This is a genomic window from Thermogemmatispora onikobensis (assembly GCF_001748285.1).
GTDB classification, from domain to species: Bacteria; Chloroflexota; Ktedonobacteria; order Ktedonobacterales; family Ktedonobacteraceae; genus Thermogemmatispora; species Thermogemmatispora onikobensis.
The window spans coordinates 1-88,995 of sequence record NZ_BDGT01000021.1; the positions used below are offsets into that span (position 1 = coordinate 1).

Below are 88,995 nucleotides of genomic sequence, written 5' to 3' on the forward strand. Positions count from 1 at the left end.
ATTTACTACTTGCCTGGTGGGCCAGGCGAGGCGCTGGCGGCCTCAGGCACTGCCTCACTCCGCCCCTGGCAGGCTGCTGAGGCCCGGGCCTCGCGGGCAATGCTCAGGAGATCGGTGCGGATGTTGGTGAAGTGTTCACGTAGGGCTGCCATTTCGACCTGGTCGCCGCGGATACGCAGCCAGATGCGCCGCTGGGGGAAGTAGAAGGTGATACACAGGCTAAGCACCAGGACGACGGCGATCGGCCAGATGAGCGGGGCCCCGGCGTCGCGCGTGACTAGCAAGACGGTGGCATCGCTGGCGGCATCCAGCCTGATGGTCCACTGGCCATCGACGCTTTTGCCGCTCTGGCCAGGTGAGAGGCGCAGCAGGGCTTTGTCTTCATTGTTGCTGGTGCCCGGCGTGCCAATGGCGATGAGCAGCACAGGATGGGCAATCTGGGAGAGATGCTGTCCTTCGGCATGGATGAAGAAGACACCCATCGTGTAGTTGGTGCCACCGATGGGGATGCCGCGTGCATAGTCGACGACACCATTGCCCGAGGGCAGGGTGTTGCTGCTGTCGAGAATGACGGCATCGTGATAGAGGACGTTGCCCTGGGCGTCGGCGATGGTGATGACCGCCGAGGCGACCAGTGAGGATTGATGGAAGGTGATGCCATTGTAGGTCAGCGGGTCGTTGACGCGCAGGTGGTCGCTATGGGCCACTAGCTCACCGTCGCGGTAGACGCTCAGGTCGGTGACGTAATCGACGGGCTGGCCAGTCTGCGGATCAAAGCGCGCGGTGAAGTGGTTGACGCGAAAGCTGATGTTGTGAGGCGTGCCGCGCGGGTAGACGACGGCGCTCTCACCGGTCGGGAGAGCCTGGTCGAAGCTAAAGCCGGCCAGGGCGTCGCTGAGGCTGATGATAGGAGCCGGCAGGATGCGCCGCGCCGGGCTGTTGAGCGGAAAGCCGTGCCATTGGCTGATCATGCCCGCCAGTAAGAGGGCCACGAGCGAGGCGTGGAAGACAAAGGTGGAAAGGGTGGCCCAGGTGTTCTTGTTGGCGTAGAGATAGGTGACTTCGCTGTTGCTTACGGTGTCGCTCTCGCTGCGGACGCGATAGCCACGACGCCGCAGGGCCTCTCTGGTCCAGGTAATGGCATCAGGATGGCTGAAACTGGCTCGCTCCAGGGCATTCTGATAAAAACGGTCGCTGCGCCGGATGAGCGGATGGGCAAAGTTTTGCCAGATGGCCGGCGCCCGATTGAGGGTGCAGACGACGATGCTGAGCGCCAGTATGCCCAGCAGGAGCATAAAGTACCAGCTTGAGAAGATGGTGAAGAAATGCAGCCAGTCGTAAATGGGCGTTAGCGAGCCGTACTGCGGCAGGGCGTTCTGCTGCAGCCAGGCCTGATAGGCCGTCGGGTCGTTGAGTACTTCGCCCGGCGCCTGCGGGAAGTAGATGCCCAGGATACAGACAATGATGATGGAGACAATCAAAAAAATAGCTGTGCGCACCGAGCTGAGCCAGCCCCAGAGGGCATCAAGCGGGTGCCGTATCGCGTAGGCCAGACGCTTCTTGAGACGCTGGCCAGGGCTGAGCCGGGGCGCGACAGGCCGTTTCTTGCTTGCCACGGGCCGCGATCGCCGCGCCGCGGAGCCGCGCCGCGGTTGCTTGAGCAGTGTCGCCATGAGAATCTATGGTCTTTCCTTCCTGCCTGCTGGCTGAAATGGAACGGTTCTTGCCTGGTCAGTTGCTTAGTTGCTTGCTTGTTTGTTGGTCGAGTGCCACCGGTTGCGTCTCGGGTTCTTGTAGTATGATAGAGCAAGGGTGGCATTCTGACAAGCGTCCGCCTTCCGCAGGGCGCTCGCCCTCAGCCGCGAAGAGAGAGGAAGAGGTCCTCTGGACAGCCATCTATGGTGTCCCCTGGCCTTTGTCTCCGTAAGCAGAGGCGCCAAAGGGCCTGGCACAGACACAGGCAGTCTATCCTCTTTGTTGTTGAGGAAGAGCTGCCTGACATCGGGAGCCACTGCACCCGCCTTGGGCCTCTGTCTGGTTGCTTGAGCCACTATCATTTCTACCACGTCGAAGAGAGAGGAGTTGTGTTTATGGCTGATGAACGTCTTCGGAAGCTGGCCCAGGTCCTCGTCCATCACTCGCTAGAGCTGAAGCCTGGCGACCGACTGCTGATTCAGGCCCCTACTACAGCCTTTCCCCTGACACAGGAGGTTTTCCGTGAGGCGATCCGCACTGGCGCTCATGTGATCGCAGTGGAGACGCTGCAGCCGGCATTAGCTGAGCTGCTGCTACGCGAGGGCAGCGATGAGCAGCTCACCTATGTTTCGGAGTTGGAACGCTCGCGCGTTGAGCAATACACGGCCCGCCTCTATGTTTGGGGGGAAGAGAATACGCGCGCCCTGGCCGCGGTGGACCCGCAGCGCCTGGCTCTCTATCAGCGGGCGCGCCAGGCATTGGTGAGCCGGAGACTAGAGCGTGAGGCCAGTGGCGAGGCCCGCTGGTGCGGTACGCTGTTTCCGACACACGCTTATGCCCAGGATGCCGGGATGTCTTTGAGCGCTTATGAGGAGTTTGTCTTTACGGCAGGAATGCTGGATGCGCCTGATCCGATCGCGGCCTGGCGCCGCGTTTATGAGGAGCAGCAGCGCATCGCGGCTTTTCTGGAGCAGCACGATGAGCTGCATATTGTGGCCCCCGGAACCGATCTACGGCTGCGCGTGGGAGGTCGCCGCTGGATTAATTGCGCCGGCAAGCAGAATTTCCCGGATGGCGAGGTCTTTACCGGCCCTATCGAGGATTCGCTCTCAGGCACTATTTGTTTTAGCTATCCGGCTTTCTATGAGGGCCATGTGGTCGATGGGGTGTGTCTGACGTTCGAAGAGGGCCGCGTGGTGAAGGCAACGGCCCGCTCTGACCAGGCTTTTCTGGAGGCAATGCTGGATGTTGACCCCGGAGCCCGCACAGTCGGCGAGGTGGCTTTCGGCTTGAATTACAATATTCAGCGCTTTACCCGCCATACGCTCTTTGATGAGAAGATCGGGGGAACGATGCATATGGCCCTCGGGGCTTCGCTGCCGGAGAGCGGTGGGCGCAACCGGTCGACGATCCACTGGGATATGGTGAACGACCTGCGCGAGGGCCGCGTCTATGCCGATGGCCAGCTTTGCTATGAGCATGGGCGCTTTTTGATCTGAGTAAGAGAGCCGGGTCTGTGGCCCTCTCGAGGCGAGCCAGGGAGAGAGCGCGCCGCCCTCCCTCACCGATAGAGTTGCTGCTCGTTTGCTCTCTGGCTGGGCCTGGCTCGCCTGTGGAGATATGAGCTGGGGGTCTGGCTTTCGCCTGCTCTCTTCCTCCCTCCCTCTCTCGCTTATCCTGCTTTGCGTCCGTGCCAGAGGGTCCAGCACTCCTGAGCGATAATCTCGCCTCCGCTCTGCTCGTGCTGGGCCAGGTGTTCTTCAAGAAAGGCGATGTAGGCGAGCAATTCGTTGACCTCCTCTTCGCTCATTTCGTAGAGGGGGGCATTCAGCACGTAGCTCATCAGTTCTTCGGCCAGGGCGCCGCTGTTGGGATAGGCGCCGCGCGTTTCCCAGAGCGTGCGCTGCTGAACGTCGCGAAAGCCCACGTCTTGCATGATCTGGCGTACTTCTTCGCGCTTGAAACGCGCCAGGACGCGCTGGTCGACGAGACGCGGATAGCGGGCAAAGAGGTAGCCCCAGATATGGGTTTTGCTGCCTGGCTCCAGAAGATCTTCGGGGGTCTGGTCCTGGATGAGCAGGCAGCCACCAGGTTTGAGCAGGCGATAGGCTTCGATGAAGCAGGGGCGCAGCTCTGTCGGACGCAGGTCGCGCAGCAGGGCGCGCATGAAGGCGATGTCGTAGCGCTCGGCCAGGAGGCCGGTGGCCAGGGCGTTGCCGCGCAGGAATTCGATGTTGCGCTGGCTTGCGCAGCGCTGGCGCGCCCGCTCTAGTTGCTCTTCAGCGCTGTCGAGGCCGATGACATAGGCAGCCCCCAGCTCGGCCAGAGCCTGGGAGTAGAGTCCATCGCCGCAGCCAAGATCGAGGACAAGCTTGCCGCTGGGCGGGATGAGGGTGGTGACCGCCTCCAACCAGGCGGGATCAGGGCGGTCGCTGGTCTGTAGCAGCCCTTTTTTTTCTGAGTAGACTCGGGTCGCCATTGTTCCCGCTCCTTCCTGTGTGACGCACACCAGATCGGCGCGCACCGCTCGACGCTCAGGTGAGGTGCCGGGGGGCGCTCAGCCCGCCTTTGATGTAGGCTTTGACTCCCTCCGGTCCGCGAATACGCAGCCAGAGCGGCCCGCGCTGCGGTGCAAACTGTAATTCAAAGGTGAGCAGGGGAGCACACTCGCGCTCGCTGCTGATGAGCGCAAGAATGGCCGCGAGCTGTTCTTGCGTGTCGTTGAAGCGAAAGGCGTAGCCGTCCTTGAGTTCTTTGACCTCCTCGGCCTCACGGAAGAGGTCGAGGTTGCTTTCGCGGCGCCGCATGATCCGTCCCTGCTCTCCGCTGCTATCTTCGCTGGACATCGCTGATTCTCGCACGCTCGTCTTGGAGCTGACTGTGACTCAGGTTCCGTTGCTGCTACTGTTGAGCTAATCTACATCTATCTCTATGATATGTATCAGTGTATCACTGGCAGAAGCAATTTGCCTACCCTGGGGGGACCAGGCGAGGCAGCGAATCCAACGCTGGTGTCCGCTGTAGCTGAGCAGGGTTGTGCCAGTGCTGGCTTGCCAGAGCAGGAGCGAGCAGTCGTCGCCCGCGGAGGCCAGGAGCTGGCCATCCGGCGACCAGGCCAGGGCTTTCAGGGGACGGCTATGACCACGATAGGTGGTGATGAGCTGTGGCTGAGGAGCCTGCGGTCGCCAGACCAGGACCCGCCTGTCGGCTCCGCCCGAGGCGATCAGCCGACCATCTGGCGACCAGGCGGCACAGTAGACAGGCCGACCATGCTCGCTGAAGCGCAGGCCACGCTCAGCCTGGGGCGCAGCAGCGGGGTCGCTGTTGTTGACAGTCCAGATGTCTACGTAGCCGTCAAAGCTGGCGCTGAGCAGCTGCTCCGCACTGGGTGACCAGCCGACGGCGAAGAGCCGGTACTGCTGCTGGTCGGTGAAGAGGCAGCGCCCGCTACGGCTTTCCCAGAGCTGGAAGCTGCTGTCTCCATAGTCACCGCCTGAGATGAGATAGTCGCCATTGGGGGACCAGGCCAGGGAGCGCACGAAGCGCCGATGGCCATGATAGATGAGCCGGCAGCGCTGAGGCGAGGCGACTTCCCACAGATGGACAGCTCCCGCGGTGTCGCCCGAGGCGAGTAGACGGCCATCGGGAGACCAGGCCAGGGAGAGAATGCACTGCTCGTGACCTGTGTAGACGGCGAGGGGTTCAAGAGCACCCTCAGCGGAAGACTGCCAGAGGCGTACGGTCCTGTCGCGTCCGCCCGAGGCAAGAAGCTGGCCATCTGGCGACCAGGCCAGGGCAAAGATCGCATCGCTGTGACCGGGGCAGTATCTGGCTCTTTTTGTGCGCATGTCTGACCGACCTCTCTCTCCTGTTTCCTGGTGAGGCAGAGCTGCGGTCTCTTCCATCCTGCCGGGACGTACAGACTCTCCGAGGGCGAGCGCCTGGAAGGGTTGGGAGGAAGGGAGGGCTGCCCATCACGACGGCAGCGCCTTTTCTTGGCCCGGTCGTTAGTGATGGGCGGCGGTTGGATTTCCGGCCAGGAGGTGCCTGCCGCCCAGGAGAGCAGGCACCTCCTGGCCGGGGCTAGTGTTCACTAGGGCCGCCGGTCAGGAGGTTGATCGCATGCGGCAGCACAGGCAGGATCGTCTCCAGGCATTCTTTGACGGCCTTGGGGCTGCCCGGCAGGTTCACAATGAGTGTCTGCCCGCGCGTACCGGCGATCCCGCGCGAGAGCATGCCGAAAGGCGTCTGGTGCAGGCTGGCGGCACGCATGGCCTCGGCCAGGCCCGGGGCCTCACGCTCGATGACAGCCTTTGTTGCCTCGGGCGTGACATCGCGAGGAGCCAGGCCGGTGCCGCCGGTCGTCAAGATCAGGTTCAGCCGTTGCTCGTCGCACCAGGAGCGCAGCACGGCCTCGATCTGGTCCCGCTCATCGGGGACAATAGCGGCGGCGCTCACCACAGCCTCGGGTAGCCGGGCCACGAGAGAACGAATGGTTTCGCCACTCGTATCCTGGCGTGTCCCACGGGCGGCGCCGTCACTGATGGTCAGCACGCCAACCGTAATCATCGTACCTCTTCACCCCCTGGGGGCTAAGGCGCGCATAATAGCGCCGATCTGCCGACGTGGCCCATAGAGCCAAACTGTGTAGGTTTCTCCCTGCTCTTCTTCTTCAACAATGCACTGCATCTCACGCGCCAGACGCCGGGCGATGTCGAACATCTGACCGCGCTGAGCGATGCTGCGACTTTGTGTACGCAGGGCGATCTTGCCGAGCCGCTCATCCTGGCTCAGGCCGGCATTGATAAGGAGGGCCAGCTGATCCAGGCCAAAGACGACCTGCAAAGGGGGGATCTCCTCGCCCGCGCCCCGCACAGCGGCAGCAGCCGCAAGAGAAGCAGCCATCTCTCCCTCGCCTGGTGTCTCAGACGCCTCGACCTCGTCTGCGTTCTGCCTGGTCTCCGCTTCCGGTCCTGCCAGCGAGGCCGGGGCCTCTTCCAGCTCCTCCCGCTGCCGCTGAGCCACGCGCTCATAGACGTCGCGCAATCTGGCCTCGATCAGCTCGCGCCCTTCTGGGGGCACGTTGTCGCGAGGATGGACATAGGCCAGTAGACGGTTGGGCGGATCGGAGTAGATAAACGGTCGCCGCGCTAAAGCCCGTCGCCCACACGAGGGGCAGGTGACTACGTTGAGGCGACCCGCCAGGACGGCATAGCGCAGCTGGGGGTCACGCGCGACGTTGACATATTCATAGACCTGGCATTCAAAGCCATGTCCACAGCGACAGATCAGCTTGTAGCTGGCTGTCCGCGATGCTAATTGCGACATAGATGATAGCGCTTCGAAAATGACATCCTCTCCAGCGAAATGAACCACACGAGCACGAAACATCTCTATCATATCACATCGACATCGACATCGAGGCCAGCCCAGGGGGCCAGGGCAAACACGTAAGAGACTCGTCACCACACCAGCTCTCGCTGCTCCTCTGACGAATGGCAAACGGTCGCTCGCGAGCGCCCACTCAGCCCGGCGTCACCTCAGCGCCGGCGGCTTTTGCTGAGGGCCTTGGAGGAGAAGGTGAAGCTCAAGCCCTGGCTCTCGATGAATTGCTGGAAGTGGGCATAGAACTCGCTGCGATCCTGGAGGGTGATGACGGCGACGGCATCGGCAGTTTCGATGGCATAGGGATAGCCCTGACCTCCGGCGATGATTTCGGCTCGCACGACATCAATGATGGGATCAAGCAGGCCCTCGTCGACGATCCAGCGCGGGAACTCAAGGCGGGCTGGCGGGCGCTGACTAACGGCCTGTAGATAGCAAAAGGCGATGCGCTCGCGGTAGGGACCGTAGTGGTCAAGGACGTCGCCGCGGGCACAGATCATGGCAGGGGTGCGATCGCCCCAACGCAGGCGCCCCTGCCAGAGCAAGGCGTCGTGAATGCGCTTGGTCTCGCGCAGCAAGGGCTGAGGCTGCATGGCGTCGAGGCGCAAGAGCATGGTGATGATATCGCGCGCATAACTGGTGTCGATGTAGCCAATCAGAGGCACGCGAAAACGCTCCGAAGCCTGCAGCAGGGAAACGGCCCCGGCGATGTAGCGCTCGCGGTAGGGGCTGGGCATTGTCAGGGCAAAGGAGACGACCAGGGAGCCATCGAAGAAGACTACGGGACTGTGGACCGGTTCGTCGGGCCGGCGCTGACGGGCCAACTGCTCCATCTGACTGCAGAGGGTCTCGACCTCGAGCTGGAAGCGGCGCAGCGAGACCTGCAGTTCGGAGTAGGGGTAGCCGCTGGGATCAACGTTTTCGCTGGCGGCCTCCTCCAGGATTTCATCGGGTGTCAGCACTTCGAGGCGCACGTCTTTGACGTAAGGGCGCCCGCGCTGGTGGGGGTTGACAAAGAGGCCAACCTGGACCAGGGCCACGGGGATCGAGGCATCGCGCCAGGGCTGAAGCTGGCTGCCATCAACGGCCAGGGTCGTAATCCCTTCGATGCACTCCGCCCACTGCCGCGCCTGTTCGTGATTGGCGAAGCGCCCGGCAAAGCGAAAGACGGGGCCGTGATAGTCCTCCTGAGTAGCCGTGACGAGCCAGCGATCGAACTCGATCGTCGGGCGCGCTCCCGCCGGCGGCAGACCCTCCCCGCCAGGCGGGAGGTGCTGCTCTAGATGGGCGCTTGAGCGGTAGCGCCGATAGAGGGTCTCGAGAGCATGGCGATAGGCCCCCAGCTGATCGCTGTACGTTCCACTGTAGAGCGTGAACTGGTCCCGTTTGCTGGCCAGGGCGGCTAGTAGCTTCCCTCTATGGAGCATGGGCGTGTTCCTCCTCCCGCTCAAAGGCTGCCTGCCACTCTTCTTCACTGACCACGAGCGTCTCGCCGTTTTCTTTGCGCAGGCGGATCAGGCTGTCCAGTCCCTGCTCAAAGGTATCGTCATGGCTGATGACGATGAGCTGGTCAAAACCGCGGACGCGCCGGATCTGCTCGGCGAGATTGGTGCGACGAGTGCTGTCCATGTTCTGCGTTGGTTCATCGAAGAAGGCGATGGTCAGATTGGAGAGCTTTTTGAGGAGTGCCAGGCGTACGGCCAGGGCGGCGCTCATCTGCTCGCCACCGCTGAGCTGGGCAAAGGTGCGCGTGGCGCTGCGGCTGCGGACGACAATCTCATAGTCGTCCTGCCAGCTCAGTTGCGCACTGCGATCGCCCATGATCTCCCCAAAGATACGATTGGCTTCGGCGGAGATCTCGGCCAGACGGGCCCGCAGAATCTGCGGAGCGGCCTCTTTGAGCAGCTGGCGGAAGAGATCGGTCATGCCGCTCAGATCTTCAAGAGTCCGATATTCTTGCTGCGCGGCCTCCAGGGCGACAAGCAGGGCTTCAGCCTGGCGAATGCGCGCCTCCAGTTCCGCGATGCGACTGCGCGTATGCTGGAGAGCAGTGGTGTAGCCCTTGAGGTCGGCCCGCAGCTTTTTGATTTCTTCGTCGGTCCGTTGGAAGGCGGCTTCATCAAAAGCGATCTGGGCCTGGCGATAGCTGCGCTCGGCCTGCTGCAGTTCCTGTTCTGCGCCCTGATAGTCGACGGTGGCTCGCTCGTAGGCTTGCTGACGCTGCGGCAACTGACGCGCTCCTTGCTCGTGAGCCAGATAGGTCTGGTAGCCGGCCTGAGCCTGCTGACGCCGGCTCTCTTGCTCAGCCAGGCGCCCATCCAGGTCCTGATAGGCCCCCAGATGCTCAGCCAGCTCCTGTAGCTCTCGCTCCAGCCCGGCCTCTTGCTGGAGCAGCTCGCTGAGTTGCTCGCGCAGGCCAGGCTCTCGCTCGATAGTAGTCAAAAGGCCGCGAATCTGGCCCGCCGGATCATCCAGCTCCCTCAGTTGAAGCTCGACCTCTTTGAGGCGCTCACGGACTCCTTGCAGCTGCTGGACCTGCTGCCGACGCTCTACAAGCTGTTCATCCAGTTGCTTGAGCTGCTCTTCAAGCTGTTCTACCTTCGCCCGGAGGGCCGGCAAGGCCCGCACGCGCTGATCAGCCAGCTCGCAGGCGCGCCGCGCCTGCTCAGCCTGAGCGATCTCTTGAGCAAGGTTCTGCAGCTCATCCAGGTCCTGGCGCAGATCATCGACATCGCGCTGTAAGCGCAACAGTTCACCGGCCAGTTGGCGCAGGCGCTCCGCACATTCGCTCTGCTGGGTCCGATAGTGGCCCAGGCGCTCGTATTCTTGAGCATAGACACTGAGCCTGGCGATCTGCTCCTCCAGCTCCTGCTGTTGCTGGCGCAGGTCGGCCAGTTGGGCCTCGTCACTGGCAATGAGCTGCTCGAAATAGGATTCAAGGCTGGCCAGGCCCTTCTGGCGAATATTGAGGCATGGCTCATGAAGCAGAGGACAGAGGCCACCGCGCGAACGGCTGTACGACTCACGATAGCCATCGATGTTGCCCTCCAGACGATAGCGCCGGGCCGTCAGCTGGGCTTGCTCTTCGCGCAAAGTGGGCAGGGTCTCCACCTCCTGGCGGTGGGCCTCGACCGCGGCGATGGTCTCCTCCAGGTTCCGCAGGCGCTCAGCGGTTCTGGTCCGTTCCTCCTCCTTCTGGTGCAAAATCTCCAGCTTCTCTTGCAGCTGAAGCTGCTTCTGGCTGCGCTCCGAGAGGCGGGCCTGCAGGCGGGTCAGGAGGGCAATGCGCTCAGGAAGCTGGCCAGCCAGCTCCAGCAGTGGCTCAATCTCGCGGACCTGATGCTGCAGTTCCTGCAATCGCTTCAGTTGCTGTTCTTGTTGGCGGCGCAGGCTACGCCCCTCCTCAACCAGCTCATCATAGCGCTGGACTTGCTGGCGTAGCTCTTCGCGTCGGCGTTCCAGCTCGCGCTGACGGTCGGCCAGCGGCGATAGCTCGATCACACGCTGGCGAGCCCGCTCGATCTCCTTGAGAGCGGCCTCTACATGGGCTTTGTTGGCGCTCAGGCCCGCCTGGCGGCGCTGAAGAGCAGCCTGTTGCTGGCGCAGGGTATTCCGCTGGCGCTCGGCCTGGCGCAGCTCTTGCAGGGCGGCCTCTGCCTCCTGATAGGCCAGATAGGCGGCGCGATTGGCCTCGACCTGGGCATGGGCCTGACGAGCCAGGACCAGCTCCCGCTCGCACTGGTGCAGTCGCTGGTGGGCGGCCTCGCGCCTCAATTGGGCCTGCTCGAAGCGGTGGCGCAAGTTCAGCAGCTCGTCGCGCTGGCGCTGCAAGAGAGCATAGTGGTTCTCTAGCTCCTCTAACCGGCGCGTGCCATTGGTGATCAGCTCAGTCTGGTGCTGCTCCTCCTGGCGGGCCTGCTCCCGCTCCTGCCGCCACTGGCCCAGATCGCGCGTCTCAAAGTTGAGGCGTTGAATCTCCTGCTGTTGCTGCTGCATCTGCTCCTTATAGCAATTCTGGACCTCGCGCAAATAATCGGAGGCGAGGCGATAGTCCTCGATCTGCAGCAGCTCATCGAAGGTCTTCTTGCGCTTGGCTGGCGCCTCCAGAAAGATCGCCGTGAAGGTGCCCTGCGGCACGCCGAGGGCGTCCTGAAAGAGCGTCGGCAGGGGGCGCTCGCGCTCAATTCCGAACAGCTCGTGTAGCTTATCGAGCACATCGGTGCGCTGCTCCAGGTGATAGTCGGCTTCGCAATCGTACAGCTGCCAGTAGGCGCTGGCGCCACAGCGGCGCTCGACCACATAGCGTCGCTCGTCGTTGCCCAGCAGGTGGACGCGAATCAGGCCATATTTTTCGCCCTCGCGCACAAACTGACTATGCTTATAGGGCAAGGCATCAAAGAGGGCAAAGCCTATGGCCTCGACCAGCGTGGTCTTACCAGCCCCATTAGCCCCCTGAATAGCCGTCGTCCCACGCCGGAACTCGACGGCCAGGCGACGATAGCTCTTGATATTCTCCAGCTCAAGACGAGTAATCAACATGCCGCACTAGCCTTCTGCTCTGCTCTTCTCTGCTCTTCTCCCAGCAGGGAATGTGCAGCTATCTTCCCGCTTGCTCTCCCCCTGGGGGGCGAGGCGCGCCATTCACCCCACCGCACTGGCGGACAGCGGAGAGAGGCGAAGGCTGCCCAAAGAAGACGCAAAACCCCTGCTCAGGAAAAAGGCTATGATTGTTGTTTCTTCTCTGCGAGGCCGAAAGCGGTAGCTCCCAGGCGCATTATACCATGCCCGCGCCTGAAACACAGCATCACCTTACCGCGTGTCAGAGGAAGGAAGACGAGAGAAGAAGAACAGGACAGTATAGACAGAGGAGTCTTTCATGCGGCACCTTCCATCTCTTTTCAACAAGAGCAGGCGAGCTTGCAGAGGAATAGCGAGTCTCCTGGTCCTGGGAATAAGCCTGGCCCTGGTTCTCAGCGCCTGCCAGGTGAGCCTGACGCCGGTGCAGCAGGGCGGCCAGCTGCCTGTCGGTCAGGTCTTGCAGAAGAGCAGCCAGGCCATGCAGAAGCTGAAGAGCTTCGCCTTTAACCTCACAGCCAACGGCACGCTGCAAGGCACCACTCAGGGGACGGCCACCATCGTCAGCGATGGCACGCCAGCACCAGCAACCGCTACGCCCTCAGCCACGGCCAGCGCCACCCCCACAGTCAGCCTGAGCTTCAATCTCGCTGGCAACGGGCAGCAATCTCTGGCCGATGGCAAGCAGGCCCTGCATCTAACGCTCAACCAGAGCACCAGGCTGGCAGAGATCATCATCGGCCACCAGGTCTACCTACAGAACCCGCGCGGCCAGTGGTACGTCATCGACGCCTCTCGACTGGAGACAGCCGGCGGCAACCTCCTGGCCGGCTGGAAGTTAGACACCAACTCCCTCCTGGCACTGGCGCTGCACAGCAGCATCGCGGACCACGGAGACGAGACCCTCAATGGCCAGAGTCTGCGTCACATCAGCGCCACTCTCGACAGAGAGGGCCTGCGTCAACTGCTCACGAGCAACACCCAGCTCAGCAACCTGCTGGGAAGCCAAAATCTCAATAGCCTGGTCGATCATACGCGCAGCTTCCAGGCCACACTCGATCTCTGGATCGACGAAACGCAGTTCTACTTGCATCGTGTGCAGCTCAAGCTCGCCATGAACGCCGACACCAGCGGCCTGCTGACCCCAGTCGCCGGCGTGGCAACCAGCCTGCTGCCTCCCACCTTGCTGGTGAATCTCAGCAGCACAGCCGACCTCAGCCAGTTCAACCAGCCTGTGACTATCAACGCCCCGACGAACGCTATTCCGACCGACGACCCCCGCACCGTCTTTGAAATGAGCTAAGGGCTAATTGCACCTTCACCGGGTGCAGAAGGCAAAAACGGTCACGTGCAGCTGACAGGCGGCCCATGAAGAGGCCCCGCTCGCAGGCTGCGCGTGGCTTTGCCTTCTTGTTGCCTCTTTCAGTACAGCCCACAGCGTTACGGCTGCAGCAGGGCAAGGCTCGCAGCTCGGGAACCAGATCACCGGCTTGCTGCTTTTGATTGGGAAGATTTGATAAGGAAGAGGGCAGCACGTCTATCTTCTCGCGGAGAACAAGAACACCACACGAAAGGAGCTTGCCATGCTTACCCGCCGGCTATCGATCAGTTCCCTCCTTGCCGCGTTGCTCGGCCTGACGCTGCTGCTCAGTGCCTGCGGAAGCGCCAGCAGCGGCAACACCAAGAGTACGCTCACTGCGCAACAGGTACTGCAGAAAGCGATCACGACCATGCAGCATCTAAAGACAGCGCATCTCGACTTTTCACTGATGAGCAATCTCCAGATGCATAGTCAGGGAACAGCGACACCAACCAGCCAGAGTAGTACCACGCCCAACAACCTGGCCCTATCAATGCAAGGCAGCAGCGATGAGGCTTTTCCAGGTGAGGCTTCAGCCCAGATCAAAGTGAGTCTACCCGGCCTTGGCACGAACCAGCAGCTGAACGAGGTCATCAAAGATGGCAAGGTCTACATACAGAACAAGCAAGGACAGTGGTACGTCCTGGAGCAAAGCAGCCTGACCGGCACGAGCAGCTTCCTGGGAGCAGTCAACAGCGACCAGTACAGTCGGCTGCTCACCCTGGCGCAGAAGGCCCAGCTTACCGACCACGGTGATCAGAGCCTCCACGGCCAGAACCTGCGCCACATCAGCGTCACCTTTGGCAAGGATGCCCTCAAGGACCTGCTCAACTCCTTTGAACAGCTGCCCAGCGGCCTCAGCCAGAGCGACCTGCAGCAGATTGAGCAGGCCACGACCCTGCAACAGGCCGGGTTAGAACTCTGGATCGATGAACAGAACTTCTACGTCCACGAACTGGGGCTTACCATGAAGATGGACCTCGATCTGAACAAGCTGCTGCAGGGCACGCCGACCACCAGCAGCTCTGGCCTCAGCGGAGTTTTCTCGATTCAGACCAATGCCACCGTGGACTACAGCAAGTTCAACCAGCCCGTCAGCATCAACGCGCCGGCCAACGCCACGCCCACTGACAACCCCCTGACCATCTTCCAGCAGTAAGAAGCAAGGCAGGATGGGCAAGCTGCCATCCTCCGTCCGCTGAAGCGCGCAGCGAGGCAAGGCAGCCAAGGCAGCCAAGGCAGCTCGTTCCCTACCCAAAAAGCGAGGACAGACCGGACCCGAGATCGGTCGATCGGTCATGTCCTCGCTCTCCCTTTCTCAGATGGCGTTTCTTTCCGATACGCCAAGGCAGCCGGAGTCAGCCAGGCTAATCACGACCTGGGCGCTCCAGCTCAGTCTGATCGGCATACTGTGGGGCATAGGCCCGCATCCGCTGCTGCTGCTCGCGAATCAGCTCGGCCCGCTGACGCAGCGCGCGGGCGGCCCGCGCGGCATCGAAACTGACCAGACGGCTCAGCTCAGGATCGTTGGCCACCGCCTCGAAGCGCGCCGCGAACGAAGCAATCGTCTCTGGATCAGTAATGCGTCCCTCCCGCACCGCATTGTACGTGCTGACCAGGATCTCCTCTTTCAACGTCCTGGGAGAGGACGGAGCAGCGGCAGCCTTTCCTGACTCAGAGGCCCCGGCAGAGGCCTTCCCCAGGGCGGGGCCGGGGGAAGGATCAGCCGCGCGAGCCGTAGCCGCCAGGCTCTGGCCAGCGCCGGCTCCAGCAGCCGCCGGACTCGCGCCCCTTGCACCGTCAGTCCCGTTGACCGTTCCAGCACTGGCCTGCACTGCCTCCATCGCATCCGTATCGGGTGGCAGCGAACCACGGGGCACCACCGCCACATCATGAATATGGACCCAATGGACCTGGACGCCCCAGATCGCCACCTGATCTTGCATACGCTCCGCCAGCTCGCTGTTGATCACCTCCCAGCTCGTAGCCCCTTCCTCATAAGAGGAGGCTCCGTAGACCGGCGAGCGACGCGCCAGGAAATAGCCCACGCTGAAGGTCGAAGCCACCGCCTGGATTGTTGTCAGCAAGAGCTGCTGGAGGCTGGCCTCCCAATCGTTGACCTCGGTCACCGCCAGATGGGCATCTTCCGGCAACAGCTGATAGCAGACCGTCGCTGAGAGATAGACATCCTCCTCGGGGGTCAGATGGACCACCTGGGGCGGGCAGGTCCACTGCGTGCGCCGCGTATTCAGGCGCTGAGCCACCCGCTCCCAGGGCAGGAGCACATTCGGCCCCGGGAAGAGGGTGCGCCGATACTGCCCAAAGGCGAAAACCAGGTCGACATAGCCCTCGGGGACGGGATGGAGCAGATAGCGCAGCAGGAGGACCCCGCCTATGACCATCAGCACCAAGAGGATCAGACTGACTAAGGGACCGAAGAGCGCAAAGGAGCCAGCCACGAGGAATAACCCCACGCCGCAAGCCAGCGCCAGCGACCATAGCACCACGTTATCGGCGGCATAATACAACATGACGCCGTGCAGAATCGCGATCGCCAGCAGGATCAGAGCCGCCGGCAAGAGGCCAGCATGGGACAGGTACGCCTTCCCATGAAGAGCTGCCGGCACCAGGAGCAGGAAAGTCACAGAGCCAAATAGCAGTGGAAGGAACAGCGGAGAAAACTGCTTGAACGTCAGCCACAGCGTTTCAATGCGTGAGGAAGGATAGCCATCATCGGCCAGTCCTTCGGTATCTGCCTCTGTCTCAGGCAGAGGGGAAACGGATGGTGAGGCATCAGGGGCATGTGGGCCCGGGCGGGCGGCGGAAGCCGCCTGCGGCTCCTGGGCCGGGGCAGTCCAGACCGCGCTGGTCACGAGATCATCAGCCTGGCCCGGGTCCATCCATTGTGAAGACATAGACGCGCCTCCCTCTCTCAGCACCTGAAGAAGTTAATCCGCCCGTTGCTGATTACTAGTTGTATTGCCGCCGGTGCTGCAGCCCGACCTGCAGCCGCCCTGGGAGCCGCAGCGCGGACAAGGGCCAGCGCCCGAGCCCGAGCTACCGCAGCTACAGCTGCCACCAGCGCTGAAAGCCGCAGGCTCCTCCTGACGATGAGGATTGAGTCGGCAGGTCTGGCAACAACCGCCACCTGCGGATGAGGCACGCCCTGAACCTGGGCCAGGGCCTGGCTCTTGCTGCTGGGGGACAGGAACCTGGATCGTCGCCCCGCTCTCCAGCATGACCTCGACCGTTTCCTTGGGCACATTGATCGAAACCACCTTGCCGGGTCCACTGGGCGTCTCCAGGATCGTCCCGATCTGCGGCATACGCTTCTTGGCCTGAATATAGTTCTCATTCTCGTATGACAGGCAACAGAGCAACCGGCCACAGACTCCCGAAATCTTGGCAGGATTGAGGGGCAGCCCCTGCTCCTTAGCCATCTTGATGGAGATGATGCCGAAATCAGTGATCCAGGAGCTGCAGCAGAGCGTCTTGCCGCAGGGACCAACACCGCCCTGAAGCTTGGCCTGATCGCGAGCCCCGATCTGACGCAGCTCGATGCGGGTGCGAAAGGTAGCCGCCAGATCGCGCACCAGGGCCCGAAAGTCGACGCGCTCATCCGAGGTGAAATAGAACGTCAAACGGCTCCCATCAAAAGTATACTCCGCCTCCACCAATTTCATAGGAAGCTTGTGCTGAGCAATACGCTGCGCACAGCGGACCAGCGCCTCCTTCTCCTTACTTTTATAGGAGAGCATCATGCGCAGCTCTTCCTCGGTTGCCAGGCGGAGCACAGGTTTCAGGGGGTCGCTCAGCTCGCTTTCTGCCACCTTTTTTGCGGGGATCACTACGCGGCCCGCCTCCACCCCACGCACTGTCTCGACGATCACATACTGACCTGTGCGATAGGTCTGTCCCTGGGGATCAAAATAATAAATGCGCCCGGCGGGACGGAACCGGATACCAACAACCGTCACAACGTTCTCAGTAGCAGAAACTGTCGGCTGCATCGCTCCCGTCTGCTGCCCTTCTTCTTTTTCCTTCGTCTCGGCTGCTTCTGCTTCTCTCCCTCTCGCTCTCGCCTTGCTGACACGCCTCGCCCGGCGCCCTGGCCCCCGAGGGAGGAGGTGGACGGGACAGACAGCTGGCTCCCCCTAAGCCGACGCGACCTTACGGGACGCCCAACGAGGACAACCCAGAGGGGAGGGGGACGGCGGCAGTGCCGCCCCCGACTAGAGCCTTCTCTGTTCGCTCTGCTCTCATGCTTCTTCTGTCAGCCAGCCAGCTCGCTCGCTCGCTGCCGCCTGGAGAGAGCGCAAAGCCCAGCCCCGGCTGCCGCCGCCAGCGCGAGCGGCACCAGCTGACGCATCGGGCCAGCCAGCCAACCAATAGCCCGACCGACAGGCCAGGCTACTACATCTCGTTGATTTCGTTCGTCAGCAGGATGGCCTCCGCCACCTCGCGCATTGACTTGCGATTGTTCATGCTGGCCTTCTGGATCTTGCGGAAAGCCTCCTGCTCGCTCAGGCCATAGCGCTGCATCAGCAGCCCCTTCGCCCGCTCCACCACCTTGCGCGTCTCCAGCTGCTCGCTCAGCTCCTTTGCCTTCCCCTCCATCGCACGGAACTCGTTGTAGCGAGCAAGTGCCACCTCGATGGCCGGGGTCACCTCGCTCTCGCGCAGTGGCTTCACAATATAATTCACGACACCAGCCTGCTTCGCACGCTCGACCAGCGGTTGATCGCCAAAGGCGGTCAGCAGCAGCACCGGCGCGATGCGTTCCTGCGTCAGAATCTCGGCGGCAGCAATGCCGTCCATATCGGGCATGCGAATATCCATGATCACCAGGTCTGGGCGCAATTCGCGAGCCAGGTTCACAGCGCTCTGCCCGTCACCAGCCTCACCAATGACCAGGTAGCCCTGCTTGGTGAGGACATCCTTCAGGTCCATGCGTTGAATGGGTTCATCATCGGCAATGATCACACGTGTTGGCATGCTCGTATCCTGTCCGTATGACTTCAAACAAACCAGACTTGCAACTTCACAAACGACATATTCGACCTGGCCGCTAGCACAGACGCAACGACCGTCCCCCGGTCTTCGCTCTGTACTCTCTGGCTTGTATCAAGAGTATACCACAGGTGTTTGATGAGAGTCGAGATAGAGTTTTCTGCCAGTTCTTTGCACTCACGGTCTTGCCGAGAGCCGTTCCCCCTCGCCCGCTCGTTGGCCTGGATCTGTCTCTTCTTCAGCATCTGCTCACCCACTGCCCCTGTCTGTCAGGCACTGGCTCGGGCCCACCAAAAAAGGGCGCCTCATCGCACCCTCTGCTTCTCCTGCCGCAGGCCGCCCTGCAAGACGGCACCGCTCCTTTCGCCCTCCTTACTTACGCCGGCGACGTCGCCAGTGGAGGTGGTGGCAGGCCACCTGTCAGGCAACCTGTGACAGTCTATCGGCGTCCTGCATGATCTGGACCATCAGACGGGCCTCGTGGACAATGGTGCGCAGCTCAGCCGGTGTGATGGACTGGCGACCGTCACAAAGGGCACTGTTCGGATCGGGATGGACCTCCAGGATCAGGCCCTCGGCCCCAGCAGCGATGCCCGCCCGGGCCATAGTGGGAACCAGTTCGCGCCGCCCGGTGGCATGACTGGGATCGACGATCACCGGCAGGTGAGTCAGCTCATGCAGCAACGGTACACAGGCAAGGTCGAGCAGGTTGCGGGTCTGCGGGTCAAAGCTACGTACACCACGCTCGCAAAGGATGACGTTGGGGTTGCCAGCAGCTACAATGTATTCCGCGGCAAGCAGCCATTCGTCGATGGTGGCGGAGAGGCCCCGCTTGAGCATCACCGGTTTGCCCCGTCCTCGTCGGCCCACAGCCTGCAACAAGGGGAAATTCTGCATGTTGCGCGCCCCGATCTGCAGGATGTCGGCATAGTCCGCCACGATCTCCACCATCTCCGGCTCCATGACCTCAGTAATCACTGGCAGACCTGTCTCCTGACGCGCCTCGGCCAGCAGCCGCAGGCCCTCAATGCCCAGTCCCTGGAACTGGTAGGGCGAGGTGCGCGGTTTGAAGGCCCCACCGCGTAGGACCGTCGCCCCCGCTTCTTTGACAGCCCGCGCAGTCTCTAGCAGCTGCTCGCGGCTCTCGATGGCGCAGGGTCCGGCCATGATGACAGGTCTGGCCCGCTCCCCACCAATGATGACGGGATCACAGTGACGGGCATCTCCTACGACGATGCGGCTGGGACTGGGTTTGAAGTGTCGGCTGACGAGCTGGTAGGGAGTAGTGGGGGTAAGGATCTGGGCGACAGCGGGTTGGCAACGGATCGTTTCCAGGGCCTGGGTGTCGAGGACGGCGTGGTCGATGGCAATGACCTCGCTCTCTCCAATACAGGTGGTGGCCATAGGCCGCCGTTGACCAGCAACCTGCTCTACAAGCGCCAATAAGGCGGCGCGTTCTTCCTGGGTGGCCTGTGCTTCAATGACGATGATCATACGGCTGTCAGTTCCTTTCTCCTGAACTCCTGACTGCATGCTCCTAGACAGACAGGGCAAGATTCCAGGGAAATAAAAAAGCAGAGGTTTTTCGCCTCTGCTTACTCCAGCATGCTGGGGATCTGCACGGATTAGGTGGTTCTGCTCAGCTCAACCTGAAGCGGCCCACCAGCATGCTGGAGGGCTAAAGTAAAAGTAGTAATAAAAAGCGCAGGCAACCACAGCGCGCTGGCTCTGCCAGAAGCGCGCCTCTGCAGACTGCTGAAGGTGCAGTTGTGGTTGCCAGGGCTTGCTGAGCATCAGATCGTCTATCCTGCTTCTTGTTACTTTGCTGCCACGCTGCGCGTCTCTCGACACGCCCACGTGCCGTGCAGAGCTACTCTTCGTGGCGCACTCTCTCGCCACTTCCTGAGAATCAGGCTGAGGGCGGATCGCCGCCGCCGCTCGCATAGTCTTCTGTAGGAGAAGTATAGGCACAATTAGCCCTGCTGTCAAGGCCAGTGCCCAAAGGTCCAACCAGGCCAGCGCTCAACGGCCTCTCTCTACGACAGGTCGAAGACTAGCGCTTGCGCGCTCGTCGCCGCAGGTAGCGTCGCAGATCACGATAGTCCTCGTAGAGGTGATCATGCTCGCCCTTGCCAGCCTCCTTCTTCCCAGCGCTGGCCTTGCTACGGCTGCTGCTCCCCTGAGACGCGCCCCTTCGGCGCTCCTCGGCTGTCCGGCCAAAGGAGGGGAACAGATCGAAGCGGTTCAAAACAAGCAGTAGACCAACAAGCAAGACCAGATAAATTACAAGTGCATGAGTAATGACTACTGGGAAGTTTCCGATTGAGAACTGGAACAGTACTTCGTTGAGATGTAAGACCGGCGAGAGATAAGCCAGCGGTATCTGCAGCAAGGTGGCAGCAAAGACGTAGATGAACAGGCCCAGAAAGTGACGCGATTTCAGGAGGGGACGGCTTGCCTGATCAGCCGAACCCCCTGCTGCCTGCCCGCTGCTTCTGGCCGTCGTCGACGAAGCCTGAGTCTTTGTCATATTCCGAACGACCTTCTGCTGCTGCCCCTTAGTTGCTGCCTCGCCAGCCTTCTTGCTGGCACGTTCTGCGCTGCCAGAGTCGCCTTCGGAGCTCGCTCCCCGGTACAGACGCAAAGCTCGCCAGAGGCGCATTTTACCTGCATCAGCTGGCGATCGCTGGGGCTGCTCCGCCTGTCCTTGCCCGTCAGCGGTTTGCGTGACTGAGGCGAAAAAGCCGGGCTGGCGACGGGCGCTGGCCGCTTTAGCCGCGCTGCCTGCTCTGGCCGAGGCAGAAGAAGCCTGCTCCTCCGCCCGGGCAGAGACCTGTTGTGTCCCTCCTTCGGCTCGTTGGTCAGATCGTTGCTCAGCGGCAGTACTGGAGCTACTGGAGACCACCAGCAGCGGACGCTGCCGCCGCGGATTAGCCGGGCGCTGGTCGGCATCACGGGTCATGAGGGACCTCCCGCAAGGTGTTTCCGCAAGGTTGCATTTGCCTCATCGCTCTGGGGAATCTGCTCGCTGCGCTGCCCACTCGGCTCGCTCTCGTTGGCTGCCCGCGGGGTAGCAGGCTGCTCTTGGAGCGCGTAGTCGGCAGCATTGGCCGCTCCCGCCAGCTCCTGCAGGGCATTGGTCGAGCTGGGTGCGCTAGCAGGATAGGCCAGGGAAGGCTGCAGGAATGCTTGAGCCGGGGGAGGGGACCCGGCTGGCTGGAATGGAGGCTGCGGCTGCGGCGTGAACGCAGGAGCCAGGGCTTCCAGGGCCGCCAGACCGGCACGTGCAATTTCGTCATCGCGCCCTGGCGCATTGCCTCCGCTGATCCCTATGCCCCCTATGGTGGCCCCGCCAAGGCGAATCGGCCAGCCACCCGCTGCCATGATAAAGCGCCCCTGGGTCATCTCCGCCAGGCTGGAGGCAAAACCCGGAATGGCCGACCCCCACTGCGCTACAGCATCCGTCGGCTGGTTGAACATCACTGCCGTGGTGGCCTTGGCAATGCTGATGTTGGCCGTGGCCCAGCCATACGGAGCCATCATGCGCTCAAACAAAACGAGATGCCCACCAGCATCGACTATGGCGATGCTGACAGGACTGCGTAATTCTCTGGCGCGCTGCTTGCATGCTTCTGCGATTCGGCGCGCAATCTCAACTGACATGCTCACGCGGTTTGCTCCTCCTTGACACCAGCAGGCCGGCTCTCTTCGCTCGCCAGCAGCCCCCGCTTCCAGTATATCCTCTGGTGCCTATTCTGCTGCTTCAGCCGGGACCATCCCCAGTGTCCATTGCATTGCGTTCATTGTATCGCACTCGTTTAGACGGCGCAATAGATAGAAATTTACGGCTCCTTTGCCGCGCCACATACTTTCTCCGGCGTCGCTCTCTGGCTCAAGGCGCCGGACAGCGCCTTGACCAGTCTTGCTATAGTTGCTATACTAAAGCAAGTTTGTCCCTTAGTTTTATCTGCCTACGGAGATAGCAGCTGGCATGCACTTGGGCCTTCAGGTACCTGATTTCACCTGGCCCATTGAACAGGGTGCTCTCGGCGATACGTTTGCCTTGTGATTGCAGAACGAGCCGAGCGCGCCGGCCTCTCCAGTCTCTGGGTCATGGACCACTTCTTTCAGATTCCGGTGGTGGGGCCAGCCGAGCATGAGATGCTGGAGGGCTGGTCGGCTCTGGCTTTCGCCGCCGGTCGGACAAACTGCATCCGCCTGGGGACGCTGGTCACCGGCGTGACCTACCGCCATCCCGGTCTTCTGGTGAAGACAGCTACGACGCTGGATGTGCTTTCGCACGGGCGCAGCTACTTCGGGATCGGTGCCGCCTGGAATGAGGAAGAGCATCGCGGCCTGGGGGTGCCTTTCCCACCGCTGGCCGAGCGCTTCGAGCGCCTGGAGGAAACGCTGCAGATCGCACTCCAGATGTGGGCCGGCGACGAGCGTCCCTTTCAGGGCAAGCACTACCAGCTCGAACGCCCCTTGAATTCGCCGCGCCCAGTCCAGCAGCCTCACCCGCCAATCCTGATCGGCGGCGGCGGTGAGCGCAAGACACTGCGCCTGGTGGCTCGCTACGCCGATGCCTGCAATCTGTTCGCCTCTGGCGGCAGAGAGCAGCTACAGCATAAGCTGGAGGTGCTGCACGAGCACTGCGAGGCCATTGGCCGCCCTTATGAGCAGATCGAGAAGACGACGCTGAGCAGCCTGCGCCTGTCTCGCGATGGGCGCGCCGGCTCGCTGTCACCCGCCGCTGCCGTGGACTTCTTCGGCGGCTTGGCCGAGCTGGGCATCGATCAGGCAATCTTTAGCCTCCCCAATGTCCACGAGCTGGAGCCATTTGAGCTGCTGGCCACCGAGATTGTGCCCCAGGTAGAGAAAATTGCGGTGGCCGGTCGCTGACAGCGGAGCGGAGAGGCTCTTGCTCAGGCGGTGGCCTGGCTGGCCTGCGCAGACGGGCCCGCTATCCTGATGGTGATTGAGCACCTGGGTGGGCCACCACAGGCCAGAGGAGAGAGGTAGCGCTCTTATGAGCAAGCGCACTGTGCTGACTGAAGAGGAGCAGCGCTTTGTACTTGGGCAGCGGGTGGCGCGCCTGGCTACAGCAGATGTGGCGGGCCATCCCCACCTCGTGCCGGTCTGCTACGCCTTCGATGGACGATGCTTCTATACGCCGCTCGATGAGAAGCCGAAGCGGGTGGCCGTGACGGAGCTGCGTCGTGTGCGCAATATCGAGGCGCGGCACGAGGCAGCTCTCTTAATCGATCACTACGAGGATGACTGGTCACGCCTCGGGTACGTGCTGGTCGAGGGGGAGGCTCAGCTGTTGCCGCCGGGCGACGAGCGGCAGCAACAGGCTGTGGCTCTGTTGCGCACGCGCTATCCCCAGTATCAGCGCATGGCGCTAGAGCGGTTGCCGGTGATTATGCTGACGCCACGGGCGGTGACTTCCTGGGGGCCGGCGCTGGCTCCAGCCCGCAGCTCTCCCAGGCCAGAGCAACCCTGAGCTGAGAACGGGCAGCCCGCTCGCTCTCAGGAAGTCGGGCGGTCGGCATGAGCAACGGGCAGCGTGAAAAAGAAGGTGCTGCCCTGGCCGACCGCGCTCTCGGCAAAGATGCGTCCGCCGTGGGCCTCGACGATGTGGCGAGCAATGGCCAGACCCAGACCGCTACCGCCACCGCCCGCTCCCACATGATCGAACTTGGAGCGCGAGCGATCGACCTTGTAGAAGCGTTCGAAGATGCGCGGCAGGTCCTCGGGGCGAATGCCAACCCCCGTATCGCGCACAAAGAAGCGCTGGCTGCGCCCATCCGGCTCAGCCACGGTGCCAACAACGACTTCGCCGCCCGAGGGCGTGAACTTGATGGCGTTGTGAATGAGATTAACGAGCACACGCCCGATCTGCTTACTGTCAGCAGCCACCAACACCTGCCCATCGCGAATCTCGGTCCGCAGTCTGACCCGATGGCGCTGGGCTTGAGGCAGCAGACGAGCCATGCCCTCACGCACCAGCTGCTGGGCCTCGACCGGCTCGATGACCATCGGTAGCTGGCCCGATTCGATGCGCGATAGCTCCAGAAGCTCGGAGACGAGCGAGGTCAGATACTGGACCTCTTTCTCGATGCGCTCAACAAAGACCTGCGCCTGCTCAGGGTCCGTCTCAATGGTGTCCTCCAGAGTCTCGGCCAGCAGCCGCACAGAAGCAAGCGGGGTGCGGAGCTCGTGCGAGATGTTGGCGACGAAGTCGCGGCGGACGCGCTCCAGGCGCCGCAGCTCGGTAAGGTCCTCGATGGCCACGGCAAAATAGCGGTACTCAGGCAGCCGCTTCTGGCCCGCCGACGGCTTGTGATGTTCCAGGGGGGTGACAGAGACTTTCCAGCAGGGACCAGCGGGACCTTCGTTGAATTCAGCGCTCTGAGGCCGCTGACTGGCTATACTCTCGCGCACCAGCTGGATCATGGCGGCGCTGCTGATGAGTTGATCAAGACGGGCTTTGTGCAGCGGCTCCGTCGCACCAAAGAGGCTGCCGACATGGCGGTTGTAATAGCGGATGGTCAGCGCGCGATCGATGACGAGCACCGGCCAGGGTGCAGCCTCTAGCAGCTGCAGGAAGAAGTGACGATAGTTGATGCCTGTTGCCTTCTCGGCTGTTGTGCGCTCTGTCAAGGCTGTTTCCTCGCTTCGCAGCATCGCCAAACCAATCAACCACCAGGGATGACTGGGCTGCGGGCCTCCCTGGTCTCGCCCTTCGTCTGTCTGTCTGTCTGTCTGTCTGTCTGCTTGTCTGCCTCTACTCCAGGTCCCCTGGTGCCTCAGCCTGTCTTACGCGGAAGGCTGATCAGCTCCGTCCGCGCCCGTCCTGCTCTCACTCGCTGGGACCGGTCTGGTAGCCACATGCACGGCCACGATGCCGCCGTTCAGGCGATGAAAGTGCACCTCGCTCCAGCCCACCTCTTCCATAATGGCCTTGAGCGTCGGTGCGTCGGGGAAGTGGGTCAGCGAGCGCGGCAGATAGCGATACTCTTCGGCAGCTTTGCCAATGATAGCGCCGAAGAGGGGCGCGATACGATAAAAGTACAGGTGAAAGAGGGCGCCAAGCAGCTTGCCAGGTGGATGGCTGATCTCCAGGCAGACCATGCGCCCGCCAGGTCGCACGACGCGCAGCATCTCGCGCAGCGCCTGGCGCAGATCAGTGACGTTACGCATCATGAAGGCGGAGCAGCAGCCATCGACGCTGTTGTCCGGCAGATCGATATGCTCGGCATCGCCCACGCGCAGCTCGATGCGATCCTGTAATCCCAGGCGCGCCAGCTTGCGCCGCCCCAGGTCGAGCATTTCGGGCGTAATATCCATGCCGATCATGCGCGCCCCCGGCCCGGCCTGCCGGATCACGGCAATGGCCAGATCCGCCGTGCCCGCCCCCAGGTCTAGCCCGACCTCGCCCGGCCCCAACGCCAGACAGCGAGCAGCAAAGGCGCGCCAGCGGCGATCGAGGCCCAGGCTCATGAGGCGGTTGAGCAGATCGTAGACGCGGGCAATGCGCGCAAAGAGGCGCTGGACATAGGAGCGTTTCCCTCCAGCACGCCTGAAGGACTCTTCCAGAACTGTATCCCCCGTGACAGGTTTTTCCATGCCTTCCTCATCTCCTCCAATCCAGGGCAGCCGCAGCCACCCCGGCTTCCTTCGCTCCGACCTCGGCTCAAAGACCAAGCGGGCGCAGCAAAGCCGCAGCGGCTATTCCTATGGCCAACAGCAGGCCAAACTGCAAATGCAAAGCGGCGGTACGCTTGAAACCGACAATAAAGGCGGCGCGTTCGCGTGCACTGAGTACGGAGCGGACGTTGATAAAGGCCAGCGGGAAGCTGATCCAGACGATCAGCGTGTGCAGCGGCAGCAGGCCGGCCAACGCGAAGAGGCTCACGGCCAGGTAGCTGCCCACGACCAGCACGGCATGATAGCGGCGGGCAAAGGTCTGGCCCAGACGCACGGGCAGAGTCAGCTTGCGCACGGCCCGATCTTCCTCGTAATCGCGAATGTTGTTCATGTTGAGAATGGCTGTGACCAGAAAGCCCACCGGCACGCTGGCGGCAAAAGCCACCCACGACCAGCGCGGGATCTGTACATAGTAGGCGCCCCAGGTCATCAGAAAGCCCATCGCGATGTAGACCAGCGGATCACCCAGGCCACGCGCCGCCAGCTGGAACGGCCTGGCGCTGTAGAAATAGGCGATGACCATGCCAATGAGGCCAAAGAGCAAGATAGCCGGCCCACAGAGGACAACCAGCACCAGACCGAGCAGCGCGGCCAGCACAAAGCAGGCAATGGCGCCGCCCAAAACCTGGCCCGCCGTCATCTCGCCGCGAAAGATGACGGTACTGGCCCCGAGCGATTGTGGACTATCGAGGCCGTAGCGATAATCGAAATACTCGTTAAAGTAGTTCGTACCGATCTGGAGAAAGAGGCTCGCCAGCAGGGCCAGAGCGAAAGGCCCAGGGCGAAAGGTCCCCTCATAAGCAGCCACCGCCGTACCGACCAACAGCGGACTCACCGTCGCCGTCAGCGAAAAAGGGCGAGCATTCTTCACCCAGATCTTCCAGTCTTTCCAGGAGGCTGGCACGTCGTCTTTCCCCCCTTGCAGCGCGCTCTGCCTGGCCGCTTCCCTCCTCCCGCTTCCCCCTCCCTTCTTCTTTCCTGCCTGCTTGTCTTTCCGCTTCCTTCGGTTCCAGCCTGGTCAACGAAGCGAGAGAGGTGGGGGTGACCAGGTCAGCCGGGCCGACAGCAACTGGACCAGGGATGCACTGAGAGAAGAGAGCGAGGCAGAGACGGGCTGCTTTCTTCATCGCATCTTCGTCATACATAAGGATAGTGCGCCAGCAGGAAAACGTCAAACAGTTTTCAGCCGGGATGAAGCAGGAGAGTGTTGGGCCACCATTAAGGCGCCCGCCGAGGGCCGAGGGAGAAGAGCAGGTTAAAGCCGGGCAGGCAGCATTGTGGTCGCGGGGAAGCTGTCACCAGCATGACCCCGCGACCTATCAAACACTCAGGCGTGTCTCTTCGGCAGCAAGCTGGCGCTCGACCTCCTGGCGATAGGCCGCTTTCAGGTGCTGCAGCTGGTCGGGAGACCAGCCATGCTCGCGGGCCATCAGCGAGGCAACCGTCTCCAGAGCCTCCAGGCCACGCTGGCGATCCTCCAGGATAAGCGAGGTACGGCGGGCCAGCACATCGGCGGGCGTCATCGCCATCTCATAGCGGCAGGCATAGACAACCTCAGCCTGAATATAGGGCAGATCAGCCACCAGGCGCTGGGCGAGCGTCGGCTCGTTGGCAATCAGCTCTAACATCTTGCCTGTCTCGGTGCCATAGCTCTGCAACAGGTGAGCCGTAATATCGCCCGCCAGACCGGCGGCAGTCGCCCGTTGCACAAGCTCGGGTCGGGCCAGCGACCACTCCTCACCGCCGGCCAGGCGTAGCCGCAGCGTCGGATGGCGAGGCTGGCGTCCCTCGCGCTCGTCGAGGCGATCCACCGTATCCTGGGCCATACGACGATAAGTCGTCAGCTTCCCGCCCACAATCGTCACCAGACCAGTTTCGTTCTCCAGCACGGCATGCGTCCGCGAGAGGCGGGCCGTGTCGCTCCCGCTCTGCGCGCGCGGCTTGAAGAGCGGACGATAGCCGGCGTAGCTACTGATGATCTGCTCGCGCGTCACCCGCAGCGACAGGTAGCGGTTGAGATGCTTCAGCAGATAGGAGATATCCGCGGCATCAGGCAAAGGACGATCGAGATCGCCAGAGCCAGTGTCAGTCGTGCCCACAATGACGCGCGACTGCCAGGGGACAACGAAGAGAATGCGGCGATCCTCAGTCTCGGGGAGCACAATAGCGGCCTCGCCCACATGGAGATCGTCGCGCGAAAAGACCAGGTGGACGCCCTTGCTTGGCTCGATACCTACCTGCGGTTTCAGGCCACAGAGAGCCTCGACACGCTCGGCGAAAACGCCGGCGGCATTGACCACATGCCGGGCCTGGACCGCGATTTCAGCCCCCTCCACCACGTCGCGCACACACGCCCCGCAGACGCGCCCCTGCTCAAGCTGAAGGCCCACCACCTCACAGTAGTTGGCAATGACCGCGCCATAGCGGGCCGCAGTACGAATGAGGGTCATCGTCAGACGGGCATCATTGGTCTGAGCATCATAATACAAGAAACCGCCTTTGAGACTGGTACTCACCAGGTCAGGGGCATAGCGTAGCACCTCCTGGCGGCTCAGGCGTCGATGACGCTCGATACCGTAGCGACCCGCCATCAGGTCATAGAGCGTCAAGCCCACATCGAGCACGGCGCTCAAGCCCACCCCCCCAGGTGTAGTGAAAGGAATGCCTACCGGATGGCGGTCTCCACGATAGAGCGGCAAGACAAAGGCCAGCGGCTGCACCAGAAAAGGGGCATTGTGCAGCAGCAGGCCACGCTCAACCAGGCTTTCGTGCACCAGCGGGAAATCAAAGTTGGGCAGATAGCGTATTCCGCCATGAACCAGTTTGGTCGACTTACTGCTGGTGCCGCCGGCAAAGTCGGCCTTCTCGACCAACGCAACGCGGTAGCCACGCGCGGCTGCCTCCAGAGCGACACCGGCACCGGTCACTCCGCCCCCAATGACCAGGACGTCGAAACGCTCCTGCTGCAGTGCGTTGAGGTTTTGACGGCGTGTGGTTGCTGATAGCAATTGCATGGCTCCCATCTGTAGAGATCTGGCCAGCGCCGGCCTGGGGCCGAGCCACGTCCGCTGCTGGCGGCGCTTGCTCAGATGGCCACCACGCCATCTGAACAGGATCAGCCCCCAGCGCCCAGCCAGCGTACGCACATTGCCCCACCAGTCCGCCTGTCAGCGAACCAGTGGGGGCCGTCAAAGATGGATCGACCGACAAGACAACTGGCGACTCTACACCGCGCCGCCCCCGCCGTCACCTCTACCCCTATGAGGCAGGCCCCCGCGACTCACTCGCCCCCGAGAAGAGAGGCCTGCCAGCCCCGCCCAGCGGACGAGTGAGCCGCTCAGCTGTCCAAGCGGCAGCTGGCGGGCGGGGTCTTCAGGAGGTAGAGTAGACTGCTCATCATGATGCCATTGCAAGCCCACGGCAGCGAGATCCACTTCGAGGGCGAAGGCCGTGCTGCTCGCCTCTCTGGCCAGACGATGCCCGCTCAGCGGAGCGGCGTGGAGCGAGCGTACTTCCCGCCCCGACTGGCTCCAGCGACAGCGACGGGCACCCTTCAACGCTGAGTCGATCGATCCGATCTATCTCTTGGGTCAGGTATCCTGCCAGCAGGTGGCGCAAGCGAATCAGCGAGCAAGGAGGAAGAGATGGGCCGAACAAGCGTGTCTCTCGCTCGACCAACCCACCTCAGTACGTTTCTGCCGATGAGCTGCAGGCGCTGAGTATGGGCAGCCATTGATCAAGGCGCGTCACGGCCACCGCGCGGACCCCGCTGGCCAGCACGGCGCGCAACTGATTGGCCCCATAGAGCAGGCCCGACGCCATATACGGCAGATCAAGGGTTGGTCTGAGCGCAGGCATAATGTAAGGCACCACATGCGCCGGCGTGAAGTCCAGCATATCTACCACGTCACGGTCCACCGACTCCAGAGCCATCTCCAGCCCGGTCGAATCGACCGCGAAGATACGCTGGATCGCCTCCAGTCCCAGCTCATGAGCCAGCACCATCACTCTGGGGTGACTGGAAATGACGCCCCGGATGTGAAAGTGGGTCGCAAGGTGGCGCAGGCCCGCGTAATCGGCGTTGACGCCATCGATGTGATCCATATTCACATAGAGGGCATAGCCGTTGCGATGGGCGCGCTCAACCAGTGCCTTGAATTCAAACAGGTTGCAGTGTCTGAGCAGAATAGCCCGCACCGCCGGCGTCTCCAGCGCCTGCACAAAGCGCGGGCGGGTTTCCACAACGGGCACCAGCACGCTGGAGGCCGGTAGGTTGAGCAGTGATACACCGGACTGCATACGCATCACCCATCTCGCACGTGCCTGGGACAAACGCCTGAAAAACAATAAAGTCCTGAGCCTGCCACACTCGTGGCAGCGCCAGGACTTCTCAAGTCTCTGTCCGGACAATATTCGTAATGATCAATCACACCGGGGAGAAGGACCCTCCTCCCCGCTGCGCTGTACCTGCTGGTTAGGACAGCCTTTACACAAGTAATCATACCTGTCCCAGGTACTTTCTGTCAAGTGGCAGCCGTACCCTGGTAGGCGCCACGATTTCTTTGCTACAATGAGAGCGGAATGACCAGAGAGGAGTTTCTCAGGCTGGCCCGCGTCCATCCTGTGGCCGCGGCCATCAAGGCAGAGGAGGACTGGACTCCGGCCCTGGAGAGCCGGGCCTGCCTGCTCTTTGCCCGGCACGGAGATGCCTTCGCACTGGAGCCGCTGGTTGAGCAGGCCCATGCTCGGGGGAAGGGCGTTGTTGCGCATCTCGACCTGCTGGCCGGCATTGGCAAGGACCGCGCCGGTCTTGCCTATTTGCGCCAAATCGGCCTTGATGCAGTGATTACCAGTCGCCCCTCCCTGGTAGGCCTCGCCAGAGCCGAGGGCCTGCTAACCATCCAGCCCCTGCTGTTGACCGAAGAGCTGGCCCTGACCAGCAGTATCCGTCAGATTGCGCAGGCTCAGCCCGACCTGATTGAAGTCCTCCCAGGGATCATCTTCCCCGACTTCGCCCGCACGGTCTGCGCCCTCCTCCCTGGTCCCTTTATCGCCGGCGGCTTCATCCGCACCCCCCAGGAGGTAGCCCGCCTGCTGGCGACCGGCTGTGTGTTGATCAGCAGCAGCGCTCGCCAGCTCTGGCAAGCGGCAGCCTAGGCCAGGGTCTCGCTGGAGACGCCAGTAGTGTTCTCCTCGCCCTGCTGGCTCTCAGTCTCTTCGGCCTCGTCGAAGTTGCGCTGGACCAGCTCCGCGATGGAACGCACCGCCTCCTCGGCGTCCTCTCCTTCCGCGCGTAAATGAATGGTGCTTCCACAGCGCGCTCCCAGTCGGAGCACGCCTACGATGCTCTTGGCATTGACCGTCTGCGTTCCATACTGGAGCAGGATCTGCGACTGGAAGAGGGCCGCAGTTTGCACCAGCAGGCGGGCCGGACGGGCATGCAGACCCACTTTGTTGGTGATGACAAGATTGCGTTCTACAACGGGCATGATCGTTTCTTTCTCCCTTCCTCTCACCTCTGCCCAGTGAGTACTTTGCTCAGCGCGGCTCTCTCGGAGCAACGTGGCTGTGCTTCTCGTCTTGGTGTGGAACTTTTCGCCAGCAGGCAGGCCAGCCTTCAGGTCCTGTTCCCGGTGGGCTTATCGTCGGGAGTCGCCTCTTCGGTTGCCTGGCCTTCCGCCGAAGGCAACTTTGGCAGGGTGGTGGCCGCCATCGCCGCTTCGGCTACTGCCTGCAACGGGCTGCCGATTGAGGCCTCTACGGCGGCCACTACTGCCCCTTCAACCAGGGGGGCGCTGCTAATCATCACCGGGCAGTCACGATCTTGCTTGAAGAGTTCCAGCGCCATCTCGGCGGCAAGGCCAGCACTGCCGAGATCGAGCAAGACCAGGACTCCCTCGGGACTGGCCGCCTGCCGCAGGGCCTGGAGAATTTTGTCGACCGAGGTACCAAGTCCTCCTTCGAGAGTCCCTCCCGCCGGCGCAATCACGACCTTGCCCTGCGCCATCTGGCCCGCCAGCTCCACGACGCCCTCAGCCAGACGCGCACTATGCGAGACAATCACTAAGCCAACCGTCATTGGAATATTCTCCTCGCCATGAGCAACAGAGGAGGGCCAGCTCTGGTCTGGGCTGCCTGCCGCGGTTTCGATGCGCCGTCAGCTCAGCCGGTCCGCCTGCCTGATCTGCCCGGCCACGGCGACTTGACCCTGCTCTACTCTCCCCCCAAGGCTGATAGAGACCTTTCCTCGCTTACATAAGGCAAGCGAGGCTCTCTCGGGTGGTTTTAGGATCGTTGCCTGTGCCACCTGTCCTGCGTCAGCCTGCCCCCACCCTCAGTGGGTCCCTCAAGCCAGGCAGAGGGGCCGCTGACTGGAGGCAGGCAGACAGACAGACAGACAGGTAGATAGATAGGCAGACTGGCTGAGAGCGATGCACAGGCCGGCGTAGAGGCACCGGCTCAACCAGCAACTTCGGCGAGCGTCTTCAGCAGCAGCCAGCTGGAGGTCGCGCCCGGGTCCTGGTGTCCGATGCTGCGCTCGCCCAAATAGCTAGCCCGGCCCTTGGTGGCCAGCATGGGGGCCGTCGCTTTCATGCCCTCTTCGGCGGCCTCAGCGGCGCGGCGCAGTAGCACGGCCAGGCCCTCATGCTGCTCCTGGGCCTTGCGGGCCGCTGCCAGAGCTGGCTCCAGGGCATCGACCATTGTCTTCTCCCCCGTATGAGCCTTGCCGCGGGCTTTGATCCCATCCAGAGCCGCCTGCAGCATCTCGATGACGTCGGCCTCATCCAGTTCATGCTTACCAGCGGTCACCATCCCGGCTCGCAGAAAGGCCGTTCCGTAGAGCGGGCCACTGGCGCCTCCCACCGTCGAAACCAGGGTTGTCCCGACGGTCTTCAGGATGGAACCGATATCCATGCCGCTCAGTGAGGGCAGCTTGTCGAGAACGGCGCGGAAACCGCGATCCATGTTGACGCCATGATCAGCATCGCCGATCGGAGCGTCAAGCTGGGTGAGATAATCACGCTGCTCGTGAAAAACCTGGGCCGCCTGCGTTATCCAGCGTAAGACATCCTCTGTTGTGATTGGCATAGCCTGCTCTCCTCCGTAGTGTTGGGGTGCGGGTGCGGGTCGCTCTGACAGCGCGAGCGTCATCGTCATCAGATCGGATAATAGCGAGTGTGACGGGAGTTGCGTGCTGGCTGCTCTGCTCTTCATTGATGGGAAGCGAGACCCAGACCGCTGGCACCAGCGACCGGACGAGGCGAAGAGCAAGGCAAGGGGTGGGCGCTAGCAAGTAGACCCTTGCCCTGCTCCTGCCCGCCCGGTTGGCTCCGTCAAGCCAGGCTGGACATGAGAGGCCAGCCAGCGAACGAGCGCAGCTCGACCGTCAGTCCGCGTCAGTCCGGTCCGGCTCAGATCCCCCAGCGCAGAGCTGGAGTCAGCACGGGGGCATCCCAGTAGCGCAGCATCTCGTCATCGACGCGCAGCAGCGTAATGGAGCAGCCGGCCATCTCTAGTGAGGTGATATAGCTGCCTACCAGGGAACGGGCGATTGTGATGTTGCGCCCTTTGAGGATACGCGCCAGTTCGCGCGCGACGACGTAGAGTTCGATTAAAGGCGTGCCCCCCATGCCATTGACAAAGGCCAGGACGCGCTCGCCGGCCTTCAGGCCGAGGTCCTCGATGATGGGATTGGCCAGCATCTCGACGATGTCGGCTGCTGGGGCCAGTTTGACGCGCCGGCGCCCGGGCTCACCGTGGATGCCAATGCCGATCTCCATCTCGTCCTCGCCCAGCTCAAAGGTGGGCGATCCTTTGGCGGGAACAGTGCAGGAGGTCAGAGCCATGCCCATGCTGCGCCCCTGCTCGTTGACGCGCCTGGCCAGGGCCGCTACCTGCTCCAACGAGGCACCGCTCTCGGCGAGACCCCCGACGATCTTCTCCAGGAGGACGGTGACCCCGACGCCGCGCCGACCGGCGGTGTAGAGGCTGTCCTCAACGGCTACGTCATCATTGGTGATGACGCTGGCGACTTCGATGCCTTCGGCCTGGGCTAGCTCCGCCGCCATTTCAAAGTTGAGGACGTCACCAGTGTAGTTCTTGATGATCTGGAAGACGCCAGCCCCGCCATTAACAGCCCGCATGGCTGCGAGAATCTGGTCGGGAACCGGTGACGTGAAGATGGCACCAGGACAGGCTGCGTCAAGCATGCCCCTCCCCACAAATCCCCCATGCATTGGCTCATGACCACTGCCCCCTCCCGAGACAACGCCTACTTTGCCGCGTACCGGTGCGTCTGCCCGCACAACGATCTGATTCTCTAGATCGACGCGGATCAGCTCGGGATGCATGGCAGCCATGCCTTCTAGCGCTTCTTTGACAACCGTCTCTGGACTGTTGATGAGCTTCTTCATGCTGCCTCCTTTTCCCAGAAGTCGAGGGCCACTCCGTTGCCCTCCTCTGACCTCGACAGCGGCTCCGCTACTCTCCTTTACCTCACGTCGCCCACTGCCCCCCGCTCCACTTGAGAGCCGCCCGCCGGCCTGCCATCGCCTACGGAGACCTTCCTCCGCCGCCAATGGCCTTCTTCAGCATATCTGCTCGCTCTGGCAGGCGCCCACGCCCGCCTGCCCCCCACTCGCTACAGATAAGAGCCTCTGGCTTTGCCTGTCTACCAGAGTAGACGTGCAAGATTCATGCCAGCTTTCCCCGGCGCGTGGGAAGAGGCTTCTGACAGGTCACCATACTCCTATCCCGCGCTCTGCCATCGCTTAAGAGGCGTTGCATCTTTGCAACGGCTCACCGGCTCAGTTTCATAGTTGAAACAGTAGTTGTTTCACTATGGCAACGCCTCGCCCGGACCGGGGGCCGGGAACGAGGAGGCACTGCTGGGAGTGGGACGCAGACCGTAGCGCACCATCTTGCGCCACAGGGTCGTTCGGCTAATGCCGAGCAGGCGCGCTGCCTCGCCCGGGTGCCCATGACAGTGCTCCAGTGCCTGCAGAATGGCGCTGGCCTCGGTCGAGCGACTGCGTTCTTTGAGTGGTTGCCGCCCTGGTATAACAGGCGCGGGGTGCCAGTCATATTCATCTGGCTGATCCTGGTCTCTCTGCTGGACAAGAGATGAGGCCTCGGGCGCGACTGGGGTCGAGGAGGCGCGCGCCAGCTCAGTCTCGCCAGCCTGGCGGATCTCCGGGGGCAGGTCCTGCACTGTAATAGTATCGGAGCGCGCCAGGTAGGTGAGGCGCTCCAGGAGGTTTTCCAGCTCGCGCACGTTGCCCGGCCAGCTATAGCGCTCCATCAGGGTCAGAGCCTCTGGTGTGATGCCAAAGGAGCGGCCCAGGGTCCGGCTCTGTCGCTGCAGAAAGTGCTCAACCAGCAGGGGCAGGTCCTCCAGGCGCTCACGGAGGGATGGGATATGAATAGAGAGGACATTGAGGCGATAATAGAGATCGGAGCGGAAGGTCCCGCGCCGCACCTCTTCACGCAGATCCTTATGGGTAGCGGCGATGATGCGCACGTCGACGGGTATGACGCGCTGTCCTCCAATGCGGACAATGGTGCGCGTCTCAATAGCCCGCAGCAGGGTGGTCTGCAGGTCCAGGGGCATGTCGCCGATCTCATCGAGGAAGAGGGTGCCGCCGTGGGCCTGTTCGAACTTGCCCGAGCGCCCCTGGCGGTCAGCGCCGGTGAAGGAGCCGCCCTCGTAGCCAAAGAGTTCGGTGTTGATCAGCTCGCGCGGAATGGCCGCGCAGTTGATGGCCACGAAAGGACCGTCGGCCCGCGGACTGTTGTTATGGATGCTCTGGGCGAAGATCTCTTTGCCAACGCCGGTCTCGCCATGCAAGAGCACGGTGGAGTTGCTATGCGAGGCCAGGCGTGCCAGGCGCAGAGCTTCTTGCAACGGGGCGCTGCGCCCGACAACGTTGGCAAAGGTCAGACGTGCCCGCGCGCCGGTCATTCTGTTGACGAGCTTCTGCACGCGCTCGATGCTGCGCAGGATGAGCACGAAGCCATCGGAGATCAGTGGGCCACCTGACGTACTGCCTACTGTCAGGCGCCCCAGGACTGGCTCGGGCTCGCCCGCAGTGAGGGCGATGGGCTTGAGTGAGCAGAGGCAGGTGACGCGGCCCCGCGTTGTTTCAAAGACGATCTCTTCCTCGTTCAAGGGCTGCTGGCAGGCGAGCGCTTGCTGGAGTAGAGGGGGCAGCGGCAGCACGTCGCGCAGGCGCCGCCCCATCACACGCGCCGGCACCAGTCCAAGCAGGGTGCCGGCAGGCCCGTTCATCTGGGAGATGACGCCATCGCGCCGCAGCAGGAGAATGCCTTCCGGCAAACTCTGAAGAATAATTTTCAGCTCGGCAAGCAGCTCGTTGGTGTTGCCGAGCCAAACCTGCATCTGAAGCTGACCGCTGATGACCTGGGCCGCGGCGGCCACCATCCCGAGGGTATGGGGATGGCTGCGCTCACAGGGACCAGCCACCGCCAGCACACCGACCGCTTGCCCAAGGGGATCATGCACCGGTGCGGCAGCGGTGTAGAGCGCATGCAGGGCGGCGCGGTAGTGCATGGCTCCCTCTAGCTGCATGGGAAATGACTCTTGGAGGGCCAGAGCCAGAGCATTCGCCCCTTGTTGCTCTTCATCCCACTGTGTTCCCACGCGCATCCCCAACGGCTCCAGCCGGGCGCGCGCTTCAGGATCACCGATCAGCTCGATGATGCGCGCTTCGGCGTTGGCAAAGATGACCAGCGAGTCTGATCCTTCGATGAATTGATAGAGGTCCTCCATCGCTGGACGAATGAGGGCCAGCAGGCGGCGTGAGAGCGGCTGCGTGGCCGCAGGGCCGGGGTCAGGCGCTGGCGGCTGGCCATAGGGATCAAGGCCCAGCGCCATGCACCGCCGCCAGGACTGCGCCAGAGCCGGCGGTAGGAGATCCTCGCGTAGACGACCCTGCAGCACGAATTGCTCCCAGATCGCGCGGTAATCTTGGACGCTGCTGAGCATGTTCCCTCCCTCCCTCTCCGGGCCGTTGTTGCGGCTGCGGTACCGCTCGTCTCCAGCAGCCAGGGATCGGGCTCAGGCGGCGGTCAAGGAGCGAGCGATAGCTGGGGCAGTCCGCAGCTTTACCTGGCCTGGATAGTACAGTATAGCACAGCGCTGGCCCCACCAGGGTTCTTCCCTGGCAGAGCCAGCGCCTTACTCCTTCCTTCATTGGCTCACAGCCACAGCTCAGCCAATCAGCCATTCTGCTACCTGGCCGGCCCCCGTGGCCTGGTCGTCAGGCTCAGTAGCCGCTATATTCGCCTTTGGCTGTCACTTTGCCCCAGAAGAGCCGGTAGGTAAAGACAAAGTAGACCACGGCGAGGAGAATGCCGATGATCCACCAGACCAGGCCGACCGTCAGCCCGTAAGGGCTGCCGGAAGCGTTATCAATGGTCAGGCTATGGGCCGGATCAACGGCGGGCAGCACGTCAGGATAGAGACCGAAGGCCGAGCTGGCCAGCATCCCGGCAATGAAAGCGCAGGACGAGAAGAAGGCCGCCAGATCGCGATTGCGGAAGGCAAAATGGCCTACGCCCAGCAGGCCCACGAAGGCGATCAGGGGGAAGATGGCCCCCCAGGGCCGGGCGTTGAAGCTGGCGTAGATCTGCGGCTGTACCGCGAAGGTGGCGATCGTGCTCACGATGGTCAGGAGAATCGTCACCGGCCAGCTGATGCGCAGGATGCGCCGCGCGCGCGTGTTGAGGGTGCCGTCGGTCTTGCGGGCGATATAGGCGGCCCCATGCATGGTCAGCGTACTGGCCGCCATCAGGCCGATCAGGATCGTGTACCAGTCCAGAATACCAGGCGTCTTGCTGAAGGGGTCGAAATCGGTCCACAGCGGCTCAAAGAAGACGCCATGTGCATCCAGGGGCACGCCGCGGATCACATTCGCCAGGGCCGCGCCGTAGAAGATGGTCAGCAAGGTGCTGCCGATAAAGAACATGCCGTCCCAGAAAGAGGCCCAGACAGGGCTGGGGACACGCGAGCGCAGCTCAATGGAGACGCCTCGCCACATCAGCAGCCAGAGTACAATGCAGAGCGGCAGATAGAAGCCGCTGAAGCTAGAGGCATAGAGCACCGGGAAGGTGAAGAAGAGGGTACCGCCAGCGGCGATAATCCAGACCTCGTTGCCATCCCAGACCGGACCAATGGCGCGCAGAATCAGGCGCCGTTCCTGGTCGCTGCGGGCGGCAACCAGGTGAATGATGCCGGCGCCCAGGTCGAAGCCGTCCAGCAGGACGTACATTGTCAACATAAAGGCGACAAGAATGAACCAGAGTGTTGCCATCAGCCTTGACCTCCCTTGCTCAGCTCAACCTTCTGCCACCGTACCGGTGGCCAGGCCGGATAGACCTCCCTCTTCTGCACCCTCGGCTTCTTCTCCCTCGCCGCTCTCAGGCCCCTTGAGGGCCTCTGTGACCGAGAGGACAACATAGAGCAGACCGAGCAACAGGTACATACCGGCAAAACCGATCAGGGTGAAGAGGACGTTGCCCGCTGAAAGGTTGGCCGAGGAGCCTTGCGCTGTGGGTAAGAGGCCGTAGATGATCCACGGCTGGCGGCCCAGCTCGGTGGTAAACCATCCGGCAGTATTGGCAATCACCGGGAACGGCATCGCCAGCATTAAGATCCACAGCATCCAGCGCGTCGTGAAGAGACGCCGTTTCCAGAGCCAGAGCAGGCAGGCGACCCCCATGATCGGGATAAAGAAGGTGCCCAGGCCAACCATGATGTGATAGCTGTAGTAGAGTAGCTCGATCGAATCGGGCCGCTGATTCGCGGGAAACGCATCCAGCCCCTTGACCACCGCCTCCCAACGGCGATAGGTCAGAAAGCTGAGCACCTTGGGCACAATCAGCGGATTGTCAAGCTGGCCGCTCGCTGTATTGGGCTGGCCGAGAATGACAATGCCAGCCCCCTGCTCAGTATGAAAGAGACCTTCGAAGGCCGCCAGCTTGGCCGGTTGATATTTGGCTACCTGCTGGCCCTCCAGGTCGCCACTGGGGTAGAGCTGGATAACGCTGGCGATCAGGCCAACGATGACGCCCAGGGTCACAAAGATGCGCCCGTAGTCAACGTGGCTCTTGGACAGGAGATAGTAGGCCCCGAGGCCGGCCATGATGAAGGCCCCCGTGATCACCGCTCCGCTCATGGTGTGCAGATACTGGGGAAAGATCCACGGATTGAACAAGACTTCCCAGTAGTTGGAGATGTGCAGGCGGTTGCCGACGATGGTATAGCCTACGGGGTGCTGCATCCAGGCATTGGAGGCCACAATGAAGGCGCCAGAGGCCCAGGTGCCTAACCAGACCATGACGGCGGCAAACCAGTGCACTTTCTGCCCAAAGACCTTCTCGCCGAAGAGAAAGACGCCGAGAAAGGCCGACTCCAGGAAGAAGGCAAAGGCTCCTTCCATCGCCAGGGTCTGGGCGATGATGTCTCCAGCGTAGGCCGAAAAGCGTGCCCAGTTGGTGCCAAACTGGAACTCCATCGGGATGCCGGTGACAACGCCCAGCACAAAGCTGGTGGCGAAGATCTTGGCCCAAAAGCGAGCGCTGATATTGTAGCGCTCATCCTTCTTGATCAGGTAGAACGTCTTTAAGAGCACAATCAAGAAGGCTAACCCCATTGTAATCTGGGGAAAGATATAGTGATAGCCTACAGTAAAGGCGAATTGTACTCGTGATAAGATGGTCGACAGGTCCATATGCAGGCCAAACCTCCCACGGACTGACCGAAACGCCCGCTGCCGCTGGGTCCTGACTGGCTCACTCCCAGGATGAGAGCGCCTGACTCAGGTCAGGCCACAGGCAGCAAGGCGTTTTGCACTTCCCACAAACGTCGATAGAGGCCGCCGCGCTCCAGCAGCTGCTCGTGTTTGCCTCGCTCGGCAATACGCCCTCCATCCAGGACGAGAATTTCATCCATGCGCTCCATATGCAGGAGGCGATGGGTCACGAGCAGCGTCGTGCGGCCTTGCATCAATGTATCCAGCGCTTCAAACAGCGCCTGCTCGGTAAGATGGTCCAGATTCGCGGTGACCTCATCGAGCAAGAGGAGCGGCGCATCTTTTAACAGGGCGCGAGCAATGGCCAGGCGCTGGCGTTCGCCGCCCGACAGCTTGAGACCCTGCTCGCCGACCCAGGTGTCGAGGCTGGCGGGCAACTGGCGCACGAAATCGTCAAGCTGGGCCAGTGCCAGGACGTGCCAGAGCTGCTCTTCTGTAGCGGAGGGCGCTGCCAGACGGAGATTGCCGCGAATGGTGTCGTTGAAAAGGTAGGTCTCCTGCGTCACGACGCCCATCAAGCGGCGCAGGTCAGCCAGCGCAAAGCTGCGAATGTCCTGGCCCGCGAGCAGGATGCGCCCTTCCTGCGGGTCCCAGAAGCGCAAGGCCAGGCGGAGCAGACTGCTTTTGCCGGCACCGCTCGGGCCGACGATTGCCACGCGCGCCCCTGCTGGGACACGGAAGGAAATGTCCGCCAGGGTGAGCTGACGCCCTTCCTCTTCGTAGCGGAAGGTGACGTTCTCAAAAGCCAGTTCCAGCGATCGGCTGCCCGGTACAGGCAGCGGCTGTGCAGGATCGCAGACGGCGGGCGGGGTGTCGATGATCCGAAAGAGGCGCTCGCCGGCGGCCAACGAGTGGCCGAGCTGCCCGAAGGCCTGGGCCAGGGGCGTGATGGCTTCAAAAGCCGCCAGCACCAGCATGGCCAGAAAGCCCAGGTAGACGCTATTGATCTGCCCGGTCGCCGCCAGAGGAATGGCCAGCAGCAAGAGAGACCAGACCGCCAGGCCCGTTAGCAGCTCCTGCAGGCCTTCTTGCAGGCCACCAGCCACGGCCAGCCGCCGCTGAAGCTGGTCGAGCCGCTGCTCCCAGACAGCCAGCTGCTCGCGCCGGCGCTCTGCCTGGCCATAGGCCAGGAGGTCGCTCATCCCCTGCAGGCTCTCCACAAGGTGCACGTTTACCCGGCCACGGAGCGCCAACTGCTCACGTCCCAGGCCGCGCGTCAGGCGGAGGGCCAGCAGTGGCAACCCCAGGCCGGCGATGAGCAGGAAGAAGAGGGCCGCCAGGGCCAGGACTGTATTGAACATCGCCAGGAGCCAGCAAGTAATGAGCGTGACCAGGGCCGCCACCAGCACCGGCGCCACCACGCGCAGGTAGAGATTCTGGAGTTCGTCAACGTCGGAGACCAGGCGCGCCAGCAAGTCGCCGCTGCGCAGCTGCCAGAGACGCGCCGGCGCCAGCGGGGCCAGTCGGTGATAGACAGCCACCCGGATATGCGCCAGCAGGCGAAAGGTGACATTATGCGAGAGCAAGCGCTCGCCATAGCGAGCGGCAGCCCGCACCAGGCCCATCAAGCGCACGATCGTAATCGGAATGCTCAGCAGGACGATCATGGTCACAATGGCCGCCCCGGCGATGAGGTAGGAGGCCATGCTCAACAAGAGCATATTGGCCACGACCATGACGCCTCCCAGGAGGACCGTCACGACGATCTGGGGCGTAAAGGGACGGAGAAAGGCCAGCAGGCGCCAGGCCGTTCTCACTGCTGATCGTTTGCTGGTCATAGGGCCTCGGCCTCCTTCTCGGGCATGGCTCCGGCCTCCTGCAGCCGGGCCGTCATCAATTGCGCATAGGCGCTCGTGGGCTGCTGCAGCAGGAGCGCAGGCTGGCCAGACTCGACCAGGCGCCCACCGTCGAGGACAAGCACCTGATCGGCGGCGGCAACTGTGTTGATGCGATGGGCAATGACCAGAACCGTGCAGCGGCGGCGCAGGCGAGCCAGCGCCGCACTCAACAGAGCCTCACTCTCGGGATCAAGGCTAGAGCTTGGCTCGTCCAGGATCAGCAGCGGTGCCTGCTTTAAGAAGGCCCGCGCCAGGGCGAGACGCTGAAGCTGACCGGCGCTCAGCCGCAGACCTTGCTCGCCCACCTCGGTGTCATAGCCCGCCGGCAGCTCACGGATGAAGTCCGCCGCGCCCGCCAGTTCGGCAGCGTGCTCTACCTCCGCGTCGCTGGCCCCAGGCCGCGCCAGACGAATGTTGTCGCGCACACTCCCACTAAAGAGATAGGGACGCTGCGGCACCAGCGCTACGTACTCCCGCCAGAGATCCGCCGGCAGGCGATCCAGTGATAAGCCATTGACCAGGATGACCCCACTTTCGATCTCCATGAAGCGCAGCAGCAGATTGACCAGCGTGCTCTTGCCCGCTCCACTGCGCCCAACCAGCGCCGTACAGGAACCTGCAGGCAGGGTAAAGCTCACCTGTTGCAAGGCTGGGCGCTCGCTCTCGGGATAGCGACAGGTCACGTGCTCACAACTGATCGTCAAGGGAGCAGCAGGCAGCGACGGCGCAATGGCTGCGCACGATTCGCTGACCGACGGCACAGTGGCCAAAATCTCTAGCATGCGCCTGGCCGCCACCCGCCCCTCCATGCCGGCATGATATTGCGTGCCCAACTCACGCAGCGGGCGGTAGAATTCAGGAATGAGTAATAAGACAAGAAAAGCTTGTTCAAAGGGTATCTCACGGTTGATGAGACGCACACCCAGAAAGACAGCAATCAGACCAATAGCCAGCATGGTCATGAATTCGAGGACCGCCCCCGAGAGGAAGGCATAACGCAGCACCTTGAGAGTGCGACGGCGATATTCATCGCTCAGGCGAGCCACGTGCGCTTCCTGGGCGCCGCTACGCCCAAAGAGATGGAGCGTCACCAGGCCCTGAATGGTATCGAGAAAGTGCGCGCTCAGCCGCGCCAGGGTCGTCCACTGACGCTGGATATGCTTCTGGGAATAGCTGCCCACCGCAATCATCAGGATGGGGATGACAGGACCAGTGATCAGCAAGAGGATGGCACTGAGATGGTCCAGTGGCCAGATAATGGCCAGCAAGAGGAGCGGAATAACTACGCTCCAGATGGCCTGCGGCAGGTAGCGAGCCACATAGGTCTCCAGGCGCTCGCAGCCCTCATTGAGGAGAGCGACCAGCTCACCGCTGCGTTCGCCGCGCACAAAGAGCGGGCCTAGACGCAGCAGATGCGCAAAGAGACGGCGCCTCATCTCGCCTTTGACCCGACTGCCGGCCCGGCGCGCGCTGAATTCGCGCAGCCAGACCAGAGCAGCCCGCAAGCCGATGATCACGAGCAGCGCAATGAGGGCTGACCCGACCTGCTGCAGATCAGCATGGCCAAGAAAGACACGCGCGATAACCCAGCTGAGCAAGGCCATCTGCCCCACAGTGGCCAGGAGCGCCAGCAGGCCCGCCAGGACACTCAGCGCTAACGGCCAGCGCGCCGCAGTACAGTAGCGCAATATCTGCTTCTCCATCGCACTCCTCTTGGCAAAATCAGCTATCCGATCTCTCAGGTCTCTCAGATGTGCTCTCAACACCCTATACTCTAGCGCAATCCCAGGCCCCTGCAATCGGGGGAGAACCTGAACTTTTTTGCGGAGAATACCGTATCTGCTCTGTCCTGAGAAATAGTAGAACACCTGAGAGGCGAAGTTGCAACGCTGCCAGGCAATCGAGAAAAGGCTCAGGCTCTTTTGTGAGCAGATCGTAAGGCAATCTCACCCGAGACGAGCGAGCATGAGAACAGGCGAGAACCTCGGGCTGCAATCAAAACACTCACTTCAGCAGTGTTAAAAAAGTGACAAAACATCTGTGAAGTTGTTCCTGGTAGCAGCATCCATCTCCTGGCACAATTGCTGGTGCAGGGTTCTGAAGAGCGAGCAACCCTGACCGAGCCGAAATCAGAGGAATAGCCACGAAGGAGAGACATCCACATGATTGACTGGTACCATCTCGTGCTCTTCTTGCATATTCTGGGGGCCCTGGGCCTCTTCATGGGGGTAGCGGTGCAGCTGATCAGTATGCAGGGAGCACGCCGGGCGCAGAGCGTAGAGGCTGTCCGTCTCTGGAGCAGCGTACTTCGACCCCTGGGGAGATTCATGCTGCTGACCTCCTTGCTCATCTTGTTCGCTGGCCTGGCCATGTTGCTGGAGGCCTGGGGCTGGAGCCAGGCCTGGCTCGATATCTCGCTGGTTCTCTTTCTCCTCACCGGCCTGGTGGCCTCACGGGTCAATAGCGCTCATGGGCGCCGCCTCGGCTCCCAGTTGGCACGCGCCGGAGCGGGACCGGTTAGCCCAGAGCTACGCCAGCTCCTGACGCATCCCCTGCCCTGGACCACGACAATTACAACCTCGACCCTGGCCGTCGGCATCGTGTTCTTAATGGTCATGAAGCCAGACTGGATCGGCTCGCTCCTGACAGTCGCCGTTGCTGCCCTCATCAGCGCAGCCATGTCGGGTCTGGTGATTCGCCAGGGTGGAACCGGCCCGGCTATGACTCCCCAGGACCAGGAGTCGCTTTCAGCTTCACAGACCGCCAACCGGCGGTGAGCTGAGGATCTGCCTGTCAACACAGCATGCGCGGCGAGCCATGAGCCTGGCCAGGAGGCCGCTGGCGCGCAGGCACCAGCGAACCTGGACAGTACTGGCCAGGCTCTCTCGCCCCCAAGAAAAGGGTGTTGACTAATTGAGCCACCCGCGTTATAATAATGTCTCAAGCCGTTGTGTGAGCCACATTCCTCAGAAATAGTAGAACACCTGAGAGGCAAAGTTGCAACGCCGCCGGGCAATCGAGAAAAGGCTCAGGCTCTTTTGTGAGGGGACCGTAAGGCCTCTCACCAGAGGCGGGCGAGCAGGAGAATAGACAAGCCCCTTGAGCAGCTATCAAAACTCTCACGTTTCAGCAGTGTTAAGAAAGCAATAAAAGATCTGTGAAATTGTGCCTGGCCACAGGAGCCATCTCTCGGTAGAATGGCTGACACAGAGACCAGGAAAGGCCAGTAACTCTGACTGATCTGAAATCACTAGAAGTGGAGTAGTCAAGAAAGAGAGACATCCACATGATCGACTGGTACCATCTCGTACTCTTCTTGCATATTCTGGGCACCCTCGGCTTCTTCATGGGGATAGCCGTGCAGTTGATTGGCATGCTGAGAGCACGCCAGGCCCAGAGCGTAGAGGCTGTCCGTCTCTGGAGCAGCATGCTCCGGCCCCTAGGGAGATTTATGCCGCTGGCGTCCTTGCTCATCTTTTTCGCTGGCCTGGCCTTGTTGTTGGGGTCCTGGGGCTGGAGCCACGCCTGGCTCGATGTCTCGCTGGTTCTCTTTCTGCTCGCTGGCCTGGCGACCGCTCACATCAATAGCACTCATGGGCACCGCCTCGGCGCTCTGCTGGCAGGCTCCGGAGCAGGACCGGTTAGCCCAGAGCTGCGCCAGATCCTGACGCATCCGCTACCCTGGACTACGACGATCACAAACTCGATCCTGGCCATCGGCATCCTCTTCCTGATGGTCATAAAGCCAGGTTGGCTCGGCTCGCTCCTGACAGTTGCCGCGGCCTTCGTCATCGGCGCGATCATCTCGGGTCTGGTGATCCGCCAGGGGAGAAACGACCCAGCCATGACTCCCCAGGATCAGGGACCGCTTCCGGCTTCACAGACCGCCAACCAGCGCTGAGGTAGGAGATCTGCCAGCCAGCCCTTTGGTTGTCTACGTAACCACGCTCATAGGGCAGATCTTGCTCAGGAGGCTGCCGCCACGCTGACACCAGCCAGCAGGCTCAGGCAGCTCTGGCCAGGTTCTCTCGCTCCCAAAAAAAGGGTGTTGACTAATTGAGCCACCCGCGTTATAATAATGTCGCAAGCCGTTGTGAGAGGCACATTCCTCGATAGCTCAACGGTAGAGCAACCGGCTGTTAACCGGTGGGTTGCAGGTTCGAATCCTGCTCGAGGAGCCTTGTAAGAAGAGAGCCACAGAAGCGCTGACTTCTGTGGCTCTTCTTTTTGCAGGCGATGGCCTGCGTGTTTTTTTGGGGACCATCGCCTCCCTTCCTCCCTCCCGAAGCGAGCTGCTTACCCCTCTGCAGGCTCAGCGAGGTGCTGAGCCTCGCCGCGCTCGACCGAGCCTGTGGCCCGGCTGTCTTCTTCAGCCTCGGTCGACGGGCTAACGGTCTCGGCGAAAATCGGGCGCAGCTCGCTGATAGTCGGTGGGCGACCTCCTGCTCCCCCGCGCCGCTGCAGGCAGAGCCGATAGCTGACACGGTCGGGCCGATAGTAGCGCTCCTGGATGTAAATAGGGGCATTCCCTCCTGTGCAAGAGAGGCGGCGGATCAGTAATAGTGCGGCTCCCACTGGCACCTCTAGCAGGTGGGCCTGCTCGGGCGTCGCATTGGCTGCCGTGATCTCAAAGGTACCTGCCTCAATAGGGATGCCGTAGCGCGACTCTAGCAGGTGATAGATCGTCTCGCGGTCTAGCTCCTCCTCGGGCAAGAGCACGCCGAAGCGCATCGGCAGCCAGGTCACATCGAAAGCCATAGGCCGGCCATTGGCCAGGCGCAGACGATCGAGGCGCATCACCTCCTCGCCCTCGCGCAGGCCCAAGGCGCTGGCCACCGCCCGGCTGGCCGCCTCGCGCTGGAAGGCCAGAACACGCGAGGATGGCTCAAGGCCAGCTAGCTCCATGTCCTCGACAAAATCGGTCAGACGGACAAGGCTCTGCTCGACGCGCTGCTCGGCTACATAGGTACCTTTCCCATGACGCCGCACGACCAGGCCCTCGTCTTCCAATTCGTTGAGGGCCTGTCGCACGGTAATGCGGCTGACTCCGTACGTTTGCATCAGCTCCTGCTCGGTCGGTAGGCGATCACCAGGACGATAAACGCCGCGCTCAATCCCGCCACGCAGAATCTGCTTGAGCTGGTGATAAAGCGGCGTCGGCCCCGGCATCAATTGCTGTGGTGTTGGCATACTTCTCCTCAGCCTGGCCCAGTTCGCTTCCGTGGCAATGGTTATGACGATATGCTCACTGCGGAACACTCCCCTCATTATAGGATATCAGAGCACGTGCGACAAGCCATTATGCGGAAGGAGCACTGAGTGGAGCAAGTGCAGCGATGGTACGCTGTAGACGCTTACTCGCCCCCTGCGCAATTTGTACGAGCTGCGGGTTGCCGCTCACCGCCAGCATAGCCTGGGGATCGGCAATCTCGACCCGACTGCCGTCAGCAACAGCACGCACGACGACGTTGCAGGGCAGGAGGAGACCGATCTCCGGCTCGATCTCCAGAGCCTGATGAGCCAGGTGAGGATTGCAGGCCCCCAGAATAACGTAGGGAGACGTCTCCAGCCCGAGCCTGTCGCGCAGCGTGCGCCGCACATCAATTTCAGTCAGGACCCCAAAGCCTTCCGCCTTGAGAGCCTCCTTGACACGCTCAATAGCCTGCTCATAGGGTAGAGACAGCGTCGTGCCAAAACCGTAGGTTGCCATTGGTTTTCTCCCTCCTTCTCTGTTTGCACTGTTCTCGCAGCAGCAATTGCCACATTTGCCGGTCTGCTAAGACCGACCGCTGTCGACACAGCCACCAGATGGGTGTTTTTCTGCTCTCCCATGCACGCCCGCAGGCAGCGGGCCAGCGAACGGAAGCGAGGAGCAGGCAGCAGGCGAGAGGAGAAGGCCCAAGAGCCAGCCGCCTGGCAACGGCGGACCGGGCTGGCTGAGAGCGCTCGGCGCTACTGACGGAAGCCCGGGCGGACGGCCTCGCTCCCCTCTAGTGGCTGCTCCTCCGGGGCCAGCACTGACCCAAGCTGGAGCGTTTGAGCCAGCGCCGTAAAACGCTCCTGGACGCCAGCGCAGACAATGTCACAGAGGGTCAGGACGCTAGGGTCGGCCAGGGCATAGTAAATGCTGGTGCCAACCTTGCGCCGCTTGACGAGCCCCCCCTGCATGAGGGCCGCCAGATGTTTCGAGACATTCGGCTGGCTGGCCCCCGTCAGAGCAACCAGCTCGCCAACACTGCGCTCACCCCCCGTGAGGGCCGCCAGGAGCTTGAGACGCAATGGCTCTCCCAAGAGACGGAAGCGCGCCGCAATAAGCTCAAGCAGCGGATCTGGAACCCCCCCTTCGCTGCTGATCTGCTTCCAGCGCGCTGCGCTCTCGGTCTCCAACGGCTGTCGTTCCTCCCCTTCTTGAACCGGCTGCTGTCTCTCCTTTGTCAAGATGCTCTCCTTTCTCACTGTGAGTACTGGTCAACGGGTGAAAATCCATCGCCAACCACTTGACTTCATGACTATATAGTAATATAATTAGTGAGGAAAGTCAAGGAGAGTGGGGCCGCGAAAGACAGGCCGCCTCTCCTCAAAGTGAGTGAAAGGGAGAGCAAGGCCAATGTTTGAACGATTCCTACGACGCTCCGAAGAAGCGCAGAGCGTGTCGACGATCGATGTCCGCGAAGCCTGGGAGCGCCTGGCTCGCACGGATGGTGAGACGGTTTTGATCGATGTGCGCGAACCGTGGGAATATCGCAGCGGCCACGCGCCGCGCGCTGTCAATATTCCCCTCGGACAACTGGCCGCCCGCGTCAACGAGGTACCGCGCGATCGCGAGGTGCTGTTGATCTGTCTGAGCGGTCACCGCAGCGCCCAGGCAGCCAGGCTGCTTCAACGCCTGGGTCTCTCGCACGTCGTCAACATCAAAGGCGGGATCACGAGCTGGCGCCTGCATGGGCTGCCCGTCGAATAGTGGGTCCACAGATGGGCCTACCAGGGGGCGCCGTGCCAGGTCAGCTACTGCTCCCCCTTCAGAGACGGGGGCATCAGCACACTCCATTTTTTCAACTCCTCTGTGGTTATGTCGACATAACGAGTCAAGATGATATACTAATAGAGGTCAGCCGCTCCCGTGGTTGAAGAACGAGCGAACGAGCGGCCCAGCCTTGGGCGAGCGCCACCCCCCCGAGGCTGGCAGCAGGCGGGTGGCTGTGAGGTGAGAACCATGCAAATCGAACAGTTCTTCATTGAAGGTCTGGGGCATCAATCCTACGTTGTCAGCGACGGGCGCAGCGGCCAGGCGGCGGTGGTTGACCCCCGTCGCGACGTCGACGTCTACCTGGAAGCCGCAGCGCGCTCGCAGGTGCGCATTACCCACATTCTGGAGACGCACATTCACAACGACTACGTCACTGGTGGGCGCGAGCTGGCAGCTCGCACTGGCGCCACCATTGTCGCCAGTGCTGATGCCCACCTGCTGTATCCTCACCAGCCCGTGCGCGACGGCGAGCGCTTCCGCGTGGGCGAGCTGACTTTCCAGGCCCTGGCGACCCCGGGCCACACCCCTGAGCACACGAGCTACCTGGTGTATCAGCCGGAGAGCAGTCAGCCCTATGCGCTCTTCAGTGGTGGCAGCATGCTCGTCGGCAGCGCAGGCCGCACCGACCTGCTCGGTCCCGAGCTGACCCTGACCTTGACGCGCCAGCAATACCACTCGCTGCTGCGTCTCTTGCAGACCTTGCCTGACAGCGTGCTGGTTTACCCGACCCACGGCGCTGGCTCCTTCTGCGTGGCGAGCGCTGTCGGCGCCAGGCGCAGCACTACTATCGGCCAGGAGCGTCTGGCTAATCCTGTGGTCCAGGCGCGCGACGAAGCCGAATTTGTGCGCCGCCAGCTTGCCAGCTACACCGCCTACCCGCACTATTACCGCTACATGCACGATATCAATCAGAAGGGTCCGCGCATCCTGGGCGGGTTGCCGGAGCTGCCGCCGCGCTCGCCACAGGAGGTGCAGCGCTGGCTGCAGCAGGGCCTGCCACTGATCGACGGTCGCTCCCGCACAGAGTTCGCTCGTGAATATATACCTGGCTCCTTGAATATCGAGCTAGATAGCTCCTTCGCCACGTACGTCGGCTGGCTGCTGCCCTTCAATACGCCGCTGTTGCTGCTGATCGAGGATGAGGAGGGTCGACGTGAGGCGGTGGTGCAGCTGATCCGCATTGGTTACGAACAGGCTCAAGGCTACCTGGCTGGCGGCATCGCGGCCTGGAAGGCTGCCGCTCTGCCTACAAGCAGCTTCGAACAGATCGATATTGATACGCTCTACCGACGCTGGAAGAGCCAGCCCTCGCTGACCGTGCTGGATGTGCGCCGCGATGATGAGTGGCAGCAAGGCCATATTCCGGGCGCGCTCCACGTGCACATCGGCGACCTCCCCCAGCATCTGGAGAGCCTGCCGCGCCATACGCCTCTGGCGGTCGTCTGCCACTCCGGCCACCGCGCCTCGATCGCAGCCAGCATGCTGGCGGCCACAGGACGCGAGGTGGTGGCTGTCGATGGGGGTGTGCCCGATTGGCAGGCCCGTGGTCTACCGCTGGAGAGCGAGCCGGCAGAGGAAGCCGCTCTGCCGTCGGCAGAGGATCTGGCGACGCATGCTCATCCGTGAAGCTCAGGCGATCTCGCAGGTCCTGGCGCTGGCAGAGCGGGAGCTGGCCAATTGCCGGCTCCCTCTGCCCTGGGCTTTCCCGGGTATACGGTTGTGCATGCATGGCGCCGCTGGGCGCGGTAGAATGTGGTGGGCTTCTCCCTGATAGGATGAGCCTTTCCTGGACCCCTGGGCCGTCGGCGACGCGCAATAGCGAAAAAAGAATAATGTACAGCGTTATCAATTGAAAGAAGGTGAAACGATGGCTTTGATTGAAGCAAGCGATCAGGAAAAGATTCGCGAGCTTTTCAAAGAGCTGGATGGTGAGGTGACGATTACCTACTTCACGCAGCGCGAGTCGCCGCTGCTCATCCCGGGCCATGAATGCCAGTTCTGCAAAGAGACCCGCGAGCTTCTGGAAGAGGTGGCCAGCCTCTCGGAGAAGATCCATCTTCAGGTGAAGGATTTTTATCGCGATGAGGCCGAGGCCAGGCAGCGCCAGATAGAGCGCATTCCGGCCTTTCTCCTGGAGGGCAAGGCCAGGGGACGCCTGCGCTTCTTCGGTATTCCAGCTGGTTACGAGTTCAGCACGCTGATCGAGGATATCCGCAGGCTGTCGCGCGGCGAAACAGCGCTTAGTCCACAGACGCAGCAACAATTACAGTCGCTGCAGCAAGATCTGCATATTCAGGTGTTTGTCACACCAACCTGCCCTTACTGCCCACGGATGGCGCTGTTGGCCCATGCGCTGGCCATGGCCAGCGAGCGCGTAACGGCGGATGTCGTCGAGATTTCCGAATTCGTCGATCTGGCACAGCGCTACCGCGTCCAGGGAGTGCCTAAGACAGTGATTAACGACCAGCTAGAGATTCTGGGAGCGGTGCCCGAGACGCGGCTGATGCAGCAGATCATGCAGACCTTCGCTCCCGAGGCAGCCCAGTCTTCTCAGGCGTCTCAGTCCCAACGATGAGCTGAGGTCGCCAGGAGCAGAGGCAGAGCAGCAGGTCCGCCGAAAGGGCCAGCCAGAGCGAGGAAGGCGAGAGCGAGCTTTGTCCGATCGCCTGCTCTCGGCTTGACATTGGCTACGCGATCTGCTACACTAAAGACAATCCGAACAAAGGCGCATGCTACGCGCTCTAGAGAGTGACACAGACGTTGAACAGGAGGAGTAGGCGCTCTGGCCCCGACAGAGAGGGAAGATCACCGGCTGCAAGTCTTCCCCGGATGGCAGACGCTGAAGGTCGCCTGGGAGTCTGAGCAAGGGAGCTTGTCGCGGTCCCGGCAGAGCTGAGCAAGGGAGAGAGCAAGCGCAGAGGGGGACGATCGGGATGAGGATACTGAAAGGGACGCGCGAGCTGCTGCGGTGTGCCCGTTAGCGCACAAATGAGGGTCAATCGCCTCCTGCCATCAGGGGAGGAGAGCAGCATCATTGCTCAAGATCGCGGCCTTTACTGGCCGGCAGAGCAACCCGAGTGTAAGCCTGAGCGCAGGGCGCAGAGCGATTGACTGAAGCAAGGTGGTACCACGAGTATGAACCCTTCTCGTCCTTGATGGCGGGAAGGGTTTTCTGTTAGAAGAGTGATCCGCCCAACTCCCCGCCTTGGGATAGTGGGCTCCCTGGTTAGTCCACAGGCAGCCAGGCCCCACCCGCTCTCAGTGCCGCGGTCTGAGCTGACAAAAAGTGGCCTGGCCGCGTCTGACCTGAGTACGCTTTGAGCCATCATCGCTATCATCATCATCGTTGCAGCCGTTCATCATAGCAGCCAGGGCAGTCCAGCCAGGCGGTGAGAGTGGAGTTCACCCACTACCGCAGGAGGGAATATGATTGAGCAGGAGAAGATAAGCACTATCGAAGAGAAAAAGCAGTTGCTTGCGGCCCTACCCAAAGCCTATGAGCCGCAGGCGGTCGAGGGAAAATGGTATCGCTTCTGGGAGGAAGGAGGCTACTTTAAGCCGCGCCCGAATCCACAGCGGCCCCCCTTTGTGATCAGCATGCCGCCCCCGAACGTGACTGGCGTGCTGCATGTGGGGCATGCCCTCACCGCTACCATCGAGGATATTATGATTCGCTACCATCGGATGCGTGGCGATGAAACGCTGTGGGTGCCGGGCGAGGATCACGCTGGCATTGCCACGCAGGCCGTGGTGGAGCGCGAACTGGCTAAGGAGGGAACCGATCGTCATCGTCTGGGTCGCGCCGCCTTCCTCGAACGGGTCTGGCAGTGGGTTGGCCAATATAAGAAGCGCATCCAGAACCAGCACCGCCGCCTCGGCGTCTCCTGCGATTGGTCACGTCAGCGCTTTACCCTGGACGAGGGCCTCTCGCGCGCCGTGCGTGAGGTTTTTGTGCGCCTCTACGAAGAGGGCCTGATCTACCGCGGCGAGCGCATCATTAACTGGTGCCCGCGCTGCATGAGCGCCATCTCTGATCTGGAGGTGGAGCACGAGGATACCCCTGGCAAGCTGACCTACGTGCGCTATCCGCTCAAGCCCGAGGCCGGGAGCAACGCTGAGACAACCGAGTATATCAGTGTGGCCACCACACGCCCGGAGACGATCCTCGGCGATACGGCGGTGGCGGTCAACCCGCGTGACGAGCGCTATCGCGCTTTGGTGGGGCGCACCGCCATTCTGCCGGTCATTGGGCGCGAGATTCCCATCATCGCCGATGAGGCTGTGGAAATGGGCTTCGGCACCGGCGCGGTCAAGGTGACGCCCTTCCACGATCCAACCGATTTCGAGATCGGCCAGCGCCACGGCCTGCCGCGTGTGCAGGTCATCGGCTTCGATGGCAAGATGACCCCCGAGGCCGGTCCCTACGCCGGTTTGGATCGCTTTGAGGCGCGCAAGAAGCTGGTCGAGCAGCTCCAGCAGGAGGGTCTGATCGTCAAGATCGAGGATTACACGGTCCCTCTGGGCCACTGCCAGCGCTGCAATACGGTGATTGAGCCGCTGGTCTCGAAGCAGTGGTTCGTGCACATGAAGCCGCTGGCCACGCCGGCGCTGAACGCGGTCAAGTATGGCCAGATTCGCATCCTGCCTGAGCGCTTTACGAAAATCTACTGTGATTGGCTGGAGAACATCCACGACTGGACGATCTCGCGCCAGCTCTGGTGGGGCCATCGCATTCCAGTCTGGTACTGCGATGACTGCGGCGAGACGATCGCCAGTCGCGAGGATGTGACGCGCTGTCCCCATTGCGAGAGTGAACGCCTGCATCAGGATGAGGATGTGCTCGATACCTGGTTCTCGTCCTGGCTGTGGCCGTTCAGTACGCTCGGCTGGCCCGACGATACGCCGGACCTCCGTCGCTACTATCCAACCTCGGTGATGGAGACGGGCTACGACATCATCTTCTTCTGGGTGGCGCGCATGGTGATGGCCGGCATCCATTTCATGGGGACGATCCCCTTCCGCGTCATCTACCTGCACGGCCTGGTGCGCGACGCCAAGGGCGAGAAGATGAGCAAGTCGAAGAACAACGTCGCCGATCCAATCGAGGTGATGGATCAGTACGGCACCGACGCCCTGCGCTTCACTCTGGCCACCAGCAGTACGCCCGGCAACGATATGAAGCTGGTGCCCGAGCGCATCGTGGGCAACCGCAATTTCGCCAATAAGATCTGGAACGCCTCGCGCTTTGTCTTGACAGCGACCGCCGAGATTGAGGACGGCGTGCCTCCCCTGGAGGCCCTCCGCCCCCGCACCCTGGCCGATCGCTGGATCGTGAGCCGCATCTCGCAGCTGATCAGCGATGTGACACAATTGATTGAGGAGTTCCAGTTTGGCGAAGCCGGTCGCCGTATCCATGAGTTCTTCTGGACCGAATACTGCGACTGGTATCTGGAGATCGCCAAGGTGCAGCTCCAGGGCGACGCCGAGGCCCGCAAGACGACGGCGGCGATTCTGCGCGCGGTGCTCGATACCTCGCTGCGCCTTCTCCACCCCTTCATGCCCTTTGTGACAGAGGAGGTGTGGCAGCATCTCTACCGCTTCAGCGAGCCGGAGCCAGAGCGCTGGCCGGCCCCGGCCCTGATCGTGGCCCCCTGGCCGCAGGCTGTGCCAGCCGCCAAAGACGAGGAGGCCGAGGAGGACTTCGCCCTCTTGCAGGAGCTGATCACGCGCATCCGCGACGCGCGCAATCAGCTCGGCGTGGAGCCGGCCCGCCGCATTCAGGTGCTGCTGGCCGCTGGCCCGAAGCTCGCCCTCCTCAGCGAGCAGGCGCCCTTGATTGAGTTTCTGGCACGCACAGAGACGCCGCGCTTCTATGAGCGTCTGGAGCCAAAGCCACAAGGGGCAATGGGCCTGCTGGCTGGACCGGTGGAGATCTACCTGCCGCTGGCTGGGATGTTCGACGTGGAGAAGGAGCTGGCGCGCCTTGATAAGGAGATCGCCCGTACGGAGCAGGAGATTGCCCGCTTCCAGGCGCGGCTGGCCAACGAGGAGTTCGTCAAGCGGGCCAAGCCCGAGGTGGTGGAGCGCGAGCGTGAGCGCCTCAGCGAGCAAGAGGAGCGACTGGCCAAGCTGCGTGAGCGTCGCGCAGCTCTGAGCAGCTAAACGCTAGCGCTTGCCAGCGGGGCAGAAACCAGGCTGGCTCAGGTCGAGCCATCTGAGCCAGCCTGCTCCGCTCAGCCAGAGAGGGAGAGCAGACAGGTACTCCCATGTTCCTCCTTTTTCGCGCGCACAGGCAAGGAGCGGCCCATCGCAGCAGGCGATGGGCCGCTCCTTTTCCAGACACGCCACCGACAAGGAGAGAAGCTAGCTGTTTTTTCTCTCTTCCAGAAAGGAGAGGCCAATCTAATCCGGTCTTACTTGAGCTGCTGCCAGCTTTGGCCGCCGTCGCTCGTCCTCAGAATATGGGTTTTGGCCGGGGGTGCCAGACACAAAGCCCAGCCGGTAGTGGCCGTCAGGAAATCCAGTTGAATGACGTCGCTGAAGGGGCTGGCGGGTAGCTGCTGGCTCCAGTGTTGTCCCCCATCGTGGGTCACATAGAGGGTTGTGCGGTCGGTCGCATAGCCGACATTGGCCGAGACAAAGGACCAGGCGATGACGGAAGCCGGCAGTGCAACCCCATAGCGCCAGGTTTTGCCACCGTCGTGGGTGATGTAGAAATAGAGGCTCGCCTTACCAGCAGCATAGATATTGACGGGCAAGAGGCCATCACGACCAGAGAAGAAACGCGGCGGCAGGGTAGCGATTTGGGCCTTCTCGCTTCCAGTAGGCAGCGGTAGAGACTGAGGCTGCCAGCTCTGACCCCCATCGTGCGTTACATAGAGCCAGGCCCGCTTGAGGCCCGGCTCACTGCCGGTGGCCCAGCCGGTGGTGGTATTGATAAAGGCCAGCCCGGACTTGCTGCCGCTGTAGGGGAGGGTTGTCAGGCTCTGAGCCGCGCGTGCCTGGGCCGCGGAGACCTGCATGATGCGCTGCCAATGGTTGCCGCCATCGCTGGTGCGCCAGATAGCTACAGCCTCGGCATTGGTGGCAATCCCCAGATTGACCAGCAGCCAGCCGTGGAGGGCATCGATAAAGGTCAGTTGCACAACCCCGATCCCTGGAGCTGGCACATCTGTGCGCTGCCAGCTCTGGCCCCCATCGCTGGTATGGTAGATGGGAGTCGTCGCCCCATCCTGGAAAATCAGAGCTACCCAGGCAGTTTGAGCATCCAGATAGGCAGCGACAATACGCTCGACAGGCTCCTGCGGCGCTGTGCCAGCCTCGGGCTGAGGCGTGACATCCTGCCAGTGCACTCCGCCATTTGTGGTGCGCAGGACAGAGCGCTGGGTTGAGGCCCAGCCATGCCGCTCGTCGCACATCAGCAGCGCCTGCATCTGCTGCGCCGCCGCGCTGAGCGCAGGCGAGGTCGGCGAGGGTGGGGGCCCCCCGGGGGGAAGACAGCCGCTGCCAAGGGCCAGGAGAAAGAGGGTCGCCAGCGCCAGCCACGTTGGAGCAACCTGCCGCTGCCGCCTGACATCGCCATATCCTGCTGCTTCCCTCATAGGACAGACCTTCCTTGTTGCGCTTGCTCGCCAACAGGCGACGGGTCCGTAGCCCATGAACTGAACTGCTTTTGTAAGGTAGTGCTTGCTTTCACGATGAAGAAAAGAAGAGAGATAAGGCAACCTGGATCAGCAATCAGTGCAGTCAGCCCCAGATGAGACCACCACTCCCGGTCGTCAGGACTTGGGGACCATCTTCTGTCAGGGCAATGGTATGCTCGAAATGAGCACTGAGCGAGCCGTCAGCCGTGACAATGGTCCAGTGGTCGGGCAGGATACGGATCTGCTTGCTGCCCATGCCTACCATCGGCTCAACGGCGATGACTAGGCCGGGCCGGAGGGGAAAATCCATCGCCCGATGGTGGAAATTGGGCACCTGCGGCGGCTCCCACATCTCTCGTCCGATGCCATGCCCGATTAATTGCTCAAATACGGTAAAGCCGGCCTGACGAATGGTCTGCTCCATTGCACGCGCGACTTCAGACCAGCGCGACTTCTGCCCCAAGAGCTCAATAGCCAGATGGAGGGCACTCTCAGTTACCTGGAGCAGACGCCTGGCGCCTGCATCGATCTGACCCACTGCATGCGTCACCGCGGCGTCTCCACACCAACCATCAAGGCGACAGCCGATATCGATGCTGACAATGTCTCCCTCCTGGAGACGGCGTTTGCCTGGAATACCGTGGACGATTTGCTCATTGAGGGAGATACAGGTGGTTGCCGGATAGGGAACCGGCCCGGGAGCCCCCTTGAAGAGCGGGGCCGCTCCTTGCTCAGCCAGAAATGCCTCGACAGCCTCGTCGATCTCAGCAGTGCTCACCCCCGGCTTGACCAGCGAGGCCGCTACCTGATGGGCCCGCCAGACGATCTCTCCCGCCGCTCGCATAGCCTCAATCTCAGCGCGCGACTTCAGGCGATAGGTCACTCCCTTGCTGCTCATGGCTCGTGCTCACTCTCAGCTCAGTCCGGTTCAGCCTCGATCAGTTGCCAGCCAGGCAGACAGCGATCTTGCCTGACAAAGCAACCGATGGCCTGTCTGCTCAGACCGCATTTGGCTCTTACTCCGCCCTCGCCACCGCTTCCCAGCATTTTCTTGTCCGCCTCAGCCCTGGCCCTGGATCAACAGAACAGGCCCGTTCCTGACCTCAATGGGCCGCACTCACTCCTCTGTAGGTAAAGATGTGATGAAAGGAGAAATTGTAGATCAGAACCAGGAAAATCGCGATGGCCTGCGACAGGAGCGCTGGCACATGCGCCAGGTTGGTCAGGCTCAGCTCAATACAGAAATTCAACAGGCTGCCAACAGCAGCCGTGAGGTGAAAGCGCAGGCAGCGCTGCCACCACGAGCGCTGATGGCCTGGAAGATGGCGGAAGGTAAAGTAATCGTTGGCCATGAAATTGGCAATAATTGAGATTTCAGCGGCAGTGACGTTAGCAATGGCATTGTGCAGCGTACTATTAACCGGTATAGCCATGCGATAGAACATAATATAGAAAACGATCATATTGACGACAGCAGCTGCACCACCAATGAAAAGGTAAGTGAAGAGCCGCTGAAACCAGCCAGCCTTGCCGCCAGTGAGGTCATCAACGAGGGAGAGGAAGCGATTCACCAGAGCCAGCGAGGTTGGCTGATAGCTCGGCAAGCCGGGAGCCGAGCCTTGAGAAGAGCCGGCCCCGGTCCCACTGGCCGCGACTGCCGGCTGTGGCTGCGTGCTGTGTTCAACCAGAGCAATCAAATCCAGTAGGTCGTCCTGACGATCTTGCGTGATAGTATTCTTCATGCGTTCTCCGTGCCTACAATGGCCAATCAAAATTGTTACATTGGCACAAGCGAGTGAGAGATCGACAAAGTAACAGCCCCGTTTCCATCCAGGGATGTTAGTACCAGGCTGGTCCTGGTCACCCCGGCTTTCATTCAGGGTAGCCAGTCAGCTAGTCAGTCAGCTAATCAGCCAGCCAGCAAGCCAGCCAGACAGACAGACAGAGTGGGCTGGCCCGACTCGCTGGCCTGGGCTTAGCCGTTGAGGTTCTCTTTTTCAGCATAGGTGCCGCTTCTAATGATGAGCAGCAATCTGGCACCTTCCGCAGGATTACGGTAGACAGGGGTGGAGAGAATACGCTTAACTACTGGCAGACTGGGGCCGCTTGCTCTGGCTCTTACTCGATCCATCCACGGCGAGCGGTCCCAGTGAGCTGAATGGAAGGAACGCTTATGTCGCGTTGGTTCTACAGTCTCTTGCTCTTCGCGGTTCTGGCAGTGGCCCTGGAGTGGCTGCACGTGGAGATTCCTCCACTGCTACGCTTTGGATGCGCCGCGTTGGGCATTCTCCCGCTGGCGGCACTGATCGGGCGGGCTGTCGAGGCCGTGGCTGAGCATACGGGCGAGCGCATTGGGGGTTTACTGTTCGCGACCTTTGGGAATGTGACCGAGCTGATTATTGGCCTCTTTGCGCTGAGTGAAGGGCTGGTCGATGTGGTGCGCGCCTCGATCATCGGCTCTATTCTGGGCAATATTCTGCTGGTCCTCGGCGTAGCCACGATGGTGGGCTGCCTTAAGCATGGGCGGCTGCGCTTTGAGACGCGCCCGGCCAGCCAGTACGCTTCACTGCTCGCGCTCTGTATCGCCGGCCTGCTGTTGCCAGCGGTTGCCGAGCTGCTGGCTTCGCGCGCCGGTCAGAGCCATATTGTTGAGCGCGGCATCCAGCTCTCCGACTTTATTGCCGTCCTGCTGCTCCTCGGCTACCTGGCCTCGATCCTCTTCAGCGTCTTTCGCTTTCGCGACCATCCTGCGGAGGGAGTGGAGGAGAGCGGAGAGAGCTTTGAGCCAGTGCTTGGGGCGCGCTCTGAGGCAGCTCTCCTGCGCCTCCTCAGCTATCGCCAGCATCTGGCCCATAGCAATCTGCCGAACAAGAGCGGCGTACTGCGCGAGCTGGACCGCACCCTTCAGGCGATGGTCTCCGCGGAGCGGGCAGAAGCGACTCCTGCGGCTGCCGCTGGATCACCGTCTCCAACACCGGCAACCGGAACCGGGGACGCGCCCAGTGAACAGAGGGAGGCCACGCGCGGGACAGCCAGGCAGCAGTCGGCCCCTCCTTCAGAGGCCGCCGGCGAGAAAAAGCCTAATCTCTGGCTGGCATTGCTCTTGTTGGCCGCCGCCACTGCCGGGGTGGCTATCGTCTCGGACATCCTGGTTGCCTCGATCGAGCCATTCACAGAGCTGCTTGGCTGGAATCCAGCCTTCGTCGGCCTGGTCTTCCTCCCTCTGATTGGTGGGCTGCCGGAGTATTTCAACACCATCAATATGGCACTGGATAAGCGGATGGGCATGGTGCTGGCCGCCTCCGCTGGCTCGTCCATCCAGATCGCGCTCCTGGTGGCGCCGATTTTGGTGCTGGGCAGCCTGCTGGCCCCTCAGCGTCTGGACCTGGTCTTTAGCATCGTGGAGATTGCAGTTTTGGCTCTGGGAGCTTTCTTGTTCAGCGAGATTACACACGATGGTGAGCTGGTCTGGCTGGAAGGACTGCTCTTGATCTTGCTCTACGCTATCATGGGCGGCACCGTCTTTCTCTTCGGCGCCTGAAGCCCACTCGGCAGCTGGGGGCAATCAGACAGCTTTCACCGGTCAGCCAGGAAAGGCAAGGAGGCGAGGAGCAACGGCGCTCCTCCTCGCTGCCCGGTGCCAGCCCTTCCTCTGCAGAATGACGATGCACCCAGGTTGGGCCGGTGAGCGACGGCGGCACTGCCTGCGCGCAGTCTATGTGTTGAGTTTAGTAGGGAATAGGAAGGGCCTGGAGGCCCTCCTGACCAGGACGTACCAGCGGCGACACCAGGACTTCAATGGCAAAGGGTTTTTCGTAGAGCGGACGTCGGTGCTCGTCGGTAAAGACGATGTGCAGACGCTCACGACGTCCTCCACGCCCCTTCAGCGGCGGCGGCATGGGTATAGTCACTTCGGCCATGTAGCCGCTGGCCGGCACCGTGATGGCCGCCCGCTGGACGACGAAAGCGTAGCGCTGGTAGATGGCTGAACGGACCTCGATATACACGCGCTCTCCATGTGTGAGGGCGCTTAAGCCCACCGGTCGGCTGCCAGCTCGCGAGCCGGGTGGAGGCAGGGCGCGGTCCCTCCCCATCAGTCGTACTCGTATGGCGAAGCGCTGGCCAGGCTGCAGGCGCAGGGGCGTTTCGATAATGGCAGCGGCAGCGGTACCACGCTGCTGCTCGCCAATGATGAAGCGCTGAATCTGACGCAGCAGCGAGCGCTCCTGCAGGCCCTCTGTGGGGCTGGCCTTCACGAGGGCGGTGCTGCTCGACTTGCCAGAAGGCAGGAGTTTCCCCTGCAGAGCCGGCAAGAGGCCCGTAATGCGCTTCTGCAGCTGCTGCGTCATACGCCGGGCCAGCTCGCCAATTTCCTCTAACTCGGAGCGACGACGGGCCAGGATATAGGTAGGCAGGGCGGCGACGTCTTCCTGCGGAGCCGGCTCCTCTGGCCGGACCTGCTCCCTGGTCGCCGCAGACGCCGCCTGTCCATCCCTTCCCTCAGCTTCACTAGCGGCAGCAGTCACACCCACCGCAGGCCCTTGCTGCCCCTGGCCACCACCAGCAATTGGGCCTGTGCGACTGGCTGATCGCCCAGTGCGCTTTCTACCGCGCTCGCCAGCTCCATCCTGTCTCTCGTGGCCGGCAGCCTGCTCTCCAGCAAGAGAAGCAGTCGTAGCCGGACGCGGATAGCGCGCTATTTGTGTGCTGATGTACGGATTGGCCAGGGACTCGGCCAGGGAGGCCGCACTCTGGAAGCGCTCGGAGCGCTCAAAGGAGAGGGCCCGCATGACTACGGCCTCAATTTCCGGCTTCACGCGCGGATTCAGTTCACGCGGCGAGCGCAAGTGAGGCGCCGGAGCAGAGGGCGGCGTTCCAGTCAGCAACAGATAGAGCAAGGCCCCCAGGCTGTAGACATCGGAGCGGGCTTCGACCTTACCTTGCTGGACCTCGGGAGCTGTGAAAGGGCCTGGCTTGAAGGGACGCATAGCCCCAGTCAAGACCGGCAGCAGGGTACGGATATAGAGCGGGAGCCAGCAGAGCAGAAGGGCCGGATGACCGCGGTAATCCAGGCTGCCCATGACCAGGGCCTGGGGGTCCAGCTCTCCAATCACAATCTGATGGCCGTGGAGGCGATCCACTGTCTCGCACAGCTCTTGAATCCATTGGACAGCCACCTGTTCATCAGGCAGCCCGATCCCGCTCTGCAGAACGCTCTCCAGCGTGTAGAGGCGCCCACTCTCATCAGCGCTGGTCTGCTTTCCCTCAGCCTGAGCCTGAACGGTGGCCCCGTTGCGACCGGCCTCCTGCGCCTCACTCTGAGCGAAGGGATTGCCGGCAATGACGTAGATATGGCCCTGATCGTATTCTTGACGCAGAATAGGCGTCAGATGAGGGATGGCATGACGACGCAGCAGGTCGTACTCGCGCCTGACAAGCTGCGCCGCGCGCTGGCGGGCCTCGGCATCCAGCGTATTGATATCGACATCGCTGATGATCACCGTCTGCTGCGTACTGGCATCGGTAGCCAAGAATAGGCTGATGTAGGGACGGCGGCGCACCAGCGAGGTAATACGATAGCGTTGGCGAAACTCGGCCTCGGCCTCCGCTGGGCGGGGTGAGGCAGCTCCCTCGATGCGCCTCCCGCAGGCGCCACAGAAAGCCGCGTAGGGCGGCACAACAGCGTTACACTGGGGACAGCGCTGCGTTTCGGGAGAATCCCGCCTGCTGGTCGTCTGTGTCATGCTCATGGACAGGTGCCTTGCCGTGTGTTATTGCGCAGATTCTTTCTTGCGAGAGAAATGACCACCAAAAGATTATAGCATAGCGAATGGGCGGTGCGTAGCTGAATTGGCCCCATCTCCATCAGAATTCATTGGAGAGTACAGAACGCACTCATCCGCTGCTTCTCCACCCCCTTCTGGTTTTAGGATAGCCCGGTGTGGAACACCCCGGCCCGCTCCTGGCCTGGCCAGCCTGAGCCAGAACCAGGAAGGTTTCTGCCCTTGTCACCTCGTCAGGCTTTTGTTAGAATCTGACGGGAAACAGCGAGGAGTTGCTCACGTCGCACATACGCGCGCACGCAAGAAACGAGACAAGAACAGGGCAGATAGATCCACCGCTTCAACGCCGGTCTACCCTGCTACAATGGGAGGGAGGGGAGTATGCAGGGCGATAGAGAGGACACTGGCTCGTATTCAGACGAACCTGCCCTTGACCTGATTGATGCCTTCGCGTCGAGCATCGTGCTGTCTCCGCTTTGCCCCTCTCTCCTGCGTTCTGGCCGGCCTGCTGGCAGACCTGGTCAGCGAGGACAAGGCTTGCCCGACTGACGGTGCTCTCAGTGCCCGCTCGATGGAGGACATTTTTTTTATGGATTTAGCCAGCCTGATCTTTTGGATCATCGCCGTTGTGCTGGTTGCTGCGGCGCTGGTCGTCGTGGGCCAGCGAAATATCGTGCATAGCGCGCTGGCGCTGGTGGTGGTCTTTGCAATGGCTTCTGGCATCTTCCTCCTGCTCAATGCCGAGTTCATTGCAATTGTGCAGATCCTCATCTACGCCGGCGCGGTGACGATCTTGATCCTGTTCGCGCTGATGCTGACCCGCATCGCCGGGCAGCGGGTGACCAATCCCAACGCTCGCCCTCTGGCGATGGCCGTGGCGCTGGTGGTCTCCACCCTCGTCGGCCTGGGGATCATCTTCGCAGCAACAGTTAGTCAGTTCGCTCAGTCAGCTCCCGCCGCCCCGTTGCTTCAGGGAACGGTCTGCTCGCTCCCCTCAAATAATGTGATCGCGATCGGCCAGCTCCTCTATAGCCCCTCTTGCTATAGCTATGTGCTGCCGTTCGAAATCGCAACGGTGGTGCTGCTGGTGGCCATCGTGGGCGCGATCGTGATTAGCCGCGAGGAGGAGTAAGTTGCTATGATGGGCCTGACTCTGACACATTTTGTGGTGCTTGGCGCGGTCCTTTTCTGCATCGGCCTCTACGGCGCGCTCACTAAGCGCAACGCGGTCGCTATTCTGATGAGCATTGAGATTATGCTCAATGCGGTCAATATCACGCTGATCGCCTTCTCTTTCTTTAACCACGTCAAGCCCTATGCGAATCTGTTGACAGGACAGATCTTCGCCATCTTCATCATTACTGTCGCTGCGGCGGAGGCGGCGCTCGCACTGGCGATGATTATCGCCATCTATCGCAAGCGCCAGACGGTGGATGTTGGCGAAATCGATATGCTGAAGTGGTGATTTGCTATGTACGGTCTGTATGAGTACGCCTGGCTCATTCTGGCCGCTCCGCTGGCGTCGTTCGCGGTGATCGTCTTTGGGACGCGCATGGCCGATCTGTGGAGCCGCCATCATGGGCAGACGGCGCAGGACTACGCGGCCTACCTGCGCGAGGCGGACCCGGCTTTCGCTGCCTGGGAGACGGCGCGCGGCTCCGGCGGTTCCAGCAGCCACGGTGAGCAGCAGCAACACGCCGCTCAGTCGGCAGGGCATGGGCATGCCGGAGAGGCGGCGCACGCAGGACATGGGGAGGAGGCCGGACACCACGGCGACCCCTACGATGATGATCCGACGGTGCCCTATTTGACTCCCTGGGCGAAGTTGAGTGGCTATGTGGGTATCCTTTTGATGCTCTTCGCCTGCCTCTATTCCTGGTTGCTACTCTTCGCTTCGCTCGGCCTGCTCCCCGGTACTCCTCGCCTGCCCGAGGGCGGGATCACGCTCTTCTCCTATACCTGGGGCAGCGATGCCGCTTTCCAACCCTATACGATCGCTTTCCATCTGGATAATCTGGCCCTGGCGATGACGGTGGTGGTGACAACCGTCTCGCTGCTGGTGCAGTTCTATTCACAGGGCTATATGGCGCAATCCGCCGGCTACGCCCGCTTCTTCGCTTACCTGTCCCTCTTCGCTTTCTCGATGCTGACCATCGTCTTCGCGGCGAATTTCCTGGTGATTTTCGTCGGTTGGGAGCTGGTCGGCCTGAGTTCTTACTTGCTGATCGGTTTCTGGATTAATAAGCGGGCTAAGCCCGCTGAGGAGCGCCCCGCTCCCGCCAGCGCTGCACTGCAAGCCTTCGTCATGAACCGCATCGGTGATGTGGGCTTTATTCTCGGCATTATGATCCTGTTCGCGACGACGGGCACTTTCGATTTCGCGACGCTGGCCGGTAACGGTCCCCACGGGGTGGCCCAGGCTTTCGCCGGTAATCAGGCCCTGCTGACCCTGGCGATGATCCTGGTCTTCTGCGGCGCCATCGGGAAATCGGCTCAGGTACCGCTACATACCTGGCTGCCGTCGGCTATGGAAGGTCCGACACCTGTGAGCGCCTTGATCCATGCGGCGACGATGGTGGCCGCCGGTGTCTATATGGTGGCGCGCACGTTCGCGCTCTTCTCCGCTGCGGGCCCGCAGGCTTTCGGGGTGGTGGCCTGGATCGGCGGGATTACGGCGATCTTCGCGGCGACCATCGGCCTGACGCAGACGGACTTTAAGCGAGTGCTGGCTTTCTCGACGATCAGCCAGCTCGGCTATATGTTCGTGGGCCTCGGGGTGGCCGGCACGGAGATCGGTCCGGGCGCCGGTATGTTCCATCTGTTTACGCACGCTTTCTTTAAGGCTCTGCTCTTCCTGGGCGCCGGTAGCGTGCTGCATGCGCTCCATCACGCCATGCATCGCGAGGTCCAGGATATGCGCTTGATGGGCGGCCTGGCCCGCTTTATGCCGATCACCGCCGCTACCTGGCTGATCGCTGGTCTGTCGATCTCCGGCTTCCCCTTCTTGTCCGGTTTCTATAGCAAGGAGACGCTGATTTCGCTGGCCTTCGAGCACGGCGAGTATGGGCTGTGGGCGATTACGCTGGTGACTGCCGGGCTGACGGCCTTCTATATGTTCCGCGCTTTCTTCCTGGCCTTTGGCGGTAAGGGCGGCTCGCTCGGTGGAATCTGGGGCGGCCCCTATCGGGGTGAGGGAACGCCGCATGAGTCGCCAGTGACGATGACGCTGCCGCTGGTGATTCTGGCCATCTTCTCGATTTTCGCCGGTTACTGGGTAGGCTTCTTCCAGTATCTGGACCCGCATGCGCCGCTGCTGGATCTGGGCAAGATCTTTAGCGATGGCCTGACCTGGCTGGGCGTGGCTCTTTCGCTGTTGGGTATCGCCTGGGCCTATGTGCTCTATTGCGCGGTCGGTTGGGAGCGCGTGCATAAGGTGGTGGAGGCGAATGCGGTTCTGCGTTTCTTGCATCGCTTGCTGCTGCACCGCTATTATGTGGATACGCTCTATGACTGGATCGTGCGCTATGTGGTGCTGGGCCTCTGCCATGTGGCGGCGGCCTTCGATCGCTTTGTGGTGGATGGCGTTGTGAATGGGGTGGCCAGCCTGGTTATGGAGCTGGGGAGCGGGCTGCGGCGCGCGGAGACCGGCAAGGTGCAGGCGTATATGACGGTCTTCTTCGGTGGGATCGCGGTTTTTGCCGTGGTTGTCTTTGTGCTGGCTACGCTCAGATAGAGGGGAGGGAGCGCTGTGATCTTTACCTACGATCTCACCTGGATTCTCTTGCTGCCGACGCTCGGCGGGGTGCTGGCGATGGCAACGCCGGCCCGCCTCTCACGCTGGGTGGCATTGGCCTTTAGCGCGGCGACGCTGGTCCTCTCGCTCTGGATCTTCCTGCGAATCGCTGTGGCTACCGGCTACCATTTCGGGTCGGTGACGGACCCGAAGGCCGATCCGGCTTCGATCGATGTGGTTCAGCTTCCCTGGATTCAGTTCCAGCTCGGCTCGGTGCCCTTCCGCATCGATTATTATCTGGGCGTGGATGGCTTGAGCCTGCCGCTGGTGATCTTGAATGCTTTGTTGACCGTGCTGGCGGTGATCGGTGGCTGGGAGAAGCCACGGGTGAAGGAGTATATGGCCCTCTTGCTGCTGCTGGAGGCGGGAGTGATGGGGGTCTTTATGGCTCTGGATTTGTTGCTCTTCTTCCTGTTCTGGGAAGTGGAGCTGGCGCCGATGTTCTTGCTGATCGGGATCTGGGGTAGCGAGACGGAGAAGCATGGGATGCCGGGCCGCATTTATTCGGCCTGGAAGTTCTTGTTGTATACCTTCTTCGGCAGTATCTTTATGCTGGCTGGAATCTTGCTGGTCTATTTCCAGGCCGGCCAGAATACAGCCAGTCTGCCGGTGCTGATGCAGCATCTGCTGCCAGCCAGTACCGGGGTGACGCTCCCACTGCTCGGGGTGACGATGGGGTCCCAGTTGCTGGCTTTCTTGCTGGTTTTTGTGGCCTTCGCGGTCAAGATCCCGATGTTCCCCCTGCATACCTGGCTGCCGGATGCCCATACGGATGCACCCACTGAGGTGAGTGTGATTCTGGCGGGCGTGCTGCTGAAGATGGGCGCCTATGGGCTGATCCGCATCTGCCTGGGCCTCTTCCCGGATGGGCTGCAGCAGTTTGCGCCGCTGTTGGTGGTGCTGGCGGTGATCAATATTCTGTACGGGGCGGCGATCTGCCTGGTGCAGAAGGATATGAAGCGCCTGGTGGCTTACTCCAGTGTAAGCCATATGGGGGTGATTCTGCTGGGCGTGGCAGCGGCGGCAATGGCGATTCACACGAGCAATCCCGATGTGGCGCACTTTGGGACGGCGGCTTTGATGGGCGCGACCGTGCAGATGATTAGCCACGGGTTGATTACCAGCCTGCTCTTCTTCTGCGTGGGTGTGATCTACGATCGGGCCCATACGCGCGAGATTGAGATCTTCGGCGGGGTGGCAAAGCGGATGCCGCTGTGGGCGACGCTCTTTACGTTCGCCGGTCTGGCTTCGCTCGGTTTGCCGGGCCTGGCAGGCTTCGTGGCGGAGTATATGGTCTTTACAAGTAGCTACCGCATCTGGCCCGTGCCAACGGCGATCGCGGTCTTTACGATGATTCTGACGGCGGCTTATCTGCTGTGGATGCTGAAGCGGGTCTTGTTCGGTCCTTTCAATCTGCGCTGGAATTGGCTGCCCGATGCTTCCTGGCGCGAGGCGATCCCGCTGGTGACGCTGGCGGCCTTCATTGTGCTGGTCGGGGTCTACCCGGGGTTCTTGCTGGATGTGATTGTGCCGGCACTGCATCATCTGCTGCCGGTGGCTACAACGGCGCTGGGCCGCTAGGTAGGAGGCGCGTGCTATGGCTACGGGTTTTAAGGTTGCTGATCTCTACTTGCTCTCTCCGGAGCTGAGCCTGACGCTGTTGGCGCTGGTGGTGATGGCAGTCGACTTGTTCGTGAAGCGCCGCGCGGTGACGGCAGCGGTGGCTCTGGTGGGCCTGCTGGTGCCAGCTTTCTTGACGATCTCTCTTATTCTGACAAATACCGGCACGGCCCGCCATGCTTTCTTTAATATGCTGGTGGTCGATAACTACGCCTTGTTCTTTAAGGTGGTCTTTCTGTTGATCGCAGCGGTGATGATCCTGTCTTCGTACTCGTACGTTTCGAAGTATGTGCGGGGCGCGGGCGAGTTCTATACGCTGCTGCTCTTTTCGACGACCGGCATGATGTTGATGGCTAGCACCGGCGAGCTGATTTCTCTGTATATCTCGCTGGAGCTGACGAGTTTCCCGCTGTATGTGATGGCCGGGTTGCTGCGTACGGATCAGCGCTCGGCTGAGGCGGCGGTGAAGTATGTGCTGTTGGGGGCAATGTCGTCGGCGATTCTGCTCTACGGGCTGGCGCTGCTCTACGGACTGACGGGAACGACGGATCTGTTGAGTATCGCCGGGACCTTCGCCAAGGGCCTGCAGGATGGGAATCTGTTGGTGATTGTGGCCGATATTCTGATCCTGGCGGGCTTCGGCTTTAAGATTTCGGCAGTGCCCTTCCATATGTGGGCGCCCGATATCTATGAGGGAGCGCCGACGCCAGCGACGGCTTTCTTCTCGGTCGGTTCGAAGGCGGCAGGCTTCGCTGGCTTGCTGCGCATTTTCTTCTACGGCGGGCTGAATCTGCGCGATCTTCCTCAGCTGGTGGTGGTGGTGGCCATTATGGCCATTTTGACGATGACTTTGGGCAATGTGGTGGCAGCGGTGCAGTCCAATGTGAAGCGTATGATGGCCTATTCGAGCATTGCTCAGGCCGGCTATCTGTTGGTGGGCTTCTGCGCTAGCCTGGCAACAGGTCGCCCAGAGGGTAATGCGGCTGTGCTCTTCTTTATCCTGGTCTATGTGCTGACGAATCTGGGGGCCTTTGCCGGGATTATTGCCCTGGCCAATGCAACAGGCGGGGAGCGGATCGAGGATTTCCGCGGCCTGGCGCGGCGCGAGCCGCTGGTGAGTTTTGGAACGGCGCTCTGCCTGTTGTCTCTGGCGGGGATTCCACCAGTAGCTGGCTTCTGGAGCAAGGTCTTTCTGTTCAGTGCAGCCTGGGGTCAGGGAGTGGAGATGAATCAGCCCTGGCTGCAGTGGCTGGTGATTATCGCCTTGCTCAATAGCGTGGTGTCGCTGGTCTACTATGGGCGCATTGTGAAGGCGATGTACTTCGATGCTCCGCCCAAGGAGGACCGCCTGTCGACGCCGCTGGGCTTGAGTTCGTCGATTGTGTTGGCGACGGCGGCTTTGCTGGTGTTGATTGTGGTGGCGCAGGTGGTGCTGAATTGGGCCTTGCCAGCTGCTTCGATGCTCTTCGCTTCAGCGCAGGGCGTGCTGACGGCGCTGGGCCACTAGCCCAACTAGTGGCCCTCGCCTGTGCATTTGCCAGGCTGGCAGGCGAGTGGTTTCGCCGACGAGGACGGCGGAGGACGGTTCGCTCGGGCGAGCCGTCCTCTACTGTTATGCAGCTGCTTCGGCTGCGCTGTCGTCGGCAATAAGGCAGGCTTGCGGTCAGAGTGCACTCTGACCGAAGAGCATAGATAGCGAGCAAGGCCGCCTCTGCCAGGTGTTTTTTTTAGGCGATGCCGAGTGTGAGGCCGAGCCATTGCACGCTGGCATGGCCCGGCGCCTTCGCACTCAGGCTGGCATGCAGCCCTCTCAGCTCCGGCTCCACTTTCACCGATCCCATCTTCTGCGCCACATCCCAGGCTCTCGCCCCCAGCCAGGCGCTCTGCTCTACCTCCCCCCACGCCAGAAACAGCTTCGCCTCCGTCACATCCAGATACATCCGCCATAAGCCTACGTCACTCCCCAGTCCCGAGCGCGCCTGCGCCAGCCCCCGATAGGCCTCTCCCAAACGCTTGCTTTCTCCCTGTCGCTGCGCCAGCGTCAGCAGCAGCTTCGCCCCCTCGTGATGCACCGCCGCACGGTTCAGCTTCAACTGCGATGCGTCCTCTTCTCCTCCCTCTACCCGCTCCACCAATCTGAGCGCCTCCTCTTGCCACCCTCGCCACTGCCGCTCGTCTCCCTCTCCCATCCTCGCCAGCACCGTCGCTGCCCGCAGATAGAGATTGCCTCCCAACGCCGGCCCTACCCGCTTCACCCAGCTCAGACCCTCCCAGGCCGCTGCAGTGGCAGACGCCCGCTCTCCCGCTTCCAGATAGCGGTGAGCCAGATGGAAGTAGGACAGGCCCATTAAGGTTGGATCATCCAGCTCGCGCGCCAGGTTCAGCAGCTCCTGCGTCAGGCTTAGAGCTGTCCACCTCTGAGCAGCTCCCGGCTGATGACTGGCTAGCCAGGCCGTCAGATGGAGGTACTGACCTTGCAGCCAGAGCCAGGCCTCTCGCTCGCTGGCTGGCGCCTCCTTCACCTTCTGTCGCAGCTTCCCCAGCCAGCGCGGCATCTTCTCAGCCAGCACCCGAATCTGACCGGTATACTGCAGCCGGTTAGCAAGCGCAAATAGATCCTCGTATTGATAATAGCCCTCCAGGCTGACCACCTCCGCCAGCCGCTCGTAGCTGGCGCCCGGCTCTCCCTCCCTGCCCACATAGACCACCTGCTCCCAGGCCAGCCCCAACAGCGCCGGCGGTATCTGCAACAATCTCGCCAGCACCATGCGTCGCTCCGGATCTGCCAGATACATCGTCGCCTCCCAGTAGCTCACTACCTGCTTCTTGACATCCAATGCCTGCGCTACTTCTGCTCGACTGTAGCCTCGCCGCTGCCGATAGTCGCTCAGCACTGCCCCCATATGCGGCAAGTTATGCTTCCCCGGCGGATAATCCCCATAGCGCCGCCACCAGTGAACACCACTCATCTCATGCCTCCTTTGTCCAGCAGGCGCTCCATAACCTGTATCTACGCCGCCCCTACACAATGCCGAGTGTGAGGCCGAGCCATTGCACGCTGGCATGGCCCGGCGCCTTCGCACTCAGGCTGGCATACAGCCCTCTCAGCTCCGGCTCCACTTTCACCGACCCCATCTTCTGCGCCACATCCCAGGCTCTCGCCCCCAGCCAGGCGCTCTGCTCTACCTCCCCCCACGCCAGAAACAGCTTCGCCTCCGTCACATCCAGATACATCCGCCAGGCACCCACATCGCTCCCCAGTCCCGAGCGCGCCTGCGCCAGCTCCCGATAGGCCTCTCCCAAACGCTTACTTTCTCCCTGTCGCTGCGCCAGCGTCAGCAGCAGCTTCGCTCTCTCGTGATGCACCGCCGCACGGTTCAGCTTCAACTGCGATGCGTCCTCTTCTCCTCCCTCCACTCGCTCCGCCAATCTGAGCGCCTCCTCCTGCCACCCCCGCCACTGCCGCTCGTCTCCCTCCCCCGCCTCCGCCAGCACCGTCGCCGCCCGCAGGTAGAGATTGCCCCCCAACTCCGGCCCTACCCGCTTCACCCAGCTCAGACCCGCCTGCGCCGCATCCCTGGCCTGTTCAGTGGCTCCCATCTGCCGATAGAGGTCCATCAGGCGATAAAAGGCCAGGCCCAGGAGCGTCGGCTCGTCCTGCTCTTGACCCAGTCGGAGTAGCTCGCTGGCCAGACTCAAGGCTATGTTGCCCTGGTGATCCCCTTGCGAGTGCCTGGCGATGGAGCTGGCCCGCAGCAGGTAAAGGCCCAGGAGCCAGAGCCAGGCCTCTCGCTCGCTGGCTGGCGCCTCCTTCACCTTCTGTCGCAGCTTCCCCAGCCAGCGCGGTAGAAGCTGGGCCAGTACGCGGAATTGACCGGCATACAGTAGCCGACTCGCCAGCGCCAACAGATCTTCGTACTGATAATAGCCCTCCAGGCTGATCACCTCCGCCAGCCGCTCGTAGCTGGCGCCTGGCTCTCCCTCCCTGCCCACATAGACCACCTGCTCCCAGGCCAGCCCCAACAGCGCCGGCGGTATCTGCAACAATCTCGCCAGCACTATACGTCGCTCCGGATCTGCCAGATACATCGTCGCCTCCCAGTAGCTCACTGCCTGCTTCTTGACATCCAATGCCTGCGCTACTTCTGCTCGACTGTAGCCTCGCCGCTGCCGATAGTCGCTCAGCACTGCCCCCATATGCGGCAAGTTATGCTTCCCCGGCGGATAATCCCCATAGCGCCGCCACCAGTGAACACCGCTCATCTCATGCCTCCTTTATCTGTCAAGAGGGCAAAGAACATTTTCTACCAGGGAGTGTAGCATTCAGTTCAGCTCTTTTCAATGGATTGAATCCCATAGTTTTCGCTACACAATTTTGCTTTTGGCAGGCTTTTGAGCGATGATTGCGGGAGAGGGCTTACAAGAGGGTTCAGAGGGCCTCAGCTCTGCTCAGGCCCTCTGGCCAAACAAGGCCCGAATCTGAGAGGCAGCCTCCTCAAGCGAAATCTGGCGATCCTGCAAGCGTCGCAGGATGTCCTCCAGCGCCGGCGTCCCCTCTCCAACGGCCTCAGCAGCGGTTGCAGCGGCTATCGATGGCGCCGCCTCTGGCCCTGTTCCAGACCTGGCGGACTGCACTTGCGTTGGTAGAGAGGAACCCAGGTTCGCAAGCACTCCACTGCGCCGTGCCTGCCAGAGATAGAAGGCCAGTACGACCAGCCCGACCAGCAGTCCGACAACGCTCTCCTGCATCAGCCGCGGCCAGTTCTCCACAGGGGAGCCAAGTGCCACAGTACCCAGCGAGAAAAGAAGGACCGCCCCACCGACGGTTGTCGCCAGCACCCCACCGATCAGCGCAGCCAGAATGAAGCCCTGGCACGGTAGCAGAGCACGCTCCGGCTCCTGTCGATAGCGCCACATCAAGAGCAGATTCAGCGGCAGCGTGCCCAGACCAAGCAGCAGCGGCGCCCACCCATCGATCCAGTCGCCAGGCTGCGGCAGGGGTCCTGTTGGGAACAGGCTGAAAAGGAGAGCCAGCAACAGACGCCCGCTTCCAGCCCAGAACAGCAGCGCCAGCAAGGCCGCCGCCACAGCCACCAGACTGTAGTGCAGCACAGCACGCGCCCGCTGTGGATCTGACAGCTGCTTCACCTCACTCTGCAGCCAGAGCCAGCCGAAGCCAGCCACCAGCAAGCCGACCAGCACCATACCAGAGGGCAGCGTGAAAAACAGCGCTCCCGGCGGGGTCAGAAGAGCTGTCGCCTGGATCTTCTCCCCCGTCAGGAAGCGCAGGAGTAGATCCAGAAGGGCCGCACACTCATTGAGAGTTAAGAACAGGCCATAGACCAGGACGCCGCCATAGAACAGGCGCCGCAACCACGAACCGGGGTCGTGACGGTTGAGATAGCCATAGGCAAACCAGGTCAGCACAAACCATAGCGCTGTCGCCAAGGGACCACGCAGATCGGCATGGCCATTCACAACAGCAGACGGCGCAATGTGCCCGCCGCCGAGCAGGTAGGAATCAAGCGCCAACGAGAGAAAATAGTTCGTGGCGCTCACCAGCGGGAAGAGAAGGATGAGCTGAACGCCGTAGACATGAAGACGCTGAAAAAAGCGCGCCAGCCCGGGGCCGACAGGCAGGCGCCGCCGCTCCCACTCCAGGGCCAGTAGCCCGGCCAGCGCTGCCAGTCCCGAGGCTGCGTAGCCGCTTTGAAACTGGGTCAGCACCTGCCCCAGCGAAAAGATCGCGATCGGAGCCAGCACCAGCTCAGCCAAATTGAGAAAAAAAGCGCGCACGGCACCGCCGCCCGCCGCCGGGTCCTGACGCAGGTCGCGTCGCAGCAGCCAGTAATGCAGACCCCCCAGGACGGCGACGAAGAGAAGCACCGTCACAGCGAAAACCAGCGCCTGCACCACCTCAGCACGATCAGGGACCGCCTCATAGCCGGGTCGCAGTGGGGTCAGACGCCAGAGCGGATTAAGCAGACCGGCAAGCGCATAGATGGCAAGACCGAGCAGGAGAAGCAGGATCACATACAGATAACTGCGGTAGAGGTTGCGAGCCACGGTGCACGCTCCTTTCCCAGGCTGCAGATGGACAAACCTGGACTTACAGACACAGCAGGTCTCTCTTGCTGTTGAGCTAAGCATACACGATAGCCGGGCGGACGGCAATGAAGCGTTTCACCCGCAACTCATTGCCGCCTCGCCTGGCCTCCAGATAGCCCGTGGCGCGCCTTACTCTCCCTCCCCTTAGACCCCAGCCAGCAGATCTAGTGGCTCGATCGGCTTCAGACCGGCCTCGATCCGTGCCCGGTATGGCTCCAAAAACGGTGGCAGAGAGAGACGCTCGCCCAGATGCTCGGGGTCCTCATCGACCGCGAAGCCCGGCAGATCCGTCGCCAGCTCGAAGAGCACGCCACCTGGCTCGCGGAAGTAGACCGAATGAAAGTAGAAGCGATCGATGATTGGCGTCACTGTGCGATTGACCGCCGCCACGCGCTCGCGCCAGGCCCGATGCTCCTCGTCCGTGGGCACGCGAAAGGCCACGTGATGAACACCGCCGATGCCGACGAAACGATGGAAGGGAGCATCCGGCTGGACCTCTACATGTACCAGCGTTCCAGGCCCTCCCGGACCAACTTCAAAGGCCACCACCTCGTAGCCATTGCCCTGCTGATAGCTCCCTACTTGACGGAAGCCCAGCACCTCGGTCAGGAAACGCGCTGATGGGGCCAACGCACGCAAGGTCAGCTGTACCCCATAGAAGCCCCGAATCGCGTACTCAGCAGGCACAGGACTGCGGCGCCAGGCTACGCCCTGCAGCCGTCCACCGTCGTCGACCAGCTCCAGGCGCTGGCCCTCGGGATCGCGGAACGGCAGGCTGAGCACCCCATCTGGACCACGGCGCCGCAGCTCATCATGCTCCACACGCAGGCGGGTAAAACGCTCCTGCCACCAGCGCAGCGCCTCCTCACCACTGACTCCCAGCATGATCGTCGAAATGGTGCCCGCCCCGTGGCGGTGACGCTCCAGCTCCGGCCAGTCGAAAAACGTCAGCTCAGTGCCGGGATGGCCCAGCTCATCGCCATAGAAGAGATGATAGGCCGAAACATCATCCTGGTTAACCGTCTTCTTAACCAGGCGCATCCCCAGGACCTGCGTATAAAAGGCTACATTCAATGAGGCGTTACCCGTCACTGCCGTCACATGATGAATACCTTGCACTTGCATTGCTCTTGCTCCCTTTTTCCTTTTACCCCAGGCACCTGATCCGATCAGCAGCCCCAGGCCCGAGATCACCTCTGCCAGGTCGCCCACGTCGTCCAATTTGCCCAGGTCGCCACGTAGTACACTATAGGAAACACGTCCAGCAGCCCAGAACTTCCCAGCCAGCGGCCAGGCCAACGGTCCGCCCACCAGTTTTGTAGATCTCCCCTGCCTGCGCCTGCACTCACCCCAAAAACAACAGCGGTGCATGGACCACCAGGCAGCGGTCCATGCACCGTACCGGCCAGAGAGTTCAGAAGGAAGCGTGTATGGCTAATAGATCTCCAGATACTCCTCGCGCTCCCAATCGGTCACATGCGCCTTAAAGCGCGCCAGCTCGCTGCGTTTGGCCCGCGTAAAGACCTCCACAAACTCATCGCCCAGCAACTGGCGGAACTCCTCATCGCGCTCCAAAGCATCCAGGGCCTCATCGAGCGTCGTCGGCAAAGGCGGAAACTCGCTATGCTCTTCAGCCAGACCCGAGACCGCCGCCGGTGGCAGCTCCTGGTCGCGCAGGCCCAGCACGCCCGCAGCAAGCACCGCCGCAATCGATAGATAGGGATTACTCAAAGCAGTGGGCAGACGATTCTCCAGATGTGTACGCTCATCGCGGCTATTCTTCGCGCGAATCATCGCCGAGCGATCCTCGGGTCCCCAACTGATGTTAGAGGGCGCAAAATGGTGCGGCACGAAGCGATGGTAGCAGTTGGGCGTCGGCGCCATCAGAGCCATCGCCGCATTGGCGTGCTTCAGCATGCCCTGCGTAAAATAGTAGGCCGTAGGCGACAGCCCATGCGGATCACCGGCATCGAGAAAAGCATTCTGGCCCGTTGCCTTCGAGACCAGGCTGACATGCGTATGGGCACCGCTGGCCGACTGATCGCTGAAGGGCTTGGTCATGAAGGTCGCATGATAGCCGAGCTGGCGGGCGATCATCTTGACCCCATTCTTGAAGGTGAAGCCCAGGTCAGCGGCTCGCAGGGCAGCATGGGCCCCATAATTGATCTCGAATTGACCGGGGCCGTACTCACAGTTGGCCGTGATGATATCGATACCGATCTGCGGCATCAGCTCGACGATGCGCTCCGTCACCGGCACCGCCAGGTTGCGCGACGTATTGAAGATATGCAGGCCATTGAAGACCGGGGTCATGGTCATCGGGTCAAGCAGATAAAACTCATATTCCAGACCGATGACCGCCTCGTAACCGAGCTTATCCAGCTCCGCCAGCACCCGGCGCAAGACATGGCGCGGCGCCGCGTGCAGCGGGGTACCATCCTGCCAGTAGGCATCGCAGATCAGGCGCGCCGTGCCGCTCAGCCAGGGCACCACGGCAGCCGTCGACAGATCAGGAATGAGCATCTGGTCAGCGTAATTCTTCTCCTCATTGTATCTGGTGCCGGGTACGACAAACGAGCGACTATCGAGGGCCACGGTGCCGCCATACATATTCAGGCCCTTCTCAGCATAGCCACGCACCTTATTCAGAGGGATCAGCTTGGAGCGGGCCACGCCATGCATGTCGGGCAGCTCAAAGAGTACAGTGCGAATACCCTGCTCCTCCCAATCGGCCAGAAGCTGATCCAGAGAAACGGCGGTGCTCTGGTCCTTGTGCGTGATCGTCATCGCGCAAACCTCCATTCAGAGCAGCTGAACTGCTGAACACTGATGAATCGCTGGCTGACCCCTCACTCAACCACCAGACCAGGACGCTGACTACAATGCAGTGTAGCTGATGAGAGAGGCTCACCAGCCTGGGTGCTGTCACGATGCGCGGGGACAGCAGTCCCTGTCTTCCCGCTTACACGGTAGTCTACTCAAGGGACAGGCAAATTGCAGGTTTGCCGCTCTCAGATGGCACAATGGGGTAGTTACGGAGCGAGAGGAGGCCAACCAACCAGGGCCGCTGATCTCAGCCAGCCTACGCCAGCCGCTCGTTGAGCAGCCAGCGCAGGGCAGGACAGCATCGCTGCGAATGAGCGCTGAGACCAGAACCAGGCTGCTCTTCAGGAGGCAAGCACTCCTGTCCAGGTGCCTGTGGCTGAGGGCAGATAGTCCGTGGCCCCATGATCACACTGCAGCGACGTATAGGGGGCGCTGTAGTTCCCACTGGCAAGCTGACTGGAGGTAAAGTCTCCCACCAGCGTCATCGCCGCAAACGAGGACGGCGCCGTGCAGGTAATCGTCGTATTGCTCTTGGTGAAAACATAGCTATCCTCCACCATCAGGCGCGTGTAGCGGATATGCCCTTGCCGATAGGTGCCGGAGCAGCGCGCCATCCAGTGCTGCTGGTAGGGAACCCCCTGAACGTTGCCATTATAGGTGTGGACCAGCTGGTCATCATTGCTGGTACAGATCGTGCCACCAGCCGGATCAGGCTGACCTGTTACTACAAGCTGCATTGCGTAGGAGATCGCTTGACCATTACTATCTTTGCCTCGGATCAGGACATTGAGCTGAAAACTGGCGTCGTCGGGGGGCGCTCCGTGCGGCCCCGGAGTATGGGCCTGACCCTGCTGGACAATGTCAATGATTACAGCCTCGGTCTGCTTGCTCGTGCTCGTATCAATGGCTGTGAGCCGGTGAGTGCCCAGCGGCCAGAGACTATTGACATCCAGATAGAGGGCCAGCTTTCCCTGGCTATCGCTCTTGCCCTGCCAGCCGCTACCAGTCATTACCTGCCCATCGAGGGCGAACTCGACCGTCACGGAGGAGGCAAAATGCTCACCAGAAACGTAGAGCTGGGTTCCACTGGCGGCGGCTGGCGTCTTGCCAACCGAGTAGCGGCTCTCGACGCTGATAGTCGGCTGTTCAAAGAGGGCCGCCGAGTTTGACCGCAGGTAGAGAAAGGTGGCGATGCAGGCAACAGGCACGATCACACAGATCAGCACCAGACCGCTTATGAGCGCGGCCACCAGTAGCCCCGATCTGCGTTTGGGACGCTCCGGCCCGCTGGTAGAAAAGGGAGGAGGGAAAGCCCGGTTGGGATCGGAGAACATTGTCGAAGGCGGCGGTCCATAAAACCAGCTAGAGGGAGGCGGTGGCGGTGTCATGGCCGGGGACGGGCCTGCCGGACTGGCAGGCTCTGCCACGGGCACCGGACTCGGAACGGCGCTTCCAGTGGCAGCCGCCGGCCCGCTACCGGTGCGCGCCTGCCCACACTGAGGACAGATCAGGGTCCCAGCCGCCAGCTCGGCCCCACAAACAGTGCAGTGTTCCATTCCTATGCTTCCTTTTACTCTCTGTTACAGCCTCATTGTTCCAATTCCTAGACCATCCTCCCCCTTATGCCGTTTCCTGCTAACCAGACCATCGGCAGGTACAGCGCCGAAAAGCAACGGCAGCATGAAACGATGCTCTTCTATTGACAGACGTGAATCATAGCACGGAAAACCTCCTCTGTACAGGATCTGGTTTGTGGGTTTTGCACAGCAATGCGTCCGTCTCTGGACGTAGTGCCAGCCATGCTCAGACTTCACCCCACAGGCGGAGCGTGTCCATCCACGTTCCCTGACTGAGGGATAGAGTTAGCAAGAACTGCGTTCCCGCCCGTTGCGTTGGTTACCATGTGGGCCTACGAGCAAGAAAGGAACTCTTGAAGTTGGGGCAAAGAGTTGGCCACTCACAGTAAAGGAGGTACTGAGCGCACTGACGGTTGTCGCTCCCACACGATAAGGGCTGCTGGGATGCAAGTTCGGCTCCGGCCAGGCCAGGCAGGCAAGGAGCGAGAGACAGACAGCAACACCCCCAGGAGTGAGAACGGGCCCCCTTTAGGGCGCGAACGCTTCCAGAGAGCCCGCCTCTACGCCTGTGTTCACCAGAGCACGAAGCAAGCGAGCTGACGAGCGAAGAATCTCCGTCTTTTAAGCGGCGGAGCGCCAATAAGCAGCATTCAACAGAGACCAGGGCCGAAGCGCTACGCGAGAAGCTGGCCCTCCCAGGTTCCCGTTGCCGCCTGCACTTGAGAGGAATTCCCGTTATCACAGCTATAGGAGTAGACTGGTCCACTCAAAGTCCCCTTCACATGCGTGGCATCGACAAAGCTCCCCTCAGCCTGGACCGTATGCGGAGAAGCGGTGCAGGTCACATTGCCCAGGGATGTCTGAAAGACCACCCGATCCTGGTTATAGATCTCCTTGTAGATGATTTTGCCACTGCGATACGTTCCCTGACAGGTCGCCACGAGCGTCTCCTGATAGCGGATACCACTGGAGGTCACCCCACTCAGTGTGTGTGGCTGCCCATCGTCCTGCATCCCATTGGCATAGCTCGCGCAGACCGTGCCCCCGGCAGGGTCGGGATGCCCCGTGACCGTGAACGTACCGCTCTGGGTCGACGAGCCGCTGGAAGCAGTAAAAGCGATCTTGAAGCTGGCATCGTCGGGCGGGGCCCCGTTGGGACCGGGTGTGTGCGCCTGCCCCTGTGGCACAATCACCACCGTCACCCCCTGCTGCACGCGGTTGTTGCTGGCATCTGCCGCCGTCAGCGTATGCTGACCAGGCTTCCAGTCGCTCGTCACGCTCAGATTCGCTTTCAAAGCCCCGCTGCTATCGGTTTTAGCGTTCACTCCTGGAAGGATCTGACCATCCAGATAAAAGGTCACCTGCGAGTTAGAGGCAAACTGCTGCCCACTCACCTGCAAGCTCGTCCCCGTAGCCCCCGCTGGCAGACTGCCCACGTGATAGGCACTGCTCACCCTGAGCTGCGGCTGCCCTTGACCCAGATGAAGCAGGTTGAAAGCTGCCACCACCCCACCCACGACCAGCACTACTATTACCACTACCACCCCAATGAGCATCAGTGGCCGTCGCTGAGGCGGACGCTGGTTTCGACCTTCAGGAGGGATCGGATAGAGAGGTGGATATCCGAACGAAGAAGGGGGTGGAGGTGGCGGCGTGAAAAGGTCCTCCCTCGCAGGCTCCGTCTCCGGCCCTACTCCATAGGGGGGAGTCCCATATCTGGTCGCCTCATAAGGATCGGCTCCCGCTGCCGGCACTGTTACCTGGTATGGCCCAGGGGGCGCTGACCCGGCCTGACGCGCCGGGTCCAGGGTCGGCCCTGGACTACGGACACCAGCGTCAGCACGCTCTGTCGGCTCATGAGGTCTGGCTCCATAGACCGGTAAGCCACATTGCCCGCAGTAATGAGAACCGGCAGGCAGAGTGGCACCACAATGAGGACACCGCTGCATGCTGGCAGACCCTCCCAATCGGTTTTCTCTTCATCTCTCAGTCTGCAAGAAAACGCGACACATCACAAGGTAATACTTCACTTCATACCGGACCCTATCCTGTAAGCCAGTTGCGTTGCTCACTCACCTGAGTGGCAAGGCAATCTTCTCACCTGTTAAACGCAACCAGGAGCCGATTCTCTAGCCCCAAAAGAAGAGTCTCTGGAGACGCAGCTTCGACTTAGTCGCCACCGCTCCCTTCTTTGAGAGTAAGGAAGCCACTTTTGACCCTGTCAAAAACATTTGTTATGCCGAGTATACTTACTAGATAGAAGCGATAGCAGGTTACAATGGCCATGTTGCGCAGTGAAACAGGACGGTTCTCTCAACCGACGCTTCTTTTTCAAGAGAAAACAAAGAAGTGAATAGGTCATGGACGCGCAACAGGTCCATTCGCCGGCAACACGACCTGTTCTGTCGCTCTGAACTGGACTGGAAAGGAGCAGGTATGACCTCAGTGAATTCGCCTGCGAGAGCGCACCAGCAGCGGTCGGAGGAGGAGGTGCCACAGCGATGACCGACTACGCGGAGGCCATCCCGATGTACGTGGATCGTTCGCGAGTCTTCATCGATGCCAACAACCCGAAATGGATTGTGGTCCATAAGACCGCGGGCTTTCACACGGCGCAGGAGGTGGCCAACTACTTTGCCACCAACGCGGAGATGACCAGCACCCATTATGTGGTAGGACAGGATGGGACGGTGGTGCAGTGCGTGCGTGAGCAGGACGGAGCCGGGGGAAACTGCTGTCTGGAGCCAGGCCACGCTGCCTTCCTGCCCGAGGGCCAAAATCTGAACCTGGTGACCATCAGCATCGAGCATGTGGACCCGGCCCTCGATAACTCGACGCCGCTCACAGATGCTCAGAAACGTGCCTCTTTCCGCCTGATCGCGGACATCTGCGAGCGTCACGGCATTCCCCGCCGGCATGGCAATGCCAATGGTGGGATCGTCGGCCATTTTGAGCTGGACCCCATTTCGCGCGCGCGCTGCCCAGGCAACTATCCCTGGGCTGAGTTGTGGGCGTTTCTTGAGCAAGGAGGGTTTATGCTGGATATCCAGGCCACTCGCGGCTACTTCACGGATCTCGGCAACAACGTCTGGCGCTGCACCAAAACGGGGTATGTCGTCGGTCACGGCATTCTGGACTTCTACCGCCGCTACGGCGGAGATGCTCTCTTCGGCCTGACCTACCTCGGTCTCCCCCTCTCCAATGAAACGGCGGTCGCTGGTTATAAGGGTGTGGTCTTGCAACGCTTCGAGCGCGGCGTGGTCTGCTGGGACCCCGGCCACCAGATCGATAACCCTCCCGGCTCCGGCCCCGCCTACCTGATGCACCTCGACCGCGGTCCCGGCCAGGACCCGCGCATCTCTGCGCTCCAACAGCAAGTAGCCACCCTTCAGCAGCAGGTGAATACCCTGAAACAGGAGGTCGATACACTCAAGCAGGAACTGGATGCGCAGGAGCTTGGCACCGGTTCGTCCGCTCAACCAGCCAGCTAGTTGATCAGCCGGCGAATTCGCCAGCAAGCTCATCCTGACAATGTCGGCGCGGACCTCGCTCGCTCCCTCGCTGGGGAGAGGGTCCGCGCCTCCGCCGATCACCCCCTCCCCAGCTCACTTTCCCCCCTCCTTTCCCGCACCTATCCGCCTGCCAGGCCAGGCGGCCATCAAACTGCAGAGGCCAGGCTGGCACTCTCTCCCTCCGATGAGATATCATAGTATAGTAATTATTCCAACCCAATCGCTTCGCTCATCCGTATTACCGTATAAAATACAGAGGCAGCGACCGCGCCTGATCGCCCGGCTGCTTCTGGCCAGCGCGCCAGCCAGTCAGCCGATGTGGCGATCCCGTCGAGCAGAAAGCAGGTCTGAACAAGATGGAAGCTCAGGCTTTACATACCTACGAGCGCGGCCCCGATGGTCCTTCTCAGAGTGGGCCCCCGCGCTTGAATACTCCCCCCAGTCCCAACGGCAACAGCAACAATAACAATAACCGGAACAATGAAAGCCTCTCTTCGTTGCTGTTGCGCTCTCTGGTGATTGTGGGAATCTTGCTGCTAGGTTGGTGGGCCCTTCAGTCCTTCCTGCAGGGCGGCACGAGCAGCAGCAATCAAAACGCTATTGAGATCCCATACAGCTCTTTCTACGCAGAAGTAGAGAAAGGCAACGTCAAGACGGCAGTCTTTCAGGGGCAGGATGTGACCGGCGAGTTCGTTAACCCGGTTGCTGACCCTAACAACCCTGGCAAGACGTCAACATACTATCACTTCACGCAGCTCGCCAGCGGAGACCCCAAGCTGATCCAGCTGCTGCTGCAGCACAATGTCTCGGTCTCCGCCAAGCCGGCCAGCGATGGCAGCCTGTGGTTGAACATTCTCTTTAATGCCCTGCCCTGGGTCTTCCTGGGAGTGCTCTTTCTGTTCATCATCAGGCGCGCTACGCAGGGTCAGCAGAATATCTTTAGCTTCGGCAAGAGCCGGGCGCGCCTGATCATGGAGGATCGGCCCAGCACGACCTTCGCCGATGTGGCCGGGGTCGATGAGGCCAAAAGCGACCTGGTCGAGATCGTCGAGTTTCTGAAGACGCCGCAGAAGTTCCAGCGCCTGGGTGGCAAGATCCCCCGCGGCGTCTTGCTGGTTGGGCCCCCGGGCACGGGTAAGACCCTGCTGGCGCGGGCCGTGGCCGGCGAGGCCGGCGTCCCCTTCTTCTCGATGTCCGGCTCCGAGTTCGTCGAGGTCCTGGTGGGTGTCGGCGCCAGCCGCGTGCGCGACCTCTTCGATCAGGCCAAGAAGGCCGCTCCCAGCATCATCTTCATCGATGAGATCGATGCCGTCGGGCGCCAGCGCGGCGCCAGCATCAATAGCAACGATGAGCGCGAGCAGACGCTGAACCAGTTGCTGGTGGAGATGGATGGCTTCGACGTGCGTCAGGCGGTGGTGGTGCTGGCGGCAACCAACCGTCCCGAGGGACTCGACAAGGCCCTGCTGCGCCCCGGTCGCTTCGACCGCCGCGTGACGGTGGACCGTCCCGACTGGAAGGGCCGTCTGGCAATTCTCCAGATCCACACGCGCAAGGTCCCTCTGGCCCCAGATGTGGACCTGGAGGCGATTGCCCGGGCCACGCCGGGCATGGTCGGCGCCGATCTGGCCAACCTGGTCAATGAGGCAGCCCTCCTGGCCGCGCGCCGCAACCTGGATGTCGTCAATCAGAACTGCTTCCTAGAGGCGCTGGATAAGATCGTCCTGGGCGCCGAGCGTCCGCTCGTGCTCAGCGAGGAAGATCTGAAGGTGGTGGCCTACCACGAAGGCGGCCACGCCCTGACTGCGCTCCTGACCGAGTACGTCGACCCGGTCGGAAAGGTCACTATCGTGCCGCGCGGCCAGGCCCTGGGCGTGACTCGCTATCTGCCGCTCGATGACCGCCATAACTACAGCCGCGAGTACCTGGAGGCCCGCCTGGTGACCGCTCTTGGCGGACGCGCCGCTGAGGAGGTGGCCATTGGCCGCATTACCACTGGCGCGGAGAACGATCTCCAGCAGGTGACGCAGATCGCCCGCCGCATGGTCACTAACTGGGGCATGAGCGAGCGAATCGGCCCGCTTTTCTTCCAGGAGCGCGAAGACCCGCTGGAGCGCGCTGCCTTGGGGCGCCGCGACTACAGCGAGAAGACGGCTTCTATGATCGATAAAGAGGTCGATCGCATCGTGAAGGCAGCCTACAACCGCGCCCTGAGCCTGCTGCGCGAGCACCGCCTGACCCTCGATCGCATCGCCCAGGCTCTGCGCCTCTACGAGACACTCGATACTCAGCAGCTGCGGCAGATCATGATCGAGACCGGCGCCATCAGGGCTGCCGCCTCCTACTATCGCAACTAGAGGAGAGCAGACAAGCAGTCATGTGCTAAAGAGGCTCTCCTTCCCTGTTCAGGACGGGGAAGGAGAGCCTCCTCATTTCGGCCAGCGACTCTACCTTACCTATGGCCTGGCTCCGCTCATGGCCGCCGGCCCGGCTCCGCCTCCTATTGAGCTGTTGCCTTCTCGCTCAGCACAGCCCCAATGGTGTCCAGCAGCTGTTCGGGAGGCGAAGGCTTGGTTAAATAGGCCTGAGCCCCCAGATCCTGGGCTGAGCGACGATGCTTCTCTGAAGAACGCGCCGTGAGCATGATGATCTTGAGCGAGGCAAAGCGTGAACTGGCCCGGATCATGCTGAGCAGCTCATAGCCATTCAAATGGGGCATCTCTATGTCAAGCAGCAAGACGTCCGGCGGCTGCTCCAGCAACAGCTCCCAGGCTTCCATACCGTCGCGCGCCTGCACCACGCGATAGCCAGCTCGCTGTAGTGTCTGCTGCAACGACTGGCGAATGTAGACCGAATCGTCAGCAATCATGACCGTCCGCCCGGCGTTGGCCGCTGCCTGCTCAGGACTGCCGCCCTGTGGCCCGCGCTGCGCGGTGCTCCTCTTCAGATCTGGGACGACAGCAAGAGGTGTGAGGCGCATCAGATCGACCACGAGCAAGACATTGCCCTGGCCGTCAATGGCGGCCCCCATGATGCCAGGACGTCGTAGATAGGGAGCCAAAGGCCGGACTACCAGCTCAACACCCCCCAGCACCTCGTCCACCGCGACCACCTCACAGGGCAGGCCCTCCTGCAACAGGAGCAGCGGACGCTCCCCCTCGGGGGAAGCAGGCTCACCCGCACCGTCGTCCATCTCTGGCAGCCCCAGCAGCCGAGAGAGCGGCACAGCAGAGAGCGGAAAGCAGGCAGAAGCAGGCTGGCCCTCTCCCTCCAGGGCAGAGCGCTCTACGACAATGCGGCGTACCTGGGAGAAGGGCACGACCAGGCGTTGACCAGCAGTGCGCACCAGCAAGCCATGCATGGCCCCGTGCAAGCGTGGCAGCGTCAGATAGAAGGTCACGCCGCCCAGGGCATTGCGCTGAGCGGTCACCGCCCCCTGCAGCTGCTGAATAGGTGCCTGGACTAATTCCAGCGCTCCCGCCCGCACCGGCGTCGAGAAACCCAGCTCTAGCGAGACCTCATTGCCAACAGCATGGGCATAGAACCAGACTCGCCGCTCCTGCTCCTCCTCCGCACCGTCCTCAGCATGGACGCTGCTCCAGTTGGTGATCATGGCATAGCGCACGAGCTGCAACAGCGGACGGGCCAGGGCCTCCAGAATATCCTGATCCACCTCGGTCGTCTCGCCACGAGCTTCAAAGCGAACACGCTGACGCTGAGCGTCGGCACTCATCCGAATGGCCCGCCGAATGCGCGGTAGTAACACGGCCAGGGGCGCCGAGCGCAACAAGAGCGTCTCGCCACGCACCCGATTGGCAAGGTCCATGTGGCGACGGAGGACGCGATCAAGGCGAGCAAAGGCTGCGCGGACCTGGGCCGAGGCCGTGCTGACATCGGCAATCGCTTCAGCAAAGGCACGCAAGAGGACGTCGCTCTCGGTATAGCGATCAACTTCCATCTCGTCCCAAGAGGTTGTCTCGCGCGCTTTGAGCGCCAGAATGCTCAAACGCTGGCGCTGCTGAGCATGCGTCGGGACATGGCGGCCAGACTGCTCCGCCTCCTCCAGGATGCGCGCAACCAGCGACGACATCGGCTGCTGCGGGAGCGACCGGAGCGACAGGGGAGGAATGCGGCCTGCCTCGCTGAGCGAGAGAGGATTAAGAGAGAGCAGGGTCTCCAGATGCTGCAAGCGCGCCTGAGCGGCGTAAAGCTCCTGTAAGGCAGCCTCTAGCTCGCGGCGAGCGCTCTCCAGGGGTTCTCGCTGCTCGGCCAGGTGCTCACTATTGAGGACGAGCCGTTTGAGACGTTCAGCATCCACCAGCACCGAAGGCAGCGGCGAGCTGGATTCGCGCGGAGGGCGCGTGCGGAGATGGAAACGGGCAATCTCCTCACGCAACGGCGAGCGGGGCGCCAGCTCTTCTTCTTCGAGCAAGGCCGCCTCATCGGCAGCCGTGAGGGCGATCAGGCTTTCCGAGGGCGTGCGGCGCACATTGCCGAACTCATTGAGGGCCTCATAATCGGCCTCCAGCTCGGTGAGCGGGGTGCTACTCTCCTGTCCCGTCTCAACGATGCTTTGCAGCGTCGCCTCCAGCGCCCGCATGGCCTGCACCAGGGCCATCAGGCCAATCATCATGGGGACCGAGCCATCGCGCAGCGAGCCGACAAGCATCTCGATATAGTAGGCGATCGTCGACATGGATGGGCAGCCGACGGCGCCTGCGGTCCCTTTCAGCTTATGGGCGCTGCGGCGCAGGGCCTCCAGGTGGCCCTCATCAAGCCGGTCCTCTTGCTCCAGCTGGGCCAGAGCCTGGCGCATCAAGGCAATATCCTCATCGGCCTCGGCGACAAAAAGCACCAGCATATCGTCGAGACCCTCGTCAGCTGCGGACGAGCCAGCCCTCACCTCCTCCGCTCCAATGCTCGTGACCACTGCGTCGCCAGAGAGCTCGCTCCCCTCGCCAGCCACGGCAGCCGTAGCCGGCGACTCGGCGAGACCTTCTGGCGGCTCCAGATCTTCCATCTGGCGAAAAGCCTCGATGATCGCCAGATCTTCAGGCGTCAGTTGAGAGGCCTCCTCCAGCTCGGGCGATTCCGGCAGCTCGTCGTCCCGCAGCGTGTCCTCTGGCTCAGCCATGAGTCACCGCCCTCTCTATCTCGTGCACCACCTCAGCCAGCAAAGCCGGCACATCCAGCACGGGATCGGTACCTCGCAGGCCACGCAGCAGTTCGCGGCGCACAGGCAGCGCCTCACACTCTTCCAGCGGTGTATATTCCAGGGAGAGGATCGAGCCGATGGCTGGAACCAGCAGGCCGACCGGCTGGTCAGGATGGTCGGCAACCAGCAGCATGCCGTCGCCCGCGGAGACTGTGGAAGAACCGCAGAGGAAGCCAGGCAGATCAACGGCGGCAATCACTTCGCCACGCCAGGCCACCAGACCAGGCAACCAGGCCGGGGAAGCGGGCAGAACAGCAAAACGATGGGGAGGAGGCACCACTTCACAGAGTGCCTTGAGTGAAACAAAACAGCAGCCCTGTCCTAGCGACAGGCTGCATTCCAGATACTCCTCGGGATGAGCGGCAGCCGGAACCATGCGAGCCAGCTCACGCGCATAGTTCCAGAACTCCTCATCGCTCAAAGCCTCCAGCGACCTGGAGAGAAACCCTCCCGCACGTGGTACAACCATCTTCTCTTCCGCTCGCGCCGCCGTGGGCAGCACTGCCCTCGTTCGTTTTCTTCGTTCGTGAGTGATGAGCGAGTCGCTCCTTGCGTGACTGGCCAGGGCGGCTGATTGATCAAGTGAGGCCCAACGAACCAACCAGACAGACAATCAATCAAACGCCCGGCAGACGAAGCCAGGCCAGCTAACTGTAGGTCGGGGTCGGGCTACCCAGGTGGGCCTGCACAACCGAAATGACATCCTGCGTTCGGAATGGTTTGGTGAGGTAATCTTTGGCGCCCGCCAGACGCCCCTTAAGACGATCAATCACCCCATCACGCCCCGAGAGCATGACAATGACCGTATTACCAAATTGGGGCTTTGTTCGCAAAATGCGAGCAATCTCGTAGCCATCCATCTTGGGCAGACCGATGTCGAGGATCACCAGGTCAGGAACGCGGTGTTTATGCTTCGTGAGAGCCTCCAGCGCCTGAATCCCATCAGGATAGCTGACGTAATCGAAGCCCTCACGTCTCAGGCTGGTCTCGATGATCTTGCGCACGGTCAGCGAATCATCTATCACCATGACGAGTTTGCTCATAGTGTCTCCCTCTCTCTGCTTCCACACTACTACCATCCTTCAATCCGCCAACATACAACAGTCTGTATGTATCGGATGGCCCCCTGCGCTCCCTTCATCCTGAAGGTGCGCTGGTAGAGCTGTCGCTTCGACACCCCCGTGCTGCTCCCAGGGCCGTTTCCTGATAAAGCGTCGAAACACCCAGCCTACTCAGGTGACATAGTGGGGCTGTAGCAATAGTACCATAGGCGCCCGCAAAGTGCAATACAAGGGCATAAAAAACTGATTAAGATTTTTATCGCGGTCAAATATGACCCACGGCCCGCGCCCTGGAGCCTCACCAGCACCCTATGTGGTAATCTAGTAGCAGCAGGCAAGCCGCTTGCGATGCGCACGGCGCGAAAGGAGAGGAGGCCACTTTCCTGCCCGTGCGGCGCAAGAGCAAACCGGCACTCGATCGATCAATCACGCTCAGCCGAGAGCGAAGCAGAGGAGGCTTTTGATGGCTGATGCCCCTTTTCGCGAGCACGTGGTGCTTATTACGGGTGCTTCGCGCGGCATCGGTGAGCAACTGGCTTATCAGCTGGCAGAACAGGGCGCCTGGCTGGCTCTGGCCGCCCGCAGCAGCGAGGCGCTGGAGACCGTGGCCGCCACCTGCCGGACCCGTGGCGCCCGCGCCCTGGCCGTCCCTACCGACTTGCGCGATGAGGCCCAATGTCGACGTCTGGTCGAGCGCACGATCAGTGAATATGGTCGCCTCGATATGCTGATCAATAACGCCGGCATGGGCTTCCCCCGCCGCTTCGAGACCCTCAGCGACCTCTCGACCATCCGCGCCGAGATCGAGCTGAACTATTTGGGCACAGTCTACTGCACCTACTACGCCTTGCCATATTTGAAGCGCAGTCGCGGGCGCATCGTGGGCGTTAACAGCTTCGGTGGCCAGCTCGGTCTACCGGGTACCGCTGGCTACAATGCGTCGAAGCATGCCATGCGTGGCTTCTTGAATACCTTACGCACGGAGCTGCACGGCAGCGGGGTCAGCGTCTCGATTACCTACTTGAGCGCCGTGCGAACAGCACGTCTGCAGGAGGTGATGGGCAAGCAGGCCAGGAAGGTGCCCGCCCTCGACCCTGACCGCTGCGCCCGCCTGATCCTGCGTCAGGCCGCTCGCCGGCGCCGCGAGCAGGTGCTGACTCTCTCGGGTAAGACCCTGGTCTGGCTGAACCGCTGGGCACCGGCCCTGGTCGAGCGCTTGCTGGCATCGACCGCTCTGATTTCTTACCGCGAGTGAGCTGAGCGAAGCTGACCCTGGCCTGGCCCACTGGGCCGGGCTGTCGATCTCCTCGAAGGAGGCTGATGCAGTGACGACTCTGGAGCCTGTTCCTCTCTCCCAACGTCGCCTTGACTGGCTGTTGATCGCTTTCTTTGTGATTAATCTGCTTTTCGTGTCTTATTTGATCG

At 61.6% G+C, this 88,995-nt stretch carries 68 protein-coding genes and 1 tRNA gene; 24 read left to right on the forward strand and 45 right to left on the reverse strand.

The window, feature by feature from the left end:
• Nucleotides 1–5: 5 nt before the first annotated feature.
• A complete protein-coding gene (locus BGC09_RS10845) occupies nt 6–1,673 on the reverse strand; it encodes a cytochrome c biogenesis ResB family protein (RefSeq protein WP_069804025.1) in 1,668 nt (555 codons plus the stop codon).
• A gap of 417 nt (nt 1,674–2,090) precedes the next feature.
• Between BGC09_RS10845 and BGC09_RS10850 the strand changes: the two genes are divergently transcribed.
• Complete coding sequence (locus BGC09_RS10850) at nt 2,091–3,194, forward strand: aminopeptidase (protein WP_069804026.1); 1,104 nt, start codon at nt 2,091–2,093, stop codon at nt 3,192–3,194.
• Between the two features lie 173 nt (nt 3,195–3,367).
• Here BGC09_RS10850 and BGC09_RS10855 read toward each other — a convergent pair whose 3' ends face one another.
• The 7 genes from BGC09_RS10855 to BGC09_RS10885 all read right to left on the reverse strand — a co-directional run bounded on the left by BGC09_RS10855 (nt 3,368) and on the right by BGC09_RS10885 (nt 11,619).
• On the reverse strand, nt 3,368–4,174 hold the full coding sequence (locus tag BGC09_RS10855; RefSeq protein ID WP_069804027.1) for a class I SAM-dependent methyltransferase: 807 nt from the start codon (nt 4,172–4,174) through the stop codon (nt 3,368–3,370).
• Between the two features lie 55 nt (nt 4,175–4,229).
• Nucleotides 4,230–4,541, reverse strand: coding sequence for a hypothetical protein (locus BGC09_RS10860; protein WP_141727743.1), 312 nt, complete (start codon nt 4,539–4,541; stop codon nt 4,230–4,232).
• A 66-nt stretch (nt 4,542–4,607) separates the two neighbouring features.
• The gene (locus BGC09_RS10865) at nt 4,608–5,543 is read right to left on the reverse strand and encodes a WD40 repeat domain-containing protein (RefSeq protein WP_069804029.1); all 936 of its coding nucleotides are present in this window, start codon (nt 5,541–5,543) and stop codon (nt 4,608–4,610) included.
• Between the two features lie 235 nt (nt 5,544–5,778).
• Nucleotides 5,779–6,264 carry a molybdopterin adenylyltransferase gene (mog, locus tag BGC09_RS10870; RefSeq protein ID WP_069804030.1) on the reverse strand — a complete coding sequence of 162 codons (486 nt, stop codon included), beginning with the start codon at nt 6,262–6,264 and terminating at the stop codon, nt 5,779–5,781.
• 9 nt (nt 6,265–6,273) lie between these two features.
• On the reverse strand, nt 6,274–7,023 hold the full coding sequence (locus BGC09_RS10875) for a CpXC domain-containing protein (protein WP_069804031.1): 750 nt from the start codon (nt 7,021–7,023) through the stop codon (nt 6,274–6,276).
• A gap of 212 nt (nt 7,024–7,235) precedes the next feature.
• Nucleotides 7,236–8,507, reverse strand: a complete 1,272-nt coding sequence (locus BGC09_RS10880) for a DNA double-strand break repair nuclease NurA (RefSeq protein ID WP_069804032.1) — start codon at nt 8,505–8,507, stop codon at nt 7,236–7,238.
• Complete coding sequence (locus tag BGC09_RS10885) at nt 8,497–11,619, reverse strand: AAA family ATPase (RefSeq protein WP_069804033.1); 3,123 nt, start codon at nt 11,617–11,619, stop codon at nt 8,497–8,499. The genes BGC09_RS10880 and BGC09_RS10885 overlap by 11 nt, the downstream gene beginning before the upstream one ends.
• A gap of 517 nt (nt 11,620–12,136) precedes the next feature.
• Here BGC09_RS10885 and BGC09_RS10890 point away from each other — a divergent pair.
• Entirely contained in the window at nt 12,137–12,958 is an 822-nt protein-coding gene (locus tag BGC09_RS10890) for a LolA-like protein (RefSeq protein WP_141727744.1), read from the forward strand.
• 280 nt (nt 12,959–13,238) lie between these two features.
• Nucleotides 13,239–14,174: a DUF6612 family protein gene (locus tag BGC09_RS10895; RefSeq protein ID WP_069804035.1), complete on the forward strand. Its 936-nt coding sequence runs from the start codon at nt 13,239–13,241 to the stop codon at nt 14,172–14,174.
• 208 nt (nt 14,175–14,382) lie between these two features.
• Here the strand turns inward: BGC09_RS10895 and BGC09_RS10900 are convergent, their stop codons facing one another.
• The 6 genes from BGC09_RS10900 to BGC09_RS10930 form a co-directional block, all read right to left on the reverse strand.
• Nucleotides 14,383–15,930, reverse strand: a complete 1,548-nt coding sequence (locus BGC09_RS10900) for an SPFH domain-containing protein (protein WP_084658414.1) — start codon at nt 15,928–15,930, stop codon at nt 14,383–14,385.
• 33 nt (nt 15,931–15,963) lie between these two features.
• A complete protein-coding gene (locus tag BGC09_RS10905) occupies nt 15,964–17,025 on the reverse strand; it encodes a PSP1 domain-containing protein (RefSeq protein WP_069804037.1) in 1,062 nt (353 codons plus the stop codon).
• A 403-nt stretch (nt 17,026–17,428) separates the two neighbouring features.
• Nucleotides 17,429–18,010, reverse strand: a complete 582-nt coding sequence (locus BGC09_RS10910) for an ANTAR domain-containing response regulator (RefSeq protein WP_052890694.1) — start codon at nt 18,008–18,010, stop codon at nt 17,429–17,431.
• 435 nt (nt 18,011–18,445) lie between these two features.
• On the reverse strand, nt 18,446–19,519 hold the full coding sequence (gene aroF / locus BGC09_RS10920) for a 3-deoxy-7-phosphoheptulonate synthase (protein ID WP_069804039.1): 1,074 nt from the start codon (nt 19,517–19,519) through the stop codon (nt 18,446–18,448).
• A 559-nt stretch (nt 19,520–20,078) separates the two neighbouring features.
• A complete protein-coding gene (locus tag BGC09_RS10925) occupies nt 20,079–20,987 on the reverse strand; it encodes a hypothetical protein (protein WP_069804040.1) in 909 nt (302 codons plus the stop codon).
• Nucleotides 20,984–21,688 (reverse strand): GlcG/HbpS family heme-binding protein, encoded by a 705-nt coding sequence (locus BGC09_RS10930; protein ID WP_069804041.1) that lies wholly within the window; start codon nt 21,686–21,688, stop codon nt 20,984–20,986. Before BGC09_RS10930 ends, BGC09_RS10925 begins: the two co-directional genes overlap by 4 nt.
• Nucleotides 21,689–22,090: 402 nt before the next feature.
• Here BGC09_RS10930 and BGC09_RS10935 point away from each other — a divergent pair, with 402 nt between their 5' ends.
• The gene (locus tag BGC09_RS10935; protein ID WP_218104018.1) at nt 22,091–22,927 is read left to right on the forward strand and encodes an LLM class F420-dependent oxidoreductase; all 837 of its coding nucleotides are present in this window, start codon (nt 22,091–22,093) and stop codon (nt 22,925–22,927) included.
• Nucleotides 22,928–23,054: 127 nt separating this feature from the next.
• Nucleotides 23,055–23,531, forward strand: coding sequence for a TIGR03668 family PPOX class F420-dependent oxidoreductase (locus tag BGC09_RS10940; RefSeq protein WP_069804042.1), 477 nt, complete (start codon nt 23,055–23,057; stop codon nt 23,529–23,531).
• A gap of 26 nt (nt 23,532–23,557) precedes the next feature.
• Here BGC09_RS10940 and BGC09_RS10945 read toward each other — a convergent pair whose 3' ends face one another.
• The 4 genes from BGC09_RS10945 to BGC09_RS23415 form a co-directional block, all read right to left on the reverse strand.
• Nucleotides 23,558–24,691, reverse strand: coding sequence for a sensor histidine kinase (locus tag BGC09_RS10945; RefSeq protein WP_176728901.1), 1,134 nt, complete (start codon nt 24,689–24,691; stop codon nt 23,558–23,560).
• Between the two features lie 156 nt (nt 24,692–24,847).
• A complete protein-coding gene (locus BGC09_RS10950) occupies nt 24,848–25,657 on the reverse strand; it encodes a class I SAM-dependent methyltransferase (RefSeq protein WP_084658416.1) in 810 nt (269 codons plus the stop codon).
• 67 nt (nt 25,658–25,724) lie between these two features.
• Nucleotides 25,725–26,642: a 1,4-dihydroxy-2-naphthoate octaprenyltransferase gene (menA, locus tag BGC09_RS10955; RefSeq protein WP_069804044.1), complete on the reverse strand. Its 918-nt coding sequence runs from the start codon at nt 26,640–26,642 to the stop codon at nt 25,725–25,727.
• A 415-nt stretch (nt 26,643–27,057) separates the two neighbouring features.
• The gene (locus tag BGC09_RS23415; protein WP_275935509.1) at nt 27,058–28,752 is read right to left on the reverse strand and encodes a glycerol-3-phosphate dehydrogenase/oxidase; all 1,695 of its coding nucleotides are present in this window, start codon (nt 28,750–28,752) and stop codon (nt 27,058–27,060) included.
• A gap of 384 nt (nt 28,753–29,136) precedes the next feature.
• On the opposite strand from BGC09_RS23415, the gene BGC09_RS22865 reads away from it, so the two are divergent.
• Entirely contained in the window at nt 29,137–29,301 is a 165-nt protein-coding gene (locus BGC09_RS22865; protein ID WP_176728902.1) for a hypothetical protein, read from the forward strand.
• A gap of 121 nt (nt 29,302–29,422) precedes the next feature.
• On the opposite strand, the gene BGC09_RS10965 is transcribed toward BGC09_RS22865, so the two are convergent.
• The gene (locus tag BGC09_RS10965) at nt 29,423–30,037 is read right to left on the reverse strand and encodes a glycerol-3-phosphate responsive antiterminator (RefSeq protein ID WP_069804046.1); all 615 of its coding nucleotides are present in this window, start codon (nt 30,035–30,037) and stop codon (nt 29,423–29,425) included.
• Between the two features lie 282 nt (nt 30,038–30,319).
• On the opposite strand from BGC09_RS10965, the gene BGC09_RS10970 reads away from it, so the two are divergent.
• Nucleotides 30,320–30,895, forward strand: coding sequence for a glycerol-3-phosphate responsive antiterminator (locus BGC09_RS10970; protein ID WP_069804047.1), 576 nt, complete (start codon nt 30,320–30,322; stop codon nt 30,893–30,895).
• Here the strand turns inward: BGC09_RS10970 and BGC09_RS10975 are convergent.
• The 9 genes from BGC09_RS10975 to cydD form a co-directional block, all read right to left on the reverse strand.
• On the reverse strand, nt 30,892–31,227 hold the full coding sequence (locus tag BGC09_RS10975; RefSeq protein ID WP_069804048.1) for an HPr family phosphocarrier protein: 336 nt from the start codon (nt 31,225–31,227) through the stop codon (nt 30,892–30,894). The two genes, BGC09_RS10970 and BGC09_RS10975, sit on opposite strands and share 4 nt — an antisense overlap.
• Before the next feature lie 128 nt (nt 31,228–31,355).
• Nucleotides 31,356–31,817, reverse strand: coding sequence for a dihydroxyacetone kinase phosphoryl donor subunit DhaM (gene dhaM, locus BGC09_RS10980; protein ID WP_069804049.1), 462 nt, complete (start codon nt 31,815–31,817; stop codon nt 31,356–31,358).
• A 380-nt stretch (nt 31,818–32,197) separates the two neighbouring features.
• A complete protein-coding gene (gene dhaL, locus BGC09_RS10985) occupies nt 32,198–32,827 on the reverse strand; it encodes a dihydroxyacetone kinase subunit DhaL (RefSeq protein ID WP_069804050.1) in 630 nt (209 codons plus the stop codon).
• Nucleotides 32,828–33,150: 323 nt separating this feature from the next.
• Nucleotides 33,151–34,152, reverse strand: a complete 1,002-nt coding sequence (dhaK, locus tag BGC09_RS10990; RefSeq protein WP_069804051.1) for a dihydroxyacetone kinase subunit DhaK — start codon at nt 34,150–34,152, stop codon at nt 33,151–33,153.
• A gap of 425 nt (nt 34,153–34,577) precedes the next feature.
• Nucleotides 34,578–36,743 (reverse strand): sigma-54-dependent Fis family transcriptional regulator, encoded by a 2,166-nt coding sequence (locus tag BGC09_RS10995; protein ID WP_069804052.1) that lies wholly within the window; start codon nt 36,741–36,743, stop codon nt 34,578–34,580.
• Nucleotides 36,744–37,023: 280 nt separating this feature from the next.
• Nucleotides 37,024–38,070: a cytochrome d ubiquinol oxidase subunit II gene (gene cydB / locus BGC09_RS11000; RefSeq protein WP_069804053.1), complete on the reverse strand. Its 1,047-nt coding sequence runs from the start codon at nt 38,068–38,070 to the stop codon at nt 37,024–37,026.
• Nucleotides 38,071–38,094: 24 nt separating this feature from the next.
• Nucleotides 38,095–39,489 (reverse strand): cytochrome ubiquinol oxidase subunit I, encoded by a 1,395-nt coding sequence (locus BGC09_RS11005; protein WP_069804054.1) that lies wholly within the window; start codon nt 39,487–39,489, stop codon nt 38,095–38,097.
• A gap of 92 nt (nt 39,490–39,581) precedes the next feature.
• Nucleotides 39,582–41,348, reverse strand: coding sequence for a thiol reductant ABC exporter subunit CydC (gene cydC, locus BGC09_RS11010; RefSeq protein WP_218104019.1), 1,767 nt, complete (start codon nt 41,346–41,348; stop codon nt 39,582–39,584).
• A complete protein-coding gene (cydD, locus tag BGC09_RS11015; protein ID WP_069804055.1) occupies nt 41,345–43,111 on the reverse strand; it encodes a thiol reductant ABC exporter subunit CydD in 1,767 nt (588 codons plus the stop codon). The genes cydC and cydD overlap by 4 nt, the downstream gene beginning before the upstream one ends.
• 459 nt (nt 43,112–43,570) lie before the next feature.
• On the opposite strand from cydD, the gene BGC09_RS11020 reads away from it, so the two are divergent.
• From BGC09_RS11020 to BGC09_RS11030, 3 genes are all read left to right on the forward strand, one after another.
• Complete coding sequence (locus BGC09_RS11020) at nt 43,571–44,185, forward strand: DUF2269 family protein (protein WP_069804056.1); 615 nt, start codon at nt 43,571–43,573, stop codon at nt 44,183–44,185.
• A 509-nt stretch (nt 44,186–44,694) separates the two neighbouring features.
• Nucleotides 44,695–45,309, forward strand: coding sequence for a DUF2269 family protein (locus BGC09_RS11025; protein ID WP_069804057.1), 615 nt, complete (start codon nt 44,695–44,697; stop codon nt 45,307–45,309).
• A gap of 205 nt (nt 45,310–45,514) precedes the next feature.
• Nucleotides 45,515–45,586 (forward strand) — tRNA-Asn (locus BGC09_RS11030).
• Between the two features lie 118 nt (nt 45,587–45,704).
• On the opposite strand, the gene BGC09_RS11035 is transcribed toward BGC09_RS11030, so the two are convergent.
• The 3 genes from BGC09_RS11035 to BGC09_RS11045 form a co-directional block, all read right to left on the reverse strand.
• Nucleotides 45,705–46,598, reverse strand: a complete 894-nt coding sequence (locus BGC09_RS11035) for a GntR family transcriptional regulator (RefSeq protein ID WP_069804058.1) — start codon at nt 46,596–46,598, stop codon at nt 45,705–45,707.
• A gap of 109 nt (nt 46,599–46,707) precedes the next feature.
• Nucleotides 46,708–47,118: a DUF302 domain-containing protein gene (locus BGC09_RS11040; protein WP_069804059.1), complete on the reverse strand. Its 411-nt coding sequence runs from the start codon at nt 47,116–47,118 to the stop codon at nt 46,708–46,710.
• 242 nt (nt 47,119–47,360) lie between these two features.
• Nucleotides 47,361–47,846: an ArsR/SmtB family transcription factor gene (locus tag BGC09_RS11045; protein WP_218104020.1), complete on the reverse strand. Its 486-nt coding sequence runs from the start codon at nt 47,844–47,846 to the stop codon at nt 47,361–47,363.
• 169 nt (nt 47,847–48,015) lie between these two features.
• Here BGC09_RS11045 and BGC09_RS11050 point away from each other — a divergent pair, with 169 nt between their 5' ends.
• The 5 genes from BGC09_RS11050 to BGC09_RS11065 all read left to right on the forward strand — a co-directional run bounded on the left by BGC09_RS11050 (nt 48,016) and on the right by BGC09_RS11065 (nt 54,597).
• Nucleotides 48,016–48,369 (forward strand): rhodanese-like domain-containing protein, encoded by a 354-nt coding sequence (locus BGC09_RS11050; protein WP_084658423.1) that lies wholly within the window; start codon nt 48,016–48,018, stop codon nt 48,367–48,369.
• Between the two features lie 252 nt (nt 48,370–48,621).
• The gene (locus tag BGC09_RS11055; protein ID WP_069804060.1) at nt 48,622–50,061 is read left to right on the forward strand and encodes an MBL fold metallo-hydrolase; all 1,440 of its coding nucleotides are present in this window, start codon (nt 48,622–48,624) and stop codon (nt 50,059–50,061) included.
• Nucleotides 50,048–50,206 (forward strand): hypothetical protein, encoded by a 159-nt coding sequence (locus tag BGC09_RS22870; RefSeq protein WP_176728903.1) that lies wholly within the window; start codon nt 50,048–50,050, stop codon nt 50,204–50,206. The genes BGC09_RS11055 and BGC09_RS22870 overlap by 14 nt, the downstream gene beginning before the upstream one ends.
• A 96-nt stretch (nt 50,207–50,302) precedes the next feature.
• Entirely contained in the window at nt 50,303–51,010 is a 708-nt protein-coding gene (pdo, locus tag BGC09_RS11060) for a protein disulfide oxidoreductase (RefSeq protein ID WP_069804061.1), read from the forward strand.
• An 851-nt stretch (nt 51,011–51,861) separates the two neighbouring features.
• On the forward strand, nt 51,862–54,597 hold the full coding sequence (locus tag BGC09_RS11065) for a valine--tRNA ligase (protein WP_069804062.1): 2,736 nt from the start codon (nt 51,862–51,864) through the stop codon (nt 54,595–54,597).
• Nucleotides 54,598–54,848: 251 nt separating this feature from the next.
• Here BGC09_RS11065 and BGC09_RS11070 read toward each other — a convergent pair whose 3' ends face one another.
• The 3 genes from BGC09_RS11070 to BGC09_RS11080 all read right to left on the reverse strand — a co-directional run bounded on the left by BGC09_RS11070 (nt 54,849) and on the right by BGC09_RS11080 (nt 57,820).
• Nucleotides 54,849–56,036 carry a WD40/YVTN/BNR-like repeat-containing protein gene (locus BGC09_RS11070; protein ID WP_069804063.1) on the reverse strand — a complete coding sequence of 396 codons (1,188 nt, stop codon included), beginning with the start codon at nt 56,034–56,036 and terminating at the stop codon, nt 54,849–54,851.
• A gap of 145 nt (nt 56,037–56,181) precedes the next feature.
• Nucleotides 56,182–56,976 carry a type I methionyl aminopeptidase gene (gene map / locus BGC09_RS11075; RefSeq protein WP_069804064.1) on the reverse strand — a complete coding sequence of 265 codons (795 nt, stop codon included), beginning with the start codon at nt 56,974–56,976 and terminating at the stop codon, nt 56,182–56,184.
• A 205-nt stretch (nt 56,977–57,181) separates the two neighbouring features.
• On the reverse strand, nt 57,182–57,820 hold the full coding sequence (locus tag BGC09_RS11080) for a GtrA family protein (protein WP_069804065.1): 639 nt from the start codon (nt 57,818–57,820) through the stop codon (nt 57,182–57,184).
• A 431-nt stretch (nt 57,821–58,251) separates the two neighbouring features.
• Between BGC09_RS11080 and BGC09_RS11085 the strand changes: the two genes are divergently transcribed.
• A complete protein-coding gene (locus tag BGC09_RS11085; protein WP_069804066.1) occupies nt 58,252–59,619 on the forward strand; it encodes a calcium:cation antiporter in 1,368 nt (455 codons plus the stop codon).
• A 187-nt stretch (nt 59,620–59,806) separates the two neighbouring features.
• Here the strand turns inward: BGC09_RS11085 and BGC09_RS11090 are convergent, their stop codons facing one another.
• Complete coding sequence (locus BGC09_RS11090) at nt 59,807–61,828, reverse strand: inactive serine/threonine-protein kinase VRK3 (RefSeq protein ID WP_069804067.1); 2,022 nt, start codon at nt 61,826–61,828, stop codon at nt 59,807–59,809.
• A gap of 622 nt (nt 61,829–62,450) precedes the next feature.
• On the opposite strand from BGC09_RS11090, the gene BGC09_RS11095 reads away from it, so the two are divergent.
• Genes BGC09_RS11095 through BGC09_RS11115 form a run of 5 tightly spaced genes read left to right on the forward strand, consistent with a single transcriptional unit; the run spans nt 62,451 to nt 68,781 of the window.
• A complete protein-coding gene (locus BGC09_RS11095) occupies nt 62,451–62,993 on the forward strand; it encodes an NADH-quinone oxidoreductase subunit J family protein (protein ID WP_176728904.1) in 543 nt (180 codons plus the stop codon).
• A 9-nt stretch (nt 62,994–63,002) separates the two neighbouring features.
• A complete protein-coding gene (gene nuoK / locus BGC09_RS11100) occupies nt 63,003–63,326 on the forward strand; it encodes an NADH-quinone oxidoreductase subunit NuoK (protein WP_069804088.1) in 324 nt (107 codons plus the stop codon).
• A gap of 6 nt (nt 63,327–63,332) precedes the next feature.
• The gene (nuoL, locus tag BGC09_RS11105; protein WP_069804068.1) at nt 63,333–65,594 is read left to right on the forward strand and encodes an NADH-quinone oxidoreductase subunit L; all 2,262 of its coding nucleotides are present in this window, start codon (nt 63,333–63,335) and stop codon (nt 65,592–65,594) included.
• A 15-nt stretch (nt 65,595–65,609) separates the two neighbouring features.
• Nucleotides 65,610–67,235 carry a complex I subunit 4 family protein gene (locus tag BGC09_RS11110; protein ID WP_069804069.1) on the forward strand — a complete coding sequence of 542 codons (1,626 nt, stop codon included), beginning with the start codon at nt 65,610–65,612 and terminating at the stop codon, nt 67,233–67,235.
• 16 nt (nt 67,236–67,251) lie between these two features.
• Nucleotides 67,252–68,781, forward strand: coding sequence for an NADH-quinone oxidoreductase subunit N (locus tag BGC09_RS11115; protein ID WP_069804070.1), 1,530 nt, complete (start codon nt 67,252–67,254; stop codon nt 68,779–68,781).
• A gap of 220 nt (nt 68,782–69,001) precedes the next feature.
• Here BGC09_RS11115 and BGC09_RS11120 read toward each other — a convergent pair whose 3' ends face one another.
• From BGC09_RS11120 to BGC09_RS11150, 7 genes are all read right to left on the reverse strand, one after another.
• Nucleotides 69,002–70,243 (reverse strand): helix-turn-helix transcriptional regulator, encoded by a 1,242-nt coding sequence (locus BGC09_RS11120; protein ID WP_069804071.1) that lies wholly within the window; start codon nt 70,241–70,243, stop codon nt 69,002–69,004.
• A gap of 52 nt (nt 70,244–70,295) precedes the next feature.
• Complete coding sequence (locus BGC09_RS11125) at nt 70,296–71,537, reverse strand: helix-turn-helix transcriptional regulator (protein ID WP_069804072.1); 1,242 nt, start codon at nt 71,535–71,537, stop codon at nt 70,296–70,298.
• 186 nt (nt 71,538–71,723) lie between these two features.
• On the reverse strand, nt 71,724–73,340 hold the full coding sequence (locus BGC09_RS11130; protein WP_069804073.1) for a hypothetical protein: 1,617 nt from the start codon (nt 73,338–73,340) through the stop codon (nt 71,724–71,726).
• A 186-nt stretch (nt 73,341–73,526) separates the two neighbouring features.
• Nucleotides 73,527–74,693 (reverse strand): ring-cleaving dioxygenase, encoded by a 1,167-nt coding sequence (locus BGC09_RS11135; RefSeq protein ID WP_218104021.1) that lies wholly within the window; start codon nt 74,691–74,693, stop codon nt 73,527–73,529.
• 123 nt (nt 74,694–74,816) lie between these two features.
• Nucleotides 74,817–76,169: a glutamine synthetase family protein gene (locus BGC09_RS11140; RefSeq protein ID WP_069804074.1), complete on the reverse strand. Its 1,353-nt coding sequence runs from the start codon at nt 76,167–76,169 to the stop codon at nt 74,817–74,819.
• A 380-nt stretch (nt 76,170–76,549) separates the two neighbouring features.
• The gene (locus BGC09_RS11145; protein WP_069804075.1) at nt 76,550–77,764 is read right to left on the reverse strand and encodes a hypothetical protein; all 1,215 of its coding nucleotides are present in this window, start codon (nt 77,762–77,764) and stop codon (nt 76,550–76,552) included.
• 695 nt (nt 77,765–78,459) lie between these two features.
• A complete protein-coding gene (locus BGC09_RS11150; protein WP_141727748.1) occupies nt 78,460–79,734 on the reverse strand; it encodes a zinc ribbon domain-containing protein in 1,275 nt (424 codons plus the stop codon).
• A gap of 552 nt (nt 79,735–80,286) precedes the next feature.
• Here BGC09_RS11150 and BGC09_RS11155 point away from each other — a divergent pair.
• Both BGC09_RS11155 and ftsH read left to right on the forward strand, forming a co-directional pair.
• Nucleotides 80,287–81,276, forward strand: a complete 990-nt coding sequence (locus BGC09_RS11155) for an N-acetylmuramoyl-L-alanine amidase (protein WP_069804077.1) — start codon at nt 80,287–80,289, stop codon at nt 81,274–81,276.
• Nucleotides 81,277–81,653: 377 nt separating this feature from the next.
• Nucleotides 81,654–83,651: an ATP-dependent zinc metalloprotease FtsH gene (gene ftsH / locus BGC09_RS11160; RefSeq protein ID WP_069804078.1), complete on the forward strand. Its 1,998-nt coding sequence runs from the start codon at nt 81,654–81,656 to the stop codon at nt 83,649–83,651.
• Nucleotides 83,652–83,794: 143 nt separating this feature from the next.
• Here ftsH and BGC09_RS11165 read toward each other — a convergent pair whose 3' ends face one another.
• The 3 genes from BGC09_RS11165 to BGC09_RS11175 form a co-directional block, all read right to left on the reverse strand.
• Nucleotides 83,795–86,428: an ATP-binding response regulator gene (locus BGC09_RS11165; RefSeq protein ID WP_069804079.1), complete on the reverse strand. Its 2,634-nt coding sequence runs from the start codon at nt 86,426–86,428 to the stop codon at nt 83,795–83,797.
• A complete protein-coding gene (locus BGC09_RS11170; RefSeq protein WP_069804080.1) occupies nt 86,421–86,978 on the reverse strand; it encodes a chemotaxis protein CheW in 558 nt (185 codons plus the stop codon). Before BGC09_RS11170 ends, BGC09_RS11165 begins: the two co-directional genes overlap by 8 nt.
• Nucleotides 86,979–87,156: 178 nt before the next feature.
• On the reverse strand, nt 87,157–87,552 hold the full coding sequence (locus tag BGC09_RS11175) for a response regulator (protein WP_069804081.1): 396 nt from the start codon (nt 87,550–87,552) through the stop codon (nt 87,157–87,159).
• Between the two features lie 481 nt (nt 87,553–88,033).
• Here BGC09_RS11175 and BGC09_RS11180 point away from each other — a divergent pair, with 481 nt between their 5' ends.
• A complete protein-coding gene (locus tag BGC09_RS11180) occupies nt 88,034–88,825 on the forward strand; it encodes an SDR family oxidoreductase (RefSeq protein WP_069804082.1) in 792 nt (263 codons plus the stop codon).
• Nucleotides 88,826–88,995: the final 170 nt, after the last annotated feature.

Excerpts from the sequence above, each read along its gene's own strand:
- BGC09_RS10885 (WP_069804033.1), bottom strand. The coding sequence starts at position 11,619 with ATGTTGATTACTCGTCTTGAGCTGGAGAATATCAAGAGCTATCGTCGC.
- BGC09_RS11155 (WP_069804077.1), top strand. The coding sequence starts at position 80,287 with ATGACCGACTACGCGGAGGCCATCCCGATGTACGTGGATCGTTCGCGA.
- nuoK (WP_069804088.1), top strand. The coding sequence starts at position 63,003 with ATGGGCCTGACTCTGACACATTTTGTGGTGCTTGGCGCGGTCCTTTTC.
- BGC09_RS10925 (WP_069804040.1), bottom strand. The coding sequence starts at position 20,987 with ATGACCCGTGATGCCGACCAGCGCCCGGCTAATCCGCGGCGGCAGCGT.
- BGC09_RS11090 (WP_069804067.1), bottom strand. The coding sequence starts at position 61,828 with ATGAGCATGACACAGACGACCAGCAGGCGGGATTCTCCCGAAACGCAG.
- BGC09_RS10890 (WP_141727744.1), top strand. The coding sequence starts at position 12,137 with ATGCAGAAGCTGAAGAGCTTCGCCTTTAACCTCACAGCCAACGGCACG.
- nuoL (WP_069804068.1), top strand. The coding sequence starts at position 63,333 with ATGTACGGTCTGTATGAGTACGCCTGGCTCATTCTGGCCGCTCCGCTG.
- BGC09_RS10875 (WP_069804031.1), bottom strand. The coding sequence starts at position 7,023 with ATGTCGCAATTAGCATCGCGGACAGCCAGCTACAAGCTGATCTGTCGC.
- BGC09_RS10965 (WP_069804046.1), bottom strand. The coding sequence starts at position 30,037 with ATGCAGTCCGGTGTATCACTGCTCAACCTACCGGCCTCCAGCGTGCTG.
- BGC09_RS10905 (WP_069804037.1), bottom strand. The coding sequence starts at position 17,025 with ATGCAGCCGACAGTTTCTGCTACTGAGAACGTTGTGACGGTTGTTGGT.
- BGC09_RS11070 (WP_069804063.1), bottom strand. The coding sequence starts at position 56,036 with ATGAGGGAAGCAGCAGGATATGGCGATGTCAGGCGGCAGCGGCAGGTT.
- cydB (WP_069804053.1), bottom strand. The coding sequence starts at position 38,070 with ATGGCAACACTCTGGTTCATTCTTGTCGCCTTTATGTTGACAATGTAC.
- dhaL (WP_069804050.1), bottom strand. The coding sequence starts at position 32,827 with ATGCCAATCACAACAGAGGATGTCTTACGCTGGATAACGCAGGCGGCC.
- BGC09_RS22870 (WP_176728903.1), top strand. The coding sequence starts at position 50,048 with ATGCTCATCCGTGAAGCTCAGGCGATCTCGCAGGTCCTGGCGCTGGCA.
- BGC09_RS11175 (WP_069804081.1), bottom strand. The coding sequence starts at position 87,552 with ATGAGCAAACTCGTCATGGTGATAGATGATTCGCTGACCGTGCGCAAG.
- BGC09_RS11020 (WP_069804056.1), top strand. The coding sequence starts at position 43,571 with ATGATTGACTGGTACCATCTCGTGCTCTTCTTGCATATTCTGGGGGCC.
- BGC09_RS11145 (WP_069804075.1), bottom strand. The coding sequence starts at position 77,764 with ATGGAACACTGCACTGTTTGTGGGGCCGAGCTGGCGGCTGGGACCCTG.
- BGC09_RS11165 (WP_069804079.1), bottom strand. The coding sequence starts at position 86,428 with ATGGCTGAGCCAGAGGACACGCTGCGGGACGACGAGCTGCCGGAATCG.
- BGC09_RS10995 (WP_069804052.1), bottom strand. The coding sequence starts at position 36,743 with ATGCTCAGCAGCGTCCAAGATTACCGCGCGATCTGGGAGCAATTCGTG.
- BGC09_RS11140 (WP_069804074.1), bottom strand. The coding sequence starts at position 76,169 with ATGACGATCACGCACAAGGACCAGAGCACCGCCGTTTCTCTGGATCAG.
- BGC09_RS11125 (WP_069804072.1), bottom strand. The coding sequence starts at position 71,537 with ATGAGCGGTGTTCACTGGTGGCGGCGCTATGGGGATTATCCGCCGGGG.
- aroF (WP_069804039.1), bottom strand. The coding sequence starts at position 19,519 with ATGATCATCGTCATTGAAGCACAGGCCACCCAGGAAGAACGCGCCGCC.
- BGC09_RS11150 (WP_141727748.1), bottom strand. The coding sequence starts at position 79,734 with ATGCAGCGGTGTCCTCATTGTGGTGCCACTCTGCCTGCCGGTTCTCAT.
- BGC09_RS10930 (WP_069804041.1), bottom strand. The coding sequence starts at position 21,688 with ATGTCAGTTGAGATTGCGCGCCGAATCGCAGAAGCATGCAAGCAGCGC.
- ftsH (WP_069804078.1), top strand. The coding sequence starts at position 81,654 with ATGGAAGCTCAGGCTTTACATACCTACGAGCGCGGCCCCGATGGTCCT.
- BGC09_RS11080 (WP_069804065.1), bottom strand. The coding sequence starts at position 57,820 with ATGAAGAATACTATCACGCAAGATCGTCAGGACGACCTACTGGATTTG.
- BGC09_RS10970 (WP_069804047.1), top strand. The coding sequence starts at position 30,320 with ATGACCAGAGAGGAGTTTCTCAGGCTGGCCCGCGTCCATCCTGTGGCC.
- pdo (WP_069804061.1), top strand. The coding sequence starts at position 50,303 with ATGGCTTTGATTGAAGCAAGCGATCAGGAAAAGATTCGCGAGCTTTTC.
- mog (WP_069804030.1), bottom strand. The coding sequence starts at position 6,264 with ATGATTACGGTTGGCGTGCTGACCATCAGTGACGGCGCCGCCCGTGGG.
- BGC09_RS23415 (WP_275935509.1), bottom strand. The coding sequence starts at position 28,752 with ATGCAATTGCTATCAGCAACCACACGCCGTCAAAACCTCAACGCACTG.
- BGC09_RS11115 (WP_069804070.1), top strand. The coding sequence starts at position 67,252 with ATGGCTACGGGTTTTAAGGTTGCTGATCTCTACTTGCTCTCTCCGGAG.
- BGC09_RS10900 (WP_084658414.1), bottom strand. The coding sequence starts at position 15,930 with ATGTCTTCACAATGGATGGACCCGGGCCAGGCTGATGATCTCGTGACC.
- dhaK (WP_069804051.1), bottom strand. The coding sequence starts at position 34,152 with ATGAAGAAGCTCATCAACAGTCCAGAGACGGTTGTCAAAGAAGCGCTA.
- BGC09_RS11180 (WP_069804082.1), top strand. The coding sequence starts at position 88,034 with ATGGCTGATGCCCCTTTTCGCGAGCACGTGGTGCTTATTACGGGTGCT.
- BGC09_RS10845 (WP_069804025.1), bottom strand. The coding sequence starts at position 1,673 with ATGGCGACACTGCTCAAGCAACCGCGGCGCGGCTCCGCGGCGCGGCGA.
- BGC09_RS11040 (WP_069804059.1), bottom strand. The coding sequence starts at position 47,118 with ATGGCAACCTACGGTTTTGGCACGACGCTGTCTCTACCCTATGAGCAG.
- map (WP_069804064.1), bottom strand. The coding sequence starts at position 56,976 with ATGAGCAGCAAGGGAGTGACCTATCGCCTGAAGTCGCGCGCTGAGATT.
- BGC09_RS22865 (WP_176728902.1), top strand. The coding sequence starts at position 29,137 with ATGATGCCATTGCAAGCCCACGGCAGCGAGATCCACTTCGAGGGCGAA.
- BGC09_RS10950 (WP_084658416.1), bottom strand. The coding sequence starts at position 25,657 with ATGGAAAAACCTGTCACGGGGGATACAGTTCTGGAAGAGTCCTTCAGG.
- BGC09_RS10850 (WP_069804026.1), top strand. The coding sequence starts at position 2,091 with ATGGCTGATGAACGTCTTCGGAAGCTGGCCCAGGTCCTCGTCCATCAC.
- BGC09_RS11050 (WP_084658423.1), top strand. The coding sequence starts at position 48,016 with ATGTTTGAACGATTCCTACGACGCTCCGAAGAAGCGCAGAGCGTGTCG.
- cydC (WP_218104019.1), bottom strand. The coding sequence starts at position 41,348 with ATGACCAGCAAACGATCAGCAGTGAGAACGGCCTGGCGCCTGCTGGCC.
- BGC09_RS11170 (WP_069804080.1), bottom strand. The coding sequence starts at position 86,978 with ATGGTTGTACCACGTGCGGGAGGGTTTCTCTCCAGGTCGCTGGAGGCT.
- dhaM (WP_069804049.1), bottom strand. The coding sequence starts at position 31,817 with ATGACGGTTGGCTTAGTGATTGTCTCGCATAGTGCGCGTCTGGCTGAG.
- BGC09_RS11120 (WP_069804071.1), bottom strand. The coding sequence starts at position 70,243 with ATGAGTGGTGTTCACTGGTGGCGGCGCTATGGGGATTATCCGCCGGGG.
- BGC09_RS11055 (WP_069804060.1), top strand. The coding sequence starts at position 48,622 with ATGCAAATCGAACAGTTCTTCATTGAAGGTCTGGGGCATCAATCCTAC.
- BGC09_RS10895 (WP_069804035.1), top strand. The coding sequence starts at position 13,239 with ATGCTTACCCGCCGGCTATCGATCAGTTCCCTCCTTGCCGCGTTGCTC.
- BGC09_RS11085 (WP_069804066.1), top strand. The coding sequence starts at position 58,252 with ATGTCGCGTTGGTTCTACAGTCTCTTGCTCTTCGCGGTTCTGGCAGTG.
- BGC09_RS11025 (WP_069804057.1), top strand. The coding sequence starts at position 44,695 with ATGATCGACTGGTACCATCTCGTACTCTTCTTGCATATTCTGGGCACC.
- BGC09_RS11095 (WP_176728904.1), top strand. The coding sequence starts at position 62,451 with ATGGATTTAGCCAGCCTGATCTTTTGGATCATCGCCGTTGTGCTGGTT.
- BGC09_RS10910 (WP_052890694.1), bottom strand. The coding sequence starts at position 18,010 with ATGCCAACACGTGTGATCATTGCCGATGATGAACCCATTCAACGCATG.
- BGC09_RS11065 (WP_069804062.1), top strand. The coding sequence starts at position 51,862 with ATGATTGAGCAGGAGAAGATAAGCACTATCGAAGAGAAAAAGCAGTTG.
- BGC09_RS10860 (WP_141727743.1), bottom strand. The coding sequence starts at position 4,541 with ATGTCCAGCGAAGATAGCAGCGGAGAGCAGGGACGGATCATGCGGCGC.
- BGC09_RS10855 (WP_069804027.1), bottom strand. The coding sequence starts at position 4,174 with ATGGCGACCCGAGTCTACTCAGAAAAAAAAGGGCTGCTACAGACCAGC.
- BGC09_RS10880 (WP_069804032.1), bottom strand. The coding sequence starts at position 8,507 with ATGCTCCATAGAGGGAAGCTACTAGCCGCCCTGGCCAGCAAACGGGAC.
- BGC09_RS11005 (WP_069804054.1), bottom strand. The coding sequence starts at position 39,489 with ATGGACCTGTCGACCATCTTATCACGAGTACAATTCGCCTTTACTGTA.
- BGC09_RS11035 (WP_069804058.1), bottom strand. The coding sequence starts at position 46,598 with ATGCCAACACCACAGCAATTGATGCCGGGGCCGACGCCGCTTTATCAC.
- BGC09_RS10865 (WP_069804029.1), bottom strand. The coding sequence starts at position 5,543 with ATGCGCACAAAAAGAGCCAGATACTGCCCCGGTCACAGCGATGCGATC.
- BGC09_RS10940 (WP_069804042.1), top strand. The coding sequence starts at position 23,055 with ATGAGCAAGCGCACTGTGCTGACTGAAGAGGAGCAGCGCTTTGTACTT.
- BGC09_RS10975 (WP_069804048.1), bottom strand. The coding sequence starts at position 31,227 with ATGCCCGTTGTAGAACGCAATCTTGTCATCACCAACAAAGTGGGTCTG.
- cydD (WP_069804055.1), bottom strand. The coding sequence starts at position 43,111 with ATGGAGAAGCAGATATTGCGCTACTGTACTGCGGCGCGCTGGCCGTTA.